Origin of the sequence: Paenibacillus mesophilus (assembly GCF_005938385.1) — a bacterium.
Classification (GTDB): Bacteria; Bacillota; Bacilli; order Paenibacillales; family NBRC-103111; genus Paenibacillus_AB; species Paenibacillus_AB mesophilus.
In genome coordinates, this window is record NZ_VCRA01000003.1 from 460,806 (window position 1) to 563,588 (window position 102,783).

Annotated in this window: 67 protein-coding genes, 1 pseudogene and 1 other annotated feature (1 of these 69 cut by a window edge); of the genes and pseudogenes, 26 read left to right on the forward strand and 42 right to left on the reverse strand. The window is 55.2% G+C overall.

The features are described from left to right. On the forward strand, positions 1–684 hold the 3' portion of the coding sequence (locus FE783_RS07330; protein ID WP_138878684.1) for a Gfo/Idh/MocA family protein. Its footprint begins 288 nt before the window's first position; 684 of the gene's 972 nt are visible here — the last part of the coding sequence; the start codon falls outside the window, past its left edge; the stop codon is at positions 682–684. Between the two features lie 28 nt (positions 685–712). After that, positions 713–1,546 (forward strand): sugar phosphate isomerase/epimerase family protein, encoded by an 834-nt coding sequence (locus FE783_RS07335; protein WP_138878685.1) that lies wholly within the window; start codon positions 713–715, stop codon positions 1,544–1,546. 64 nt (positions 1,547–1,610) lie between these two features. On the opposite strand, the gene FE783_RS07340 is transcribed toward FE783_RS07335, so the two are convergent. Continuing rightward, on the reverse strand, positions 1,611–2,318 hold the full coding sequence (locus FE783_RS07340; protein ID WP_138878686.1) for a DUF554 domain-containing protein: 708 nt from the start codon (positions 2,316–2,318) through the stop codon (positions 1,611–1,613). A gap of 90 nt (positions 2,319–2,408) precedes the next feature. After that, on the reverse strand, positions 2,409–2,615 hold the full coding sequence (locus FE783_RS07345) for a hypothetical protein (protein ID WP_138878687.1): 207 nt from the start codon (positions 2,613–2,615) through the stop codon (positions 2,409–2,411). Between the two features lie 310 nt (positions 2,616–2,925). Between FE783_RS07345 and FE783_RS07350 the strand changes: the two genes are divergently transcribed. Next, a complete protein-coding gene (locus FE783_RS07350; protein ID WP_238402903.1) occupies positions 2,926–4,809 on the forward strand; it encodes an LTA synthase family protein in 1,884 nt (627 codons plus the stop codon). A 177-nt stretch (positions 4,810–4,986) separates the two neighbouring features. Continuing rightward, positions 4,987–6,543, forward strand: coding sequence for an ABC-F family ATP-binding cassette domain-containing protein (locus FE783_RS07355; protein WP_138878689.1), 1,557 nt, complete (start codon positions 4,987–4,989; stop codon positions 6,541–6,543). Positions 6,544–6,722: 179 nt separating this feature from the next. Here FE783_RS07355 and sigW read toward each other — a convergent pair whose 3' ends face one another. The 8 genes from sigW to FE783_RS07395 all read right to left on the reverse strand — a co-directional run bounded on the left by sigW (position 6,723) and on the right by FE783_RS07395 (position 19,460). Further along, positions 6,723–7,364 carry an RNA polymerase sigma factor SigW gene (gene sigW, locus FE783_RS07360; RefSeq protein ID WP_138878690.1) on the reverse strand — a complete coding sequence of 214 codons (642 nt, stop codon included), beginning with the start codon at positions 7,362–7,364 and terminating at the stop codon, positions 6,723–6,725. A gap of 65 nt (positions 7,365–7,429) precedes the next feature. Next, complete coding sequence (locus FE783_RS07365) at positions 7,430–11,755, reverse strand: PolC-type DNA polymerase III (protein ID WP_138878691.1); 4,326 nt, start codon at positions 11,753–11,755, stop codon at positions 7,430–7,432. A 61-nt stretch (positions 11,756–11,816) separates the two neighbouring features. After that, positions 11,817–12,473 (reverse strand): ImmA/IrrE family metallo-endopeptidase, encoded by a 657-nt coding sequence (locus tag FE783_RS07370; RefSeq protein WP_138878692.1) that lies wholly within the window; start codon positions 12,471–12,473, stop codon positions 11,817–11,819. Next, entirely contained in the window at positions 12,470–12,817 is a 348-nt protein-coding gene (locus tag FE783_RS07375) for a helix-turn-helix domain-containing protein (RefSeq protein WP_158301658.1), read from the reverse strand. Before FE783_RS07375 ends, FE783_RS07370 begins: the two co-directional genes overlap by 4 nt. A gap of 73 nt (positions 12,818–12,890) precedes the next feature. Further along, positions 12,891–14,546, reverse strand: a complete 1,656-nt coding sequence (gene gltX, locus FE783_RS07380) for a glutamate--tRNA ligase (RefSeq protein ID WP_138878694.1) — start codon at positions 14,544–14,546, stop codon at positions 12,891–12,893. Between the two features lie 245 nt (positions 14,547–14,791). Continuing rightward, positions 14,792–15,035 (reverse strand) — a binding site (T-box leader). Positions 15,036–15,139: 104 nt separating this feature from the next. Continuing rightward, positions 15,140–16,954, reverse strand: a complete 1,815-nt coding sequence (locus FE783_RS07385) for a right-handed parallel beta-helix repeat-containing protein (RefSeq protein ID WP_138878695.1) — start codon at positions 16,952–16,954, stop codon at positions 15,140–15,142. Between the two features lie 58 nt (positions 16,955–17,012). After that, the gene (locus FE783_RS07390) at positions 17,013–18,092 is read right to left on the reverse strand and encodes a sialidase family protein (RefSeq protein WP_138878696.1); all 1,080 of its coding nucleotides are present in this window, start codon (positions 18,090–18,092) and stop codon (positions 17,013–17,015) included. A 51-nt stretch (positions 18,093–18,143) separates the two neighbouring features. After that, positions 18,144–19,460 carry an ABC transporter substrate-binding protein gene (locus FE783_RS07395; protein ID WP_158301659.1) on the reverse strand — a complete coding sequence of 439 codons (1,317 nt, stop codon included), beginning with the start codon at positions 19,458–19,460 and terminating at the stop codon, positions 18,144–18,146. Between the two features lie 287 nt (positions 19,461–19,747). Here FE783_RS07395 and FE783_RS07400 point away from each other — a divergent pair, with 287 nt between their 5' ends. Continuing rightward, positions 19,748–20,788 (forward strand): LacI family DNA-binding transcriptional regulator, encoded by a 1,041-nt coding sequence (locus FE783_RS07400; protein ID WP_138878698.1) that lies wholly within the window; start codon positions 19,748–19,750, stop codon positions 20,786–20,788. A 48-nt stretch (positions 20,789–20,836) separates the two neighbouring features. Next, entirely contained in the window at positions 20,837–23,977 is a 3,141-nt protein-coding gene (locus tag FE783_RS07405) for an alpha-amylase family protein (protein ID WP_138878699.1), read from the forward strand. 381 nt (positions 23,978–24,358) lie between these two features. Here FE783_RS07405 and FE783_RS07410 read toward each other — a convergent pair whose 3' ends face one another. Both FE783_RS07410 and FE783_RS07415 read right to left on the reverse strand, forming a co-directional pair. Beyond that, positions 24,359–24,619: a CD3324 family protein gene (locus FE783_RS07410; RefSeq protein ID WP_138878700.1), complete on the reverse strand. Its 261-nt coding sequence runs from the start codon at positions 24,617–24,619 to the stop codon at positions 24,359–24,361. Further along, complete coding sequence (locus tag FE783_RS07415; protein WP_138878701.1) at positions 24,606–25,580, reverse strand: GNAT family N-acetyltransferase; 975 nt, start codon at positions 25,578–25,580, stop codon at positions 24,606–24,608. Before FE783_RS07415 ends, FE783_RS07410 begins: the two co-directional genes overlap by 14 nt. Positions 25,581–25,943: 363 nt before the next feature. Between FE783_RS07415 and FE783_RS07420 the strand changes: the two genes are divergently transcribed. Both FE783_RS07420 and FE783_RS07425 read left to right on the forward strand, forming a co-directional pair. Next, entirely contained in the window at positions 25,944–27,263 is a 1,320-nt protein-coding gene (locus FE783_RS07420) for an ABC transporter substrate-binding protein (protein ID WP_158301660.1), read from the forward strand. A 47-nt stretch (positions 27,264–27,310) separates the two neighbouring features. Next, positions 27,311–29,032 (forward strand): hypothetical protein, encoded by a 1,722-nt coding sequence (locus FE783_RS07425; protein ID WP_138878703.1) that lies wholly within the window; start codon positions 27,311–27,313, stop codon positions 29,030–29,032. 308 nt (positions 29,033–29,340) lie between these two features. Here FE783_RS07425 and FE783_RS07430 read toward each other — a convergent pair whose 3' ends face one another. Continuing rightward, positions 29,341–30,750 (reverse strand): extracellular solute-binding protein, encoded by a 1,410-nt coding sequence (locus FE783_RS07430; RefSeq protein WP_138878704.1) that lies wholly within the window; start codon positions 30,748–30,750, stop codon positions 29,341–29,343. Positions 30,751–30,867: 117 nt separating this feature from the next. Beyond that, positions 30,868–32,289, reverse strand: coding sequence for an extracellular solute-binding protein (locus FE783_RS07435; protein WP_138878705.1), 1,422 nt, complete (start codon positions 32,287–32,289; stop codon positions 30,868–30,870). Positions 32,290–32,578: 289 nt separating this feature from the next. Here FE783_RS07435 and FE783_RS07440 point away from each other — a divergent pair, with 289 nt between their 5' ends. From FE783_RS07440 to FE783_RS07465, 6 genes are all read left to right on the forward strand, one after another. Further along, a complete protein-coding gene (locus tag FE783_RS07440) occupies positions 32,579–33,571 on the forward strand; it encodes a hydroxyacid dehydrogenase (protein ID WP_138878706.1) in 993 nt (330 codons plus the stop codon). A gap of 183 nt (positions 33,572–33,754) precedes the next feature. After that, a complete protein-coding gene (locus FE783_RS07445) occupies positions 33,755–35,266 on the forward strand; it encodes a spore germination protein (RefSeq protein WP_138878707.1) in 1,512 nt (503 codons plus the stop codon). Between the two features lie 24 nt (positions 35,267–35,290). Next, entirely contained in the window at positions 35,291–36,388 is a 1,098-nt protein-coding gene (locus tag FE783_RS07450) for a GerAB/ArcD/ProY family transporter (protein WP_138878708.1), read from the forward strand. A gap of 1 nt (position 36,389) precedes the next feature. Then, a complete protein-coding gene (locus FE783_RS07455; RefSeq protein ID WP_138878709.1) occupies positions 36,390–37,610 on the forward strand; it encodes a Ger(x)C family spore germination protein in 1,221 nt (406 codons plus the stop codon). Further along, complete coding sequence (locus FE783_RS07460; protein WP_138878710.1) at positions 37,607–37,855, forward strand: hypothetical protein; 249 nt, start codon at positions 37,607–37,609, stop codon at positions 37,853–37,855. The genes FE783_RS07455 and FE783_RS07460 overlap by 4 nt, the downstream gene beginning before the upstream one ends. Further along, positions 37,855–38,961, forward strand: a complete 1,107-nt coding sequence (locus FE783_RS07465; protein WP_138878711.1) for a GerAB/ArcD/ProY family transporter — start codon at positions 37,855–37,857, stop codon at positions 38,959–38,961. Before FE783_RS07460 ends, FE783_RS07465 begins: the two co-directional genes overlap by 1 nt. 7 nt (positions 38,962–38,968) lie before the next feature. Here the strand turns inward: FE783_RS07465 and FE783_RS07470 are convergent, their stop codons facing one another. Continuing rightward, a complete protein-coding gene (locus FE783_RS07470) occupies positions 38,969–40,270 on the reverse strand; it encodes a UDP-N-acetylmuramoyl-tripeptide--D-alanyl-D-alanine ligase (protein WP_138878712.1) in 1,302 nt (433 codons plus the stop codon). A 332-nt stretch (positions 40,271–40,602) separates the two neighbouring features. After that, positions 40,603–41,157 (reverse strand): helix-turn-helix domain-containing protein, encoded by a 555-nt coding sequence (locus FE783_RS07475; protein WP_138878713.1) that lies wholly within the window; start codon positions 41,155–41,157, stop codon positions 40,603–40,605. A 150-nt stretch (positions 41,158–41,307) separates the two neighbouring features. Here FE783_RS07475 and tdh point away from each other — a divergent pair, with 150 nt between their 5' ends. Both tdh and FE783_RS07485 read left to right on the forward strand, forming a co-directional pair. After that, positions 41,308–42,348 carry an L-threonine 3-dehydrogenase gene (gene tdh / locus FE783_RS07480; RefSeq protein ID WP_138878714.1) on the forward strand — a complete coding sequence of 347 codons (1,041 nt, stop codon included), beginning with the start codon at positions 41,308–41,310 and terminating at the stop codon, positions 42,346–42,348. Positions 42,349–42,361: 13 nt separating this feature from the next. Continuing rightward, complete coding sequence (locus FE783_RS07485; protein ID WP_138878715.1) at positions 42,362–43,546, forward strand: glycine C-acetyltransferase; 1,185 nt, start codon at positions 42,362–42,364, stop codon at positions 43,544–43,546. A gap of 65 nt (positions 43,547–43,611) precedes the next feature. Here the strand turns inward: FE783_RS07485 and FE783_RS07490 are convergent, their stop codons facing one another. The 5 genes from FE783_RS07490 to FE783_RS07510 all read right to left on the reverse strand — a co-directional run bounded on the left by FE783_RS07490 (position 43,612) and on the right by FE783_RS07510 (position 50,382). Then, positions 43,612–44,394, reverse strand: a complete 783-nt coding sequence (locus FE783_RS07490) for a VOC family protein (RefSeq protein WP_138878716.1) — start codon at positions 44,392–44,394, stop codon at positions 43,612–43,614. Positions 44,395–44,425: 31 nt separating this feature from the next. Further along, complete coding sequence (locus FE783_RS07495) at positions 44,426–45,850, reverse strand: VOC family protein (protein WP_138878717.1); 1,425 nt, start codon at positions 45,848–45,850, stop codon at positions 44,426–44,428. Between the two features lie 128 nt (positions 45,851–45,978). Next, positions 45,979–47,640, reverse strand: coding sequence for an RNA polymerase sigma factor (locus FE783_RS07500; protein WP_138878718.1), 1,662 nt, complete (start codon positions 47,638–47,640; stop codon positions 45,979–45,981). Between the two features lie 186 nt (positions 47,641–47,826). Further along, a complete protein-coding gene (locus FE783_RS07505; protein WP_138878719.1) occupies positions 47,827–49,146 on the reverse strand; it encodes an ABC transporter substrate-binding protein in 1,320 nt (439 codons plus the stop codon). Between the two features lie 297 nt (positions 49,147–49,443). Beyond that, complete coding sequence (locus tag FE783_RS07510) at positions 49,444–50,382, reverse strand: helix-turn-helix domain-containing protein (protein ID WP_158301661.1); 939 nt, start codon at positions 50,380–50,382, stop codon at positions 49,444–49,446. 104 nt (positions 50,383–50,486) lie between these two features. On the opposite strand from FE783_RS07510, the gene FE783_RS07520 reads away from it, so the two are divergent. Both FE783_RS07520 and FE783_RS07525 read left to right on the forward strand, forming a co-directional pair. Next, on the forward strand, positions 50,487–52,511 hold the full coding sequence (locus FE783_RS07520) for a hypothetical protein (protein WP_158301662.1): 2,025 nt from the start codon (positions 50,487–50,489) through the stop codon (positions 52,509–52,511). Positions 52,512–52,954: 443 nt separating this feature from the next. Continuing rightward, positions 52,955–55,063 (forward strand): AMP-binding protein, encoded by a 2,109-nt coding sequence (locus FE783_RS07525; RefSeq protein WP_238402906.1) that lies wholly within the window; start codon positions 52,955–52,957, stop codon positions 55,061–55,063. Between the two features lie 734 nt (positions 55,064–55,797). On the opposite strand, the gene FE783_RS07530 is transcribed toward FE783_RS07525, so the two are convergent. The 7 genes from FE783_RS07530 to FE783_RS07560 all read right to left on the reverse strand — a co-directional run bounded on the left by FE783_RS07530 (position 55,798) and on the right by FE783_RS07560 (position 67,193). Then, positions 55,798–56,793 (reverse strand): hydroxyacid dehydrogenase, encoded by a 996-nt coding sequence (locus FE783_RS07530; RefSeq protein WP_138878724.1) that lies wholly within the window; start codon positions 56,791–56,793, stop codon positions 55,798–55,800. Positions 56,794–56,827: 34 nt separating this feature from the next. Next, positions 56,828–58,138, reverse strand: coding sequence for an ABC transporter substrate-binding protein (locus FE783_RS07535; RefSeq protein WP_158301663.1), 1,311 nt, complete (start codon positions 58,136–58,138; stop codon positions 56,828–56,830). A 34-nt stretch (positions 58,139–58,172) separates the two neighbouring features. Beyond that, positions 58,173–60,251: a chondroitinase-B domain-containing protein gene (locus FE783_RS07540; RefSeq protein ID WP_158301664.1), complete on the reverse strand. Its 2,079-nt coding sequence runs from the start codon at positions 60,249–60,251 to the stop codon at positions 58,173–58,175. Between the two features lie 504 nt (positions 60,252–60,755). After that, positions 60,756–62,165 (reverse strand): extracellular solute-binding protein, encoded by a 1,410-nt coding sequence (locus tag FE783_RS07545; RefSeq protein WP_138878727.1) that lies wholly within the window; start codon positions 62,163–62,165, stop codon positions 60,756–60,758. An 83-nt stretch (positions 62,166–62,248) separates the two neighbouring features. Beyond that, positions 62,249–63,481, reverse strand: coding sequence for a lysophospholipid transporter LplT (gene lplT / locus FE783_RS07550; protein ID WP_138878728.1), 1,233 nt, complete (start codon positions 63,479–63,481; stop codon positions 62,249–62,251). A 132-nt stretch (positions 63,482–63,613) separates the two neighbouring features. Then, positions 63,614–65,413: an ABC transporter ATP-binding protein gene (locus FE783_RS07555; protein WP_238402907.1), complete on the reverse strand. Its 1,800-nt coding sequence runs from the start codon at positions 65,411–65,413 to the stop codon at positions 63,614–63,616. Positions 65,414–65,426: 13 nt separating this feature from the next. Next, positions 65,427–67,193, reverse strand: a complete 1,767-nt coding sequence (locus tag FE783_RS07560) for an ATP-binding cassette domain-containing protein (RefSeq protein ID WP_138878730.1) — start codon at positions 67,191–67,193, stop codon at positions 65,427–65,429. Between the two features lie 206 nt (positions 67,194–67,399). Between FE783_RS07560 and FE783_RS07565 the strand changes: the two genes are divergently transcribed. Next, positions 67,400–68,209, forward strand: a complete 810-nt coding sequence (locus tag FE783_RS07565; protein ID WP_138878731.1) for a class I SAM-dependent methyltransferase — start codon at positions 67,400–67,402, stop codon at positions 68,207–68,209. 66 nt (positions 68,210–68,275) lie between these two features. Here FE783_RS07565 and FE783_RS07570 read toward each other — a convergent pair whose 3' ends face one another. After that, entirely contained in the window at positions 68,276–69,247 is a 972-nt protein-coding gene (locus FE783_RS07570) for a Gfo/Idh/MocA family protein (protein WP_138878732.1), read from the reverse strand. A 36-nt stretch (positions 69,248–69,283) separates the two neighbouring features. Continuing rightward, complete coding sequence (locus FE783_RS07575) at positions 69,284–70,303, reverse strand: Gfo/Idh/MocA family protein (protein WP_138878733.1); 1,020 nt, start codon at positions 70,301–70,303, stop codon at positions 69,284–69,286. 437 nt (positions 70,304–70,740) lie between these two features. Here FE783_RS07575 and FE783_RS07580 point away from each other — a divergent pair, with 437 nt between their 5' ends. Together FE783_RS07580 and FE783_RS07585 are read left to right on the forward strand one after the other, a co-directional pair. Beyond that, positions 70,741–71,661, forward strand: a complete 921-nt coding sequence (locus FE783_RS07580; protein ID WP_138878734.1) for a helix-turn-helix domain-containing protein — start codon at positions 70,741–70,743, stop codon at positions 71,659–71,661. Positions 71,662–71,872: 211 nt separating this feature from the next. Continuing rightward, the gene (locus tag FE783_RS07585; protein WP_138878735.1) at positions 71,873–72,328 is read left to right on the forward strand and encodes a DUF6376 family protein; all 456 of its coding nucleotides are present in this window, start codon (positions 71,873–71,875) and stop codon (positions 72,326–72,328) included. On the opposite strand, the gene FE783_RS07590 is transcribed toward FE783_RS07585, so the two are convergent. Then, complete coding sequence (locus FE783_RS07590) at positions 72,309–72,887, reverse strand: NUDIX hydrolase (RefSeq protein ID WP_138878736.1); 579 nt, start codon at positions 72,885–72,887, stop codon at positions 72,309–72,311. The two genes, FE783_RS07585 and FE783_RS07590, sit on opposite strands and share 20 nt — an antisense overlap. Before the next feature lie 167 nt (positions 72,888–73,054). On the opposite strand from FE783_RS07590, the gene FE783_RS07595 reads away from it, so the two are divergent. Then, on the forward strand, positions 73,055–73,936 hold the full coding sequence (locus FE783_RS07595; protein ID WP_238402924.1) for an AraC family transcriptional regulator: 882 nt from the start codon (positions 73,055–73,057) through the stop codon (positions 73,934–73,936). Between the two features lie 49 nt (positions 73,937–73,985). Here FE783_RS07595 and FE783_RS07600 read toward each other — a convergent pair whose 3' ends face one another. From FE783_RS07600 to FE783_RS07620, 5 genes and pseudogenes are all read right to left on the reverse strand, one after another. Continuing rightward, positions 73,986–75,068 carry a glycoside hydrolase family 172 protein gene (locus FE783_RS07600; RefSeq protein WP_138878737.1) on the reverse strand — a complete coding sequence of 361 codons (1,083 nt, stop codon included), beginning with the start codon at positions 75,066–75,068 and terminating at the stop codon, positions 73,986–73,988. 190 nt (positions 75,069–75,258) lie between these two features. Beyond that, a complete protein-coding gene (locus FE783_RS07605) occupies positions 75,259–79,803 on the reverse strand; it encodes a X2-like carbohydrate binding domain-containing protein (protein WP_158301665.1) in 4,545 nt (1,514 codons plus the stop codon). A gap of 324 nt (positions 79,804–80,127) precedes the next feature. Next, positions 80,128–81,369 carry a Gfo/Idh/MocA family protein gene (locus tag FE783_RS07610; protein WP_138878739.1) on the reverse strand — a complete coding sequence of 414 codons (1,242 nt, stop codon included), beginning with the start codon at positions 81,367–81,369 and terminating at the stop codon, positions 80,128–80,130. 273 nt (positions 81,370–81,642) lie between these two features. Beyond that, positions 81,643–82,460, reverse strand: a pseudogene (locus FE783_RS07615) (dienelactone hydrolase family protein). A gap of 38 nt (positions 82,461–82,498) precedes the next feature. Continuing rightward, complete coding sequence (locus FE783_RS07620) at positions 82,499–83,455, reverse strand: D-2-hydroxyacid dehydrogenase (protein WP_138878740.1); 957 nt, start codon at positions 83,453–83,455, stop codon at positions 82,499–82,501. 523 nt (positions 83,456–83,978) lie between these two features. On the opposite strand from FE783_RS07620, the gene FE783_RS07625 reads away from it, so the two are divergent. Together FE783_RS07625 and FE783_RS07630 are read left to right on the forward strand one after the other, a co-directional pair. Further along, positions 83,979–85,739, forward strand: coding sequence for an ABC transporter ATP-binding protein (locus tag FE783_RS07625; RefSeq protein WP_138878741.1), 1,761 nt, complete (start codon positions 83,979–83,981; stop codon positions 85,737–85,739). Beyond that, positions 85,717–87,537: an ABC transporter ATP-binding protein gene (locus FE783_RS07630; RefSeq protein WP_420799716.1), complete on the forward strand. Its 1,821-nt coding sequence runs from the start codon at positions 85,717–85,719 to the stop codon at positions 87,535–87,537. Before FE783_RS07625 ends, FE783_RS07630 begins: the two co-directional genes overlap by 23 nt. 392 nt (positions 87,538–87,929) lie before the next feature. On the opposite strand, the gene FE783_RS07635 is transcribed toward FE783_RS07630, so the two are convergent. Further along, positions 87,930–88,925, reverse strand: a complete 996-nt coding sequence (locus tag FE783_RS07635; RefSeq protein WP_158301666.1) for a LacI family DNA-binding transcriptional regulator — start codon at positions 88,923–88,925, stop codon at positions 87,930–87,932. A 301-nt stretch (positions 88,926–89,226) separates the two neighbouring features. On the opposite strand from FE783_RS07635, the gene FE783_RS07640 reads away from it, so the two are divergent. Continuing rightward, a complete protein-coding gene (locus FE783_RS07640; RefSeq protein WP_138878744.1) occupies positions 89,227–91,743 on the forward strand; it encodes a DUF4838 domain-containing protein in 2,517 nt (838 codons plus the stop codon). A gap of 367 nt (positions 91,744–92,110) precedes the next feature. Here FE783_RS07640 and FE783_RS07645 read toward each other — a convergent pair whose 3' ends face one another. The 5 genes from FE783_RS07645 to FE783_RS07670 form a co-directional block, all read right to left on the reverse strand. After that, complete coding sequence (locus FE783_RS07645; protein WP_138878745.1) at positions 92,111–94,183, reverse strand: beta-galactosidase trimerization domain-containing protein; 2,073 nt, start codon at positions 94,181–94,183, stop codon at positions 92,111–92,113. Between the two features lie 161 nt (positions 94,184–94,344). Continuing rightward, positions 94,345–95,658, reverse strand: a complete 1,314-nt coding sequence (locus FE783_RS07650; RefSeq protein ID WP_138878746.1) for an ABC transporter substrate-binding protein — start codon at positions 95,656–95,658, stop codon at positions 94,345–94,347. Between the two features lie 70 nt (positions 95,659–95,728). After that, positions 95,729–97,912 carry a glycosyl hydrolase family 28-related protein gene (locus tag FE783_RS07655; protein WP_138878747.1) on the reverse strand — a complete coding sequence of 728 codons (2,184 nt, stop codon included), beginning with the start codon at positions 97,910–97,912 and terminating at the stop codon, positions 95,729–95,731. A gap of 486 nt (positions 97,913–98,398) precedes the next feature. Beyond that, entirely contained in the window at positions 98,399–99,724 is a 1,326-nt protein-coding gene (locus tag FE783_RS07660; protein ID WP_138878748.1) for an ABC transporter substrate-binding protein, read from the reverse strand. 568 nt (positions 99,725–100,292) lie between these two features. Beyond that, positions 100,293–101,195 (reverse strand): DinB family protein, encoded by a 903-nt coding sequence (locus FE783_RS07670; protein WP_138878749.1) that lies wholly within the window; start codon positions 101,193–101,195, stop codon positions 100,293–100,295. A gap of 232 nt (positions 101,196–101,427) precedes the next feature. Here FE783_RS07670 and FE783_RS07675 point away from each other — a divergent pair, with 232 nt between their 5' ends. Next, on the forward strand, positions 101,428–102,516 hold the full coding sequence (locus FE783_RS07675) for a response regulator transcription factor (protein WP_238402928.1): 1,089 nt from the start codon (positions 101,428–101,430) through the stop codon (positions 102,514–102,516). The last annotated feature ends 267 nt before the right edge of the window (positions 102,517–102,783 follow it).

Below are 102,783 nucleotides of genomic sequence, written 5' to 3' on the forward strand. Positions count from 1 at the left end.
GTAGGACTCGACATGGAGACGGCGAACCGGATCAGCAAGAAGATAACCGAAGCCGGCATCATCAATTCGTCCGGCTACTGCTTGCGATATTTGGAAACGGTGCAAAAAGCGAAAAGCTATTTGGCGGACAAACAAATCGACATGATCCAAGCTTATCGGATCGGCGGATTGCCGGGAGCGAAGTGGTGGACCCAGATGAATATGTCCGGCGGACAGATTGTCGAGCAAGCGACGCACCAGGTCGACCTTGTCCGCTACTTGGCCGGCGAATTCGATCAAGTTCAATCGTTGTACGCGCAGCGAAGTCTCCGCCGCCTCGCTCCGGACGCCACCATTCCGGACGTCGGCATCGTTTCGTTCACGATGCGTTCCGGCGCGATCGGCTCGCTCGTCAATTCGTGCGTATCCCCGCACTACGGTCGCGGCGATGTGGAGCTGTTCGGATTGGACTTCTACTTGGCGATCAAAGGAAATTCGCTTACGATTCACGACGCTACTCAGAAGCAAACGGAAAAATGCGATACCGATTACGTGCTGGAGCAGGATCGCGCTTTCGTGGAGGCGATTCGCACTGGACGTCAAGAACTTGTGCTGGGCAGCTATGCGGAAGCGGTAGCGACCTTGGAAGCGACGCTCTGCTTCAACGAATCGGCGGAGAAAAACAGCCCTGTAGCCGTCGGTTAACGGCCAATCGAGAGGAGCGAACATACGCATGCTGAAAAGCGTAAACCAATGGTGCTTTCCTGCCGGTACGCCTTTGCCGGAGCTATTCGACATTAGCCGCAAGGCGGGGTTCGACGCCGTCGAGCTGAACGTTTACCCGTCCGCGCCGGACTCGGTAGGCTTCACGTTGGATACGACCCCGCAGGAAGCGGACGAAATCGCCAAGCTGGCCGAGAAGAACGGGCTGAAGCTGAGAAGCATCTCTACCGGCCTGCAGGGGAAAACTCCCATGTCTTCGCCCGACCCTTCCGTCCGCGAGCAAGGAAGAGCGGTCGTCATCAAGCAGCTCGAGCTCGCCGAGCGGGTCGGAGCCGATACGGTACTGGTCGTGCCGGGCTTCGTAAATGCGGCTACGTCTTACGACGATTGCTACGACCGGAGCCGCGCGGAGCTGGAGAAGCTGATACCGGAGGCGGAGAAGCGCGGCGTCAAAATCGCGGTCGAGAACGTGTGGAACAAATTCCTGCTGTCCCCGCTCGAAATGAAGCGGTACGTCGACGACTTGAACTCTCCGAACCTGGGCGTCTATTTCGACGTGGGCAACATCATCCTGTACGGGTTCCCGCAGCATTGGATCCGGATACTGGGCAGCCGCATTTTCAAAGTACATGTCAAAGATTTCAAAGCGGCCGTAGGCAACGGCGGCGGCTTCGTCCCTCTCCTTGCCGGAGACGTGAACTGGCCGGAAGTGATCAAGGCCTTGAAGGAAGTCGGCTACAACGATACGCTTACAGCGGAGATCGGCATTTACGGCACGATCCCTCACCAGCAGGTATACGATACGGCGAATCAGCTTGAAGCTATCATTAACAGCGCTCCGTAAGAGGTAAAAGACCGCTCCGAACCGCTAAAGCGGACCGGTAGCGGTCTTTTTTTGCCCGTACACATCATCCCCCAACGCCGATCATAACCGCCACAATGACGGCCATCACAACGACGGCAGGCAGCATATTCGCCACGTGAATCTTCTTCAGGTCGAGCAGGTTGATGCCTACTCCGATGATCAGCACTCCGCCTACGGCGGATACTTCCCGCGTAAGAATCGAGATCGTCTCCGTACTGAATTGCGAGGCGAGTAATGCCGCGCAGAGCGCTATCGCCCCTTGATATACGAACACCGGTACGGCCGAGAAGGCGACTCCCAGGCCGAGCGCCGAGGCGAAAACGATCGACAGAAAGCCGTCCATCAGCGATTTGGCGTACAAAATCTGATGGTCATGGCGAATACCGCTATCGATCGAGCCGAGTATCGCCATCGCGCCGATACAGTAGACGAGCGTTGCCGTAACGAACGCTTTGCCGATCTTCCCTTCCTCTTTCGCGCTTACTTTGCTCTCCAGCCAATGTCCGAGACGCTCCAGACGGTATTCCAGCCGTACGAGCTCCCCCGTTATCCCGCCCAGCACGAGACTGATGACAAGGGCCAAATACTGTTCCGTTTTCATTGCCATCATCAGGCCAAGCACGCACAGCGCAAGCCCTATACCTTGCGTGACGGTCCGGCGCAAATCGTCGTGAAGACGCGGTATGAACAAAGCCGCGAAGCTTCCCGCGACGATCGCGACCGCATTGACGAACGCTCCCCATAACACCATGCCGCCGAATTCCTCTCCTCACACGAACAAGACTTTCCCCGCCTCCGGGAGAAAGTCTTCCGTCCACCTTATAGATCCGCACCCATTAGTTCAGCCAGTAATGTACCACACCAAAGCAAGACAAGATACGACGCTGGCCGCCGCGTAAAATATCGTCAACCGGAGCGTGTTGGCTCCCGTCTTCTTCTCATAGTCCGGATTGCCCTCTTTATTTTGTTTGGAATTGCCGATCATTACTGTCGCGACGGCGGCGAAACCGATCAATACGACCAATAAGACAATAACGATTGCGTTCATAGGAACCCGTCCTTCCCTTTTCCGATTCGGTGTATCCATTCATCCTTATTGTATATCGGCGGCCGGTAAAGTAAAGCGATGATGATGAACGATTTGTGAACCGCACCGGTTTTGTCACCCACAATTTTCATATCGAGGTATTAATTTGATTTATTAAGGTTTTATTAAGGTTCTTTCCTTACAATCGGTGGATGAGAGTGGGGACCCGACTGTGAAAGGAGAGTATCAGAGAGAGATGAACCGCCTATATTTTTTCCGGAAACGAATATCATACCGGCTGACGAATAACCGAACGAGAAAATACGCAATTGTGAGCATACTGCTTGCCGTATTCCCCTTATTACTCGCTTTCGGCGTCGAAACGATCGAACGGGGCACATTTGCCGACGCTATGTCATGGATTGCGTCCAATCCGTCGCTATTTGCGATAAACGCCTTGATTTACTGCTTTGTTTTGCTGCTTATATACGGCTTGATCGGATCCTTGTTTCCATCCGTGGCGCTTACGGCGCTGATCTTGTTCCTTGCTGCCATGATCAGCTATTTCAAATCGAAAATGATCGGGGAGCCGTTCTTTCCGTGGGATCTGTTGTTGAAGAAGGAAGGGACCAACATTATCCCGCTTGTGTCGAGCAATGCGGTCCTTATGCGGGTATCCGTCGCAGGAGCGGTCGTCATCGCCTTGTTTATGCTGCGCCTTCTCCTTCCCCGCTTCCGCCTTCCGGTCGCCGGCCGGATCGCGCTGGTGCTGCTCGCTTCGGCATCCCTTCAAGGGATGGCCGAAAGAACGCCGATGGCGCAGAAGCTGTACGACCGTGCCGGAGTAAGCGAGATCGTCTGGAATCAGCGGGATAACTACGGAGCGAACGGCTTCGGGCTTGCCTTTACGCTGAACGTGCAAAACTCGATCGTCTCCAAGCCAGCCGGATACGGGGAGTCTTCCATCGCAACGGTGGCGCAGCAAATTTCCGACCGGAGGAGCGCTTCCGCCGCTTCCCCTACGGATAGCCAGCCGAATGTCATTTTTATAATGAACGAAGCTTTCTGGGACCCGACCTTGCTTCCGGACGTTACATTTAGCGAAGATCCGATTCCTACCGTCCGCAGATTGCAGTCCGAATCGACCTCGGGCTATCTGCTGTCCCCGCAATTCGGGGGAGGAACGAGCAATGTGGAGTTCGAGGTGCTGACCGGCAATTCGATGAGCTTCCTGCCGAGCGGCTCGATCCCGTACCAGCAATATATCCGGCAGCCCGTACCGAGCCTGGCGAGCTATTTCGAGAACAACGGTTATAAAAGCATGGGCATTCATTCGTACGACGGCTGGTTCTGGAACCGGGACAACGTCTACAAATGGCTCGGCTTCGAAAGCTTCAAGAGCAAAGAAAAGTTCGACAACCCCGAATACAAAGGAACGTTCATCTCGGACGATGAAGTATCCCGAGGCATTATAAGCGCCGTCGAGGAGTCCGATCGGCCGATGTTCATCTATGCGGTCACGATGCAAAACCACGGATCTTATGACGACGGTCGTTATGAACAAAATCCGATCGAAGTGCAGGGCAATTTGACAGCCGATGCCAAGCAGCTGCTGGAAACTTACACCCACGGCGTACGGGACGCCGATCAAAGCCTGCAAATGCTGATCGATCATTTCGAGCAGTCCGGTGAACCTACCGTCATCGTCTTTTACGGCGATCATCTGCCTATGCTGGGTCTCGATTACGACGTGTATAAGCAAGGGGGCTTCATCGGCTCCAGTTCTTGGTCTCTTGAAGAGCAGAAAAAAATGCGCAGCGTTCCGTTCGTTCTCTGGTCGAATTTCGAGCTGCCGCAAGATTACGTCCCTACGATCAGCAACTCTTTTCTAGGCGCGTACGTACTGGACAAGCTTGGCATGGAGCTTCCCGCCAACTTCGCGTTCAATCTGAACATGTTCCGGCAGTATCCCGGGCTGTTGTCCAATCTCGTCGTCGATGCGGATCAAAATTTGCACCAGAAAGCGCCCGCCGAAGCGACCCCGCTCATCGACCAGTACCGGGAATTGCAGTACGACATCCTGTTCGGGGGCCGGTACCTCGCCAATTATTTGGATTCGGACTATTTGACCAAATCGGCGCTTCCGGATTACAACATGGAGTTTCAAGTACCCGCCTCCGTCGCGGCTCCGGCCGAAGCGGAAGATTCTTTATGATTCTCGGCCGGCCCGCCAAGGCCGGCTTTCTTCGCTAACGGGGGCTCCCCCGGAAGTAATCGGAATAAGCTGCGAAGCGGATCTTCACTTTCGGGGGACTTGTAACTGGAATTACCGTTGTGCTACCGGCCCGGGACAGTCTATAATAAGACAGATATTAAATGAAAAAGGTGCATTATGAGTATACTAACGGTAAAAAACTTAAGCCATGGTTTCGGAGACCGGGCAATATTCAACGACGTATCGTTCCGGCTGCTGAAAGGCGAGCATATCGGCCTGATCGGCGCGAACGGCGAAGGCAAATCGACCTTCATGAACATTATTACCGGCAAGCTTCAGCCCGACATAGGCAAAATCGAATGGGCGAAGCGGGTGCGCGTCGGTTATTTGGACCAGCATTCGGTGCTGCAAAAAGGATTGACGATCCGCGACGTCTTGAAGACGGCGTTCGCCTACTTGTTCGAGATGGAAGCGGAAATGAACGGCATGTACGAGAAAATGGGCGAGGCGTCGCCCGAGCAGCTGGAGAAAATGCTGGAGGACGTCGGCACGATTCAAGATACATTGACCAATGCCGATTTTTACATGATCGACGCCAAGGTGGAGGAAATCGCCCGCGGTCTCGGGCTCGAGGACATCGGCTTGGACCGGGACGTCCACGATTTGAGCGGGGGCCAGCGGACGAAGGTGCTGCTTGCGAAGCTGCTGCTGGAGAAGCCCGACATTTTGCTGCTGGACGAGCCGACCAACTATTTGGACGAACAGCATATCGAATGGCTGAAGCGGTATTTGAACGAATACGAGAACGCCTTTATTCTCATCTCCCACGACATTCCGTTCCTGAACAGCGTGATCAACCTCATCTATCATATGGAAAATCAGGAGCTGAACCGGTACGTCGGCGATTACAGCGTCTTCGAGCAGCAGCACGAAGCGAAGAAGCTGCAGTTGGAATCCGCCTATAAGAAGCAGCAGCAGGAGATCGCCGACCTGAAAGATTTCGTCGCCCGTAACAAAGCCCGTGTATCGACACGCAACATGGCGATGTCGCGCCAGAAGAAGCTCGATAAGATGGACGTTATCGAGCTGGCCAAAGAAAAGCCGAAGCCGGAATTCCGCTTCAAGGAAGCGAGAGCGTCCGGTAAGCTTGTCGTCGAGACGAAGCAGCTTGTCATCGGCTATGACGAGCCGCTGTCGCGGCCGCTCGATCTGCGCGTGGAGCGCGGACAGAAGATCGCGCTAGTCGGCGCGAACGGCATCGGCAAAACGACGCTGCTGCGCAGCATACTCGGCGAGATCAAGCCGCTCGGCGGCTCGGTCGAACGCGGCGAGCATCTGTACATCGGCTACTTCGAGCAGGAGATGAAAGGCTCGAACGGCAACACGTGCATCGACGAAGTATGGAACGAGTTCCCTTCGATGTCGCAGTTCGAGGTGCGCGCCGCACTCGCCAAATGCGGGCTTACGACGAAGCATATCGAGAGCCGGATCGAAGTGCTGAGCGGCGGCGAGAAGGCGAAGGTGCGCCTGTGCAAGCTGATCAACAAAGAGACGAACCTGCTCGTGCTCGACGAGCCTACGAACCATTTGGACGCGGACGCAAAGGACGAGCTGAAGCGCGCGCTTCAAGCGTTCAAAGGAACGATTCTGCTCATCTCCCACGAACCGGAGTTTTACCGGGAAGTCGCTACCGAAATATGGAACTGCGAATCTTGGACGACGAAGCTGCTATAAGGTCCCCCAAAAGTGAAGAAACGCTTCGAAGCTTATTCCTATTACTTTTAGGGGAGCCCCGTTAACAAATCCCCCAAAAGTGAAGAAACGCTTCGAAGCTTAATCCTATTACTTTTGGGGGAGCCCCCTCGAAACAACGAAATGCCCCGTATCCATGCCGGATCGGGGCTTATTTTTCGTTATGCTTTGACCATTCCGCCGCTGTCCAAGTTGACCTGGAACAGCATGCTGAACAAAATCATCATGATGCTGACCGTGAGCGTCATGCCCCATTTTTTGCGGAGCTGCTCCCTGCCGCGGTACAGTCTCGTTTTCACCGTCGTGACGGGAAGCGAGAGCGTTTCGCTGATTTCTTCCAAGGTGAGCTCGTGCAAATAATACAGCGTGACGATCGTTTTGTATTTGTCCGACAGCTTGTCGATTACTTTGCGCAGCTGGTCCTTGAATTCGTTCAGCAGCACCCGGTTCTCCGGTCCGATCTCGTCGCTGGTCAGTTTATCGTAGAACGTTCTCTCCTTGTCGTCTCCGAGCCCGGAGTCGAGGGAACGGACGTCTTTCTTTTTGCGCAGCAGGTCGATGCACAAGTTTTTGCCGATCCGAAATATCCAGGTCGAGAACTTCTGCGTATCGTCGTATTGGTTCAAGTTCAAATACACCCGCACGATCGTCTCCTGGACGATATCTTCGGAATCGTGCTGATTGTTCAGCATCCGGTAAGCGAGACGGTGAAGCTTATCGCGGTACAACTGAATCAATTCCATAAAAGCAGCGGAATCGCCGGTGCGAGACAGCTGAACGAGCGTACCTTCCGTAGCATTCATGACGCTTCCTCCCCAAATCGAAAGCTTCCACTATGCATATAGTATACCACGGAACAGGCTCGAACTTAAAATAATACTAGCTGGTTTGTTTCCGGCAGTCCGCGAAAACAGCCCATACCCGCGAGAGCCTCCGATATCGTCTTCGAGCATTTCGACCGTTTCTGAAAATCTTCGATCGACAAAAACGGGCCGTCTTCTTTGGCGCATTCAATCTGATTCGCCGCACTCTCCCCGATACCCGGTATCGCCGCGAACGGAGGAATGAGCGAATCTCCGTCTTTAATGAAATGGGCGGCCTTCGACCGGTATAACTGGATTTCTTGGAATACGAACCCTCTCGCCGTCATTTCGAGCGCCACTTCAAGGATCGGAACCATACTTTTTTGTTTGGCCGACGCCTGAAAGCTCAATTGCTCGATTTCCGTCAGCTTTGCAAGTATCGCTTCATAACCTTTCGCGAACAGATCGATATCAAAATCCGAAGCCTTGACCGTAAAGTAGGCCGCATAGTAATCGAGCGGATAGTACAGCTTGTAATACGCGTTACGGACGGCAGCGATCATATAGGCCGCGGCATGCGCCCTCGGAAACATGTATACGATCTTTTGGCAAGACTCGATGTACCAGTCGGGCACTCCGACATTTTTCATTTCGCGGGTCCATTCGTCGGTCAATCCTTTCCCTTTCCGGACACTCTCCGTAATTTTGAACGCAAGCGCCGAGCCCATCCCCCGATAAATAAGGAAAAGCATAATATTGTCGCGGCAGCCGATCACCGTCTTAATCGTACATGTGCCGTTCCGGATAAGCTCCTGAGCGTTGCCGAGCCATAACCCCTCGCCGTGAGACAAGCCCGCGATCTGCAACAGATCGGAGAACGTCGACGGACGGGTTTCTTCGAGCATTTGCCGAATAAACCTTGTTCCGATGTCCGGCAGTCCGTATGTAGCCACGGAGGAACGTATCTGATCGGACGTCACCCCCAATTGTTCGGTGGAATGAAACAAGCTCATAACCTTCGTGTCGTTCATCGGAATGTCCCGTGGATCGATACCCGTCGATTGTTGCAGCAAACGCATCATCGTCGGATCGTCATGGCCGAGAATATCCAGCTTCAGCAAATTGGTGTCGAAGGCATGGTAATCGAAATGAGTCGTACGCCATTCCGAGCCGGTATCGTCCGCCGGATATTGGACGGGCGTAATGTCCTCGACGTCGATATAGCCGGGAACGACGACAATTCCACCCGGATGTTGGCCCGTACTTCGCTTTACGCCGGTGCAGCCGAGCGCCAGACGGTTCATTTCCGCGGTTCTGCAGCTGCGGTTATGCTCCTCCATATACTTTTTGACGAAGCCGAATGCGGATTTTTCCGCCACGGTCCCGATCGTCCCCGCGCGAAACACGTTCTTCTCTCCGAACAGCTCTTTGGTATATCGGTGCGCTTCCGGCTGGTAATCCCCCGAGAAATTCAGATCGATATCGGGAACTTTATCCCCCTTGAACCCGAGAAACGTTTCGAACGGGATGTCATGACCGTCGCATTTCATCTTCGTCCGGCAGTTCGAACAGCTTTTGTCGGGCATATCGTATCCGCTGGAGATGCGGCCGTCGGTAAAAAATTCGCTCGTTTTGCACGAAGGGCAAACATAGTGCGGAGGCAAAGGATTCACTTCGGAGATGCCCAGCATCGTGGCGACGAACGACGAGCCTACGGACCCTCTCGACCCGACGATGTATCCGTCCGCATTCGATTTTTTCACCAATCTCTCGGATATTAAATAATTCGCCGAGAAGCCGTAGGAGATAATCGGCTTCAGCTCCTTCTCAAGTCGGGCCACGACCAACTCCGGCAGCGGATCGCCATATACCCGCACGGCTTCCGCGTAGCATTTCTGCCGTATTTCTTCGTCGGCCCCTTCTAAGATAGGTGAAAACAACCCGTTGTCCGTCGGCCCTCCTTTCGTCGGGAACAGCTGGATCGGCTGAAACAAGCCGGCGAGCTCCCTTGTGTTCTTCACTACGATCTCGTAAGCTTGCTCCGCTCCGAGAAACTTGAATTCGCCCAGCATCTCCTCCGTCGTCCGCAAATATGCGTCCGGCTTCGCCCTCTCTTTGAGCGGGCTATATTTCGTAATGCCGTTGATTACGATATCGCGGCATAATTTTTGCCCGGGCTCCAAATAATGCACGTTCCCTGTGGCGATGACGGGTTTATTTTGTTTGCTGCCGATTCGGATCATATTGCAAATGGCCGTCTCGATATCCCGCTCGCCTTCCACCAGCTTCTTGTCGATAAGATGCTTATAGAAGCACGGCGGCTGCACTTCCAGCACATCGTAAAATAACGCAACCTGCTCCGCATCTTCCATCGACTTGTTCAGGACGGCATCGAACATTTCGCCGTTATCGCAGCCGGAGACGATAAGCAGGTGCTCCCTGTGCTCCCGCAGCACGCTTTTCGGAATACAGGGCACTTTGTTGTAATAGTCCGTATGCGATAGCGAGACGAGCTTGTATAGAACCTTTTTCCCTTGCTGGCTGCGGGCATAAATATTGCAATGAAACGGTCTCCAGCCTGCCGGATTTCGGGGCAGCGCGTTGATTTGCGATAAACAGGACGTTCCTCCTGCCCTAGCATCGCGAATCATCCTATACAGGATATGGCCAAGCGCGACCGAATCGTCGATCGCTCTATGATGATTGTTCAATTCGACCTTGCACAGATCGGCAAGGGTGTTCAGCCTGTGATTTTTCAGCTTCGGGTATAAAGCTCTGGCCAGCTCCAAAGTATCCAACACGGGATTATCGAAATCCGGCAGTCCCGACTCGCGCAGCGCTTGCCGAATAAATCCGATGTCGAAGCCGGCATTGTGAGCCACGAGAACGGAGTCGCCGATAAACCGGATAAACTCCTTCATCACCTGCGCGAGATTCGGCGCATCCGCCACCATCTCATCCGATATCCCGGTCAGCTGTGTAATGTGGTGCGGAATTTTCCGCCGCGGATTCACGAAAGAGGTAAATCTGCCGGTTTCTTTCCCCTCTGTCATCTTTATGGCGGCCAGCTCGATCATATGGCAGGTCGTTACCGACAAGCCGGTCGTCTCTACATCGAACACGACATAGGTCGCGCCGTTCAAGTCCTGCTTCCGCGGGCTCGTCGCGATCGATACGCCATCGTCGATTACGTTGGCCTCTACGCCGTAGATGATTTGAATGCCGTGCTTGCGGGCCGCCTTCTCCGCCTCGGGGAACGATTGTACGGAACCGTGGTCGGTGATGGCGATCGCCCGATGTCCCCAAGCAGCGGCCGTCTCGATATATGCCTCTGCCGGAGTGAGCGCATCCATCGAGCTCATCGTCGTATGCAGATGAAATTCCACTCTTTTCTCCGAGCTCGTATCCTGACGCACGCTCGGTTTCGCCGTCTCCGCTATATCTTGGGGGTAAAAGACTAATTCAGGTATGGGCGAATAAGTATCGTATTGGATACTCCCTCGGAGCAGCAGCCAATTGCCGTCCTGCAGCAGCTTGTCGTAAAGCTCCATATCTACTTTATGTTTGACGAACACCTTCCCCGCGATAGAATCGGTATAATCCGTCACGAAAAACTGCATAAGCGTCGAACCGTTTTTAAGCTGTTTGGTCTCGGTTGCGAAGACGGCGCCTCGGATCGTCACCCGCTTCTCCGGTTCTACGAGCGCGCGAATGGGCAGCGGTTGTTCCTTTATAGGTTGGCCGATGGCGGTACGGATTGGCTTGGCTGTCTTTGGCGCGAGGTCGGCGCCTTCGGCCTGTTGGACTTGTCGGGCCGATTGCGTCATCGCAGCGACTTCCGCCTGTTCTTTCATGCGGGCATCCTCCCAGTATCGTTCGCGGGACGATTCATGAATCTTATATCCGATTCGAACTTCCCTGCTGAACTTCTCATAATAAAACTTATGGACAAGCGCGCCGATTTGTTTCTTCTCCAGCAGTTCCGCGCCGAACCGGTCCATGACGAGCAGATGGACACGGGCATGATCGACCGATAGCTTTGCCTTCGACATCCATCCTTGCAAAACGGCTTCTTTGCGAAGCAGCCATTCCGAGCACAAATTCCAATATTCGTTTACAATCGCGGTCGTGTCTATCCGTTCGGGATACCGGACACTCATATCGACATAGTCGGCATACCGCGTATTACTGCAAACCGTCTCGTGAAGCAGCCGATAGATGCCGCTCGGGATCAGCTTGCCGCTGGACAGCACGATCGTCCATTTCCTGAAGTCTCGGCTAACCTCCACATGGTCCAACACCGTATCCGAGACATAAGGCTCCACGGCGCTCATCGGCAATTGTATGCGGGCGGCGAGCTTTTCAAATGCGGTTCGTTTATCCGGTTTCATCAATATTACCGCCTTTGCTATATTGTGTTGATATTCAACTCAACATTTTGCTTAAAAAAAATTATAAATCCATCGTTAGCTGCTCATATTCGGGTTCCATTCTGCCGTCCGCCCGGCTTACTCGACCGTCCTGACCAACATACAGTAAGCGGAGCTGCTTGAGACGGACCGTCAAGGCCGAGATCGACACCTTCAAACAATCGGCAAGTCCGTAAATATGCTGAAGCTGAATCGCCCCCAGCATGTTCAGCTGCTTCACGGCCCTCTCCATCATCGGACGGGGCATGAGCAGGCATCCGGCGAACAGATCGGCTTGTATTTCTTCCGCCGGCTTATGCGACGTGCTGCGGCAGTAATAAGCGTATAATTCTCCCCCGCTTCGCAAATAAGGCTTCCCGGAAGCGTGCAGCACCCAATGCCCCAGCTCATGCGCGAGCGTAAAATAGTAAGTGCCGATCTTGCTGTCGAACAGCGCGCGGTGCGTCTCATTCAAAATGATTTGCTTCCTGTCGGGAATAATCGCCGCCATCACCATGCCCTCGGTGTCCAGCTGATCGATCGCCTCCCAGCATATTTGCAAATCGAAATGAAACTCGACGATCTCCTCGATCGGAACGGGACGCACCCGCTTATCGCAAGGGTCGAATCCGTAATCGGTCAATATTTGCTCGGTGATCGCTTCCATCTGCCCGATGGCGATGTAACCGGGACGGTTCATTTGTTCTCATCCTCTTCCTCCCCTTGGATGATTTCCTTGATTTTCTCCCATTGCGCGGGAGAAAGCTCCGATGCTTTTCTCAGAAAGATCGGGACATCGCTGTTTTCCGTAATCAGCTTCTGAAAGGTGGTCGGTACTTTTTTGGCCGCCAGTATAAGCTCCTCCGGCTCCACGCGGAGCACCTCGGCCATCCGGATGATTTTGTCCTCTGCGGGCGGGTCCATCGTGCCGCTCTCGATTTTGCTTATATACGTAAAATCGATCCCGACAAGCGTCGCCAACTGCCGTTGAGTCACTTTGTTCTGTTTGCGCAGGCTGCGCAGCAGTTCGCCAAAACCGCTCATGGCCATTTCTCCCCTCCGTCACGTTTAGTATGCTCCATGTTGAGGTTGTTGTCAACATGGAGCGCCACACTATTTATTCGACAAATCGGCCTAATCGGCTCCGAACTCTGCTCTCGCCCATCACCTGCATCATGTCGTATAAATCCGGGGTCTGCAGCCTGCCCGTCAATACCGCTCTCAGGACGGCCGCCACATCGCCGACATGCCCGGCGTACGCTTCCGGATTTTTCTTGAACAGCTTCATCTCTTTGGCGAAGCCGTGCGCTTCGGCGAGATCCTTGACTTTACCGAACCAAACGTCCCTATCGTCCGATAGATCGAGCAGCCGGGCATAGTCGCGGACGATTTGTTGCGCCTTCGTCTCGTCTACCGCCGCGGGCAGCGGTATATCATGAACGGTCGATTCGAACCAATCGTCGTAATAATAGGCGATCGTCTCGTTTATATCCGACCACTTGGCCAAATCTTTGCGCGGCTTCTCCGGCGTTCTCCCGATGCCGAAGATGCTCAGTGCATACGTCTTATCGGCGTCCAGCCGGCGAGACAGCTCCTCGTCGTACGCTTTGGCCCACTCCGAGGCGAGCGTGTAAACTTCTTCGGCGGACATGCGGGAAATAACGTCCTTGCTCACGTCGTTCAGCTTGTTCATGTCGAACAGCGCGCCGCTGACGTTCATTTTGTCCGTATTTATCGCAAACCGGGTGTACGGCTCCGACGGATTCGCCAACCGCCATTCTTCATAGTCGGAATTGATCAGCGTCATGAAATATTCGGAGACGGCCAAGCTCGGATACCCTTGGCTCCGGTAATAATGGGCCGTGGCATCGCGGTCTTTGCGCTTGCTGAACTTGCGCTTCGATGGTCCGTCCATCTTCATCAGCGGCGCGAGGTGTCCGTATTCGGGCCTGCGGAACTCGAGAACCTGGAACAATTGCAGATGGATCGGCACGGACGAGAGCCATTCGTCTCCGCGGAACACGTGAGTCGTCCCCATCAGATGATCGTCGATCGCATGGGCGAAATGGTACGTCGGGACGCCGTCCGATTTCAGCAGCACGATGTCCTGGTCGTTCTCGGGCATTTCGATATCCCCTTTGATCAGGTCGGTATACTTGATCCGGTTGTCGGGAGAGCCGGGGGATTTCAGCCGAATGACGAACGGCCTCCCGCTTGCCAGCTGCTCACGGACTTCATCGAGCGTCATGTTTCTGTGAACGGCCCATTTGCCGTAGTAGCCGGTATTTTCTTTCGCCGCTTGCTGCCGCTCGCGGATTTCATTCAGTTCTTCTTCCGTGCAGAAGCAAGGGTACGCCAAATCCAGCTCGAGCAGACGCTTGATCCACGCTTGATAAATCCCGACTCTGGAGCTTTGCCGGTACGGGCCGTAGCTGCCCGTTTCTCCTCCGGTCAACGTTGGCCCCTCGTCGATCGACACCCCGAACTGCTGCAGCGACTCGATCATGTCTTCGACGCTTCCCTGCACCTCGCGTTTTTTGTCCGTATCCTCGATCCGCACGTAAAAGACGCCGCCACTCTGACGCGCCATCCGCTCGGATATCATCGTGGCGTACAGCCCTCCGACAGTCAGAAAACCGGTCGGACTCGGGGCGAAGCGGGTCACTTTCGCGCCGGGCGGCAAGCTTCGCGGCGGATTTTGTGCGGCTATCTGTTCAGGCTGGATCGTTACTTGGGGAAACAGCAGATCGGCAAGCTCGGATCGGTTAGTCATCGGGGTTCTTCCTTTCGGTTGTATGAATTAACGGTACTGTATTCCGTTATCTGGCGCCAAAACGGGCATGCCGTCAAAATTACGGAACTATAGTCCGTTAATCAGCATTTTTGCGGTGGCCGAAGTATTAAATGAGCGGTTTAGCGCACTGTAGTTCCGTTATCTGCTGGAAATGCGGCGAAATATCCAATATAGCGGAATACAGTTCCGCTATTTCTGGAAAATACAAAAAAGCCATTCATCCCGTCAAGGACGAAAGGCTCTGCTTCCGCGGTACCACCTGAATTGGTCAATATGACCCACTTATGCCGCGATAATCGTCAAACCGTTTACCGCGTTCTTCTGTAACGGGAAGTCCCGCCGAACGTACTCCAACTTTCCGTCCGATACTCGAAGGCTTCTTTCGTCAATTCCGATTATCCGCGTTCCACCGTCGCGGACTCTCTGCAAATCGGGAGGTTGACTACTGTTCCTCTTCATCGCATTTCGCTTCGTCATAAATTAGTTAACAAATTATCATGTTTTGGCGCGGGAGTCAAGGATGGGATGACGAATTCAAGGTGGATCCGCTGGCTTCGAGCCGGAATGCCCGCTCATAGCAGCGTAGCCTTAATCGAGCCGACCGGCTGATCGGTCGAGTTCCGTTTCAGGACGAAAGCTCCGGAAGCCGCTTCGAACGTATATTTCTTCGTCCCTCCGGCCACGCCCATATTGGCGCTCTCGGCAATAGCCGTCACACTGCCCGCTCCGTCGGTCAGGAAGGCGGCCGTTTCGTTGTTGTCCGCACGCAGGACGACGATGCCGGCTACATATTTGTCAAAAAGAGTGACGGTGCCGAACTGGGCGGCTGGAGTCGCTCGCTCCAGTCCTGATGGACCGGTAATAAACTTAGATGCGGTCGCTTGCGTGTCGGCTTGTTTGAACGGCTCGTCGATCTCCTGGTTATCGTACAGGCGGCAGTTCGTAATCGTCGGCACAGCCGATGTGCTGAGCGATACCGGAGCGTTCGTCAGTCCACGCATCCGGTTGGCGGAGATGTCCGAATGCTTCAGTTCCATCGCAACCGACGCCGCATCGGCGAAAATGCCGTACCGGCAAGCTTCGATCAGATTGTCCTTGATGGCGGCCGCCTCCAGCATATTCGCCAAGGGACGGTTTCCTTCCAAGGAAAGCCGGACTCCGAATTGGTAGTTCTGAATCGTATTGTTATGGCACCGGACAAAACCGCTCTTGATATTGATGCCGGAAGATCCGTTCGTGTTCGAGAAGCCGTTCACGATGTTGTTCGCGACCACCGAATATTGGGCGGCGATTACGGATATCCCGGCCACCTCTCCGTTCAGGATCGTATTGCCTTCCACTACGCAGTAAGCGTTAGTAATCGGATTGGCATCTCCGTTTATCGAGGCTCCATCCATATAGATGCCTTGTTTGACCGAGCCGGAATGACCGGTCCGGCAGTTGATCGTATTCCCTTTTACCGTCGTATACTGATTGTCGCGAACATAGATGCCCGGGTTAAACGAACGCTGGATCGTATTGTCGCTAATGACCGTAAACCGGCATTTATAGCCAGATTCAATACCCGCGTCGGCAACGTCTTCCACTACATTGCCGATAATAACGTTGTGGTCGCACGTCTTGAGGTTGTGCGCCTGAGTCGTCGCGCTCGACGTAAGAAATATGCCGTTCGCCGCACGCGCCGTCCCCGGCAGATCGCCCTTGATATGGTTAAACGCAATGATGTTATAATGGCAGCCTTGCGTATCGGCCGCCTCCGGACCGATCTGGATCGCCGAGCGGTAGAAGCTTTCGAAATAATTCCCTTCGATTTTCCATCTGTTCGAGCCTTGCCCGAGATCGATATGCTGGGAAGGTGACCGGAGAAACCGGCAGTTCATCACCGTGCCGCCCGTCTGGGCGAAGGAGCGGATCGTAGCCCCGGCCGCCAAACCGTCAGTTATGCCGGCCGCTCCGCTATTACCGTCGAATGTCAACCCGTCTATCGTGACATCGGAAGCCGAGATCCGCAGCACATATTTGGGCGCATTCGGCGCCCTCTTAATAATCCCATGGCCGAATATGCGTACGCTGTTCTTCGTGATCTTCAGACACTCGTTCGCATTCCCCGGCGCAATGCCGCACAAATAAGTACCGCTCGGGACGAATACGACCCCGCCCGCCGGAACCGCATCGAATGCGGCTTGGATGGCCCCGGCATCGTCCGTTATCCCGTCGCCGACCGCTCCATAATCGGCTATGTTTACGTCAGCACCGCTGCTCAGCGTCATCACCGACGCTTCGCCTCTATTGAAAGGCAACCCTCCCGCAGCAGACACTCCGCCCGTCATGATGGCCGCTCCCGCCATTCCCATCATCGCTATCATATTCCTTCTGCTGATCGCCATACCCGCACACTCCCCGATTGGAATCCGTATCCGTGCAAACCCGTTCCGGCAGCGCCGGTCAAGCTTTATTGACGATCTGCCCGAGAACCGAGCCCGGGGAAACGCACTTCCCGTTCATGACATCTTCTTCCGTGAATACGGCAAGCAATATTTCTTTATCCGTCTTCCGCTCCCGGTCATAAATCAAATAAATCCGTCCATCCTTGCCCTGCACCCCGTCCGGATAGCTGACGTTCATGCGCTCGTCGAGCATAAGCCGATGGCTCCAGCTTTGTCCGTCATCGTCCGACAGCATGGCGGTCAACCGGCTTCTTTTCCGTTCGGAACGGTCGTGGTTGACGAGCAGCAGCCGGCCCGACTGCAGTCTCCGGATAAAAAAACGGGAATCCGGCCCCTCGATCGGGGAAAGCCGCCCCGGCGTCCAAGTCGCTCCTCCGTCCCGCGACTCGCTTTCGCCTACACCGTAATGGGTCCGGACGAGCATCCACAAGCTCCCTTCGTTTCGCTCCACGACCATATGCTCGTCGAAAGCGCGATTCGGGATATCGGCAAACCCGAGCTTATGGAAGGTAGCCCCTTGATCGGACGAACGATACACATTCGAATAACGTTCCTCGGGCAGATCGTTGAGCGGCGAACGCTGGCACGCCCACACCGCGATAGGGAACAGCCAATCTCCATTGCCCAAAACCGTCGGCTTGTTCATCATAATGCCGTCCGCAATTCGTCTCGGCTCGCTCCATCGCGGCTCCGCATCGCCGCTGTTGTCGCACGTCGCGGCGAATACCCCGCACCGTCCGTCGTACCAGCCGAAGCTTTGGGCCCAGAACAGCCATAAACGTCCGGACGGATCGTGCCACAAGCAAGGGTCGTATGCCCTTACTTTGCCAGGAGGATCGACCACATAGCGGATATCCGACCAGGTGCTTCCTCCATCGACGCTCGTTACGAGCGCTACGTAATTATCCGGACCTTCATCGTCGCCGCCGCTGTAGAACGTCGCCCACAACCTGCCGTTGTCAGCGATCTCGACGCCCGGTATTCCCTGCCAACGGCGTTCCGCGTAGCGTCCGTCCGTTACTCGCGTTACGGCAGCCGGCGCAAGCGCCGTATCTTTATGTTCCAACTCCGTATTCATTCGGATAACCTCCATTTAAGAGATAGCGCTTTCCTATGGACAAGCCGCCCTCTATTTTTTACTTTCTTCGGCAATTTTCTTGTTCGAGCTTTCCTCGGCAAGTCTGATCGCCGTATTTACGTCGTTTTTGCCGTTGATGACGTTCCGGAACGCGGTTTCGAGCTCCGCAGCCGCGATCATATCGTACTTCGATACGGACTGGGGAGAAGGAGCGATTTCGTTGGCCAGAAATGCGGCGACATTTTTCCCTTTCAAATAATCGCGGTCCGCTCCGAACTGCTTCTTGATATCCGCATTTTTAAGTACCGGAGGTTCGCCGCCTCTGGCCCGCTGAAGCTGCACTTCGTCGGACAGGAAGTGGGCGATGATGGAGAATGCCTCCTCCTTGTGCTTGCTCGTCGACGATACGTACAGGATCGGCCCGAACACTTGAATCCCTTTGCCCGGAGCTTCCTTGAACGTAGGCATCGTCACCATGTCCCAATTCAAGCCGGACGTACCCAAGGTGCTCATCATATTGGTGGCCGAATACATCGCCAGCGTCTTCTCCTTCAGGAACGCGTCGGTTGCATTCGACTTCAAGCCTTGCATCCCTTCCAGCTCGTAAAACCGCTTCATGCCGTTGAACCACGTTTTCCAGCCGTCGGTATTGAAAGCGGCCTGGTCGTTCTTGACGAGAGGCAGCGACAATTGGTTGTACTGGATTTGTACGCCGGCCGCGAACTCAAACCCCCGGTATTGCACGCCGCCTTCGTTCCGGGTCAATCGTTTGGCCAGCTCGTACGTTTCGTCGATCGTCATGCCGTCCTTCGGATACGGCACCGCGAATTTGTCGAATATGTCTTTGTTGTAATAAACCGACGTATTGTTCATCGTAATCGGCAGCCCGTATAGTTTGTCTTTCTCGAAATATACTTTCAGCCCTTCCATCGCTTTCGGATCGATCCGGTTCAGATCGAACTTCTGGCTTTTGATCAGGGGCGATATGTCGTACAGCAAGCCGAGCTTCTCCAGATCGAACGTAAACTTCGCGCCAGGTCCTTGTATGAGGTCCGGCGCGTTGCCGCTCGCCACGAGCTCGCTGAGCGACGAGCCTTTCTCGTTTTTGATATACACGAGATTGATATGCGGGAATTTCTTCTTCATTGGCGCGACCCATAGATCGTTCCACAAATTATCCGCATAGTTGAACGGGTTGAACACTTTGATCGTAATCGGTTCGGGCGGCTTCGCCGCGCTCTCCGCGCTTTTCTGTCCGGCTGCTTCGCCGCTTCCGCCTTCCTTCGTCCCGCACGCCGCGGTCGACGCGGCAGCTATCAACAAACATCCCATGGCCAAACCGTACTTTCTGAACTTGTCGCTTCTCATCGGTCTTACCTCCGTCTTATTCTTTTGTCTGCTTTTCCGACTAACGGTCATTCAGGCTACGCTTCCCGCTTATCGATCCATGCGTGTCCGCTCCTTTCTTTATCGACCCGCTCGAATTTTGTTTTGTTTTTGTTAGGTATTCGTTATCTTGCATAATCTAATCATATCGTCGTCATTTCGCGTTAGTCAACAGTTATTTTAACTACCACACAAACTAATTGACAGCTTTTCCGGAATGAACGATAATAATATTGTTAGTTTACTGTTATGTTCAGGCGGTGAATCCATTGACCAAAAAAATATCGATGCAGCATATCGCCGACCGCCTCGGTCTCTCCAAATATTCGGTATCTCAAGCATTGTCCGGCAAAGCGGGCGTCAGCGAGGATACGAGAGAGAAAGTAATCGAAATGGCGAAAGCGTTAGGCTATAAGTTAGGTCCAACCAAACAAGACACATTTCCGATACCCGGAGTGGAGCCCCCCACCGATAAGAAATCGTTCGTGCTTATCTGGATCAAACCGGATCGAAGACGGGATGTGAGCTTCTGGAGCCGCGTCCTTAACGGAATCATCGATGCCTGCGAAGAGCTCGGGTGGGATCATTTGATCATATCGGGCAGCGCCGACGATCAGGAGTTCGCGTTCCCTTCCTATGCGGACCGGTCTTCCTGTATCGGAACGATCATGATGGGAAGCTTGCCGGACAGCCTGCTTATGTCAATCAAGAAGCAAGGGCTGCCGATCATACTGGCCGATCATTACGACCCGTACCTCGATCTGGACTGCGTCGTGAACGCCAACTTCGAAGCGGCCAAAACGATGTGCCAGAACATGATTTCCGCCAAATCCCGTTCGATCGTATTTGTCGGCGACGACAACTTCTCGATCAGCTTCAGCGAACGCCGGTGGGGATGCCAGATCGCCGTTCAGGAGGAGAACGAGAGGCGCGGAGGCAACATCGAATTCGGCCGCTGGAAAGTTCCGTATGGCGGACCTTGGAGAATCGCCCTGGAGACGGAGATCAAGAACATGGAGGAATCCAAGCTTCCGGACTGCTTCATCTGCGCCAACGACGACATCGCGATCGGATTGATCTCTTTGCTGAAAAAAAACGGCTATTCGATCCCGAAACAGTTCAAAGTCGTCGGATTCGACGATATCGAAGCGGCGTCACATTCCAACCCGACGCTTACGACCGTCGATTTCGGGAAAGAAGTGCTCGGCCGCCGTACGGTCGAAGCGCTCCGGAGAAGAATGTCCATGCCGGAAGCTCCGACCGAGAAAACCGTGCTCTCCTACCGGCTTGTCGTGCGCCAATCCGGTTGACGGCCTGCCGGGATCCTATTCGAGTATAAAGGAGCGTCCGAACAACCTATGAGCCGTACCGTTATTTTTTACGATCCGAAGTTCCCTTCGAGCGAAGATGCGCTCGATCCGTCCCGCCTGGAGGTGTTGGAGCGCGTCGGGGCAGTCATTGGAGCAGAAGCGCTCGGAGATGCGCTGGACGCCGCGGAAGGCGGCTGCTTCGTCAACTTGCACGCCCCTTATTTTCCGAAGGACGTTTGGGGAGCGATTCTCGGCTATTTGAAGCGCGGGGGCGGATTATTGAGCGCCGGCGGCGCGCCCTTCCGGATACCCGTTTACCGGGAAGATGGGGAATGGCGCACGGAAGCCGAGCAGACGTCCTATCACCAGAAGCTGCGCATTCACGAAGTGATGCCCGTAGATTCGGCGCCGATCCGACGCCTCGCCGCTTCTTCGGACATTCCGTTGTGCGGCACATATATTGACACGTTGACTGTCGAGCCGACATACAGCCTCATCTTGCACGTAACCAAGAATAGCGATATACCCAAGGAGAGCGGATCGTCCGGACCGATGGATGCGCATATTTACCCGCTTGTGAAAGGGATAAACGCCGATGACCGCGAGGTGGCGGCTCCGGTCGTGCTGATCGAGAATACGAAGGGCGCATTCGCCGGAGGACGATGGATTTTTATCAATCAGCGATTGACAGAGCGTTTCTGGGCGGAGGGCGGCATCGAAGCGGTTCGGGCGATGTCGGACTTCTGCGCGCGCGGCGTGACGGAAATGTGGCTGAAGCCCTCGTACTCGTCCTACGATCCGGGTGATAAGCTGAAGCTGACGTTCCAATTGCAAAATTTAAGCCGTTCGTGGGTCGATGAACAAAACGGCCGCTGGGCATTTGAGCTGCAATTCGGGAAAAGGACGAACGAAGGCGCCGCGATCGATTGGACCCATTCGTTCGCGCTGGATAATTCGCGTGACCTGACGGTCCTGCCGATCCGGGTGCCTGTCGAAGTCGAGCCGGGGATGTATGTTATCGAGCTGAGAGCGGAGTCGGACAAAGGCGAGACTCGCGTGTTGAGGCAGGGCGTATGGGGCTTCGACGAAGAGCTTCTCGCTAGCGGGGGAGCTTTGACCTGCGACCGCGATTACTTCTGGAAAGAAGGCCGCCCACTGCCGATCGTCGGGATGACGTACATGACGTCGGATGTGGCGAGGAAGTTCATATTTTTGCCGAATGCAGCCGTATGGGACCGCGATATGGAGACGATGAAGCGCGCGGGCATCAACTTGATCCGTACCGGAATATGGACCGGATATCGCCATGTCATGTATGCGGACGGCCACCCTTCGGAGGAAGTTTTGCGGGCAATAGACGCTTTCCTGCTTACCGCGAAGAGGCACGGCTTGGAAGTGACTTTCACCTTCTTCGCCTTTACCCCGGAGACGTGGGAAGGGTCCAACCCTTACCTCGATCCGCGAAGCATCGAGGCGCAAAAGCGTTTTATTGCCGCTATCGTATCGAGGCACAAGCATTCGTCGCACGTCCACTGGGATCTGATCAACGAACCTTCCATGTTCGATCCGAAGCGCATATTCGCGGGACCCCGCAGCTGCGGCGACCCGTTCGAGAAAGCCGCTTACGCCGAATGGCTCAAAGAGAGGCACGGTTCCATCCGCCGTCTGCAGGAGCGCTGGGGGATGACGCCCGCCGAGCTGCCCGATTTCTCGAGCGCCGTGCCCCCGGAGCCGGGAGAAATCAACTTCGACGTGCAGGATATGAGCCAAGGCAAGAAAGGGACGCGCTGGCTCGACTACAGCCTGTTCTCCGCCGATATGCTGAACCGCTGGGCATTGGAGCTGCGCCGGACGATACGCTCCCTCAGTCCGAAGCAGATGGTTACGATCGGGCAGGACGAAGCGCTCGGCTCGCAGCGCCCTTCCCCGCTGCTGTACGCGGAATCGGTCGATTATACGACGAACCATTCGTGGTGGCTGATGGATCAGCTCGTCTGGGACGGAATATTCGCCAAGACGCCGCATAAACCGAATCTGATCCAGGAAACCGGCATCATGTACGTCGAAACTCCGGACGGGCGGGCCAAACGGACCGAGGCGGAGCTGCGCAACATTTTGGAGCGCAAATACGCCTACTCGTTCTCGACCGGAGGCGCGGGGGCGGTACAATGGCTGTGGAACACCAACTTCTACATGAACAACATCAACGAATCGAACATCGGAGCGCTCCGGGCTGACGGCACCGAGAAACCGGAGGCGGACGTGTCGTACGATTTCGGACGGTTTATGAACCGGATCCGCGATTTGTTCCGCGACCGCGCGCTGGAGGACGTCGTCGTCGTTTTCCCTTACTCGAACGATTTGTCGAACCGCCGGCTTGCCGTCGAGGCAACCTCACGTCTGACCCGGGTGCTCACATACGAGCTGAACGTTCATTTCCGCGCTGTGAGCGAATATTCGCTTGATGCATTGGACGATCATCCGCCGAAGCTGATCATCGTTCCGAGTCCGTACAATTTCAGCGGAGAAGCGCTGGATACGCTTGTCCGGCATGTTAGCGAGCACGGCGGCACCGTGCTTCTCACCGGACCGGCGGGATTGAACGAATATTGGCAGTCGGTCCGGCGTCTAGATGCCGAGCTCGGGCCGCGATCGATTGCGTGCGTGCTGCGCGAGGAGGCCGTACAAGTCGGCGGGCGGCTGCTGCCGCTCTCGTATGGCGAGCGTAAAATCGCACAGCTTTGCAAGGAGGTAGCACTCCACTGTACCGTAAACGGCGGCGGTTCCCGCGCGAAATCTCCAGCTCTCGAAGAAGCCGCGATCGGCCGAGGCCGGCTGCTCTGGTGCGGCCTACCGGTCGAGCTGAGCGACCGCGCCGAATCGGTACGCGATTTCTACGCGCACATTCTCGCCCGGTGCGGCGTCGAGTCCGAGCTGCGGTGGGAGCGCGGCGGTGAGCTGTCCGGCGTCTACGGGCGCAAGCTCGCATTCCGCGACGGCTCGCTGTTCGTGTTTGTCTCGGAGTACGCGTACGACACCGACATCCGCGTGGTCGACCCCGGCACCGGCACAACGTACGAGTTCAATCTGGAGAGCGAGCGAACCGTCATGTTCGCCGCCGACCGCGAAGGCCGGATTACGGCGACGTATCGCGACGATCAAATCCGGATTCGTACGGAGCGTCCTTGAACGAGGCTGCGAACCGTTTCCAACTGGAAAAGGTACAGTTATTTTAGTCGTATTCGCCGATTATTAGGGATGTAACGGGAAAACATGCAGTTAATTTAGCTCCGATGGCCGGATTTGCCCGATTGGAGCCGAAATAACTGCATGTTTTCCATTTCGATGCCGCCAATCGCCCGCCGAGCCGAATTTAGCTGCATGTTTTCCATTACGGTTACGTGTTTCGCGTTCGCACTGAGGGGGCAAGCCACAAGCAGCACGCGCTGTTCCGCCTTTCGGTATCCCGTCGACCGCGCTCGCCAGATGCGCCGCACCCTCGCCATGTCCGACACACCTTTGATATGTCCGTTCCACACACACCGCTGCCACATTCGCCGCTCAATCTTTCTACTGCCCGTACACGATGTTGCGAATGCGCTCCTCGCTCAAGCTGTACAACTCGGCCAATTCCGCCAGCGGGATGCCCGCCTCGTACAGCTCGCATATTTTCTCGTTCCGCAGCCTCATTTCCTCCCGGCTCCCCGTCGAGGTTCCCCACCCTTCCCTCTCGGTTTGCGGAATATACAGATGAATGCCTCTTACGTACTTCTGAATTTGCTGAATCAGCTCTTCGGGCAGCACGTCGCGGGCGTTTCTATATTTTTTCATCGGCCGCGCCCGTTTGCAGCGACTTCGTCAAATTGACCGCGCTGGTGGAAGGACTCATCCAGTAGTAACATTCGGCGGCAATCGCGGTGAACGTCTCGAAATCGCGGAATGTCATGGAAGCCATGGCGCGGGATATGCCAAGCTGCTTCATCGATTGGAACACCCCCTGCAGGAAACGCCGTTTCTCCGTTCGATCCACCTTCGATCCGTGCCTGAAATGAACAAATAGTCCGAGCGCCAATATCTTTTCCTGCTCCCCTTTCTTGAACATGACGACCTGGTAATAGGCAATAGCTGCAATGTCGCCGGAATCGCCGAGCTTCAAAGTCAAAATGACGTGATCGGGATTATGCGTCGAGTAATTCGGATGAGTGCCGTATTGATAGCGGATTCTTCGTGCAAGCTCCTCTTCCCCGTCCTCGTTCAAAATGCGCGCCAGTTCTTCGACCTCACCGACTTCGGCCGGTTCGATTCCGCTATTGTCGAACTGATCCGGCACCACCCATTTGGACATATCCATATTGATCGAAGTATCCAAATATTGATCCGCAACGAACCCCATTCGCTCGAACAGCGTAATCATCGGATTGCGAATTTGCCCGAATTCGGCATAGGACCGTGCGGTCAGTTTCGTACCGCCCTTCTCTCGGACATATTCTTCGCACGCCTCCAGCAATCTTTCAAACAAATGCTCATAACCGACTTGGAAGCCGATCTGCACGGAAGCAACTCCCGCATTGTAAGGCCCCATGCATCCCATAAACCCTCTTAGTTGACCGTTCTCTTCTGCTAGAAACGCTTTGTTTTTCTCCGCATAGTTTTGTTTGACCATCTCAGCCGTACCGCCATAATAAATTTGAACTTTCGGAATAAACATTCTCATCGTATCGTCGATCAGCTTGCGGATCGCCTCGAAGTCGTCGTCCTCCCGAAGCTCCCGGATCGTGATCCCGCCATCCATCGCATTCCCTCCTTGTTGGTAACGCAGCTTTGAAAGTGCGGCGAATACCACTGTCGCCCCTCCACTTTCGTTTATCACCCGACTTTAAGTATGACGGAAAAGCCGGAATTGGAAAATACCGAGAACGAGTTGCAACGTTCTCGTGCAATTTATTGCCGTCAAATCAGACGATCATTCGGTCCTAATGTACTCGTAATCCAATTGACAGCGGTTGCACTGAGGTTGTAGAATAAAATTGGAATTACATTTACATCACAATCGCATGGTTGGAGGTGAGTAGTTCAGGAAATTAGCTATATGGACTGCAATCGGGGGCCACTACGGTTCAAACAATCAAGCAAACAGGATACGGGAGGTTCTACTATGCTGAGAAAAGGACGAATTGTACCGCCGCTGATGTTCTCTGCGGCACTGGTCTTCACGGCTTGCGGCCAGAGCGGTACGCAGGCGAGCACTACAGGTACGGCTGGCACAACGGGCACGGCCAAACAAGCCGAACCGGTCAAGCTGAAGTTTTTTATGGCCTCGAAATCATCGATGACGCCCGAGGAGCTCAAAGCGACGTACCAAGAGCCGCTTCAAAGAAAATATCCGCACTACTCGCTGGAGTTTATAAACAACGACAAAGGGATTGATACGTTCATGGCCACCGGCACGAAGGTCGACATCCTAATCGGATCCTACAACGTGCTCAGCAGCATCAAATCTTACGAACTGTTCGGCGATATGTCGGATTTGGTCAAAAAGTATAAATACGATACGAACCGCTTCGAGCCGTCTTATATCGACGCCATTACCTCCATGAACGACGGCAAGCTGTCCGGGTTTCCGTTCTATGATCTCCGGCTCGCGCTTTATTACAACAAAGATTTGTTCGACCGTTTCGGCGTCCCTTACCCGAAGGACGGGATGACTTGGGAGCAGGTACACGACATCGCCAAACGGCTGACGCGCGAGGACGGCGGCGTGCAGTACCGCGGGTTTGCCGGAGGTCCCTCCAATTTCGTCGCGGTGAACCAATTCTCCCTCGGCTTCGTCGATCCGAAAACGAATCAGGCCGCTCTCCAGAAGGATCAATGGAAAACGTTCATGGACGCCTTGGTCCCGCTGTACAAAATGCCGGGCTACGGCGCCACCAAGAAGCTGCTCGCGGTCAACGATCAATCGAACTTGTTCTACAACGAGAAAACGGCAGCCATGCTCGTGGCGTTCAGCAACGGGGCGCCGCTCGCGAACAAAAGCAATCTGAATTGGGACCTTGTCAGCTTGCCGGAAATGAAAGGCCTCCCCGGCATCGGCTCCCAGCCTTATCCGGTCTATTTGGCCCTATCGTCCAACAGCGAGCGTCGGGATGACGCCTTCCTCGCGATCACGCAGCTCGTCTCCGACGAAGTGATGATGGAGCGAAGCGCCAACCTGGCGTCCCTCTCTCCGCTGAAGAGCGCGGAAATAAAAGCCGCCTACGGCAAAAACGTCAGCGACTGGAAAGGAAAAAACATAAACGGCGTCGTCAATCAGAAAACGGCTCCCGCGATGCCGTTCAGCCCGTATAACGTGACCGGCCAGACGGAGATGACCAATGCGATGCTGTCCGTCATCGTCGGCGAGAAGGACGTCAATACCGCGCTTCGGGAAGCCGAGGAGCAGACGAACAAGAAAGTGCAGGCTCAAGCCGGGAAGTAGTCGCGAAGCAAACGGCAAACCAATTCAAGTGAATGGCGGTGTTTGGAATGTCCAATGAAACGATGAGCAGAAGGCAGTTATTAACTGTTTTGGGTGCAGCAGGCATTGGAGCGGTCGGTGCTACGATTGCCGCAACCTCGGCGACGGGAATCGTATCGGGGGCGCCGTACCCGGGCAACTCGGCGGTACGGAGCGTATACGGCGGGGGCGGCGAAGAGCCATGCGATACGCAGACTTGCTCGCTTGTCAGCATGTTGGATTTGGTCGGCTTGGAAGGCGTATTGAACGGATCGATGGTTCATCTGCTCGGGTATCGCCCCGGCACCGGCTTGGGAGGCGGCTTGTTTTACTGGGATTCCGGCCGTCCAAGATCGGCGCATAACGGAGGCACGATCATTAGCCCCACGGTCCCGCTTCTGCCGGATTTCTCGAATTTGAGCGGCTACTTGAACGGCACGGGCGAAACCGCTCCGTCCGCAATCGGCTGCTGGGTCCGTCCGCTGCAGTCGGAAATCCCGCTGGAACAGTTCGGGATCGATCCTACAGGACAGACCGATTCCTACGACGTCATTATGAAAGCGGCCGCATACGCCACCTCGCTTAACCATAATCCGCCCGGACAGTCGTACCAGACCAACGTCGGAGCGACGCTCGTATTCCCGCGGGGAAACATCCGTATTGACCGAGAGGTCGTGTTCGCTGGCTGGGGCATTCATCTTCGCGGCCATCGGCTCATGACCCGGATTTGCAACGGCGGCACCTTCACCGGCGAAGCTTATTTCCGCTTTTACAATGCAGCTACTTACTTGTCCGACGTTTCGTGCCAGGATATGGCGTTCGACGGCTGCGGGCTGGCCGTGAAGGGAGTCGTCTTCCAGCGGTGCCGGAACCCGGTAATCGCGAGCGGTTTAAGCGGCCAATATATGGGGGCCGCCCTCGTCAAGACGGTGCAGTGCGACATGTGGCTGATCGACGATATTTTCTTCATCCCGCTCGTGCCCGGCTCTTCGGCCAATGGGATCGAGATTATCGACGGCAACGAAGGCGTCCTGTCGCGCGCGAAGCTGTTCGGCTGGAACAATACGGCAGGCACCGAGAAAACGAACGGCTCGGCCGTCTATATTGAAGACAACGAGGAAGTGAAGCTGTTCGCGGTCGAGATCGCCTTCTTCGGAAGATACGGCTTGGAGGCGAAAGGCACATTCGCGATGAAGTCGTACGATTTGCAGGCGGAAAGCTGCGGCTTGGGAGGGATCATCATCACTTCGAGCGCCACCCGGAGGGCGATCTACTGCACGCTGTCCGGTACGAATCTCGACGGGGTCGGCAATCAGAAGAAGCTGTGGATCGACAATGCGCTCGGCTGCAGAGTGCTGGACCATACGGCAGGGTCGATCGAGCTGACGGCGAACTCGGAGAAATGCGTGGTAGATATTTCCGCAGGCGGACGAGGCGCTGCCGTTACGAATGCAGGCGCCAACAACGTCATCATTTCCGACTTCTTCGGACAGTTGAAAGTAACGGGCGGAGTCCGTATCGCCGGTACGACCGGGAAAGTTACCGCGGAAGGGACGCTGTCGCTGGAGGCGGCCACTTCGATCGTGCCGAAGAAGTTCATGACGTTCCAATCCGGCTGGTCCACGCTGGATGCCGGCGGGCTTAGGCTCGGTACCTACAGGCTCTGGGTCGACAGCTCGGGGCGGCTGCGCATGAAGAACGGCGATCCGACGAGCGATACGGACGGCGACATCGTCGGGGCGCAGAGCTAGAACCGGGAGATCGCTGGACCCAGGATTAAGTCATTACAATTTATAAATAACAGCCTTAAGCAGCTCTTATCAGCCATCGAATCGACCATGCACAAAAAAGTAAGAAATGTTTGGAACTCTTAAATCGGCCCGAGCTATCCGAAAATAGCTCACACACCATAAATAAGGGTCCCATTCATCTCTTATTTTGTAAAAATCGTCCGTTATAGCCGCACTTTTCCGCTCCAAAAAACCGTTCCCTTCCGATCGCCGGCCTACTGCAAAGGCCCGCCACCCGGAAAGAAACGGTTTTTTTTGGCATCCGCTCGCTAAGCGCGTTCCCCTTCCGTCCCCGACCGAATATGATCGCCCAAGGTTTCGCGGATTTGCCGGCACAACGTCTCCTCGTCGATCACACGCGACCAATACTGCTTCAGGATTCTCCATAGCACGACGAACCCGGTGCTCGTCAAGTTCAAATCTTGATGAGACCGCATTGTCGGCAAAATATCGCGGAACAGATCGAATCGGGACGGCCGGTTCAGCCCGTCCTCGACGACGGTTTCCGCGGCCGCCTTCAGCGCCGGGATGCTCAACGTCTCGCGGCGGACCATCAGCTGCCCTTCTTCGGACGACAGGAAGTCGACAAGAACGCGGGCCGCCTCCTTCTTCGGCGAGCTTTTCCGGATGCACGCCCCTATCGAGATCGTCAATGTTCGGGGCTCGTACAAATACGGCAGCGTCGAAATATCGTAGGCGACGCCGGAATGCTTCAGCTCGTTCAAGCTCGTATAGCTCGTCAAGATCATCGACACTTTGCCGGTCGTGAACAGCTGCTCGATATCGTCGTTGCCCTCCGACAATATTTTCGGGAAAATGTCGGGGTCGTGAATGATTCGCTCGTACGTCCGGATGCTGTCGAGCAGCGGCGTTCCGGCAATATCGCACAGACCTTCCCGATTCCGCTCGAACTTCATTCCGCTTTGCAGCAGAAAGACGGGCCAGCGGTTATAAGACATTTCATAGAAGACGAGGCCGTAACCCCCGAGCCGCCCGGTCAGCTTCCGGGCATTGTCGAGGCAGTCGTCCCATGTCCAGCTGCTGTCGGGTTCGGACAGTCCCGCCTCGCGGAAATGGTCCGTATTGTAACAAAGCACGACAGGCGAAAACTGGACCGGTCTCGCATACAGCAAGCCGTCCACCGTAAACGAATCGTTCAGAAACCGGTAAGCCCCCGGATCGCCCGCAAGCGGCTCCAACGTATGCAGCAGCCCGCTCTCCTCCATGTTCTGGAAAAATTGACGGTTAATAAGGAACGCATCGACAAGCCCGTTGTCCACGTATTCCTTGATAAAATTGCGGGAATTTCCCGGGATCGTAATCGTTTGGACCTGTATGGAAGGATATTTGCGGTGAAACCGGTCCAGCAGCTTGGATATCGCCATATCCCGTTCCATGCTGCTGTTGATCCCGAGCGTAACCGTCACGGCCTCTTGCTTGGGCGTTTCGGTCACCTGGTTGCCGACCCGGGGAATTTTCCGGATCAGCCCTTCCTCCACGAGAATTTCCAGTCCTTGACGCACCGATTTGTTGCTCATCTCGAACTGCCCCGCCAAATCCGACTCCGACGGCAGGAATTCGCCCGGCGCCAGTTTGCCGCCGACGATGTCTTGCCTCAATTGCTGAATCATTCGTTCCAACCGGACGCGAAACAATCGCTGACTCGTCTTTCCGCTCATCGTGCTACATCCTTCGCCGATTCAAGATAATATTAAGTATAACCCGCCCTTCGCGGCAAAAACAACTTGCCGGCCCCGCTCCTTCCGCTCGGCGCAGAGCTTTCGCCGCATGCAGCGCTACAAGGCTCCGCCGGATTCCGGCCCGTCCTTTCCGCATGCGATGTCCATCAGCTGCTCGGGCAGCGACGGATCTTCGATCAGATCGGAACCGTACAGCTTCATCAGCTCGCGCAGCCTGTAGAACGCCACCGGAGACAGCCCCAAATCCCTGTACCTGCGATACCCCGGGACGATATTGCGGTACAAATGAAACCGCGCGGGCCGGTTGAGGGCGTCATCGGCGGACAACGGGGAATCGGCGGCCTTTTTCATGGCCGGAAGAGTAATCGTCCTCTCCCGGATCAGACGCTGTGCGCGCTCAGATGCCAAAAAGTCGACCAGCCGGTTCGCCGCTTCCTTGTTGCCGGAAAGCTTGTTCACCGATATGCCGATGGTCGTCAGCAGCGTCCTAGCTTCCCCCCGGTAAGGAACCGCGGATATATCGTAATCAAGCCCGTCCGCAGCGGCGAAGTCGTTCAGCGAATTGTACGTGGTCATGATCATCGACGCGCTGCCCCTGCGGAACAAAGCCGCGACATCCCGGCTCGACTCGGCCAAATAATCGGGGAAATAATCCCGGTTGCGGATGATCGACTTGTACAGCCGGATGTTCTCTATGAGCTGCCCGCCGTCCAATCGCCAACCGCCGCCCGAATCGGCTTCGAACTTCTCGTTGCTTTGCAGCAGGAACACCGGCCACCGGTTATTCGACAGCGGGTAGAAGCATAAGCCGTATCGTTTCCCGGGCATGGACAGCTTGGCGGCATACTTGACCGCATCGTCCCACGTCCAGCTTCCGTCCGGCTCCGGCACCCCCGATTCGCGGAAATGGCTCTTGTTGTAGGCAAGAACGACAGGTGAAAAGACGAGCGGCTGCACATACAACGTCCCGCCGAATGAAAACGAATCGTTCAGGAACGGATACGTGCCCTCCCGGCGGGTTTGCGGTTCGAGCGGGAGCTCGCCGCCCTTATCGGTCAATTGCCAGAACAGCTCGTCGTTGATCATCAACGCGTCCACCAGCCCGGCGTGCAAATGCGCCTCAATCGCCCCGGCGTAATGCTCCGAGTGGAATTTGACCGTTTCGATCCGGATATCGGGATGCATCGCTTTGAACTCGTCCAGCAGAAGCGATAGCTTCATGTCCCGTTCGAGCGAATGCATCGACCCGAGCCTGAGCGTAACGGCTTCCCGTTTCGCCGCTCCGGCGGTCACCCGGCTGCCGACACGCGGTATTTTCTCGATCAGCCCTTCCGCGATGAGCTGGTCCAGCCCTTTGCGGACCGTTTTGTTGCTTAACCGGAACTGCTTCACCAATGCAAGCTCGGACGGCAAAAATTCCCCCGGAGCGTATTTGCCCCGAATCATAATGTCGTCTCTCAGATGCTTGGTCATATCGTCCAGCCGGAACGGCTTGTCGTTCGATCGGGTCGTATTCATATGGATATCCAGCCTTCATTTCCATTATTGTGTTCTCTTAGTTGATCATACCGAATTCGCGAATGATTGTACAGCAAGTTGCTGTATTTTTTGTCCCATCACTCTCTGAAAAATAGAGGATTGACAGAATCCCGGCAAAATTTTATGATTTGTACATCTGTTGTGAATCAGAACTACATCATTTTGAGGTTATCCAATCCCGACTCCTGTCACTATTTGCAGCCGCTCGGGACCCCTGCATTACATCAGCATACAGCAGAAAACCAAAAGAGGGACGAGGTCGACAACAATGACACTGAGAATCGCCGTATTGCCGCCTGCAGGCTCGAGACAAAAGGTGCTTGCGGAAAAGCATCTGGAGCAGTTAAAGCAGTGGGGAAAAGTCGTATGTAACGTTGCGGGCTCGAACGACCCGGAAGCGATCCGCAAAACGATCGAAGGCGCCGATATCGCCATCTCTTCCTGGGGGACGCCGAGTCTCGACGGCAGCATTCTGGACGCCGCCCCCCGGTTGAAGGCGGTCATTCATGCGGCCGGCACCGTGAAGCCGATCGTGACGCCGGAGCTGTGGAGCAGAGGAATTCGCGTATCGAGCGCGAACGGACCTCTCGGCAAAGGCGTGGCGGAAACCGCGCTCGGACTGACGATCGCAAGCTTGAAAAACATGTGGAAAATGTCCCGGGATACGCGGCAAGGCGGCTGGGGCGCGGAGAAGCCGCGGGTTCGCGAGCTGTTCGACGTGACGGTAGGCGTCATCGGAGCCGGTAAAGCGGGTAAACATTACATCAAGCTGCTGCAAAACTTCGACGTGACGGTATTGCTGGCGGATCCGTTCGTAACCGCGGAGCAGGCCGAGGCGATCGGCGCAACGAAGGTGGAGCTGGAGCAGCTGCTGAACCGCTCCGATGTCGTCTCGATCCACGCGCCTTCGCTGCCGTCCACCTACAAATTGATCAACAGCGAGCGTCTGGCCCAAATGAAGGACAACGCGATCCTGATCAATACGGCGCGCGGCTCCATCATCGACGAACCGGCCCTGATCGAGGAGCTCCAGAAGGAGCGCATCTTCGCCTGCATCGACGTAACCGATCCCGAGCCTCCGACAGCGGATCATCCGTTCCGCAGCCTGAACAATTGCGTGCTGACCTCCCATATCGCAGGCTCCGTAACGAACGGCCTGTACCGGATCGGCAAATACGCCGTCCAAGAGATCGAGCTGCTGCTGAACGACAAGCGGATGGACGGAGAAGTGGAAGAGAAAGACATGGCTTTCCTGGCCTAGCCTTCGAAATGAACAGCAAGACAAGCAAAGCCTTGCATCCATTGAGCGATGCGAGGCTTTTTATTGTTTTCTGTGATTACCGGGGCATCCATTACCTGACCATGCATATATTGGTGGACTATGGTAACGATATAAGTACTTCTATCCTATGTACTTTTTTTTCAGAGAGGAAACTGGCTCGGCATGCGGGAAGATCAATCATTCTCTTCGGATTTGCAGTCCAATATCGAGACGATTCACGCTCGGCTCGGCACAAGCCCCGATATTGTAATCCGCATTATGAATAATCGGGACGATAAAACGGCCGGTATTCCATATGCCCTCGTTTATATCGACGGATTGGTCGACATGGTAACCGTAAACGTGATGATCCGGGAGCTGGCCGGTATTCCCTCTCTTGAAACCCTCCATTCCGAGAGCTTCTACGGGCATCTCAAAGATCGAACGCTTCCTGTAGGCGGACTAAGAGAAGTCGATACGCCGGATGAAGCGTTCCTATGCATCTTCAACGGCGGCACCCTACTGCTGATGGATGGCAGCGGCAGCGCCTTGATCGCGGATACGGCCGGCGGGAACGGGCGGGCCGTAGAGGAGCCCAGCTCCCAAACCGTTGTTCGCGGGCCGAAAGAAGGCTTCACCGAGCATTTCCGGACGAACACCGCCTTGCTCCGGCGCAAAATCAAATCGCCCGATCTTCGGATCGAGGTCAAAGTAATCGGAACGAACACGAAGACGAACGTCGGTATCGTCTATTTGAAAGGAGTCGCAAACGATCAAGTCGTCGAGGAAGTGGGCAGACGGCTCGATTCGATCGAGACGGACAGCATTTTGGAGAGCGGCTATATCGAGGAATATATTCAGGACGCCACCTTCACGCCGTTTCCCACGATTCAAAATACGGAACGTCCGGACGCGGCCGCAGCCGGCATATTGGAAGGGCAAATATGCATCATCGTCGACGGAACGCCGTTTGTGCTGCTCGCTCCGGTAACGTTTTTTAAATTTTTTCAATCGAGCGAGGATTATTACCAGCGGTATGACATCGCCACCTTTTTGCGGCTCATTCGCTACAGTTCGTTCCTGCTGTCCATGCTGCTTCCTTCTCTGTATATTGCGATTACGACTTTTCACCAGGAGATGCTCCCGACTACGCTGCTGATCGGCCTGGCCGCCCAACGGGAAGGCGTTCCGTTCCCCGCCTTGCTCGAAGCGATGCTGATGGAGGTTACGTTCGAGGTGCTTCGCGAAGCGGGCGTTCGGATGCCGCGGGTTATCGGACCGGCCATATCGATCGTAGGCGCCCTCGTTCTCGGACAAGCCGCGGTTCAGGCCGGATTAGTATCGGGAGCGATGGTCATCGTGGTCTCTTTTACGGCGATTGCAAATTTTGTCATTCCGGCTATCAATATGGCCATTACGGCACGTCTGATCCGCTTCACGCTGATGATTCTCGGGGCGACGCTCGGACTGTTCGGCATCATGTCGGGATTGATGGTGATGCTCATTCATATGGCAAGCTTGCGTTCCTTTGGAATTCCGTATTTGATGCCGGTCGCTCCGCTTATCAAAGAAAATCTGAAAGACATATTCGTCCGCGTACCTTGGTGGGCGATGATCACGCGGCCGCAACTAATCTCCGCAGGCAATCGCATCAGACAAAAGAAAGGCCGGAAGCCGTCACCGCCGAAAAAATGAATCGACAAAAAGGGAGGGACGCTCATGAATCAAAAAATATCTTCGCTGCAAGCCATATTCTTGATCATGAGCACGATCGTCCCTACCGCCATTTTGATCGTGCCGAACTATGCCGTCCGTTTCTCCGATCAAGATTCGTGGATCTCCATCGTGATTGCAATCGCAGTCGGTATAGCTTTATCCTTCATGCTCGGAGCCATTTGCCGGCACAATCCTGGAATGTCCTTCCTCGGCTGGCTGCGGAACCGATTGGGGCCGAAAACCGGAACTTGTATCGGTATTTTGCTGACCTACTACTATTTAACGACGACGATCATTATACTCCGCGAGTTTGTCAACTTTTTGACGGATAATGTTCTTACGAAAACACCCGCGCCGGTGTTGATGGTTATTACCGTAGGGGTAGTCCTGTTTGCCGTCAACCATGGCATCGAAGTCATAGCGCGAATCAATCTGATCGTCGTCTTCGCCTCGCTGTTCGTCTTTCTCGTCACTGCCATTTTGCTGGCTAAGGATGTTCACCCGGGATTTATACTGCCAATCGGAGATCATCCGCTATCCAGGATCGTACAAGGCGGCTTGCTTCCGACAGGCTGGCTTTCCGAAGCGGCTGTCCTCTTGCTTGTCGCCCCTTTCCTTAACGATCCGGGAGCGGCGAGAAAAGTCGGAATAACGGGCGTGGTCTTCGCCGGAGTCGAGCTTGCCGTGTTTGTCATCGCGGCGTTCACTATACTCGGGCCGAAGATCGTCTCCCACTTGACCTTCCCGACCTTCAATATGATCGGGATTATCCAGATCGGCCGTTTCTTGGAACGGGTCGATATCTTGTTTATTTCCATCTGGATTTGCATGGTGTATATCAAATTATCGATATTCATGTTCGGAGCGTTCCATTGCTTCGTCGAGTCGTTCCGGATCCGCAGCGTGAAGCCGTTTCTGTTCGCTCTAGGTCTATTGGCCGCATTAAGCTCCCTTTATACGTGGCCCAAAGAGACGCATCTTAATTATTTCAGTACATACGCCGTCGCTCCCTTTCTGCTGTCGTTCAACGTCATCCTCCCTCTGATCATTTGGCTTTGTCTATGCATTACAAAACCGAAACCGGCGGGGGCGAAGAATTGACATGCGGAACATCGCGGCATGCGTCGCCGCCATCCTCATATGCGGCATGTTGTCCGGCTGCTGGAACCGGATCGAATTAAACGAGCTCTCGATAACTTCCGCAACCGCCTTCGATGTGGAGGGCGATGAATGGGTCGTCACGTATCAGATCGTTACCCCTTCGGCCATCGCGTCCGGCATGGGCATTACGGGCGGAGGAACGTCCCAATCGCCTGTATCGGTGTTTTCCACGCGGGGACGTACGATCCGGGAAGCCGTGAATCAGGGTGCCCTGGAAAACCCGCGCTGGCTTTTTTTCTCCCATACGAACATATTGGTAGTGAGCGAGAAGGTGGCGCGCAAAGGACTCGGCCAAATACTCGATTTGTTTTACCGCAATCCCGACAACCGTGAAACGGTTAACGTGCTCATTACGGCGGGAAACCCGAGAACGATTCTCGAGCAATTGATGCATACCGAGAAAATTCCCGGTCTGGGGATTCGTAATGTCATTTTCAATGAATCCCGTAACGCTTCCATGCTGCCGAGCGTCATGATGTACGAGCTGGCCATGGCATTGACCGGCGATGCGAGAAGCGCCGTGATCCCGGAAATCGTAGTTGCCGGCGGAAAGCCGGAATCGTCGCTGGACGAGCTGAAAAAAACGTATCATTCCTCCAAAGTAAGAATCGGCAGACTCGCGGTACTGCACGACGAGAAGTTCGTTGGATGGTTGACGAAGGAGGAAAGCTTGGGGGTATCGTTTATCGCGAATAAGGTCAATGCCACCGCGATAGCTTTCTCGTGCAAGCATCCGGATGGAAACGTTTATAATTCTACCTTCCGGCTGGAATCCTCCTCCACCAAGCTGAAGCCATCGTACAGCAACGGCCGTTTCGCGATGAGCGTGGAGATCAAGGGATCGGGAAATCTCGTGGAAACCGGCTGCGCCATGGACTTGTCCGACCCGAAAGTGGTCAAGGGGCTGGAGAAACAGCTGGAGGCGGAAGTGACGCAAACGGTAGAAAAGTCGTGGCAAGCTGTAAAACGATTGAAAACCGATGTGGTCGGCTTCGCGGATGCGGTTCATCGCAAGTACCCGAAAGCATGGAAGCAAGTAAAACCGGATTGGGAATCCTCCTTCGTCGACATCCAAATCGAGCCTCATGTGACAATCTCGATGAATCGCATCGGACTCAGCAACAAATCGTTTAAGACTCCGGAGAAGGAGGAAGGAGGATGATAATCGGACTGCTTGCCGTTGTCGCCCTGTATACCGCATTTCTCTGGATCGGCATCCGATCGATCGTACGGAAAGGGCGCAGAACGGATCTTTTCTTGTACGCCTGCTTGACGGGATGGTGCGCTTACTTAAGCCTGGGGAAGCTTTACGACTGGACCGGGCCCGGAATCGTTTCTCCCGTGAGCGCGTTATTTATTCCTGTGGGCAAATGGATTGAACAACTATTTGGAGGTCCGCCTAACTGATGACGGAAAGCGGGGAACGAATATCGAATAACCAGTTTGCTTTCATGATCGTACTGTTCGAGATCGGCAGCACGCCGTTGTTTCTGATCGGAGGCGAAGCGAAGCGGGACGCGTGGCTAGCCATGTCGTTCGCGGCCGTCTTCGGCCTTCTGCTCGTATGGTTGTTTATATCCATCCAGCAAAAAGAGCCCGGCAGCAATCTGATCGGAATGTTGCAAATAGGCTTCGGACGCGCGTTCGGCTCGCTCCTCGGATCGGCATACGTCCTGTACTTTCTGTATGAATCGATGCGAAATGTCAGAGACTTCGGCGAATTGATAACGTCGACTCTCCTTTCCCGCACCCCCATGGCCATCATTATGGCGATCGTAGTCCTTATCGCTTCTTATGGCGTGTACAAAGGCGTGGAAGTTGTTTTCCGCATTTCCGAAGTACTTCTGCCCATAGTCGTCGTCTGCTACTGCTTCCTTGTCCTTCTGCTGATCGTATCGAAACTCATTCATTTCCGTTTGCTGGCGCCCGTTCTGGAGGACGGCTTCAGCCCCGTGCTCAAAGCCGCCTTCCCCGACATTGTCTCGTTTCCGTTCGGGCAGATGGTCATCTTCCTGATGTTCTGGAATTTACGAAGCGACAGCCGCGTTCCGGTCAAGGCGTCCTTCGCAGCCTATTGTACCGTCGCTTTATTTCTTGTCTCGATGAATGCCATTAACATTGCCATCCTGGGCCCGAATCTGGCCGGCATGAGCGCTCTTCCCTTTTTGCAGTCCGTGCAGCTCATCTCGATCGCACGCATTTTCGAACGTCTGGACGTATTCGTAACGTTGTTGATTTATATCGGACTATTCATGAAAATGATTGCGTTCTACGTATGCGCGGTGCTCGGGTTCTCCCAACTGACCGGAACGGCTTATTCAAGATGGGTGCTGCCTGTCGGCTTGGTCCTGTTCGGCGCTTCGTTTCTGGAGCCTAACTATTCGTACCACATCTCGCTCGGGTTTACGTACAGCCTTAAAGCTTTTACCGTATTCCAGATCGCCATACCGGCAGTCTTGTTTCTTGCCTTGATAGGGAGAAAACGCAAGACGTCGCGAATCCACGACCGTTAAGGGAAGCTTACGACAAGGCAAACACGATTTGTTCCATTTCGAGCCCTCTCGAGCCTTTCACCAATACGGCGTCGGCAGCCGTAATGGCGGAGCGGAGCGTGCGGATCGCATCCTCCTGCCGCCGGAACGATAGGACACGGCCTTCCGGAAACCGCTTCGCCGCTTCCGATGCGATTTCTTCGGCGAGCTCGCCGACCGTATATACGTATTGAATCGTATCCGGATCGAGCATTCGGCCGATTTCCCGATGGTAGCGCCGTTCGTCCTCCCCCAGCTCGCGCATGTCGCCCACAACCAGAAATTTATTGGAAAATCCTTGAAGCTCCCCGAACGTTTCGATCGCCGCCTTTACGGATACGGGACTGGCGTTCCACGCATCGTTAATGACCGTGTAGCCGGCCGCCGCCCGGGTCACTTCCATTCTCATTCCGGTTACGGTCAGCCGCTCCAATCCACGCTTCACCCGATCCGTAGATACGCCTGTCAGCTCCGCTGCGGCAATCGAAGCTAGAGCATTGGTCACGTTATGCTTGCCGAGCATCGGGATGCGATAAGGTTCGGAATGCAGTTGAAAGGACACCCCGTTCTCATCGGACTCGACTGCAAACGCACGGTATCGGGAGTGCTCCGACATTCCGAAGCTGACCGTTCGAACCAGCGGCTGAAGGGCCGCCAGCTGCTGTGCGAGCAAAGGCTCATCGCCGTTATAGACAAGAACGGCGTCGTCCTTCATGCCCCGGACAATTTCCATTTTGGCCGCGGCAATCTGTTCCCGCGAGCCGAGCGAAGACAGATGGGACACTCCGATCATCGTAATGACGGCAATGTCGGGCCGGACCATCCGCGACAGCCGTTCGATCTGCCCCCGCTCGCTCATCCCCATCTCGATAACGGCGTATTCGACGTCGGGAGCCATATCCAACAGCGTCAACGGTACGCCGATCTGACTGTTCAAATTGCCTTTCGTTTTATGAACTTTATACGTTGTTCCGACGATCGATTCGATCATGTCTTTGGTCGTCGTTTTCCCGTTGCTGCCCGTTATCCCGATCACTTTGACCGGTAAACGGCTGCGGTAATCGCCGGCCAACGTTTGAAGCGCGGTCAGACAATCGTCGACGACGATGACGGGAAATCGTTCGGGAGGATCGGGGTGGTCGGACTGCCACAGAACAGCAGCCGCCCCGTTGCGGATCGCTTCGCCGACGTAATCGTGGCCGTCTTTTTCCCGCACCAGCGGAATGAATAAGCTGCCGGTTCGTATCGTCCGCGAATCGATCGACACTCCCCGGATGATCGTTTCCTCCATTCGCTCGGAAACCGGCCGCCCCTGAACGATCCGTATCAGTTCCTTTACGTTCAGACTAATCGTATGAACCGCCCCTTTACCGTTGCTATTTATATTTATCCTATTCGGAAAGAGCCGAAAAACGCTACGGAGAATGTCGATTAACACTGGAGGAAAGGAGTGGAAAGTGAAAAGGATACCTTCTGGCGAGTTTTGGATTTAAATTCCAACCGCTAAATCTTTGATGATCAAGGAGTTTAAAACAAGCTGTCTGAGTAAAGGAAGGTATCTTTTCACTTGGAACGGCGCGCTTTCGCTTCACTTACAGTTAATCGACAGTCTCCTGCCGCCCGTTAGAACGGATAACGGATAATAATTTGCAGCCATACGGGCGTGTCGGAACGATTGACGTAAATATGCCCTTGATCCGCATTGAAACGAATAGCGTCGCCCTGCTCCGCCGTATATGTTTCGTCGCCGATATGCAGCTCCAGACATCCTTGCGTCACCACGACAAATTCCTCTACGCCCTCCTGATGCGGCTCGGATTGATGGTTGCAGCCGGGCTCCACCTTTACCGTATATACTTCGAAATGGGTCTTCGAATCGAACGGGAACAGCGGATACGCCTGATACCGCCCTTCATTCTCGGTAATCGGCTCCATATCGGCGAACCGGACGATCGTCACCTCCGGCGTCTCCTCGGCGATCAGCGTCGTTACGGAAATGCGCAAGCCGTTCGCGATTTTCCATAAGAGCGAGATCGTCGGATTCGAATCGCCGCGCTCCACCTGAGCGAGCATCGCCTTGCTGACTCCGGTCAGCTCCGCCAGCTTATCGAGGCTGAGATCCCGGGATTTGCGGATCGTTTTTAAGTTTTTCCCTACTTTTATCGGTATGTGTTCCATCGAATGCCGTTCTCCTTCCGTCACAAAATCGTATACTATATTGTACAAAAAAATTAATATATTGAAAAGACCATTGATCCTTCATCTTCCAAGTTGTATAATATAACATACAGTAGTGCGTTAAGTTGAACATAATTGGGGGATACAGCCATGAGCGCAACGATGATGGCATTGGTGAAGGAGAACCGCTCTTCGGGACTCAGTCTGAAGCAGCTGCCTATACCGCAAGCAGGACCGAACGACGTATTGATCAAGGTCCGTTCCAGCTCCATCTGCGGGACCGATCTGCATATTTACAAATGGGACGAATGGGCGGAAAGCGCCGTCGTGACGCCGAACGTGATCGGCCATGAGTTCGCGGGTATCGTGGAGGCGGTCGGCTCCGATGTGACGAGCGTGCGGCCCGGAGACTACGTTTCCGCCGAAGGCCATGTCGTATGCGGAGTTTGCCGGGCATGCCGAAGCGGCAATGCGCACGTTTGCCCGAATACGCGCAGCTTCGGCATTACGATTCCGGGCTGCTTCGCGGAATATGCAGTCGTTCCGGCGACCAATATCGTCCGCAACGATCCCCGCATTCCGTCGGAGCTGGCGTGCCTTCAGGACCCGCTCGGCAACGCGGTGCAATCCGTCATGGCAGGAGACATAACCGGCAAAAGCGTGGCCGTCATCGGGGCCGGTCCGATCGGCTTGATGGCTTGCGCGGTCGCGAAGGCATGCGGGGCGTCCTCCGTAATCGCGGCAGACATTAACGACTTCCGCCTGCGTATGGCCAAGACGATGGGTGCCGATGCCCTTATCAACAGCGCGACGGAGAAGCTGTCCGAACGGTTGAAAGCTCTGACCGGCGGCGAAGGCGTGGAAGTGCTGCTCGAGATGTCCGGACATCCCGACGCGATCCGCGAAGGCTTGGAAGGAACGGCCAATGCCGGCCGAGTAGCTCTCCTCGGCATTCCGACACGCGGCGTAGAGCTCGATTTGTCCCGCAGCATCATCTTCAAAGGGCTGCGCGTCGACGGCATTACCGGCCGGCGCATGTATACGACCTGGTTCCAGGTCAAAGGTCTGCTGGAGAGCGGACGGATCGACCTGTCGCCCCTGGTGACGCACCGGTTCAGACTCGACCAATACGAAGAAGCGTTCGAGCTTGTCCGCAGCGGCAATTGCGGCAAAGTCGTATTCACGCACTAAGGGAGGAACCGCCATGACTACGAATACATTCGGCTACTTGAATACGGAACTGGAGCGGCTGCGCAAGGAAGGCATGTATCGCCTACCGGCCGTCTGGTCCGGAGCATCCTGCCCATGGATGGAAACCGAAGGACGGAGGCTGCTGCAGCTGTCCTCCAACAACTATCTGGGCTTTACCGGACATCCGGACATCCGCGCCGCCGCGATCGAAGCGATCCGGCAATACGGGGCGGGAAGCGGCTCCGTACGGACAATTACCGGCACGCTGGACATCCATGACGAGCTCGAGCGGGAATTGGCCGATTTCAAAGGAACGGAAGCGGTACTCGTCTTTCAGTCCGGCTTCACGACGAATCAAGGAGCTTTGTCGTCGCTGCTCGGACCGGATGAGCTCGTCATCAGCGACGAGCTGAACCACGCCAGCATCATTGACGGCATTCGGCTCACGAAAGCGGAACGCGCCATTTTCGCCCATAAAGACATGGACCAGCTGGAGCAGCGGTTGAAGGAGAACGGCAGCCGCAAACGCGCGTTCATCGTAACGGACGGCGTGTTCAGCATGGACGGCGATATCGCGCCGCTGCCCGCTATCGTAGAGCTCGCGGAGAAATATGGCGCATACGTCTATGTGGACGACGCGCACGCAAGCGGCGTACTCGGCAAGAACGGCAAAGGATCGACCGACCATTTCAACCTTCACGGACGCGTCCATGTGCAGGTCGGCACCTTGTCCAAAGCTGTCGGCGTCGTTGGCGGATACGTGGCGGGGGCCGATGTGCTGAAACGGTATTTGATCCATAAAGCTCGGCCGTTTCTGTTCAGCACTTCGCAGCCTCCCGCTGTCGCCGCCGCTTGTTTGGCCGCGATCCGTCTGCTCCGGCAAAGCCAGCCGCTGATCGACAGTCTGTGGGACAACGCCGATTTCTTCCGTTCGCGGCTTCAGGAAGAAGGCTTCGATACGGGGGGAAGCGAGACGCCGATCGTCCCGGTGCTGATCGGTCAGCCGGACAAAACCGCGGAGTTTTCGCGCCAGCTTATGCAGGAAGGCGTGTACGCGCAAGGCATCGTCTATCCTACGGTAGCGATGGATAAAGGTAGAGTGCGGTGCATCGTAACCGCCGCCCATACGAAGGACGACCTTGCCTTTGCCGTGGATAAAATCGTCGCCGTCGGCAAGCGGACGGGCGTGTTGAAATAAATAGGATGCAGCAACAAACAAGCCCGACCGGCAGTTACGCCGGTTCGGGTTTGTTCGCTTGCTTCTTATCGCTGCTCGGTCACCCGGATCGTATTCCCGTCCGGATCGCGGAAATGGAACGACGAGCCGCTCTCGCTCTCGTCGCCCATCGGTTCGACTATGAGCCCTCCATTAACCGCAACCCACTTCCGGGCCGCCGCGATATCACCGGTAGTCAGCTCGAACAGCGGGTGGCTGATAATGTCGGCATTCAGCTTGTCGAATCGAACCGGCCCTATTGCGTTGCGGCGATGATCCAGCACTTGCAGCTTGGCGCCGTCGGCCGGCCGCAGCTCGCAGCCATTCTCGTTGCGGGTGATACGTTCCAGCGAAAGGCCGAGCATGTTGACATACCAAGCAATCGTGGCGTCTACATCGCCCGAATGCGCAAACACACGGCTTATTTCCGGTCGGATCGGGCATTCTCCGGACAAGCTTTCCGCCGTCTTGTCCAGCTTGTTGTCCCCTTGGCAAATCATGATCCCGTTGCCTTTCCCCGCATCGAACACGTTGAAAAACGCCACTCCCGGAAATCGCTGCAAATCGTAAAAAATATCGTAGTTCTCTTCCTTCGCAAAACGGTAAGCCTCGTCGATGTTCCCGGTATCGTACATGACCAGATGCGGAAAGCCATATTGATTCGGATCAAGTAGGATGCCCGTTCCGGCTACCGGCAGCCCGTAAATCGCATCCCAGCCTTTATCGCGAATGGGCAGATCAAGCAGCCCGCTCCACCAGGCGGCGGAGCTCTTCAGTTCTTTTACAGGCAAAAATACGGCGGCAATGTGCGTAATCGGTCTGTTGTTCATGATCAGCTTCAGCCCTTCTATTAGGAGTGGATTATTTCATAGCAATGGATTTAACGACTACTGCGCTGCCGATATCGGCCCCGACTCCGATCGCGAAACGGCAATCCGCATAATCGCCCGCGCGTTCGAACCGGAGCTCACCGTCGACGGAAACCGTCGTCCGGTCCGCCTCCATCCGCCATTGAACGGTCGAGAAGCCGTCGCCCAGCTTTCCTTTCCCTTCCGCCCATATCTCCTCTTTCGTTATGGGATCTAGGAAGCTGAACGAGCCGTCCTGGTGGAATTTGGCCCGTGCGGATGTTCCGCCGTACAACACGACCGAATTCGTATCGCTGCACACGACCGCTTCCACCGTAAAAGGGGTCGAGTATACGCCTGTCGTCCGGGCGCTTCCCCACTCCTCGTTATAGGCAAGCCACAATCCTTCGCCCGTCAGCTGCGGGAAGCAGGAGATGTCGGGAACGAGCTCGTCCGCTTCCATCCCTTCCCGGAGCACGGCAAGCCGGGGCATCGTCTCTTCTTTGGACAATGGCTCCACGACGAACGATTTCACCGTGATTTTTCCGTTATCGCAGCCGATGCCCGCTTTGGACACAAGGTTGCCGAAATAGCCCTGCTGGACATGAAACAGTTCGCCGTTTACATGGACCTCCATGGAGCGCTCCTGGATCGTCCAGCTTACCCGCACCCATTCCCGAACCGGAATTGCGCCTTTATCGAGATAGCTGAAATCTTTGTTTACTGCGGGATGCCTGACATAGAACTCCTCCCCGGCGCCGTTATTGGCCGACGGACCATAATTGAACGTGAGACCTCCGTGCTTGCCGTATTTCAGCCTCAGGCAGCCGCCTTCGATCTTGACCGTCGTTTCGATCCGCAGCGGAGTAGCGAACGTAAGCTCGGTCACGGCTCCGCCGGTCAACTCCAACCCTTCGCGGGTATTGGCGCTGTAATAAGCGGAGTCTCTGACGATCAGTTGACAGCCTCCCCCGTCATAGCGGACCGGCTCCGCCGCACCTGTGTCCGCCTTCGCTTCCTCCTTCTCCTCCTTGCTCCCCGGTTTCCCGCACACCATCAATAGATTGCCGTCCGGATCGCGGAACGTAAAGAACGCCATCCCGGGGTATTCCTCGATACGCCATACGGGGGTTATGCCGATTTGCTGAATAAACCGAAAAGCCGCATGCACGTCCGGCGAGTCGAACATTAGAATCGGTCTGTCCTTCGGCGCCAGCTTCCGGTCATAGCCGTGCTGATCCAGCACGAAATCGTAGCCTCCCTGCATCTTCAGCGCATGCACCTTGTCCGTAACGCTCGACCTCTCGGGCATGCCGAACAGCTTGTGGTACCAATTGACCGAACGCTCCATATTGCTGACGTGCATGAATACGCCTCCGACCTTGTTGACGATCGGGTGAACCGGTTTCGCGGGTTGAACCGCTGTCGTATCGCTCATTTGATATTCCTCCCATTATAGTTGTTTAGGCTTTTAATCCCGGTAAGTAACCCCGCACAGTTGGTCCGGGCTTTAGGCGCCTTCGATAAGTAGATGCGACTGCCCGCGATTATCTTACAGCCGTTTTATTATTTTTTTTGGACAGGCTTGCTCGCGAGCAAACTCGCGGCTTCTTCCAGCGCGGAAGCGGCCTCCAACTCGATTCCTAAAGCCCGCTCCAGCAGCCGCGCGGCACGGTCGGCCGGTCCCGGCGCAGTCGGGTCCGCGCCGTACGGCAGCGGGAACAGCTTCGCTACCGCTTCCCACGCCGCGGCAACCCGCGCGTACTGCTGCTGCGCATGCGTAATTGCCGGGACGGCGGACGGACATAGTGAGGACATATACCCGTCCACGCTCAAGCCGCGCAAATAAGAAGCCGCATGCTTGCGCGCTTCATGCACGACCGCCGCATTGTAGGCGGCTCCAAGCGGATCGGACAGCGATTGGCGGTCCAGCAGCCGGATCCATGTCCGGTACGCCTCCGATCCCCCGATTCCGTACAAGTCAGACTTCCGGCTGCCGCCGTCTTCCCCGCCGCCCCTGATGTGCCGGGCCGTATTCATGAATAAGCCGCATAAACTTTCCGCCCTATCGGCAACGATACGTCTTCCGGGCACGGCCGCGAACCACTCGGTGTCTTCATGGAGCCGTCCCAGCTTCGAATAGGGGAGCAACTTGTCCGCCGCCGAAGTATCCGTTACCGTCCATGCCCGTTTGTCGTCGTCAAACCCGGTAATGATGCCGAATTCGGCATTGGATACGTTCCACGCAACAACCGGGACTGCTTTCTCCAACGATACGAACAGCTCGTCCATCGCGGCAATCAGTTCATCGGGCCGTTCAAGCTGCATGCCCGCTCCGCCGAATACGGACACGGAATAGCCCAGATGGCGGAATCCGTCTCTCAGCGCGGTAGTCCAATCGTAAGCGTATGGACCGCTCACCCCTATGTCCGAGGCGACCTTTATACGGAATGCATGCCCGGTAGCGCCCATCACGTCCGAGAGCGAGCAGTCCCGGTTTCCCCCCGCCGCGATAGTAAGCCGCATCATCGAAACCATCGTATTATAGGCGCCGGCGAAACGGTAATGGCGCGCCCAATCCGTTCTACTCGCAGACGGCTTGCCCGCTTTGCGCCGCGCCGACACGTACCGCTCGACCTCGGCCTCGTAACGGGCCTCCGTCAGCTTCTTGCGCGACCGCGATACGGTCGTGTACACGGCGCCGCTCGTCATATCCAGCATTCGGGCGACTTCCTGGACCGGCAATCCCGCGATGAGATGGGCATCGACTACGGCCTTCTCCCGTTCCGACAACCGTTCCAGCATGAGCCGGACATCCTCGATCGCGGCACGCCCGATCGCCGATCGCTGCGGATCGTTCGCATCATCATCGGCGTGCATCCGCAGCTCTTGCGCGTTCCCGCTCTCCAGCTCACTCCATCCGTCGCCGACCGCAACCTCCCTCTTGTTCCGCACCCCCCGTATCGACATCAGTGCCTGATTGTGAACAAGCGTCCGCAGCCACGGAATAAATTTGTCCGGATGCTCCAGGCTGCCGATTTTTTTGAGCGACTGCATGAGCGCATCCTGCACGATATCTTCGGCCTTGGTCCGGTTGCGCACAACCCGGTCCGCCCAGCCGAGCATTTGGCTCCGGTGCCGGCGCACAAGCTCCCCGAACGATTCCGCATCGCCTTTCCGCGCTTTTTCCACCAGATCTCGGTATAGTCCCGCTTCATGATCAACCATCGTAAGCAACCTCTAGTCCGCAGGTTCCGCTGCATGTTATGACTAACTTATGCCTAACGATTCGCTGCGGGCGCATACGATTCCTTTCTCATGATCAGAGGTGATCGCACAAAAAAACAGAAGGCGAGACGGTTATCCGTCGCCTTCTGCGAATATTTGGATGCTTCGAGCCCCACGGCTCGTCCTTTACTTGTTTTTCTCGGCCGCGATCCAGTTGTTGGCTTCTTCTTCGCTTTGCCGCATGAACGTGTTGATATCGATGGCGCCGTTTCGGACCTGCGCAAAATTTTTGTCGATAATCCGCTTGATTTGATCGTCGGTTTTCGTTTCGTCGCGCACCGGAGCCGGTTTGCTTTTGAAGATGGCGGCAATATTTTTGCCTTGCAAATAAGGAATTTCCGCCCCGAGCTGCTCCTCGATTTGCCGGTTGTTCAGCGCGGAAGCGCGGCCCGTCTTGCGGGCGCTGATCAACTGGACCTCCTCGGAGGTCATCACCTCGATGACGCGTATGGCTTCCTCTTTATGCTCGCTTGTTCTAGAAACCATGATTTCATGCAGGTCGACGGGAGGGGCGACGTGCGGCTTTTCCTTGTAGCCCGGGAATTCGACCAGGTTCCACCGGAAGCCTTGACTGGATGCCTGCTTCAGCAGCGGAAACAAATTGATCGTGCCGACCATGGCTAATGTTCGTTCCTCGGTAAAAGCTTTGGCATAAGACGGCGATTTCTGATTGCCGGGAATGTCGTCGAACGATTTCATCAGCTGAAATACGTTTTTCCAAGCATCGTTGTTAATCGCCGCTTTGCCCGTGCTCTTGTCGACTAGGGGTAGCGACAGCGGGTACCCGAGCCAGTAGTTCATAAAATAATCGTAGCCCTTGTATTGGACGCCCCCGTCCATACGGGTCATTTTCCGGGCGATGGCGAGAACGTCGTCCCATAACAAGCCGTCCTTCGGATATTCCACGCCGAATTTATCGAACAGCTCCTCGTTGTAATACAGCGCATTGGTGTTGGTCGCATACGGCAAGCCGTATACTTGTCCGTTGTCGCCGAAGCCTTCGACCACGCCCGGCCGGAAACGGTTCAAATCGATCTGGGCTTTTTTCAGAAGGGGCAATATATCTGTTGTTAGCCCCAGCTCCTTGTATTGATCCTTGCTCGCTCTCGACAGGATCACCAAGTCGGGTACGGATTTGGCGGCGACCAAGTCTTGAATTTGCGTTCCCGCACCCGGTCTTATCAGGTCGACGGTAATGTGGGGATATTTTTTCTTCAACGGCTCAACCAGCAAAAGCTGAAAATCATCGTTATACAAATAAGCTTCGCTCGCAAGCAACGTCAGGCGAACCGGCTTATCGGCCGCCTTCTCCTGTACGTTCGAGGGAGTTGCCGCCTGATTCGAGCCCGCCTCGCCGGATGCCCCTTCCCGACTGCCGCAGCCGGACATAACGATCGACCCCAATAGTACGATTGCGCTTGATGCCAATAACGAATTGCGTTTCATGAAATGTTGCCTCCCCGTTTGTATCTTTCTTCGACGTCCGGGCTTCTTTGGGTTCGAGGATGCGGACAATGCGGAACAAACTAGTTTAGCAATCGATTACCATATCAGCCGTCGCCGCCCGCAGTCTGCCACTCCCTCTTCATTCGAATAGCCCGGCTTGGAATTATAATAGGTGATAACCGGGGGTAAAGTCGTTGTCCTTATCGTCGCAAGTTTTGCAATAATAGACAAACGAACAAACCCGCTCCATGGGGACAGGGCGGGTTTACCGTTTATCGGAAAGCGCTTGCAATTCCGTTACAGGGGGTCTCCGCCATAAAGGAGTACGGACTGCGGGGCTCGCTTTCGCGTCGTTTTGCCGGCGATCATCCGCGCGTATTCGGTCGGCGCGAAGCCGGTCGCTTTCTTGAAATGCTTCGAAAAGTAATGCACGCTGCTGTAGCCCAGCTGATCGGCGATTTCCGTCATGCTGTACATCTTCTCGCGTATTTGCCGCTTCGCGTACTCAAGCTTCAGCATGTTGTAATATTCCATGACCCCGGAGTTTGCCCGGCTTTTGAACAAGTTTTTCAGAATAGTGCTGCCGATGGCAAACTCGCTGCATATTTGCTCGAAGGACAGGTTGTTCCTGACGTTATCTTTCAAAAACATCGCTATTCGTTCGAACAAGTCCTCGTTTCTCGTTGCGAGCGTAGCCGACTCCGGCCTTTGCTTGCCGGTTCCGGCCGATTGTTTGCGAATAAGGCGGATCAGCAGCATTTCCAGCAAATTTTTGATCATTTGCTCGCTGCCGAACAGGGCGTCATCCTTGCGCTGCGGGATCATCATTTTGGGATGACCGACGGGCGGGTCGAACGCTTCTTTTCCTTCCGAAATCAAATAGTAGAGAAGGTCCTGCTCGGATTGCTCCATATGCAGCACCCTTCCCTTGAAATAGTCGATGGCCGGCGAGTGGCAGACGAACGACATAATAATCAGGTTGGGAGCGGTTCCGCCCGCCGCATGACCGGTGTGGAACTCGTTCGGCGAATAAAAAATCATATCGCCCTGGCGCAGATGGCTGCTCCCCAAATCGGTGATGATGAACACTTCCCCTTTATCGACATAAACGAATTCCCAGAAATCGTGTTTTTCGCCGGTAGCCTGGAAATGCTTCGGCAGCTCCATGTACAGAAACGAAAACAGCCGTTCGATGACTACTTCTTCCTTCAAACGCAACATTTCCCAATCCGACACGGGATCGCCGCCTCCTTTGGCCGATTTTACAAAACTTGCGACTATCGTTGCAAATACCGTTTGCGATTTCACCAGTATTATACAAGCAAAAGGAGGGATTGTATATGAACGATCATCAATCAGATTACGCTCCGATATTGATGAGCAGAAGAAAAGTACTCGCCTCCCTGGGCATCGCCGGGGCCGCCTTTGTCGCGGGAAAATGGGACAACCGTGCGCTTGCCCGAAGCGTGTCGAATTCGGTTTACGAGAACCCGCCTTCGGGGCATCCATTGTGCGAGGATATGGTCCGGAGAGCGGACACGATCGCGGAGCTTCAGAATTGGCCGAGTTCGAGTCCGCCGTCCGACGGATATGTCGTGGAAGCGTTGGGCTACTATGCCAAAGGGGATGGGGGAGGCGGGCTGCTGTATTGGGATGCCGGCTCCGTGGAGGCCGAAAACGGAGGTACGGTATTCCGCCTGACCGGATCGACGGGGCCCGGCCGCTGGAAGCGTCCCGAAGACGGAAACTTGTATCCGGCCCAATTCGGGTGCGATTCTTCCGGCACGACTGTGGACGATGACCGGCTGAATGCGCTGTTCGCCTATGCGGCGTCCGTTCGCAAAGCCGTATATGTGGCCCGGCACGAAGTTTTCCGTTACCGCAAGCTCGTCTTTCCGAGTCATTTCACCTTGCTCGGGGAAGGAACCTTCCTATTGGACGATAACCAGAGCGGTTCAAACGGGGAGCCGAGCATCCGGGGGGGCAACGCGGCGCAAAACCAGACGGCATATCCTTCGACCCGCATCGGCGACATCTTCGTCGGGGGAATTACGTTCGACGGCAATTTGAGCCATCAGGCGGCTGGAGCCAAGCTGACCGGCTTGCAGTTTTGGGCGATAGACGGACTGGTCCTGGAAAATACCCGGTTTGTCGGCTGGGCCTGGATGGGCTTGCGCGTGCTCGGCTTGCTCGGAGGGGTGACGAATCCGCAATCGGCGCCGGAGGCGCAGGACTACTGCACGCGCGTCTATTTGCGAAATGTGCATTTCGAGCAATGCGGCTATGCCGGCGTACAGCTGTATTGCGTCAAGCACGGGGCCGTTCTGAATTCGACGGGTTACGATACTCCGATCCTGATTAACGGGGACGTCGAGCTGCGCGATTTCCACATCATGAATTGCCAGTCCGTCTGCGATCACGTTGCGAGTCCCTTCCCGGCGTTCACAATCGACCAAGGGTCCAGATTTTGCTCCATTACGGACTGCTCCGCCTGGGGGCATCTGGCCTGCACCTTCGTCGAAGCGGCGTTCGACATTCTCATCGCCCGCAACAAAGCTTATTTCTGCACAGGCTACGGCCACTATTCCTATCCTTCGTCCATCTACGGGGTTCCGCTGCAATCGGCCAGATTGTTCTATGTGGATAATGAAGCGCACCAATGCTACGACGGCTTCCGCATCGGAACGAACAATACGCCTACGAGCCAGGTGACCTGGATCGGCAACAAATCGTACAGCCATACGAACCCTTATTCCAGCGGGTTTCTCTTCATTAACATTGCAGGCATCACGTTCGAAGCCAACCTAGTCTCCGGTACCTATACGGGCGTCAATGCCCAAAAAGTAACCGACATGACCGGAGGAAACAACCGGATTCATGGAACGAACGCCGCCTATCGACTGCAAGCGGCCGGAAACTGGCGTTTGGACAACGATACGCTCAGCGGCGGCAGCTCGGCGCAAATATACGTATACAACACAGCCCCCTTGAGCGGACCTGTCGTGTTTCATAGAACCCAATTGGGAACCGGCAATCCGGTATTCAAGGATGAAGCCGTTTCCCCGGGACTGCTGCAATTGATCGACTACAGTGTGGAAGGCAGCCTGGCCCTGACCGCCGTCTCGTTCGCCTCCTCCGCCGTGGCCGCCCGATCGGCTGTCTCTCAGGCTTTTGTCGTCAATGGAGCGGCATTCGGCTGGCAGGTCGAAGCGATGCCCATGATCCAGATCGCTCCGCTTCTTGCAAGCGCTTGCGTAGACAGCGCCAATTCGGTTCGCGTCACCTTGTTCAATCCCGGGGATTCGCCCGTAACGGTACCGGATGCAGCGATCCGGCTTCGTGTTATCCGCTATTTGGTGAAATGAGACTGTCGATTAACTGAAAGCGAAGCGAAAGCACGCCGTTCCAAGTGAAAAGATACCTTCTTTTACTCAGACAGCTTGTTTTAAACTCCTTGATTTACATAAGATTTAGCGGTTGGAATAGTGAAGCTTACGAAGCTAGCTTTCTGTCGAAAGCTCTTAAATCCAAAACTCGCCAGAAGGTATCCTTTTCACTTTCCACTTCTTTACTCACGAGTTAATCGACAGTCTCGAAATAATCGCAAATAATTAACTCAGCATGTTGGCCGACGGTTTCTCAAGCCGTCGGCTTTTGTTTTATCCCCGAATGGAAACGAATGTTCCGGTACTAGAGGAAAATAGTACTATCTTTTCGCAGCATTTTGAATACAATGTAATTAGGACCTGGTCTTAAGAGACGGTTTGCTTGGACCGGCAACCTGTCGTCTACTAAGGAGATGATCGCCGTGAAGGTGATACCGGTATTGCTGAGATGGATCGTATTCCGCCTGTTTCGGGCGAGGATCGGCGGCCTGGATCGGTTCGACCCGGCCAAACCCGCGCTGCTGCTGCCCAATCACGTTTCGCTCTTGGACGGTTTGTTTCTGATGCTCGCGCTTCCCCCGGAGGTCGTGTTCGTCGTCAATACGGACATCGCGAGACGTTTCGCCCCGCTGCTGCGTTTTTGCAACATCGTTACGGTCGATCCGCTGAATCCGTATTCCGTCCGCCAAATGATCAAAACCGTCCAGAAGGGCTCGCCCCTCGTCATCTTTCCCGAAGGCCGCATTACGACTACCGGCGCCATGATGAAAATATACGGAGGCGTAGCTTATATCGCGCTGAAAACCGGGGTGCCGATTCATCCGGTCGCGATCAACGGATTGGAGCGTTCGAAGCTGTCTTATTTGCGCTCGATTCCGGGAAGGCGCTTGTTCCCGCGCGTCGATATTTGTTTCGGCAAGGCGTATAAGCTGGAAACCGATCCGGGCAAACCGGTCAAAACGCAGAAAGAACAGGCCGCTGCCCAGATCGGCAGAATGCTCCGTCAAGAGCTGTTCGAGAGCAGAATGAAGCCCGAAGTAAACTTGTTCGACGAGCTGACCGCCGCCGCCGGACGCAACGTGAGCGGATTTCCGGTGTGCGAGGACGGCACCCAAAAAATCGGCTACAAGCAGCTGCTGCTGGCTAGTTACGTGCTCGGCGACAAGCTTTCGCCCCATCTCCGCGAGGAGACGAACGTGGCGCTGCTTATGCCGAACGCGGTCGGTCATGCCGTAGCCTTATTCACCTTGATCCGCATCGGCAAAGCTCCGGCGATTCTGAACTTCTCGAGCGGACACCGGCTGCTGCTCGATGCATGCGAGACGGCTTCGGTGAAAACGATCGTCACGTCCCGGCAATTCGTGGACAAGGCGAACCTGCATACGTTAATCGAACGGTTCGAGGAAAGCTATAAGGTGCTGTACTTGGAAGATTTGAAAGCGGCGGTCCGCTTCGGCGACAAGCTGAACGGATGGCTTGACTACCGCATGAAGCGTCGGGCGCTTCCGGGGCCGGACGAAGTCATCCTGTTCACCTCCGGTAGCGAAAGCAAACCGAAAGGCGTCGTGCTGAGCCACCGGAACATTTTCGCCAACATTCAGCAGGCGAGGTCGGTGATCGATTTTACGGCGAATGACAAAGTATTCAACGCGATGCCGATGTTCCATTCGTTCGGGCTTACGGCCGGCACGCTGCTGCCGATTTTGAGCGGAATGAAGCTGTTCCTATACCCGAGTCCACTTCATTACAAAGTCATTCCGGAGCTTGTATACGCGAGCAATGCGACGATTTTGTTCGGGACGTCGACGTTCCTGGCCGCATACGGCAGGGTTGCGCATCCGTATGATTTCTATTCGCTCCGGTATGTCGTCGCCGGAGCGGAGAAGCTGAAGGAAGAAGTGCGGCAGCTTTGGTACGACAAATTCGGCATCCGCATACTCGAAGGCTACGGCACGACTGAGACGGCGCCCGTGCTTGCGCTGAATACGCCGCTCGCTTTCAAGAAAGGAACGGTAGGACGGCTGCTGCCGGGAATCGATTGCGTGCTGGAGAAAATACCGGGCATCACGGGCGGAAGCTTATTCGTACGAGGACCGAACGTTATGAAGGGCTACTTGCTTTACGGCCAAGGCTTCGTGCCGTGCCCGGATTGGTACGACTGCGGCGACGTGGTCGATATTGACGAGGACGGCTTCATAACCGTACTGTCCCGCCGGAAAAGGTTTGCGAAAATCGCCGGAGAGATGATCTCGTTAAACGCCGTCGAGGAGATGGTCGACCGCTGCTTCCCGGGCATTCAATCGGCCGCGGTCCAAATGCCCGATCCCCGCAAAGGGGAGCGGATCGTCCTGTTCCATTCGTCGCCTAAGCTTACGGCAGCCGCCGTGAAGGATGGCATCTTGTCGGCCGGAGGTACGCCGCTGCACGTTCCGTCCCGGCTGCGGTTCGTAGAGACGCTGCCCTTGCTCGGCAGCGGCAAGACGGACTACGTGACGCTGAAGCAATGGGCGGAGTCGGAGATGAACGAGTGAGCGGCGAGGCAGGTGTTGAGGGAAATTGCTGTTGGATGCGGGTGTTCGGGTCAATAAGGTACATTTGAACCTTATTCGGCACGGGGATGGGTAACTTGTGGGATATAAGGTACATTTGAACACTATCTGTCCCGGATTGCTTCCGAAATCCCCGTGTTGAAAGGGTTTGGAGGTCAATAAGGTACATTTGAACCTTATTCGGCGCGGGGAACGGTTATTTGGCGGATATTAGGTACATTTGAACACTATGTGCCCCGTTTCGAACATTCCGGCCTGAACAAATCCCCCAGAAGTGAAGCTGGCCTCCGAAGCCGATTCCGTCGGAGCAGCTTTGCTGCTCTCGCAACAATAGCTTCAACTGGAACACGAATGTACTTCGCTGAATTGCATCGATCAAAGCTATTGTTATTACTTCTGGGGGAGCCCCCCAGTATTCCCCCAGAAGTGAAGCTGGCCTCCGAAGCCTATTCCGATTACTTCTGGGGGAGCCCCCGTTATCCACAGAAATTAGCTTCGCATCATTTCCTATACAATAAGAAAAGCTTCTGATCGAAGCCTTCTCGATGATGTTCATTCGTGTTTTAGCGGTAGCTTATTCTTGGTAAGCAAAGTCTCTCTTCGTTTTAGTGCTTTAGCGAAGTTAAACTTTCCTTATCGTTCAAAAAACTAAGCAACGCCCGCCAAAGATGGCGAGCGTTGCTTGCTTTTTACCCCGTATCCCATTCCTGCACCGGCTACGCCAATACGTGCAGCTGCTCTCCCTTGACCTCGCCTTCCAGCTGCTCGCCGGCGAGCAGGCGCTTCAACTCGTCTATCGCGAACTGGCCTATCCGCATGATGCCGTTGTTGACCGCACCGGCAATATGCGGGGTGAGGATGCAGTTCGGCAAGCTGCGAAACGGATGGTCGGCCGCCGGCGGCTCCGGATCGGTAACGTCTAGACAGGCGAACAGCCGGCCCGACCGCAGCTCGTCGACGAGCGCATCCTCATCGATCAGCGAGCCTCTTGCCGTGTTGACGAGAATGGCGTCGTCTTTCATCAATGCGAGCCTCTCCCGGTTTATCATCTTGTACGTTGCCGGCAACGACGGCGCATGAATGGAGACGACATCGCTTGCGGCCAGCACCGTCTCCAGCTCCGCTTTCCGCGCTCCCATGGACGCCGCCTGTTCCTCGGTCAGTACGGGATCGTAGACGAGAATATCCACCTCGAAATTGCGCAGCAGCCGGATGTAATGGCTTCCCGCCTTGCCCGCCCCGATAACCCCGACCGTAATCCGGTACAGCTCCCGCACGAGATGCCTGTCGGCGCCCCATCCGCCTTCCCGCGTCTGCTTGGACAGCCTCCACATATTTTTCAGAGAAGCGATCGTCAGCCCGAGCGCCGTCTCCGCTACGCCGACGCCAAGCGGCCCGTTCCCGCTGGAGACGCGGATGCCCCTCTCCCAAACATCCGGTGTCACGATCCCTTTGACCGTTCCCGCGGCATGAATGATCGCCTTCAGGCCGGGAGCGCCATCGAGCAGCTCCCGCGTCATCGGGATGCAGCCCCACGAAGTGATCGCGATATCGGCTCCTTCGATGACTTCGCGAACCGTCTCGGCTCTCAGCTGCTCCTCCTTCCCGTTGCGGACGACCGTTCCGATCGCCTCCAATTGCTCCCAATGACTACGGTCGAATATACGGTTTTGCATGGACGGTCTTGGCAGTACGGCTATTTTTACAGTCATGTTGTCTCTGTCCTCTCTTATCCGATTTCAACGTTTATTTGCTCTTTTGTTTGGCAAGCTCGGCTTTCAGCTGCTCGTCGAGCCGGCGCAGCACCGAATTGACATCGATCGTTCCCGAAGCCACGTCGACGAAGCTTTGCCCGAGCAAGTTTTGCTGGGTCACTCCCGGTATGTCGGTCAACCCGGCTTTGCGCTTGGGCGTATACGGAACCGGCGGGTATACGTTCACCGCATCCATGTTCTTTTTGCCGAACACCGGGTGGCCTTTGCCCAGGGCGCTCTTGATCTCCGTGCTGTTCAGCGTCGTCGGCAGCCCTTTCCGCGAGTCGGCCATCTGCACTTCTTCCGACAGCATCGTCATGATCATCTCGAACGCTTCTTCCTTATGCTTGCTCGTCTTCGTGATCGACCAATAGGCCGGCCCACGCTGAGGCATCAGCTTCGGCGCACCCGCCAGCAGCGGGTAAGAGACGAGATCCCAGTTCAGCTCCGGCGGCAAATTCAAGTAAACGTTATGCTGGTTCGTCATCATCGAAATATTGCCTTTGGCGAAAGCGCCGCCTTCTAGCGGAGCCGTCTTCTCGATCGTATTGTTCGGAATTTCGTAGAACCGATTCAAATTATCGAACAGCGTCTTCCACTTCGCCGGATCGGCCAGCTGGTCCGCGTTTGGATCGAGAATCGGGAGCGAGTACGGATTGTCTCGCAGCAAATTGGTCGGATGGGAGCTGAAGCCGCGGTACACGACGCCTCCGTCCACCCTCGTCACTTTCTTGGCGAGCTCGTATACTTCGTCCCAAGTCATCCCGTTCTTCGGATAGGCGACCCCGAATTTGTCGAACAAATCTTTGTTGTAATAGAGCGCCTGCGGAAAATAGGGCGGAACCGGCAAGCCGTACAAGGCGCCCGACCGTCCGACATCGACGATTTCGTCGATGAATACTTTGTTGAACCGGCCCAAATCGTATTTGTACGATTTGACGAGCTCGTTCAAGTCGTAGCCGAGCCCCAAGTCGAGATAGCCGCTATAGAGCGTCGGCACGTCGGTACGGATCAGATCCGGTATTTTCCCCGCCGCGATCATATCGTTGATCGTCGTTCCTTTGCCGCTCTGGACGTATTCGATCGTGACGTGCGGAAATTTCTGCTTCAGCGCTTCGCGGAACCGGTCGTCGAATTCGGCCTGCGTCACGCCTGCCGTGAACACGATCATCGTATACGGCTCCTTCGGCTTGGCCGCCTCTTTCGGCGCGGGCGCCGCCTCTTTCCCTTGGCCTCCGCACCCCGACAGCATTACGGCACATGCGGCGGCTGCCGCTATCATTTTTTGTTTGCTTCCCTTCATACGAAATGACCCCCTTTTTTCTGGTAAAACGAGCTTATTCATCTTCGGATACGATCCGAATGTCATCCACATAAAACGTACCGGTACGGTTGCTCATCGTGGAGAAACGGAATACGTTAACCGCCTCGGCGTCGCCGTTCTCGAACGGCGTCTCTTTCTCGACAAACAAGTTCTCGCCCTCATAGATCGAGATCGTCTTCATCTTCGTGTCCGCGTCGAACCCGATCCGGAACCGGTACCAAGTGTCCGTATGGAACGTTTCGGTCGTTCGTTTGCGAACCGAGCCGTCCTGGTATTCGATCGTGCCGTCATAGAAGAAGCCGACCCACTCCACATTCCGGGTCGTAGCCGAAGTAGTGTCCTCCATGCGGAAAGCGAGCCGATCTTTGTTGATCGCCTTCGACCACCATTCGATGTAGCCGCGCCGGATCGGCTCGAACGTGTATATCCCGCTGTAAGCTTTCGTCGTGTCCGTATCGACGACTTTGACCGCCTGACTGCCGCTAACGGCGTAAGCATATTCGGTTACCGTCACGTTCGGGGCGCCATTCCCCGTCCACCCTTGCTGGCCGCTTAAACCGCCGGGCGTAAAATCTTCGAAATCGAACAGTACATTAACTTCCGGCTCGGAAGACGTGTCAGCCGGAATTTTCCATTCGGCTCCGGTTCTTGTATCTTTGCTCGCAAACGGTTGCACACCGGTGACGTCTTCCGGAGCGGGAATAAGTGGAGAAGCGGTGTACACGTATTCGATTACGCTGCTGTCGCCGGTCGTAATGTTCCCAACGTTTGCGCCGGACGATAAATAGGAGACGTTGCCCGAGAAATCGGCAATCGGGTCGTAGAATGACGCGACATTCGACGCTTTCGAGTAGTCGGCGGCCGAACCGGAAATGTAGATGCGATTTTCCTTGATCTCGCTATGGATAGGAAGCAAATTCCGCCCGGTAGAAGAGTAGCTGCCGCCGAACAGCATCCCGTTCGCCGCCGGTCCCACGATGACGTTGCCTTCAATCTTCACTCCGTCCGCCTGATAATACGGCGCGGCTACTGTCGGAGCCGCACCGGTCGCTGTGTCCGCGGCTGGCAGCTGGATTCCGTAAGTGCCGCCTGCAAGGTAGTTGTTCTCCACTTTCTGGTTATAGCCGAACACGCGGATTCCTTGCTTTGTATTGTTGAAATAATTGCGTTCCACGTCGTTGCCGTTCCCAAGCCGGAACGTCAACCCGGAGTCGTTGTCCAGAAACGTGTTGCGGTATATGTCGTTGCCGCTCGATTTGATGCTGATGATTTCGCCGCCGTCGCCGGTCACTTTCTCGAACAAGTTATCGTAAATTTTCGTATGCGCCTCATGGCTGAAATCGAGGCCGTTCCCTACTTGGATCGCTTCCAGTCCGTTCGTTTGACCGGGATATACCGAAGAGACTCTCGGGATGTTGTAGAACAGATTGTTATAAATTTTGTTATAGACATTACCGTTGTCCACCGCTCTCGAGCTGAAAAACAGGGCGACGCTTTGTCCCCGGCTCCGGTCGAACGTGTTGTGATGAATATGATTGTTCGCGGAGCCGTCTCGGATCGCCACGATTTTGCTCGTCGGCTTCATCCCGTTGCGGTAGAAATAGTTTTCCGTTACGTGCACGTTGCTGGAGTGGTAGAGCACGACCGAATTGTCGGAAGTCACCTGATCGAACAAAAATCCGGAGAAAATCAAGTTTTCGCTGTCCTTGATCGTGATAAGCGACTTCCCGGTGAAAATGACGCTCCCCGGCTGCTCCGCGCGCACGGCGACCGGACCCGCTCCCGAGTATGTGATCGTCAGACTCAAATTGTCGTAAGTGCCCGACTGAATCAGAATCGTGTCGCCGGGCTGGGCTTGATCGAGCGCAGCCTGAAGTCCGCTGGGGTTTACGACAGTCGCTTGTAGAGACTGCGGCGAATCCGCCTGCGGGTTGTAACGAACTTGAACGGTCCCGGTTCCGGATTGCCTCCCGGCCGGAACGCCCGAAGCCTCGGCTGGACCGGGCATCGCAGGAGCGCATGACAGAAGCAGCGCGGTAATGAGCAGAGGAGCCAGCTTGCCGGTCGAATAACCGGATTTGATCCATTTCATAGAAATCCCCACTTCCGAATATAGGGTGTGCGGGCGCTTCTCGTTGACTTTGCCTGGCATTAAGGCGTATACGTGCTCGTAACCCCGCATGTGGTCTTTGCCTTCACGCGAACATTGCACCGCGCGCCAGAAGCTGCGCGCATTGCATATTATTGAAACGTTCCTCCTTCCTTCGGACAACCGGCTCTGCTGCGTAACATCTTCGTTTTGGCTTCCATCTGCCGTCTGCCACTAACCCTATTCTGACCCTAAACTCAACATAACCGTTTTTGAAAGCGTCGTCAATCGCAAGCGCCCGATTTTCTTTGTCTATAAAATGTCTCTATCCGCAAAAAGGAACTACGACATCACAATTCGCTTCCATACAAGCCCTTCCGCGCCGCGCGGATTGCCATTGCTGAGCACACATCTCTTATTCGCACAACATACCGGTGCCAAAAAACAACAAACCGGCCGTCCGGGAACGTTTCTTCCCGAATCGGCCGGTTCCCCGAACGATCCCGCTTACTGGTCCTGCTTCGCGCTTCGATTCGCTTCGCGCAGCGCCCGTCCGATTCCTCGGCTCACCGCTTCGCCGTCCTGCAGACCGGTCCAATACAGCTCTACTTCTTTCTGCATCGCAAACAATTCCCGGTTCGTTACCGGCAAATGCTCCAGCAGCCGGAACGTCGCAATGATCTCGCGGAATAGATCGAACCGGTGCGGACGTTTCCCCTGCATCTTCTCCCCTTGCCATTCCGCGGCAGCCCGGTGCGACGGGATACTGAACGTATTTTGCCGGATCAACGTCTGGGCTTCCCGTGAACCGAGATAATCGGCCAGCAGACGAGCCGCATCCTTGACGGCCGATTTGCGGTTGACGCTCACCCCGATAATCGTCAGCATCGTACGATTCTCCCGGAGTGCGGGCAGAGGGGCTAAGTCGAACGAAAAGCCCGCCTCTTTAAGCCGGTTCATCGCAAAATAAGTCGTCATGATCATCGAAACTTTGCCGTCCAGAAACCATTCGACCGTCGTACCGTCCCGGCCGGACAGCATCGTCGGAAACACATCCGGCCGGTTGATCAATTTGCGGCATACGTCCAAGCACTCCGTCAGCCTATCCACCGGGAGACGATACTCGCCGTCGTCATCGGGCTCGAACCGGATCCCGCTTTGGAACAGAAAGACCGGCCATCGATTGCGGGAAAGCAGATGAAAGCAGAAGCCGAACCGTTTGTTTTCCACAGACAGTTGTTCCGCAAGCCACAGCAGCTTATCCCAAGACCAGCCGCTCTCCGGCTCGGGCAGATTGCCTTCCCTCAGATGGTCCAAGTTGTAGCAGAGCACGAGCGGAGAGAACATGATCGGCTTGACGAGCAGCTTCCCGCCGTCCATGAAAGGCTCAGTCGTGAACGGATAATAGTCCGGGCTCGAATCCATCGGCTCGAGCAGCTCTTCCTTCGTCCCGGCGGACAGCTCGCGGAACGTATTGTAGTTCATCGTCACGGCGTCCAGCAAACCCGCATTCATCTGTTCCTGGATATATCCGGCATACGAGTTCGTCGGAATCGTAATGGTCTGGACGAGAAGTTGGGGATGAAGACGATGAAACTGCTCCAGCAGACCGGACAAATCCGTTTCGTTGTCGGTCGTATTGTACACGCCGAGCTTGATCACCTGCCGTCCCTCCGACGGCAGACCGAGCACCTTGTTGCCGACACGGGGGATTTTGACGATCAGCCCTTCTTGGACAAGAATGTCCAATCCTTTGCGCACGGAATTATTGCCGAGCCGGAACCGTTTCTCCAGATCGCTCTCGGACGGCAGGCAGTCGCCGACCGGATGTTTGCCGGAAGCGATCTCTTCGCGCAGCGTCTGGATCATGTCTTCGATGCGCGAGCGCGAGTTTTTGCGGACTACTTTATTATGCATGAGGTTACCTCGCCACCGTTAGTATTCGTTCGTTTCGTTGCAGAGCCGGATCTCGTCCGATTATCGCCGTCTTACGCGCATGCTTATCCGGCTCTTTCCCGCCCCGCCTTGCCGGAAGCCGCTTCCGCCCTGCCGCCGCGAACTTTTCCGAGCTGTGTCGCGAGAAACAAAATAAACAGAAGCAGGACGATCCCGATTCCGATGACCGAGCCGTTTACGGATACATGCATTTCCGTCAAGGTTAAGTAAATGGCCAAGCCGGAGACGGTCAGCGCATTCTCGACGAAGTTTTGCACGGCGATCGTTTTGCCCGAACCGATCATATCTTTGCCTTCCTCCTGCAGCATCGTATTAAGCGGAATGACGAAAATCCCGCCGAACAAGCCGGTGAAAAACAGCAGCGTAACCGTCAGCCAGAGCGAATGAATCAGCGTAGCGACCATGACCGTCAGCACCATCGCAAGCCCGAAATAAAAAGCCCGGTGGAGCTTGCCGGCCGGCACCCATTTCGGCGTCACGAAGGCGCTTGCCACGACGCCGAGCGCGGTCACTCCGATAATCATCGACTGCTGGTCGGTATCCGTTATCCCTAAGTTCAGCGGCAGCCAGGCGATCAGGGCGATTCGGAGCACCGACGCGGTCAACCAGAACGAACCGGTGCCGATAAGCGAGAACCGGCTCTTCGGATGGCGGAACAGCTTGCCGCAATCGCTGAAAAATTGGCGGGCCTCCGCCCCGTATTTCAAGCTCTTGTTCCCGCTCCGGGCCGGCACGAGCAAGGTCATGCCTAGCGAGACGAGATAGACGCCAAGGCAAGTCAGAATAGCCGGCAAATCGGAGCTTTGCGCCAAGAAGCCGCCCGCTACGGTACCGAGCAATATGGCGAGAATCGTCGAGCCTTCCACCTTCGCATTCGCCCTCAGCAGTTCGTCCTCCGTCCGGGTCAGCTCGGACAAAATTCCGTATTTCCCCGGGGAGTAAACGACCGCACCGATACCGACGAACAAGTAGCACAGCACGGGAGGAAAGCCGAACAGCAGAAGGGCGATGCCCGTCGCTTTCAGAGCGTTCCCGAGCAGCAGGACGTGAGACTTCGCGTTCCGGTCGGCAAGCGCGCCGACGATCGGAGCGAGCAGGACGTAGGCGCACAGAAACGCCATCTGGATGTAAGCGACCGTGCCGTCCGGATTTTCAACGCCTTGCCGTTTCACCATGCCTACGATCAAGAAAAAGTTCAAATTATCCGCAAACGCACTCAAAAACTGCGTAAGCACGACCGCATTCAGCGGCGACAACCCCAATTTACGAGACGGCAACGAATGACCCCATCCTTTCGCGCGGACCTATTCTATAATTAAGAAAATGTTACCATGCTTTCTATTGTAGCAGGAACTGGCGAAAGGGCCAAAGCAGATTTGCTTTGGCCCCGTGAAAATGGGAGACGATCGTCAGCCGCGGTACCACGCCGCCTGCGCTCGGAACATGGCGGCGTATTCCCCTCCGGTCGCAATAAGCGAATCGTGGGAGCCTTCCTCGACGATCGTCCCGTCCCTCATCACGACGATCCGGTCGGCGAAGCGGGCCCAGCCCAGCCGATGCGAAACGAACAGTACCGTCCGGCCTTGCGCCAGCTCGCGGAACGAGCGGTACAGCTCGGTCTCATGCTGCGGGTCGAGCGCGGCCGTCGGCTCGTCAAGCACCAGCAGCCGTGCATCCCGTACAGCCGCCCGGGCAATCGCTAGCCGCTGCCATTGTCCGCCGCTCCTATTACGACCACCTTCCGATAAGAGTCCGACCTTGGCGTCCAGTCCGCCGGACGTCTGGTCCGGCACTTCCGCCCCCGCCGCCTTCATCGCTTGGCGTATCGCCTCATCGGTGCAAGCATCATCCGGCAAACCGAAGCCGACATTGTCCCGCAAAGTCGTCTCGTACCGGACGTAATCCTGAAACGCGGCGGAGACGGAGCGGCGCAGATGAACCGGCTCCAGCTCTTCGTAGTCCGTTCCGTCCCATTCGATTCGTCCGTCCGTCGGCCGGTATAAACCGAGCGCGAGCTTCGCGAGCGTGCTTTTCCCCGCTCCGTTCTCTCCGACCAGCGCAACCGTTTCGCCCGGATGGAGCGTCAGCCGTATTCCGCGAAGCGCCGGTTCGGCCGCGCCGCAATACGCATAAGTGACATCCACGAACTCGATTTTCCCGCTATCGCCCGGAGTGAGGAGCTCATGCGGCGAAACGGCGCGCATGACGGGCTCCTTCAGAAACTCGGCCAAATCGACTATTTTGGCGCTCTGGATATACATCTTCCCTACCGGAAAAGCCGCTCTCCCCGATATGCCATGCGCCTGCCGCATCGCCTGGATTACGATTACGATCGCTCCCGCCGACATGCCTCCCGATTTCATCTGCAAGACCATCCAGACGATCGCCCCGAACAAGGAGACGATTTGCACAGTCGACACGATGATGCCTCGACGTATTTCCCTGCGGTTCGCATTGCCCCGCAGCTCAAGCGAATGGAGCATTCCGCCGCTCCATTTGTCGATCAAGTAACCGATCGATCCGCCGATACGCATATCCCGGACCGTTTCCGGCTTCGCGATCGCCTCTCGCAAATAATCCGCCTGTCGTCCCGAAGCGGTCAAGTCCCGGTTAACCCTCCGTTTCACGATATCCGACTCCAATCGGATATAAAACGAAACGGCAAAGGCGGCGGCAAGCAGCGCGCAAACGAACGGACCGGCAATTGCGGCGACCGCCAGCAGCCCGAACAGCTCGAACAGCAGCCGGAGCAAGGCAAAGGCGTTTTGCAGGACGCCCGGCAGTTCGTCCCCGGCCACGCTCCCGGCCCGCCGAAGCCTGTCATAATAGACCGGGTCGTCCATCCGTTCCAGCGGAACCGCGACGGCCCGCTCATGTACCGCCGATTGGACGAGCAGCGAGGACCGGTTGCGGAATCCGGAATCTGCGATCGTTTGCAGAGCCGTCAAGATTACGCGGAGCAGCGCCGCGCCGGTGAATAGCGCGAGCGGCGGCAGCGCCAGCCGGGCCAGCTCCCGCCATTCGCGTCCCTCTCCGTTTACGAACAGATCGATCAATTGCTTTTGCGCCGCGTAAGCCGGAACGAGAAGCGCGCCGAGCAGCAGCGGAATAGCGAGCCATACCGCCGTAAGCGCAGGCATGCTTCGCCCGATCCGGACGAATATCGGCAATACTCCGCGCAAGATGGACCCGAAAGAGTTCGTGTTCAACAGTCCGCTCCTTTCACTCATACCATAATGCCTGCATCCGGAACATTCGGCTGTATTCGCCGCCAAGCCGCATCAATTCGTCGTGGGTTCCCTGCTCGGTGATTCGGCCGTCCTTCAGCACGAACAGCCGATCCGCTAGCTTTGCGGCCCCGAGCCGATGCGTGACGAGCAGCGCCGATCGGCCTGCGGTCACGCGCATAAACAGCTCGAAGGCATCCTTCTCCGCTTGAGGGTCGAGCGCGGCCGTAGGCTCGTCGAAGAAGACGAAGTCCGCGTCGCGCAGCAGCGCTCTGGCCGTCACGATTTTTTGCCATTCGCCTCCCGACGGCTCCAGCCCGCCGAATGGCGCACCGAGCTGCATGTCGAGATCGCGGAGCTTACTCCCCGCATCGAGCAAGGCGGCTTGCATATCGGGGTCGTTGCGGATTGCGGACAGCTTGCCGAGCGCCACATTTTCCCGCAGCGTCACATAAAGCTTGGCAAAATCCTGGAACACGGCGGAAACAGCGCTCCCGTCCGCCGCTCCGGGTCGTCCGCACGTTTGCCTCCCCTCCGCGTCCCGCCGCCATACGACTTCTCCTCCGGACGGTGTGTACAAGCCTGCGAGAAGCTTTACCAATGTCGATTTGCCAGATCCGTTCTCGCCTACCAAGGCGGCCCGGCAGCCGTGCGGGATTTCGAGACTGACACCGTTAACGGAGTCTCCGTCCGCACCCGGGTAGCGGAACCGAAGTCCGCGGACTTGCAGCAGCATTCCGCTTGCCCGTCCGATATCGCTATCGCCCTGAAGCGACACCGCTTCCGAACCGCCCGGCCGCTCATCCCGATCCGGTAATTCTCCCTCTTCTTCAAGCGCCGTATAGGCCCGAAAATCTTCCCATTTCATACTCTGCCTGCGCAAGGTCGCTCCATCGGCGATAATGCCGGGCAGCTGCGAGACGAGCATCGTCACGGATAAGAATAAGACGGAGAAGTCTCCCGCCGAAAGCTTGTTTGCCCCCGGCAGCAGAACGAGCAGCGCTACGAGAAGCCCGCCGACGAGCGCCAGCAGCAGCTCCGGTCCGATTTTGCGAAGCTCGGAGGAACGAACCGCTTTCCGCGTCTCTTCGGATTGACGATCCGCCAAGCTGCTCCACCTATCCGCGAGAAGTCCCCCCAGCCCGAATAGCCGGATTTCTTTGGCCGCGTCCCTTCCCGTCATCAGCCCGGCGTAATAAGCGAGCAGTCTGCGGTCCGGCGTTTGTGCGCGTAGCAGCTTCTCCAGGCTTTCCGCCGAGCGGCCGGAGACTGTCGACACAAGCCATGCCGAAGCGCAGAAGGCGGCTGCCGGTATCCACCCGCCGTAAGCCAGCATAATCGCGAGCAAGATCGCCGCACGTAAAAACGATTGCGTCAATTGTGCTCCTATGTTGAACGTTTCGTACAAGGAAAATTGCAAAGCCCGCTCCCGTAAATTTTGAACGGCCGGCGATTCAATCGCCGCGAGCGGTAAACGCCCGGTTTTCCGCAAAACGATCCGCTGTCCTTCGAGCGTTCCGATCTCGTTCAGACGCGTCTGGGCCATCGGGACCGGCACTCCTAGCGCAATGTTGTTTGCCGCCATAAGCAAGGCAAGCCAAGCGGCAGCCGCTAGTATCGGCCCGATCGGTTCTTGCGCCGTCCATGCCTGAACGCGGTCGACCAGCGATTTGACGAGCCAAAGTTCTATAGGCAAGACCGGCAAACCCAGCAGTAAGGCCGCCAGCAGCACGACAACCGGCTTCCGTTCCGCCCGATACAAAATCGATGCGGCATCGCGAAAACTTTTTGCAACGACGATATTCGTTCATCCTCCGATTCATGAAACGACTTGAAAGCTGTTCCATTATATCGGCAGCCTCGCCCGGCGGCCATGGAAAAAACGGTTGAAACCGTACTTTCGGCATTGACATAGCGCACAACGGATGATAATTTATTTGAAATATCCATAAAAAGGGAGGGCCATCAATGGAATCTAACGTTGCACGCAGCAGGGCCGAGCTTTCCGGAAAAGCGACAAATGTTCTGGATATACGAACAGTGGCCTCCTCTCACAAAAGGTTGGCGGAGCTGCTTACCGAAGGGATGACGGTTCTAGATGTCGGTTGCGGTACGGGAGCCATAACTGGCGGAATCACCGAAATAGTCGGTCCGACAGGGCGTGTTGTTGGAATCGACAGTAATCCGGCACTTATCGAAAAAGCCAAGCAATCGTTTGGCGGCACTAAAGGACTGGAATTTGTAGTCGGCGATATATTCAACCTTCCTTACAGAGATGAGTTCGATATCGTTACTTCTGCACGAGTCCTGCAGTGGTTATCCAATCCGTCAGAAGCTTTGACAGTATTGAAAGCCTCGGCCAAACCGGGCGGACTGATCTTGATTCTCGATTATAATCATGAAAAGATAAATTGGGTACCGGAGCCTCCTGTAAGTATGAAATCCTTCTATTCCGCATTTTTAAAGTGGCGTTCCGATGCGGGGATGGATAATGCGATAGCCGACCATCTTCCAAGCTTATTCGAAAAGGTCGGAATCAACGAAATAAAAATCACCTCTCAACATGAGAAAGTGAATCGGGAGGATGTCGGCTTTCATTCCGGCATAAGCATTTGGGCGGACGTGTCTGCCAGCAGAGGGATTCAAATGGTGAAGGACGGGTATATAACGGAGAATGAACGCGCCGCCGCCGAGCAGGAGTATCGGGAATGGATTCAAGATGCGGCCCTGTCGCAAACGTTGTATTTATTGGCGGTCGAAGGCCGCAAACCTGATTAATTCCAAATGAAACGCCAAAAGACAGCACGACAGCTGTCCTTTGGCATTATTGTTATTAGGCCTTTTTTACACCGTAACCGCACCGCGCTCTTCCGCAGCCCGATACGCGGCGATGGTGAATGCCAGTGTCCGCATCCCGTCGGCGTAGTCGCACAAAATCTTATCGCGCGAGTTCGAAGCGACCGCTTCGACGAACGCCTTATCCTGCTCGTAGGCCGGGTCCTGCTTGGAAGTAATCGTCACGTTTTGCGTGCTGTCGATGATCGTGAGCACTTTCCCGTTCCCCGTCAATTGCAGGAAAAAGTCCGGCCCGATAAATTTGATTTCCGAGCCGCTATGGAACGACGACACGCAAGATTCCGTAATCGTGCCGACCGCTCCGGTCGCAAGCGAGAACGTAACGGCTCCGGCATCCGGGATCGTCGCTACCGGATTGAGCGTCTTGATCGTATTGTTGCCGAATTGGGCGGTAACTTCCTTGTACTCCCCGGCCAAGTAACGGATCATATCGATTTGATGCGTAACCGCGTCGCCCAGGTTGCCGTTCGACATATGTTGCTGGCTCCACCATGGAGCCGGATGGGAGCCTCCGATACGGAACCCTTGGATCAGGTGAATCGTTTTGCCCTCCAAATATTGCTTCGCCTTCTGTACCGTATCGTAATAACGCAGCACGTAACCGACCGAGTTTAGCACACCCGCTTCGCGAACGGCTTGACCTTTGCGGGCCACCGATTCCATCTCCAGCCCGAGCGGCTTCTCCACGAAGATGTGAATGCCCCGCTTGGCCGCGATTTCCTCCAGATCTCCCCGGGCGAACTGCGGCACGCATATAAATACGGCGTCGATCTCGGCCGGATTGAGCAGGGCGTCCGCGCTTTCCGCGACGCGCGCGCCTACCGAGGCTGCAGCCTGCTCGGCTCCTTCGGTATTCAAATCGAAGACGCTGACGATTTTGGCAAGCTCCACTTTCTTCAATGCATTCAGGTGGCTTTTGGCGATACCGCCCGCACCGATCATTCCGATTCTGACACTCATGGCGTTAACCCGACCTTTCGAATTAGAAATAAAAGTTTATTTGGCAAGCGGAAGCGTCACGCTTTTGCCGGTTGCAATCGATTCGTCAATGGCGAACGTGACTTCCATCGACTTGTAAGCGTCGAAGAAATCGCAGCGCGTTGTCTTCCCGCTGCGCAATGAATCGATGAAGTCATCGATTTCTTCCACGAACGGATGGTGCGAGACGTCCCCGCTGTCCGGCAATATCGTCGGAATCGTCGCGTAATCCTTCTGTCCAGGCAGCTTGTGGCTGAACAGCTGGTTGTTCATGATCGCACCCTTCTCGCCGAGCAAGTGCACGTTGAACTTATAAGGCGTCTTGCATTCCAAGGAGGACGATACTTTGCCGATGCCGCCGTTCTTCAGCTTGAAGATGGCGATCGCATTCGGGTCGAACTCGTACTCGGAGTCTTTCCACGTATGGCAGGCGTATGCGGTTACTTCGGTAATATCCCCCGCGAAGAAGCGGACCGCATCAACCGCATGGCAGCCGGCCGACAGCATGCTGCTCCCGCCTTGCGCCTTCGTCCGGCTCCACCGGTATTGTCCGTACTGGGGACCTACATGATGCCAGTAATCGATCTGGGCCATGTATACCCGTCCGATCGCGTCGTCGTCGATCAGCGCTTTCGTATTGGCGAATGAAGGATTCCAGCGAAGGACGAAGCTGACGGTCGTATGTACGGGATTTTTCTCCAAAGCGTCGGCCATGCTCCATAAGCCGGCGCGGTCCATCGCGAGCGGCTTCTCCATCACGAGATGCTTGCCGTGAAGTGCGGCCAGTACCGCCTGCTCCGGACGCAAATCCGGGGTCGTGCACAAGACGACCGCATCCACGTCGGGCGATTTGACGGTCTCTTCATAGCTCGCGGAAACGCGCGCATCAATTCCTAGCTCGGCCAGCCGGCTCTTCGCGTGCTCCGTATTTTTGCTGACGACCGCCGAGACAACCGCATCCGGACGTTTCGCAATCGCTTTCAAATACTCCCCGGCAACCCAGCCGGTCCCGACAACGGCAAAACGCAACGCTCCCATGTTGACTCCTCCTCATATTGTCCCCGGCCAGCGACACGCGGGGACCCCCAATAATAATGGCAATCCATCGATTTCAACCATTCGTCGGGTCATGACAAGATGCGTCTCTTTCCTTATTAGGAACTTTGACGGAATAACGTACCTGCTCTTGAGAACCGGTACTTGCCGGTCTACAACCCCTCCGGTCGTCAGTCAGGCGATAATTCCGTCAAAGTTCATTATAGAAAAGAGGATGTGAATTCGGAGTGAAATCGCTGTTTGCATCAAACATTTAAATGTTTCTTTTAAACATATTATCACGGATTTCGACATTGTACCATGGAAATTTTAAACGTCGCACCGTATGCAATTTTGTATTTGTATCGGAATCCGATACACTATAAGATAGAGTCAAGAGCGATGTCGGGATATCCGAGTCCCAAAGGAGAAGATTCATCTTGACATACGAGAAATTCGAACTGCGCGAGGAATTGAAGATCCGCAAGCTGATCACGTTTTTTTACAGGGAGATGCCCCAGGACTACTTCTTCGCGGGAGAGCGGCACGACTTCTGGGAAATCGTGTATGTGGATAAAGGGGAATGGGACGTTACCGTCGACGGGGCACCGTTCCATCTGGAGCAGGGCGATCTCGTGTTCTACGGTCCGAACGAATTCCACCGCGGAGGTGCGGCGCAGAAATCGTCGCCGAACGTTATCATTCTTACGTTCGAATGCGACTCTCCGGCGATGGAATATTTTGCGGACAATCGCGTCTTCCGTCTCGACGAGAAAGAACGCGGCATTTTTTCCAGCCTCGTGAAAGCCGGACTCGAATCTTTCGATCCACCGATCGATTCCCCGAAGATGCGCAAGCTGATCCGCCGTGAAGGATCGCCCTTCGGCAGCGAGCAATTGATCCGCAATCATCTGGAGAACATGCTGATCCATTTCATCCGCCGCAAGCATGTCCCGGTAGCGCCAGAGAAGCCCGTATCCGCGGTGAAGGAAAACAAAGACCATGTGATCGCCTCCGACGTGATCGAATATTTGAAGGCGAATATGGCGGAGGATTTGACAGTGGACGAGTTGTGCCGCCGGTTTCAGGTCAGCAGGACGCTTCTTAAGACGGCGTTCAAGCAGCAGACGGGGCAAGGCGTGCTGGAAGCCTTCAATCATATGAAAATCGAAAGAGCGAAGGTGCTGATCCGCGAGGAACGGCTTAATTATACCGAGATCGCCGAAATGCTCGGCTACAGCAGCATCCATTATTTCTCCAGACAATTCAAGAAGCTGACGAACATGACCCCGACGGAATATGCGCGGACAGTGAAGCTAAGGGCGATCGACGACCAGTCCGGCTGCTGGGATTTGTTTTGACGCCGGTTGACCCGACGCGACACGAAACGATATAATGGATCCAGCAGCAATGACAGGCAATTGTTAAAGGGGAGTAGCCGACACGGCAAAGTCGTCATTACGGAAGCTTCGCGCTTCCCGGCTTTGCCGGCAGCGGAACGTTGCAGGCGAGACCTTTACCCGCACATGGGTAGAGGTCTCGTTTTTTTTGATCATAAGGAGGGATTCTATCATGAGAAGAAGAACGTTAGGCTTGGTGCTCGCGATCGTCCTTGCTTGGACCGCTCTATCCGGGTGCGGGCTGTTGAACGACATTAACGAAACGGCAAAGTATGTAAACGACGCGGCCGCATACGTCAATAACGTCACTTCCTTCGCGGCGAGCACCGCAGCGCTGGCGCAGCAAGCCGCTTTGAATGAAGCTGCCCGCGAGCAGCTGCGGCAAAAGCTGGAGACGATGAAGGCGTCCATCGCCGAGTTCAATAAAAAAGAGCCGCCGGAAATCGCCGAAGCGATTCACAAGCAGCTCCTCTCTTACAACGAGACGCTTCAGCAGAAGCTGAACGCGTATTCCGAGCAAATCCGCAGCGGCAATTGGAACGAGTCGCTCTGGAACGGCTCCGGCATCGCCGAAGCCGTCGCCCCGATCACGGCGCTGCTGGACAAAATCAAGAGCCTGAACCCGTAGGAACTTTGAACAGACCCGCATTTTTCAGCGGCAGGTCGTTGCTCTCATCTTTCTCGAGGCCGCCGTTTTGACCGTTCAGCGCGATATTGACGAGCCATTTCGTGAACGGTGCGACATTCATCGCCGCCATTTCTTCGAGACTGAAGAAACCGGCCGCATCCACTTCGTAATTGTCGGGGGCAGGCTCCCCGCTCACATACTCCATTTCAAAGGCCACGTACACGTTATGGATGTCGCGCGGCTGGTCGCGCAGAGCCAAAATCCCGACCGCCCGGCTTTCGACCCCGGCCTCCTCCAGCACTTCCCGCTCGATCGTCTTCTGGATCGGCTCATGCTGCTCGATATAGCCGCCCGGATTCGTCCAGTACCCTTTGCCGGGGTCCTGGGCTCTCCGGACGAGCAGCACTTTCCCGTCCTTCTTCAGCAGCGCGCCTACCCCGATACTGTAAGAGCCCCAATGCACGAACGGGCAGGCGGGACAAGCGATCCGGTCATGGCCGTCGATCGCCCTCGTTTCCAGCTTCGTTCCGCAGCTTGAACAATATTGCACGGTTGACATAACCATTCTCCTTCAAATTGGATAATTGCACACCAACCATTGTAAAACCGCAGGACGCATCTTGTAAACAAACATTCGCATCCGCCGAACATGAAGTATAATAGACGGGAATGGATCGTACCGCACGGTGCGGTCTTTACGAAGGAGCGGAGTTGAAACGATTGGATATGCCAGGAATGGATCTGGACCGGTTATCCCCGTATATACGCGTAGCGTTGGACCATTATCTAGCCCCGGGCTGGGTTATACGCGAACGGGTTTTATTCGATTACGAGCTGTTATATGTCAAGGAGGGCCGGCTCAAGGTGAAGCTGGCCGACGGCGAATACGAAGGAACGCCGGGCGACTTGTTCCTGTTCAAGCCCGGGCAGCGTCACGAGCTGACCGTAGTTGGAAACGAACCCGTTCGTCAGCCTCACGTCCATTTCGACCTGATGTACAAGCCGGACAGTCCGGATGTCAAAGTTTCGTTCAAGCCGATCGAAGAAATGAGTCCGCATGAAGTTTCCTTGATCCGCGACGATGTGTGCTCCGCGCCGCCGTTCGATTTGCCGACACGGTTCCGGCTACGCAACCCGCTCGTCCTCGACAGCATGCTGCTCGACCTGATCCGCGATTACAGGCTTAGCCTTCCGTACGCCCAGACCGCCGCCAAAGGAGCGTTTCTGCGGTTGTGGGTTTATTTGCTGCGCGAGCATGCCTGGAACAAAAATGCGCAGCTCCATTCGAATTGGGAACGGCTTACGAAGGTGAAGCAATTTATCGATCATCGCCCGGAGCAGGACGTAACCGTGGAGATGCTCGCGGAAATGGCCGGTCTGAGCCCCTTCTATTTCCTGCGCACGTTCACGCAAGCATTCGGCCAGTCTCCGGTCAAATACCATCAGACGGTACGTATCGGCAAAGCCCGGGAGATGATCCAGTTCACCTCGCTCCCTTTAACCGAAATTGCCGAGCGGATCGGCTTTCACAGCATCCATGCCTTCAGCCGGGCGTTCAAGCGGATCGACGGCGTCGCCCCTTCATTCTATCGCGGCAAAAACAAATGACGCGCCTGTCCGGGCTTCGGACCGACGCGTCGTTGCAATTACTAACAGATCAAATCACTTCAAGATCATCGTTCCCGGGCAAAGGAGCAAACGGCGCGTGCGGCTCCGACTGATACCAGAAAGCGGTCGAAGCGATATCGTCTTGCAGAGGCAAATAACGCCCTCCGGACCGCCAGCCGAGCGCCTGGATCGTGACGCGCAAATCGCTTTCGAAGCGGATCGGGTCCATGACGTGCCAGCGGTACATGCCGAACCGCTGCTGGCTGCGGTACAGTCCGTCCGGCTTCAACACCTGGTGCATCCCGAGAAACGGTGTGGAATACGTGCCGTATTCGCCCTTAGGCTGCTCCCAGTTCCAAGCTCCCCCGAAATAATCCTCCGTCCCGGTCCCGCACAGCGTCGGATATTCGTCGTCCCCGTCCATGTAAAACTTGATTTCCCCTTCGCCGAACCAGCCGCTGCTGTTCGACTGCCAAGCGAGATAGGTGCCGACATAGTGGCCGTGTCCTTTTACGCCGTCAAGCAAAGTATGGACCTCTTTGTACGGAAGCGGGTTGCTGCGGCGCCATTGCGCGTGGAAGTAAGCGGCATCGTCCGGCACGTCGGTCAATGTATAGTCGATTTGGAAATATAGAACGGCATCTTTGTCGGTGAGATTTTCCACCGTAATTTTCGCCGATTTTCGGAACGGCATTTCCCAATAGCTGTTCATTCCCCCTGCCGGATTGACCGCTACGGGCATCGAGTTGACGTTCGTCCGCTCGCACCAGCCGTTGCAGAAAAAGTCGCCGATCGGAACTTCCACGGAAGGATGCTCCTCCCCGTCCCAATACATCCGCAATATTAAACTACGCCACAGCGTCGGAAAACAAGTGAGCCAAATATGCTGAATCGCGCCGGATTCGCCGATGTCCGCGAGTGTAAACGTCGAGTTCGCCGGGATATGGACCGACGGGGACACCTTCCACCCTTGTCCCAAATCGCGCGAGGCTCCTTTGCCCGTTCCTTCCGTCGCCATGCCGGCTTTGCCTTTCTCTCCCGTCCAATTTTCCGCGCTGATCGATCTCGTCTTCGCCCGCGACAGACGGGACAACTGCCCGAGTCCCATGCCGAGCCCGTTAAACGGCTGCATTCGAATTCCTCCTTCAAGATGCGGATGTTCGTCCGCCTTCATTGTACCGGATTTAAGTCCGGGTTGGATTTAGCGCGGATTGGCGACTTGTTAACCGAAATTGCTGTGATGGAATAGAGAGAAAAAAAGGTTATCCTTCAAATCGTTTTTTGCAAACGATCGAGGATAACCTTTACTTCAGTGATGCGGACTAAATCAATTCCGATTTTTGCAGCAGCCTTTCAACGATGACGGCAATCTCCGCTCTTGTCATGTTCCCTTTCGGCGCAAGCTCCGTGCCGGTTCTTCCGGAGACGATGGCTGCTTGCACACATTCGGCAATGGCGCTCTTCGCCCATCCGGCAGCCTCGTTTGCGTCGGCAAACGAACTCAGCACGTTTCCTGCCGCTTTGGAAGGAAGCTTTGCCGTAAGTCCGGTGATCGTCATGGCCCTCGCTATGATCGTCATCGCCTGTTCCCGGGTGATCATATCCATTGGACGGAAGCTTCCGTCTTCAAATCCGTCGATCAAATTGTACGCATAGGCCGTTTGGACAGCGCTGCCGTACCAATCCGTTGCCTTCACATCCGCGAATGAAGCGGCACCGCTCGCCAGCTTCAACCCCAATCCCCGGGTGATAATTGCTGCGAATTCGGCGCGAGTAACGGGTTGATCGGGATTAAACAGATCGTTGCCGATTCCGCCGACAACCATTCTCGAGCCCATGTTGTTCACGGCTTCCTTCGCCCAGTGGCCGGCGGTGTCCTTGAACTCGCGCGGATGCCAGACGATGGAATACGTGCTGTTCGTCAAGCTGTTCACTCTGGCATAGTATTTGCCGTCTATGACGATAATCTTGGTCGGTACGTGGCGAACTGTTCCATCCGGCTCGATGACGACTCCCGTTGTAATTTTAGCAGGATCTACGCCGTCCGGTATGGCTACGGTTCTTTCTACATAGGCGTTAAACCGGGATATTTCAATCGTCTTATCGCCATATATTCCCCTGACTGTAAAGTTGACGGGCGGGACAACAAGCGTAAATCCGCCGGCGCTCGCAGCGTTTTCTACGACCTTGACCGTTTCCGCCGCAGGTGCGGCGATTTCGATTTGCACTTTAATGTCCTGAAGCGCCACTATACCGCCCAATTGGTCCAATATCGCATTCATGTTGATTTGCTCTGCCGGCAGCTTGTAGGAAGCCTTTTCCGTTCTGAGCTCTACGACCGCCTGTTTTTGTTCCATATTTTTGACCATCTGGCCGTTCAGCTCTCCGATGACAACATCGGATTTCGTATTGACCGGAATGGTAATAATCGAGCCTTGGCCTTCTGCGGCAAGTCTGTCTTCAAGCTTCTTGGGATCGACGGAAATAGTCGTGACCGTCCGATCGTTCACTTGAGTCGTCGTTGCCGTGCCCGCATTCTCCGCCCTGCCGTTAACAAGCACTTCAATGCCGGTATTCGCAGGCGGTGCGGAAGTACTGCTTCCGAAGTCGGACGGAGCCCTAGGGACGACGACATTGGACTCGGCGGATGGCGCACCGGCTCCTACGCTATTAATCGCTTTTACCGTGAACGTATAGGCTGTTCCATTCCACAAGCCTGTTACCGTAATCGGACTTGTTGTTCCCGTTGCCGTTATATCTCCTGTCGAAGCCGTGACCACATAGCCTGTGATGGCGCTCCCCCCATTATCCGAAGGAGCCGTAAAACTAACGGTAGCCTGCCTGTTCCCCGCTGTTGCGGTCACATCTGTCGGGGCGGCCGGAATCGTCTTCGGCATTGCGCTTACTTGGTTGGAGGCCGGACCGTATACCGAATCGTTCACGGACTTCACGACGAAATAGTACGTAGTACCATTGGTCAAACCTGTCACCGTATAGCTGTACACCGACCCGCTGACGGTTGCGGCTTCGGTCCCATAGGTCCCGGCCGTCACGCTTTGAAATACGGTGTAGTGTGTCGAACCGTTTACCGGGCTCCAGGTAAGCGTTACTTGGGCATTACCCTCTACGGGCAACTGTAAAACCGGCGCTCCGGGGATAACCGGCGTCGGCGTCGTATCGACGATTGCAATCGACAACGTCTGCGGTGCTCCCGCGCTGAATACGAACGTCAAGTTCGCCATACCAACGGTCTGCTTCGCCAAGTATTCTTTCTTAATCGTCACCGTATTGCCGCTTACCGTATAGTCGGTTCCAACTACTAGCGATTGCAATCCGTTGACGATGCCGCTCAGCGTATTGCCGTTAAGTGCCAGCGTTGTCGCCACGTCCGCCTGCGCTGAAGTCTTCTTGTCAAAGCTCGCGCTCGTAGGCGAGATTGTGCTATTCAGCGGCGTCGTATCAACGATGACGATCGACAACGTCTGCGGTGCTCCCGCGCTGAATACGAACGTCAAGTTCGTCGTTCCGACCCACTGCTGTGCCAAGTATTCTTTCTTAATCGTCACCGTGTTGCCGCTCACCATATAATCGGTTCCGGCTACTAGCGATTGTAAACCGTTGACAATGCCGCTCAGCGTATTGCCGTTCGTTGTCAGCGTTGTCGTCACGTCCGCTTGCGCTGAAGTCTTCTTATCGAAGCTCGCGTTCGTAGGCGAGATTGCGCTGTTCTGTGGCGTCGTATCGACGATGCCGATCGACAACGTCTGCGGTGCTCCCGCGCTGAATACGAACGTCAAGTTCGTCGTTCCGACCAACTGCTGTGCCAAGTATTCTTTCTTGATCGTCACCGTGTTGCCGCTGACCGTATAATCGGTTCCGGCTACTAGCGATTGTAACCCGTTGACAATGCCGCTCAGCGTATTGCCGTTAAGTGTCAGCGTTGTCGTCACGTCCGCTTGTGCCGACGTTTTTTTATCGAAGCTCGCGTTCGTAGGCGAGATTGTGCTATTCAGCGGCGTCGTATCGGAGATCGCAATCGACAACGTCTGCGGTGCTCCCGCGCTGAATACGAACGTCAAGTTCGCCACTCCAACGGCTTGCTGCGCCAAGTATTCCTTCTTGATTGTTACCGTATTCCCGCTTATCGAGTAGTCGGTTCCGGATATTAGCGATGTCAAACCGTAGACGATACCGGTCACCGTATTGCCGTTAAGTGTCAGCGTTGTCGTCACATCCGCTTGCGCTGAAGTCTTCTTGTCAAAGCTCGCGTTCGTCGGCGATATCACGCTGTTCTGAATCGTCGTGTCAACGATGCCAACCGTCAGCGTCTGCGGCGCACCCGCGTTGAATACGAACGTCAAGCTCGTCGTTCCGACCGGCTGCCGCGCCAAAAACTCCTTCTTGATCGTCACCGTGCTGCCGCTGACCGTATAGTCGGCCCCGGACACAAGCGGAGTCAACCCGTAAACGATACCGGTCACCGTATTGCCGCTCGGCGCCAACGTCACCGTCACATCCGCTTGCGCCGATGTCTTCTTATCGAAGCTCGCGTTCGCCGGCGAGATTTCGTTGGGCGCTTTTACCGTGATTGTAACGGAAGCCGCATTAGAGGGCCAAACCCCATCGGTAATCCGGTATGTAAAAACATCTGTTCCAACATAATCCGTATCTGGCGTATAGGTGAAGGAGCCGTTTGGTTGTAAACTCGCGGTTCCATGCAAGGCCTGTGAAACGAGAACAGTCGTCCATGCCGAAGGATACCCGAAAGTATCATTCGATAATACACCTGGAGCCACCACGGAAAGCTGCGTATTTTTGTCAGTCGAATAGGAATCGTCAAACGCCCCGGAGGCCGATGTGCCATAAAACTCAAAAGCCATCTGGAGCCAATTAGAGCCGCTGTTCAATGCCGACAAAGGAATTTTAAATTCATACAGCTTGTGTTCATAAACCGCATGTTCGGTATAAACGAAAGAAGTTTGTCCCCAAGCCGTTTCATATAAAGACAGCCTGTATTCTTGCACGCCTGCGGCTGTTTTGACATATACCTTCGCATAGTCTTTCCAGTCGTCCATCGTGTTGTCCGGCGTAACATCCATCGTTACGTACAAATAGTCGTCATCGTTAAATACCCAAGTATGTAAATAGTTGCTCGGATGGCCCGTTGCAGGTCGGGCAAACTCTTTCATAAAAAGCGGCATCGCCGCAACCTCGTCCAATTTCCCGTCAAGTACAATCGTTCCTCTCTGGGAATCGAGGGTATAGTCGTAGTAAGCCTCGCTTTCGCCTGCGCTGGCTACCGGAAATCGGAACGGTATTTGGCTAATTGGGTCAGGCTCGATCCGGGCTGCAATGGTAAGCATACCTGCTGCCGCTCCACCGCCAAAAACGATCGTCGTCCCGTCGCTTTTCATATTAAGCAGATCCAGATCCTGACTCGATACTTTGGCTAACGCTTTCCCGTCTTCTCCCGTTACTTCCACGGGAGCAAGGCTATCAAGCAGAACGGCATCCAAGTTGGCGTTGCCGCCGCCGCTCTTGACCAGCTTCAGCGTAACCGGCTCATTTGCCTGCAATCCCGCTATTGGAAGCGATGCTGCCGTCACAAATTCATCGTACAAAATGCTCCCTTGCAGCACCCAATTGCCTTGATTTAAATAGTAGACGGAGATCGTTCCATTGAACAAATAGTCGTCCTTGCTTTTCTCGCCTGTCGTGTTAATCGGGGTGACCGTCGAAGGATTAGAAGTCCCCCCTTCAGCCGCATAAATCCTGGTTGCAGTACAAACTTGCACAACCAATACACAGCATAGAAAAACCGATATGATGCGCGCCATGCCTCTAGTCATGATTCTTGCTGTCTTCATTCTCATCCCCATCTCGTATGATTAGTTCCTCATCCGGTACTTTCGCAGCCCGCTCCTTACGACGTAATCCGAAGACTCCCGAAAAAGCCTCCTTCATCCGATTCCCCTCCTCTGATCTAGGACCATTGGCGGAGTTTTTCAGAAATTTCGACACGAGCCGTTCGGATCTACTCTATCACACCTTTCTCACAAAAATCTCACAAATATAAACGTGTCAAGCGGATTATAAAAGCGTCTATTCCAATTACTTTGCGGGGACCCCGAAATTAATAAACTCTATATAGGCAAAAAAAACCTCCGGCTCGGCCGGAGGCTAACTTGCAATCAAATATCGTACAGCGACTCGTCGATTTTGTCCAGCTGGTATTTGCCGACGGGAGCCGGCTCGCGACTGATCCATTTCCCTTTCGTAAAGTCCGGAATCGCCACGGCGGCGCTGCCCAGTGCGACCGATTCCTCGGACAAAACGGTTATCGCCATCCAAACCGCCGTATCGTAGACGTCGATCGGAGTTTGGGTATTATCGCGCACGCTTTCCGCGAACGCCCGCAGCACCAAATAATCCATGCCGCCGTGTCCTCCGCGCACGCCTTTACCGATATATTCCTTCCACAACGGATGATCGTACTGCTCGCGGTATTCGTTGAACGATTCCCACTTATGCTCCGGGCTGCGGCCTTCGATATGGATCGAATTATTGTCCTCCGTCCAGAGGCCCTTCGTTCCTTGTATGCGTCCGGCTCTCGAGTAAGGCCTTGGCAGCGTCGTGTCGTGAATGACCATGATCGTTTCGCCGCCGGCGCATTTGATCATCGTAGTCACGATATCGCCTTGGGCGAATTCGGTTTTGGCCAGCTCGCTCGTCTCGCCGAACTTGTCCGTTGCCCATTGACGGATGCCCCGCGCTTTCGACGACATCGAAGTAAGGGTAACGAGACGGTTGCCTCGGTTGATGTTCAACGTCTTGGATACCGGACCGAGTCCGTGAATCGGGTACAGCTCTCCGTTGCGGTGCAAATAGTTGTTGTACCGGTTGTGACGGTTTTGCTTGCCGAGCGCCACTTCATGGCGCAGGTCGTGCTCATAACCGCAATGGGCGTGAATCACTTCGCCGAACAAGCCTTGCTTGACGATGTTCATCACGGCGAGCTCATCGCGGCCGTAGCAGCAATTTTCCAGCAGCATGCACGGTATTCCGGTTTGCTCCGACGTGCGGACCAGATCCCAGCATTCTTCCAGAGAAGCGGCGCCTCCAACTTCGATTGCGGCATATTTGCCGGCTTTCATGGCGGCTATCGCGATTTCCGCATGCGTAATCCACGTTGTCGCGATAACAACGCCCTGCACATCGTCGCGTGCTAGCAGCTGGCGGTAGTCGGCATAACCTTCGACTGCGGGACGGCCCGATTCGGTGACGATATCGACGCCCATTTTCAATCTATCCTCGAAAGGATCGCATACTGCCTTTATTTCCACATCGTCCATCGCCAATAAATTTTTAAGCAGACCTCTTCCGCGTCCGCCCAATCCGATGACCGCCAAATTTACTTTACCGTTTTGCCCCATTGCTTACCACCCTTTCGCGCCTGTTTGCGCCGGCTTGTTTCAATTCCCGATATCCTGTCCGAAGCTCGTACAGTTCGTAGTGCGGATGTCATGTTCATATGAAAGTAGAAAGCACACAATCAATCATACCCGAAACAATACGATCGATCAATGCTCAAAAACAAACAAAAAGCGCCAACTTTTTTCCTTTCAAACCATAATGCTTCCTCTTACACGACAAAAAGCCCTCCGGTTCGGCATTATGAACCTTCGGGCATGTATATTCCAGTCGCTTTAGACAAGGACGTTCCGCAAAAAATCAAGCGTTCTCACGAAAGCGTCGCGCGCCGACCGGACATGGTAAGACGGACGCGTATCGTTGAAGAAAGCGTGCGGCGCATCGGGATATACGTAGGATTCGAACGACTTGCCTGCGGCCGACAACCGGGCGGCGAATTCCGGCACGCTTCGGTAATCCGCTTATCCCGTTCGCCATAGAAGCCGAGAATCGGCGCCCGGATCGGCTCGATGGAGATGCTTGGCGGCAAACTGCCATAGAACATGATCGCCCCGCGCAGCTGCCCGTCTCTCGCCGCAAGCGCCGCAGACAAGCCTCCGCCGAGACAAAAACCGATGGAAGCGACTCCTTGCCCGCGCGAAGGCTCGTACGATTCCCGCAGGAACGTAGCGGCCTCCGCGATTTGCTCCACGAAGGCGGAGAAGCTGCCTCCCAGATTGAACAGCCGCTCCAACGTTTGCCCGATTCGCTTGCCCTCGTCTCCCGGCAATCGAGACAGGGAGGCTTCCCGCTCCTCCGTATTCCTCCATGCAGTCTGCGGGATCGTGTTCAGGAACGACTTCGCCGCATCGACTCTATCGACATCAAGCGCTTCGGGCCGCGAGCCGTCTACCGCGAACAAGTCCGGTGCGAATGCGACGTAACCCGCCTGCGCCAGTCTCCGGGTCACATCCTGGATATGCCCGTCGACGCCCCATATTTCCTGAAGCACGATGACTGCAGGTAATGCTTCACTAACGCCTTCCGGCCGGGCTGCATAGCCCGAATACCCCCGCCCGTCCCCGTAAGAAATCCATTCCGTATGCAGACTCATATAACTCCTCCTAATTGATATGTTGCTTGTACGATCCCTCAATACATGCTGGCGATGTCGATCAAATTGACGGGCGGCACCCGGCCCGCCGCATACGCCGACAAGTTGGTTGCGAAAATGTCGACGGCGCGTCGGTTGTAATGGCTGGTCGAGCCGGTATGATGGGGGGTCAGGATAACATTGTCGAGCCCCCATAACGGATGGTCGGAAGGGAGCGGCTCCTGCTCGAACACGTCGAGACCCGCGCCTGCTATGATCCCTTCCCGCAGTGCATCGACAAGAGCTTCCGTATCCGTCGTGCCCCCGCGTCCGATATTGATATAGAAGGCGTTCGGCTTCATGATGCGGAAGCTGTCCCTATTGATAATATGCTTCGTTTCCTCTGTAAACGGCAAGCAGTTCACGATGTAGTCGCTTTCCGCCAGCACCTCCGCCAGACCGGCGAAAGTCGTCATCCGGTCCACCGAATCGGCGGCCGCACCGGACCTCCTTATGCCAAGAACGGTCATCCCGAACGCTTTGGCGATTTTGGCGATCTCCCCTCCGATCTCGCCCACGCCCAGGATGCTTATCGTCCGGCCGTGAGCTTCGTCAAGCCGCGCCCCCGGCTCCCATTTCCGTTCCGTCTGATTCCGCACCGAACGGTGAAGCTGGCGGGTGAAAGAGAGCAGCATGGCGAACACCGACTCGGATATCGGATAAGCGTGAACGCCGCTCGCGTTCGTCAGCCATATGCCTCTTCGTTTGATCGCTTCGAGCGGCAGCTTCTCGATACCCGCTCCCCATGTTTGCAGCCATTTCAGCGCTGTTCCGGGCTCGAGGGATAGCTGCTTCGCTTTGGCGTTCCAGCCGCATATCACTTCCGCTTCCATATAATGCCGGTCCTCCAGCGGCTGATCGGGGGTAACGACGTCCCAATCGGGTGCGGCGCGGCGGATCTTATCCAAGTGTTCCTGATCGAGCTTTTGAAGTACGAGTATTTGCTTTCTCTTCATTCGCTTATCCCTCCCGGCTATATGTTCTGTTATTCCTATCATATCTCATGAAGCTTAAATTGTCCGCTTGCCTGCCATGTTAAGGTACATTTGAACGTAATCCGTTCGATTGCGGGGCCTCATGACGAAGATAGGGTACATTTGAACCTTATTTTAGCAAAATAGCCTTGCTTCCCTAAGAATCCGAGTCTCGCCAGATGGGATAAGGTACATTTGAACACTATCCGTTCGATTGCCGGGCCTCATGACGAAGATAAGGTACATTTGAACCTTATTTCTCGTACATACAGCCCACACTTACCGGTCAGTGCCGTTCCCCTGCATTGCCATCCAAACTTACTCGCAAAAACGCTTTCACCCCGGGATTCGTCAAATTCACAAGAATGATCGTTCCTACGTTCGCATACCGGGCAAATACGGGTTAAAATCGCGGCTAACCCGCAAGGAACGCGGGTGAAACTTTCCAAGCATCAAAGTATAATGAACCTTTGAGGTGAAAATTGATAACGGGAAGTGGTTCAACTTGCAATCGCCGCGTCTGCTGCTCGGTTATTTGAAAGCGAACTGGTACATTTACGCTTGCGCCATTCTCGCCATAACCGTAGCAAACGTCGTACAATCTCTTTACCCCCGCGTCCTGGGCGATTTCACCGACACGCTGCAAGCGGGCGGCATTACCCGGACGGCGATCGTCGATTCCAGCGTGAAGCTGCTCGCGATCGGGATTACGTTCGGCTTGCTTGCCGGGGTCGGTCAATATGTCGTCATGCGGCTCGGACGGCGCTTCGAATTCGTTACGCGTCAGAAGCTGTTCGCCCACTTTACGCGTCTGAGCGAGAATTACTATTCGAAGCACGGCGTAGGGCAGCTCCTCAGCTACGTCATGAACGACGTGACGTCTGTGCGGGAATCGATTTCTATGGGCATCAACCAGACGACGAACGCCGTCATCCTGATCATCTCGGTCATGGTTATGATGTCGATCAGCTCGATCCCGGTTTATTTGATTCTGGTGTGCATGATCCCGCTGCTCGCCATCCCGTTCGTCGTCGTCCTGTTCGGTCCGCTCATCCGCAGCCGGTCAATGAAGGTGCAGGAGTCGCTCGCGAAGATGACGGAGACGGCCGAGGAGCAATTCGGCGGCATCCGCGTCACGAAAAAGTTCGCCGTCGAGCCGATCATGCGCGGACGGTTCGGGCAGACGGTCGACCGGATCGCGGACAATCAGCTCCGCCTCGTCCGGATGTCTTCGCTGTTTCAGGCGCTGCTGCCGTTTCTGGGCGGCCTGTCGCTTATCATCGCAATCGCTTTCGGGGGATATTTGACGATTCAAGGGTCGATTACGATCGGGCATTTCGTCGCACTCACGCTTTATCTTCGGATGATCGTCAACCCGCTCCAGCAGATCGGCAACGTAATCAATACGATGCAGCGGTCCCGCGCTTCGCTCGTCCGGCTGAACAACATGCTGTCCGTCGTGCCGGACATCCGCGAGACCGGGCAGGCCAAACCGCTTAAGCCCGGGGCGTCGGATATTCGTATCAGGCAGCTGTCGTTCGCCTATCCGGGCAGCGATCAGGAAGCGCTGCGCAACATCGACCTGACGGTCCCATCCGGTAAAACGCTCGGCATCATCGGCAAAACCGGCAGCGGCAAAACAACGCTCGTCAAGCTGCTGCTGCGCGTCTACGAGCCGCCGGAAGGTACGATCCGCATCGGCGGAGACGATATTCGCGAGTCTACACTGGAAAGCTTGCGTACGCAAATCGGTTATGTGCCGCAGGACGGCTTTCTGTTCAGCACGACGATCCGCGACAATATCGCCTTCTCGAACCGCCGGGCCCCGCTCGCGGCGGTCGAAGGCTCCGCGAAACAAGCGCAAATCCATACAAATATTATGGAATTTCCCGAACGGTTCGAAACAAAGCTTGGCGAGCGAGGCATTACGCTGTCCGGCGGTCAACGGCAGCGAACGAGCTTGGCCCGCGGATTTTTGAAGGATGCGCCGATTCTCGTGCTGGACGACAGCGTCAGCGCGGTCGATGCCGTAACCGAGACGGACATTATCGATAACCTGCGCTCCGCGCGGCATAACAAGACAACGATCATTATCGCCCACCGCATCAGCGCGATCAAACACGCCGACGAAATCATAGTCATGGACAAAGGGGCCATCGTGCAGCGGGGAACGCATGAGCAGCTGTTGGCGCAAAACGGGCTTTACGCTTCTCTCTACGCCATACAAGAGGAGGGGACGCGCAGTGCCGAAGGAAAAGCCAACTAACAAGCAAGACGCGGAAATAAGCAGCTCCTACAACGTCAGCAAGGAAGACCGCCGTGCCGCATTCCGCGCGATGCTCGCTTACGCCAAGCCCCACCGGGGCCGGTTCGCCCTTATTTTTCTGTTCACGCTGCTTGCGATCGCGGCCGACCTGCTGCAGCCGTACTTGGTCAAAATCGCGATCGACGACAACCTGCTTGTCGGTAAAAACGATTACGGCATGCTCATATGGATTGCAATCATTTACTTCGTGTTCGTAGTCATCGGCCTTGTGTTCACTTATTTGCAGAACAATATGCTCCAATACGTCGGACAAACGATCGTCGCCCGCATCCGCAAAGATCTGTTCGGTCACATTTCGAAGCTGTCGATGTCCTTTTTCGACCGGTTTCCGAACGGCAGTCTCGTGACCCACGTATCGAGCGACACGGAGACGCTCAACCAGTTTTTCACCCAAGTGCTGCTCAGCCTGATGCGCGACGGCATGACGCTCGTATTCATCATTGCGCTCATGTTCCACCTCGATCCGGTGCTCGCCGGCTACAGCATGATTCTGCTGCCGATCATCGCGGGGATCGCCATCGGCTTCCGTTCGTACATGCGCAAAGTGTACCAGATTACGAGGACGCAGCTGTCCCGGCTGATCGCCTTCACGGCGGAAAATTTGGCCGGCATGAACCTGATCCAAGCGTTTCACCAGCAGAAGGAGCAGCAGGGCTCGTTCGACGAACAAAACGGGCGCTACTTCCGTTCCAACGTGCGCGAAGTGACGACCAACGTGCTGTTCAACCGGTCGTTCGATATATTGGGCAACTTGTCCGTCGCCTTCATCGTCTGGATCGGCGGAATGGCCGTCTTCGAGCGGACGATGGAATTCGGCGTGCTGTATGCGTTCATCACCTATATCCGGCAGTTTTTCCAGCCGATCAACTCGATTACGCAGCAGTGGAATACGCTGCAGTCGTCTACCGTATCGATGGACCGGCTGTGGCGCTTGTTCTCGATCAAGCCCGCGGTTCAAGATTCGGAAAGTCCGGCGCCGCTGAAGCCATCCGCCGTTAAAGGGCGCATCGACTATGAAGACGTGCATTTCAGCTATCAGGAAGGCGTACCGATTTTGTCCGGTCTGAACCTGCGCATCGCGCCGGGCGAAATGATCGGTATCGTAGGCGCCACCGGGGCGGGCAAAAGCTCACTGATGAGCTTGCTGTGCCGGTTCTACGACGTACAGAAGGGCAGCGTTCGGATCGACGGCACCGAAATCCGGGAAATTCCGCAAGCATCGCTTCACCGGATCGTCGGCCTCGTGCAGCAGGAGCCGTTTCTGTACTCGGGCAGCATTATCGACAATGTGCGTCTGTTCGACGAATTGATATCCCGTGACACGGTTATCCGCGCCTGTCAATTCATCGGTGCGGATGCACTCATCACCCGTCTGAAGGACGGCTATGACACGATGCTCTCCGAACGGGGCAGCGGTTTGTCGGCGGGAGAGCGGCAATTGATCTCGTTCGCCCGGATTGTCGTGTTTCAGCCGAAAATTTTGATTCTCGACGAAGCTACAGCCAATCTCGACTCGTACACCGAGCAGCTCGTCCAGTCGGCGCTGCAGATCGTCTCGAAAGGCCGCACGACGCTCGTAATCGCACACCGGCTGTCGACGATCATGCAGGCGGACCGGATCATCGTCATGCGCGCGGGCGAAATCGTCGAGGAGGGCAACCACAAGCAGCTGCTTCAGCTCGGCGGCTACTACGAGGAGCTGTACAGCCATTCGCAGGGAACTCACGCGGTTGGGTAATAAAGAATTGAAAACAGCGGCAGTCATGGACGTGAAAATAAAGTCCTATACTGCCGCTGTTTTGCTGTTTTATCGAACAATCGTATCCGTTTGAGTGTGACAATCCGGACACCGCTTTTCTTAATCTTCAAAAGCTTGATATCACATGAGGCTTTCCCGTCATAGTGACCCCGTATACTCCCCGACGAACCACATTCCTTTTTCTTCTTCTCGCTGAAGATCATCCAGGTAATAAACTGCTTCAAAACCAGGATGCATCAAAAACACAACTAAGTCTCAACCGCTGCAGAAAACAGCTCTTCTAGCGCCTGTTTACGGATGGGTCGCAGGGTCGACCTTGGCTTCATTCTGCCGGACGGTGCGAATGTCGCAAGCAATGCGATCTTTGCCTGTCAACTCCAATCCTCCGGACGCAATACCGATTCGCGGACGGTCAACTCCGATTCCACATTCATATCCACCCACCGGCCTTGGGAGGCATCGGGCCGGTCGCCGGTCAAAATGTCCAGCGCCGCTTCGGTCAGCTGCTCAATGTTCGGGCCGACGGTAGTGAGCGGTACGTCGAGCATTTGTTCCATCTCCGGGATGCTGTCGTACACAACGACGGAAAACTGTTCCGGGATGCGGACCTGCTGCTTTCTCACAATTTTTTTGAACTCGAACAGCACGCCGTGGCTGTCCAAGACGAAGGCGGTCGGTCTCTCCTGCGGTTTTTTGCCGATGAGCGCCAGCAATTTCGCTTCCGGCAGCGAAGAAGGCCTCGGATAATGGATGATGAAATCGGAGTGATACGACAGCTGAAACTCCAGCAAACCGTGCATGAATCCGGCCAGTTTTTCCGCGTCTTGGCCAATGAACGCGATGTTCCGGTGCCCGAACTCGGCCAAATGCTGTACTGCCTTGAATATGGCGCCTTTGCGATCGATGCCGATCCGGTGTGCGTTCTCCAGGGCATTGCCCCCCATTACCAGCATGGAGCCCGCAAACTTTTGCTTCTGCTGGAGAAAGCTCAGACTGGGCGGCAGTTCCGGGCTGCTCCAGAATATAAGCCGATCGATGAAATGTTCGCTGAACTGCCGGATCGCTTTATCCGGATGCGCCAGCGAAATCATCGTGCTGAGCCCCCGCTGGTCGGCCCGCTTCTGCAAGCTGTTGCACCAGTGGCTGAAGAACAATCCCCGCGCCTCGTGCCAGATGATGCCGATACAATTCGATCTTTTATTGACCAGCCGCTTGGCGGCAATATTGGGGATATAGTTCAGCTCGTTGGCGATCGCGACAATTTTGCTTCTCGTCAGCTCGTTGACGCCCGGCTCGTTGTTCAGCGCCCTGGACACGGTGGCGATCGTAACCCCGGCGGCTTTGGCAATATCTTTAATTGTCGTCATGGAGAATCGACTCCCTTTACCTATCGTCTGATTAAGTATAACATACCGATGAATAAAAACGTCTAACGTCGCACGCGGCATATAACTGGCTCAAGCATGTGATACGTCATTCGAATAGGAAACGTTTACGGTAGTTGCATTGGATTAAAATCTTCTATTTGGATACAAATGAATTCGATATTTTTAAAAAAGTGTATTGCCGAAATTGTAAACGTTTTATATAATTCTCTATGAAACCGGTTTCTTTTGTTCAGTATCAGCAATGTAAACGATTTATCAATTTATTCAAAGGAGGATTGCAATGAGACGCAAGGTCAAACATACGATTGCGGTTTGTTTGGTCATGATGCTCGGAGCGGGCATGCTCGTTTTTTCCGCCAGCAATGGTGAGGCTTTGTCGAGCGTGCCGCTCCACATCGTAAAATTTGGCGAGGCGAATGCGGTCGTCCTCGTCGCGCCCGGCGCCGATTCGGGTACGGTCGCCGCGGCGGGGACGCTGACCGACTATGTTTACAAGTCGACGGGAGCGAGGCTGCCGGTTATGACCGAAGCCTGCCTGAGCGCATCGCAAAGCGGCTACGTCCGCATCTTCGTCGGCTATATAGGTACGGGCGGGGACCCGAATGCAAGCTCCGAGTTGACGGGGATGAACGGAGACGGCTTCGTGATCCGTCCTTACGGTCAAACCGTTGCGATTGTCGGTCCGACGCCGACCGGAACCGAATTCGGCGTATACGATTTTCTCGAGCGTTATGTCGGCGTCCGTTGGCTGCTTCCCGGTCCCGACGGAGAAGACGTCCCGGTGCGGAAGCATATCGCCATTCCGCAAAATGCGATCCGCGAGGAGCCTGCCGCAATTTCGCGCCAATTTTTCGGATTGTGGACCCCGGAGCGGGAAAAGTGGGCGCGCTTCAACCGCATGCACGAAACCATCGCGTTTCATCACAACATGAACGTGCTGTTCGATCCGAAGAAATTCGCGGACCATCCCGAATATTACCCGGGAGGCAAAGTGCCGACGCATCCGTTCGACTGGCAGCCCTGCTTCTCCAATCCGGCAACGGTCACGGCGGCAGTTTATAGGATCAATCAATATTTCGATGCGAACCCGGATAAGATGTACTATTCGCTCGGTATCAATGACAGCAAAAATTTTTGCGAAGCGAATCCGGCTCACACGAATTATCCGAACAAACTGAATTCGATCGGCAAGCTTGACATGTCGGACATTTATTATGGATGGGTAAACCAGGTGGCGGCAGGCGTGCTGCAAACGAAACCGGACAAATATTTTGGCTTGCTCGCCTACGGCAGCGTCTACGACCCGCCTTCTTTTGCGCTGAATTCGCATGTCATTCCGTACGTCACCGACGACCGGATGGCGTGGGCCGATCCGGACTTATCCGCGAGCGGATCGGCGGCGACGGCGACTTGGGCGGCGAAGGCGGACAAAATCGGCTGGTACGATTATTTGTACGGAACGCCGTATGCGCTGCCTCGCGTCTATCCGCATTTGATGAAGGACAACTATGTGGCGGGGAACAGTCATCATGTGGTCGGCCATGCTGCGGAGTTGTATCCGAACTTCGGGGAAGGGCCAAAAGCTTGGTTAGCGGCGAAACTCCAGTGGAACCCGAACCAGAACGTCGACGTGTTGCTGGACGACTGGTATACGCATGCCGTAGGCGCCGCGGCCGCACCCTATTTGAAGCAATATTTCGATTATTGGGAGCAGTTCTGGACTACGCGCGTGCTTCCGTCGAACTGGTTCCAGGCATGGAAAGCATCCGTCCCCGGGGTGCGCGGCAGGTACGAATATTTGCCGTTCCTCGATTCCGATTACATGAACTTGGTGACGGAGCAGGAAATCGCCGATAGCCGTAATAGGCTGGAATTAGCGGTCGCCCAGGCGGGAACGTCTCAACAGGTGAAGCGAGCCCAACTGCTGCTTCGTTCGTTCGACTATTACGAGGCGGCGGCACTCGGTTATCCGCGCGAATCGGCGGTGGCCGCGCCGGCCGACGAGACGCAAGCGCTGGCGCTGCTGGACAAAGCGATGGAGAAGGTGGAATGGGCCCAGAAGCAAAAAGATCTGCTCTGGCAATTCGAGACCGATCCGGTGCTGATGCAGCCCCATAAGCCGCCGGAGTGGGACGGCATCTGGTCCGGCATGACGAGCGGGGCGTTCAACGCTTTGAGCGATTGGGTGCTGGCGGAACCTCCGAGCGGTGCTGTCAGGCTGCGGCTGGAGCAGCTGGCGACCGGAAGCCCGGTGCCCGGCGTTGCCGATATGGCCGCGCTTCTGCTCGCGCAAGCGCGAGGTGTGACGAATTTGGCGCAAAATCCGTCGTTTGAGTCGGGGACGACAACCGCTCCGCCATGGTATTTCTGGGTGGAGAACACCGCTTCCGGCGTTATTCAGCGGACGAACGCCGCATCCCGGAACGGCGGCTATAGCCTGCTCGCCAGGGGGGTCAATCCGGGAGGGCCCGTTCTGCAAAACGTACCGCTCGGGCCAGGCAAATACGGAGCCGTCTTCCATTATTACACTCCTGGAGGGACACAAACAAAAGGCTCGTTGCAATGGATGTTCAATCTGAAAGCTTCCGGTGGGGCAACCGTAGCGGCGACGCAATCGAACCGGGTCGCTGTGAAATATTCGAGCGGGCAATGGACGACCGCCCATCACCTCTTTGAAGTGAAGCCGAGCTATGGCGGGAAGACGGTGCAATACGCCCAAGCCGTTATTACGCTTTGGAATTTCGCCCCCGGCGAACAAGTTTATATTGACGACGTGGCCATTTATAAGCTGGATTGAGGACCTTCCGAACAAAAAGGCCTTCCCGACCGCACCCGCTGGTGTGATCGGCGAAGGCTTTCGTTTCGGCCCAGCCCGCTTTCCGCGGAACGTCCGCGGGAGGCGATTACGGCTTCAGGTTACCTGGGGCGCACCGGTGGGCGTGCTGGCCCAGTTATCGTTGAGCTTTAAAAATATCGTTCTATGTTTTGCATGATTTTGCTTGTAATATCGCATTATACAATAACGCAAGACCATAAAAGGTAAATAGTTATGCCCGTTAGCGGCCCCCTCTGAACTTCACAGCAAAAATAACGCCCATGCCATACTACGAACAAGAAGCCTCTCTACCAGGTAGAGAGGCTTCTTGCCGCACGTGCTAATCTTCTTACAAACCCTCGCCTTCGATTACAACAGCCGCATGCAAGCCAATCTCCGGAATGACAAAACGGATATGGCCTTCCTCCCGCGAGAACGGCAGCTCCGTGTTTCCGGGAACCATATAGACGCGATCGGCCGACGTCTTGACGGCTACCTCGATTTTTCCCGCCGGAACGATTTCCTCGATAAAGGTTTTCGAACCCGCCGCTTTGTCTTCCCGTACATTCGTCATATGCACGACGATGCGGGAAGGCTGGCGCATGACGTTAACTTCCACCGAGATGGGGGCGTCGACCTTTACGAACGGGTCCGGATAAAGTTCGCGCAGGCCGTTCAAGTAAAGCGTGCGCAGCCACGGCGAACCGGTTCGCCAAAAGGCGGACTCGATCGGTCCGGCAAAATATAGGCTCGCTCCGCTGCCGTAAGAATGAGATACTACAGCCGGATATGGAGTCGGATGCGCCGGATGCGCGTGCTGATGGTAGACGTGACGATGCGTCTTCGCTTCCACGGCGGGGTCCGTGAACTTCGCCAATACGGCCGAGCCTTCCTTCGCCTCTACCCGGAGTGCCTTCTGCGCAGGGTCTTTCAGCAAAATCGGCATATCCGGAATGGAGCCCGCGACCGAGCCGTCAATCGGATAAAAATAGGACACGCTGTAGCGGGATACGTCCGTGAATCCGATTCCGAGCACGTCCGCCAAACCGAAGTCGGTTTTCCGCTCTCCGTCCGCGTCATACAGCGATGTGCGGTTCGATGCGAGAAGCCGTCCTCCTTGCTTGACGAATTCCCGTATCCGATTTTCGACAGCTTCGCTTATATAAGCCTGGTCCGGCAAAATGAGCAGTTCATAGCTATCGAGTTTGTCCAGCAGAGCCGCCTCGTCGATAATATCGAAGTGAATATGTCCTTCCGTCAACATGCGATGAACCCCTTGCAAATGGGGATCGTCGGCCGGACACGGGAGAGCGGACGATTCAAGCATCCGTTTGCTCTCGATCGAGTAAAGGACCGCGACCATCGGCACGCTTTCGGCTCCCGTGAGCCAAGGCTCGAGCGACTGGACCCATTCGTTGGACTCGCCGACGGCTTGCATCACCGCTTCCGGCACTTGCCCCTTCAAAAATCCCGAAGGATAGGCGACATGACCGAAGCTGATCGAGCCGCCGTTCGCAACGGCGATTGCAGCCGTCGTCCGGAGTGTAGCCGTCGGAGCAACCGTCCACTCTCCCCAGCTGCCCATCTCGCTCGGCATCATCAGCTCGAACGGCTTGCCGAACGAACGCTTCCATCTCGCGAGCAAGCTCCCGTACGCATAATGCGGCGGATGAAACTCGGAGGTGAAATAATCCGCGTACCGGTCCGCCTCCACTTGTCCGAAGCGGGGATCTCCGGCATGATTCCAGCCGATCAGCAGATCCGGGTTGACGCCCTTGATGCAGGATGAGGCATCGCGCAGGAAGTTATGGCGAATTTCCCGTTGGAACGACTGCCATTGCTTCAATTCCTGCGTCCCGGGAGCGGGCGACTGCGGAATCGGCCGGCCGTACCGGGCCTTGTACCACGAGCTGCAATATTCGCAGTGGCAGCTGTTGCTCCACACGTACGTAATATCAAAGAAAAACCCGGCGACCGGGTAGTTCTCCGCGATCTCCCTAAACTGACCATATACGTGATCGCGATACGGCGAATTCATGCAAAGCAAATCGTAGTAGCCGAAAGCTTCGGTGATCGGCTTCTGGTCCGCCGTCCGCTGCCGGTAATCGGGATTCGCCGCCGCGACATGGCTGTTCAAGCCTACATTGTAATAAGCGATAATATCGATTCCGTGCTTCCGTGCTTCCTGAATGGCTTCTGCGAGCATATCGCCCTTGATTCTGGCATTTTTGTGCCCGATCCTCGTGTTGAAATAGCTGTTGCCGAAAGCGTCCTTCGTCATGAACGTAATCGTCTGGATTCCCGCCCGGGCGGCAGCCGCGAAGTATTCGGCCACGTTCAATTCCACTTCCGGAACGGCTTCCCCGGCATGAAAGTCGAACAACCCCCGCCGAAACGTTCTTCTGTACAAATCATTTCCCATAGTCGGTACTCTCCTTCATTTTCCACCGTGAGTTCCAAAGCGCCAGCCAGACGCAAAACATCGATAGTTGTGCAGTTCGTTTGTTACCTATATATACCTTCGGGAATAGGAACAGTTGCACCCGGATGTTAAATAGTCGGCACAATTCCCGTCATCGGGTACTATCTGTCCAGCTCCTGAATCGCCTTCGTCAGCTTCTCGTCCGCTTCCCGCAGCGCCGTATTGATGTCTTTCCCGGTCGTTACCACTTCTTGAAACGCTTTCGATACGAGTACGGCAGGGTTCGTCTCGGTCGGGAATTTGTACTTGAACGGTTGAATAACGGCCAGCTTCGGCTTCGTCATCGCGATGACGTTCTTGGTCTGATATTCGGCGGAATCCTGGCCGAACACCTGCTGCACTTTATCGTTCTTCAGTACGGATACTCTCGCGTATCGGGACAAATCCGTCTGGACTTCGTCCGACAATAACGTTTCGATGACTTGGAACGCCGCCTCTTTATTCGGACTCGCATTCGTGATCGAGAAGACGAGAGAGTCGACCCGCTGCCCGGTTCCCGGCGCTTTCGGATTAACCGGATAGGTGACGACATCCCAGTTGAAGTTTTTCACCGTTTTCAAGCTTTGCAGCGTGGCGGAATGCCCGGCAAGCATCCCCACTTCCCCCTTCAGAAACGATTGCGTTGCTTGCGTCGGCGGATCGCTCGGCAGCAAATTCGTCGCGCCGGGAATTTTATATAGACCGGACCACAGCTCGAACAGCTGCTTCCACCCGTCCGTCTGTAAAGCGCCTTTCTTGCCGGCAAAGTCGATAAACGGCAGGCCTGCCTGATACGCGCCGCGGTACAGTTCCCCCGGGTACAATCCCCAGTATTGCACGCCTCCTTCGGTTCTCGTCATTTTCGCGGCGATCGTGCGCGCGTCATCCCAGGTCATGCCGTCTTTCGGATACGGGACGCCCATTTTGTCGAACAAGTCTTTGTTGTAGAACAAGGCGAACGAGTTATTGTAGATCGGAAGACCGATCAAATAGTTCAGTCCGCTGGCCGTCTTGATCGACTCGAGAAATTCCGGACGAATCCGGTTCAGATCGAACTTCGAGCTTTTGATCACATCGTCCATATTCAACTCGACCTTCATATCGAGCAGTTGGGTCAACGCGAGCGGATAGTCGACGCTGATGTCGGGAATTTCTTTGGTTGTGATCATATTGGCCAAAGATACTTTGGACGAATCGACCCATTGCACCGTAATGTGCGGATACTTTTTCTTGACCGGCTCGACGATGAACCGTTTGAATTCGTCCTCGGTAAGATGGCGCTGGGCGATTTTGATCGTGGCCGGCTTCACATTCTCGGGCTTCGGCTGCTCCGCCTTCTGTTCCGGGGAAGCCGGTTCCTTGTTCCCGCTGCATGCGCCGAGCATTAAGGAAAGCGATAATGCGGCTGCGGTCGTATAAATCGATGATTTTCTCAAAACGGTCACCTCGTAAACTGGAATATGAATCTGGGAAATCGATTACTAATTGCAGGAAAAGCTTCAACCTTTATGCCGGAGCAATCGTCGTCACGGTGCCATCCGCGCCGCGAACTTTAAGAGCGCCCTCGTGTGCGTATAAATAAACCCCGCCCACCGGATTGGTCGTAGGCTCATTGGCTACATCGGCAATGAACACCCCGTTCATCTTGTCGATCGTCATATTAGCTGCCGTACCGCCCATATAGATGCCGAACTGCGCTCCTGCGGCAGGCACATGGCATATTACGCCCTTCGGCATTTCCGTTCCCGTCCCGGTACCTTGAATGACGACTTTGCCTGCGGCAAAAGCGCCCAATGTCGAGTTCGCGGCCGGGAAATAGCCGAACGATGCACTTCCCAGATTGGAGGAAGTCGGTCCCGCTTTCGCCCTGAATTGGGAGCTTGCCGACGTGCCTCCGTTCGTATTCGCATTTTGGATCAAGCTGGCCGAGTTGAACGATATGCTTTGGTGAAGCGTTCCCGGATCGGCGGGGCCGAAGTTTTGCTGGTCGGTTCCGAATTGCCCGGCGGTCGTGCCGTTCCATCGCAATTTGCCTCCGGCGGTAATGCCCATTCTCCATTTGATCGGATCGGAATAAGGGTCCTGGGAATATATCGTAAGCGCATTCAAAGCTGCCCCTGCCGTATTGGACACTGCAAGCGTGCCGATATCGGTCGTCTTCGCCTGATCGATCGCGAACCGTTGACCGATCGTGCGCAGCTGATTGTTGGCGGCAAGAGGGCCGTTATATATAACTTCCTGAGCGTTCGCATAAGAGTAAGTGCCGCCGATAATTTCATTGTTGCTCGCTTGGTAATAGCCTGGCGGGCCATCGAAGTAAAAACGGACCGGCAGCGTGAAACGGACGGTGTTGCCGGCGGTCGTAAATACCCGGGGAACCGTATCGCTCGGCGACGTCGACAGCTGGAACGTGCCGCCCGCCCCCGTCGAGTTGATGACGTAGTAAGCTTCCCCGTTGACCAGACCAGCCGGCGCCGTAGTGGCTCCGAGAACGATTTTATCCCCGTTGTTGAACGTTCTGTAGGCAGGCTGGGTGAATGTGTTCGCTGGGCTTGGCGCGGCGATTGAACCGAACCAGTTGCCGGTATTGCCCGGAGCTTGATCCGGGACGAGTCCCGCTTCCCAGCGGCAACGGTCGAACACACAGAATTGGGCGCCATTCGCGTAAACGTGGTATTCGCTCGTATATCCTTCCAAATCCGTGCCCCTGAATCTGATGTTCGTTACCGTGGAAACGCCGGTGCCGCTCAGGACGACGTGTCTCCATCCGGGCGTTCGGACCCCGTACATCGGGCCTACCTGCTGCACGGCCCCGCCGATAAAATCCAATTCGTTGCAGAACGAGGCGTTTATCGGGCCGGTCGGCTGAATCAAATAGGCGACTTTGCAATTCAGCATATATCCGCCGCTTATCCGGTTGTATACATTCCCCCGGTTAACGGAGTCGTAGTGCTGACCGGTTTCGAAGTAATAAATGCGGCCCGGGTATAGGTCGGAGCTCCATACGTTGCAGACTCGGATTCCTTTGCTTCCTGCCGTCAGCGTAAGGTTCACCGGCTTGACCAAATCCGGCAGCGTAATCATGGCGTCGATCAGGCAGTTGTTGGCATCCGTTCCGCCGATCGTGATCGCCGTGCCGGCAAAGCTGTCCGGGTATTTGAACACCGCGCCGCGGGCTTCCAAATGGCAAAACACAGTAAATGATTGGTTGACCGCATAAGTAGCAGGGGGAATGATCAGCTTAGCCCCGGGACATTGATACACGGGATTCACGGCATTGTTCTTTTTCGAGTTGCAGTATTCCAGCGCCGCCGCGATCGCTGCGGAATCGTCCGTAACCCCGTCTCCCTTGGCGCCGAAGTCGAAAACGCTTACGCACTCGCGCAGCTTCAGACCGACCGTTCGCTCCGGCAGTCCCTCGGAAAAATGGTAGTCGACGCAATCGGAATCGATATTCGGGACGCATCCTCCCCCGTAAACCGCGCTTTGCACGGCGGGCCCCTTATCGATGGCATCGGCTATCCCTGCAATAAGCGTACCGGAAGCTACCGCAACGCCCGTCACACCGATAGTCGACAACATTTGTCTTCGGCTAATCTTGATGTCCGTACCGGCTTGCACCTGCTTCAGCTCTGCGTTATTGTCAGGCTCCTCCGGGTTGTTAGGCTCGACTTGCTTGTTCGAATTCATCTTCATTCCTCCCTGCACATAGTAATCGTTTACTTACTAGGCGTAGCTCGGCCTTCTGCTTGGGGCCATAATCCCCTCCGAATGTTGTGCTCCCCTATTCCGTTGTTGCAGCCGTTCATTTTCTTTATAGTTCGTTCGTTTGCCGGTCCTCACCCCCTTCGATCAATTACCTTGCCGTGCACGAAGTGTAATGTTTATATAGATTTGATCTGTTGTATATATAATATATATTATATTATATAACCAAATAAAATCAATCCTGTTTTTTGGGATTGCACGCAATTAAAAAGCTCCCATTCCTGCAAGAGAAGGGAGCTTTATGACGGGGAGCCTTTGCGAACCTCTATATCGTTCTAATTTAGAACGAACCGTTTACGAACGATTTGTTGCGAGTTGGGACTTAGGCCCAGTCCGAACGCGGAGCTCGGGAACGAGGATCAAACAAAAAAGCTCCGGCGCTTGGCCGAAGCTTGATCGGTAATCGTGTTATTTCTTCGCCTTCAATTCCGCAATCTTCTTGTTGAACTCTTCCTCCCCCTCTTTAAGCAGCGTATTTACGTCGGATTTTCCGTTCACATAATTGAGCATTTTCGAGCTCATAGTACTGAGTCCGCTGGAGTTGTAAGGAGAAGACAAGATAGGATCGGGATATTTTTGCGAGAATACGGCTTTCAAGTTTTTGCCTTTGGCGGCCGGATTGTTCTCGAACGCATGCTCCAGCATTTTGGCATTATCTTTCAATGCGGTAATCCGTCCGTTCTTGGTCGCCTCCATCTGTACGTCCGGATCGGTGCTCAAGTACGCCATAACCTGGAACGCCACATCGGCATTCTTGCTCCCTTTCGGAATGACGAAGCCGTCGGAAAATACGCCTACGCCGACCCCCGGCTTATCCTTGAAGGAGGGGAACGTAACGATATCCCATCTCAAGCCGGCTTTCTCGGCCCCGGCCATATCATAGTTTTGCAGCTGCAATATTTCCGGCATCATCGCGACCGTCCGATTGGTCAGAAAATTGTTGCGCACATCGCCGAACGATTTGATTTGTGGAGCGTTAGGATAATCGTTTATGCTTTTCATAATATCGAACATACGCTTCCATCCGTCGGTCGCGAGGGCGGCTTTCTGCCCGGTGCTGTCCACATAGGAAAGACTTAGCTGGCTTTGTACCCGGTTCAGTCCGGTCGGCGGGAGGAGACCGATGTACTGCGTATCCCCGTCTTTGCGCGATATTCGCTTGCCGAGCTCGATCGCTTCTTCCCAAGTCATATTGTCTTTCGGATAGGCGATGCCGAACTTGTCAAAGATGTCCTTGTTGTAATGAAGGCCGAAAACGAGGACGTTGTAAGGCATGTAAAGGATTTCTCCCTTGGGCGAATACGATTTGATGCTATCGACCATTTTCGCATCGAACTTGCTGTTGAAATCGAACCCGTGCTTTTTGGCAAGCGCCGTCAAATCCATCGGCACGTCTAAGTCGGCAAGCGGTCCGCCCATATTCGTAAGACCTTGCCAAATAATGTCGGGGATGTCGTTCGTCGCGAGCAAATCCTGAATCTCGCTTCCTTTTTTGTTCTCGACCACTTGAAGCGTCACGTGGGGAAACTTCTTCTTCACGAATTGGTTAATATATTTCTCGAAATCGTCGAGTACGGTCATCGTATAAAATTTCAACGTGACCGGCTCTTGCTTCTCCGCCGGCTTCTGTACGTCCCCTCCTTTGGTGCTGCCGTTTCCTTGGCCGCCGCAGCCTGCGAGTAAAGCGGTTACAATCGCGGCTGCCATAAGTGCTTTTCCTTGTTTCTGCATCATCGGAATTTCACCTCTTTGTGAATTGACTACCCTTTTGTCATTTCTCGCGGTACGCTCATCATACGTTGTGACTATTCGCTTCCCGATTGGCAGCCATGCACGCGGGTAGTCCGGTTAACGATCCGGCCCGTTCGCGCATAGCGAGCGACTCCCCCCTCCTTGACATACAAATCTATCGTGTAGGTTCCCGGTAATAGTCCAGGCAAAGGAAAAACCGCAGTCGTTCTTAATTGAAGAACAACGTTCCTTTCGGTGAGTAAAAATTTAAGCGCTTACTTATCTGAGATTCGGTTTCACACGACGGCAATGAATAGAGGTTCCGAACAAGAAAAGGAAAGCGCTTATTCATTCGCACTAGGTTCTTTATTGAAGAACATAGTTCTTATTAATTAGAGTACCATTTCTGTTACCAGGTTTCAATACAAATTTTTATCCGATAGGGAGAACCTCATCGTGCATCCATCGCCGGGAGGCCTTGGATGCACAATGAGGTCGAACGGCTCGTCCGCAAAGCAGCTCAAATCCGCCGTATCGCCTTGAACGGTGCGGTTCGACAATCCGTCGGCGATCAAAGACGATTTGCCCGGATCTCTACAATCCGGCGAATATGCGCGTTGGCATGACCTGCCATCGACTTCATCAGCCGAGCAGCCGTCTCCGTTCGGCCGCCGCCGACGATGGCGCTTCTCTGCAGCGAGCCGGGAATATGGCTGCAGACGATCCGGATATGCTCGCGCAGAAGCCGAAACAGGGCAACTTCCGTTGCGATTGGGCGCGTTGCGTAGTTCATCCCCACGGCCCACGCGTCCTGCTCGAACCGGCTCGATACGTAAGTGCGGCCCGGATCGGCATCGGCCAATATGTATTTCAGCTTGTGTGCCGCGGCCAGCTCGAGATCGACTACGTGCAGCACCTGCTGCCGGATCGTCCACTTGCCGGGAGCTATCGCCATGTCCAGATCTTCTTCGTCCAATCCGGCGAGCGCCGCCTCGAGCCGATCCGGTCCGGAAGCGTACAATGCGAGGATGTCCTCGTCCGCCGCCTCGAACTCTTGCCAGTAGACGACCGTGTACCCGTCCGGCGTTCGCAATGTCAACGTGCGCCAGCATAGCGGCTCGAGCTCATCATTCTGGACGGCACCGGCCGATTCGGCTCTCCGCAGCAGCGGGTCCAACGATCCCGCCTCCTCCGGTACTCTTATATAGAAACGGTCTCCCGGCTTTATCCGGGAAAACTCGGACTTGATCATACAGCCGATTGCTTCCTCGCTCATTCCCCGCTCGTACAGCAGCGCCGGCTCCTCATCGGGCATTTGCAGCCATACGTACTTGTCCGCAATGTCGTACGCTTCCGGCTCTAGTCGGTTCCAGCCCAGCACGCCGCAGTAAAACTTCCCGGCAGCAGCGAGCCCGTCCACTTCGAGAGCAATTTTCGCCTTGCGGTCCGACCGGTCGGTCGCTTCGCCACACATAGGTCGAGTTCAGCCTCCTCCGTTTCTAATATCGCCCGCCTAGCATCGCGCCTCGGCATCTCTCCTATTGTAGAACAGACCCGAAGATCGCTGCCACAGAAAAAACAGCTATGCTTCATTTTACCCTCTCATATTTTTCCACATGTGGCTTTTCCCCTTTAAAAAGCCAGGTCCGAATAGTATAATGGCCTTGTATCTTCATAGGAATGGAGGCAGCCTTGCCTTGCTGAAAGTGTTGATTGCGGTTGACAAGCCGTCCGTTTGCAGCAGTCTACGAAGGATGGTTGCCTGGGAGCGGTTGGATGCCAAAATATTGGCCGAATGCTCCAACGGGAAAGAAGCTTTGGAAATGGCGCTGGAGCAGCAGCCCGACCTGATCATCGCCGACGTTCGGCTGCCCGCATGGGACGGACTCGAGCTGGCCGAGCGTCTGCATAAGCTGCTTCCCGATGTTTCGCTGATCGTATTGACCGACTTTCAAGATTTCGCTTATGCCCGGACCGCCATGCGCTACGGATTTACCGACTATATATTGAAGCCGCTCCATAAGCATAAGCTGGATCTGCTGGCCGCCCGGATAGGACGCCTTTCGCAGGAATGCAAAATACGCGAGCGCTGCCATAAGATGCTGGACGACGGCGACACGCGGGACAAGTGGATCGAGCAGCTCAAGCAAGGAGAACCCGATTCGTTCAACTCCTTTTTCGAAAGCGCTTTCCATCATCTTCGGTCCGCACGCGATCATATTGTCCGCGACATTGCCTCCAAGCTCGCAGCCGTCTTGATTGAAGCCGGCAAAACAGCGGGGTTGCGAATGGGACCGACGGGACTCTCTCCGGAGTCCGTATGGGAACGGTTCGCCCAAGCGAAGACGAAGGCGGAGCTGCACGACCTCGTGAACGACTTGATCGACGAGGTGACACAGCAGGCTATCGAGCGGAAGCAGTCGCGCGCCATGTTCGTGGTCGAATGCGTGAACAGCATGATTGCCGTCAAATATGGAGAAGCGGATTTCTCGGTTTATTCCATCGCTGGCGAGCTATGCTTGTCCCCGAATTCCGTCAGTGCCATTTATCGCGACTGGACGGGGGACAACATCAGCGCCGCGATTACCCGCCTCCGGATGGAGCAAGCCCGCATGCTGCTGCGCGAGAGCGATATTCCCATACCGAAGCTGTCCGTCCGGATCGGATATCCCGACCCTCATTATTTCGCGAAAGTATTCAAGAAGCACGAGGGCCTCACCCCCGCGCAATATCGCGGCTTGGCCCGGCAGCAGGATGCGGTGCCGAATTCTCAGCCGGTGCAATTATCGCCGTGACGTCGGTTGTGAAAAAGAGACGCAAGCCTGCTAATACACAGTCACTTATCGGGGGCCCGAAAACCGGAAGTTTCCTTGGTTCATCGCTGTAAAGGCTTCAGGTAACAATGAACTCTATTTGCTTATTTGCGAACCTCATTGTTACTACTTAGGTCCCCCCTTTTCAAACGTAGAAAACTTGGTTAATAATGGGTAACCGAGTTCAAATGGAAAAGGGGACCACTGATGAAAATGAGTCCGGAAGAGATCGAACGAATCAGTCACAGT

Coding starts and splice junctions, on each gene's coding strand:
- FE783_RS07335 (WP_138878685.1), top strand. CDS start 713: ATGCTGAAAAGCGTAAACCAATGGTGCTTTCCTGCCGGTACGCCTTTG.
- FE783_RS07340 (WP_138878686.1), bottom strand. CDS start 2,318: ATGGTGTTATGGGGAGCGTTCGTCAATGCGGTCGCGATCGTCGCGGGA.
- FE783_RS07345 (WP_138878687.1), bottom strand. CDS start 2,615: ATGAACGCAATCGTTATTGTCTTATTGGTCGTATTGATCGGTTTCGCC.
- FE783_RS07355 (WP_138878689.1), top strand. CDS start 4,987: ATGAGTATACTAACGGTAAAAAACTTAAGCCATGGTTTCGGAGACCGG.
- sigW (WP_138878690.1), bottom strand. CDS start 7,364: ATGAATGCTACGGAAGGTACGCTCGTTCAGCTGTCTCGCACCGGCGAT.
- FE783_RS07365 (WP_138878691.1), bottom strand. CDS start 11,755: ATGAAACCGGATAAACGAACCGCATTTGAAAAGCTCGCCGCCCGCATA.
- FE783_RS07370 (WP_138878692.1), bottom strand. CDS start 12,473: ATGAACCGTCCCGGTTACATCGCCATCGGGCAGATGGAAGCGATCACC.
- FE783_RS07375 (WP_158301658.1), bottom strand. CDS start 12,817: ATGAGCGGTTTTGGCGAACTGCTGCGCAGCCTGCGCAAACAGAACAAA.
- gltX (WP_138878694.1), bottom strand. CDS start 14,546: ATGACTAACCGATCCGAGCTTGCCGATCTGCTGTTTCCCCAAGTAACG.
- FE783_RS07385 (WP_138878695.1), bottom strand. CDS start 16,954: ATGGCGATCAGCAGAAGGAATATGATAGCGATGATGGGAATGGCGGGA.
- FE783_RS07390 (WP_138878696.1), bottom strand. CDS start 18,092: ATGAATACGGAGTTGGAACATAAAGATACGGCGCTTGCGCCGGCTGCC.
- FE783_RS07395 (WP_158301659.1), bottom strand. CDS start 19,460: ATGAGAAGCGACAAGTTCAGAAAGTACGGTTTGGCCATGGGATGTTTG.
- FE783_RS07405 (WP_138878699.1), top strand. CDS start 20,837: ATGAGCCGTACCGTTATTTTTTACGATCCGAAGTTCCCTTCGAGCGAA.
- FE783_RS07410 (WP_138878700.1), bottom strand. CDS start 24,619: ATGAAAAAATATAGAAACGCCCGCGACGTGCTGCCCGAAGAGCTGATT.
- FE783_RS07415 (WP_138878701.1), bottom strand. CDS start 25,580: ATGGATGGCGGGATCACGATCCGGGAGCTTCGGGAGGACGACGACTTC.
- FE783_RS07420 (WP_158301660.1), top strand. CDS start 25,944: ATGCTGAGAAAAGGACGAATTGTACCGCCGCTGATGTTCTCTGCGGCA.
- FE783_RS07425 (WP_138878703.1), top strand. CDS start 27,311: ATGTCCAATGAAACGATGAGCAGAAGGCAGTTATTAACTGTTTTGGGT.
- FE783_RS07430 (WP_138878704.1), bottom strand. CDS start 30,750: ATGAGCGGAAAGACGAGTCAGCGATTGTTTCGCGTCCGGTTGGAACGA.
- FE783_RS07435 (WP_138878705.1), bottom strand. CDS start 32,289: ATGAATACGACCCGATCGAACGACAAGCCGTTCCGGCTGGACGATATG.
- FE783_RS07440 (WP_138878706.1), top strand. CDS start 32,579: ATGACACTGAGAATCGCCGTATTGCCGCCTGCAGGCTCGAGACAAAAG.
- FE783_RS07445 (WP_138878707.1), top strand. CDS start 33,755: ATGCGGGAAGATCAATCATTCTCTTCGGATTTGCAGTCCAATATCGAG.
- FE783_RS07450 (WP_138878708.1), top strand. CDS start 35,291: ATGAATCAAAAAATATCTTCGCTGCAAGCCATATTCTTGATCATGAGC.
- FE783_RS07455 (WP_138878709.1), top strand. CDS start 36,390: ATGCGGAACATCGCGGCATGCGTCGCCGCCATCCTCATATGCGGCATG.
- FE783_RS07460 (WP_138878710.1), top strand. CDS start 37,607: ATGATAATCGGACTGCTTGCCGTTGTCGCCCTGTATACCGCATTTCTC.
- FE783_RS07465 (WP_138878711.1), top strand. CDS start 37,855: ATGACGGAAAGCGGGGAACGAATATCGAATAACCAGTTTGCTTTCATG.
- FE783_RS07470 (WP_138878712.1), bottom strand. CDS start 40,270: ATGGAGGAAACGATCATCCGGGGAGTGTCGATCGATTCGCGGACGATA.
- FE783_RS07475 (WP_138878713.1), bottom strand. CDS start 41,157: ATGGAACACATACCGATAAAAGTAGGGAAAAACTTAAAAACGATCCGC.
- tdh (WP_138878714.1), top strand. CDS start 41,308: ATGAGCGCAACGATGATGGCATTGGTGAAGGAGAACCGCTCTTCGGGA.
- FE783_RS07485 (WP_138878715.1), top strand. CDS start 42,362: ATGACTACGAATACATTCGGCTACTTGAATACGGAACTGGAGCGGCTG.
- FE783_RS07490 (WP_138878716.1), bottom strand. CDS start 44,394: ATGAACAACAGACCGATTACGCACATTGCCGCCGTATTTTTGCCTGTA.
- FE783_RS07495 (WP_138878717.1), bottom strand. CDS start 45,850: ATGAGCGATACGACAGCGGTTCAACCCGCGAAACCGGTTCACCCGATC.
- FE783_RS07500 (WP_138878718.1), bottom strand. CDS start 47,640: ATGGTTGATCATGAAGCGGGACTATACCGAGATCTGGTGGAAAAAGCG.
- FE783_RS07505 (WP_138878719.1), bottom strand. CDS start 49,146: ATGAAACGCAATTCGTTATTGGCATCAAGCGCAATCGTACTATTGGGG.
- FE783_RS07520 (WP_158301662.1), top strand. CDS start 50,487: ATGAACGATCATCAATCAGATTACGCTCCGATATTGATGAGCAGAAGA.
- FE783_RS07530 (WP_138878724.1), bottom strand. CDS start 56,793: ATGACTGTAAAAATAGCCGTACTGCCAAGACCGTCCATGCAAAACCGT.
- FE783_RS07535 (WP_158301663.1), bottom strand. CDS start 58,138: ATGAAGGGAAGCAAACAAAAAATGATAGCGGCAGCCGCCGCATGTGCC.
- FE783_RS07540 (WP_158301664.1), bottom strand. CDS start 60,251: ATGAAATGGATCAAATCCGGTTATTCGACCGGCAAGCTGGCTCCTCTG.
- FE783_RS07545 (WP_138878727.1), bottom strand. CDS start 62,165: ATGCATAATAAAGTAGTCCGCAAAAACTCGCGCTCGCGCATCGAAGAC.
- FE783_RS07565 (WP_138878731.1), top strand. CDS start 67,400: ATGGAATCTAACGTTGCACGCAGCAGGGCCGAGCTTTCCGGAAAAGCG.
- FE783_RS07570 (WP_138878732.1), bottom strand. CDS start 69,247: ATGAGTGTCAGAATCGGAATGATCGGTGCGGGCGGTATCGCCAAAAGC.
- FE783_RS07575 (WP_138878733.1), bottom strand. CDS start 70,303: ATGGGAGCGTTGCGTTTTGCCGTTGTCGGGACCGGCTGGGTTGCCGGG.
- FE783_RS07585 (WP_138878735.1), top strand. CDS start 71,873: ATGAGAAGAAGAACGTTAGGCTTGGTGCTCGCGATCGTCCTTGCTTGG.
- FE783_RS07590 (WP_138878736.1), bottom strand. CDS start 72,887: ATGTCAACCGTGCAATATTGTTCAAGCTGCGGAACGAAGCTGGAAACG.
- FE783_RS07595 (WP_238402924.1), top strand. CDS start 73,055: ATGCCAGGAATGGATCTGGACCGGTTATCCCCGTATATACGCGTAGCG.
- FE783_RS07600 (WP_138878737.1), bottom strand. CDS start 75,068: ATGCAGCCGTTTAACGGGCTCGGCATGGGACTCGGGCAGTTGTCCCGT.
- FE783_RS07605 (WP_158301665.1), bottom strand. CDS start 79,803: ATGAAGACAGCAAGAATCATGACTAGAGGCATGGCGCGCATCATATCG.
- FE783_RS07610 (WP_138878739.1), bottom strand. CDS start 81,369: ATGGGGCAAAACGGTAAAGTAAATTTGGCGGTCATCGGATTGGGCGGA.
- FE783_RS07620 (WP_138878740.1), bottom strand. CDS start 83,455: ATGAAGAGAAAGCAAATACTCGTACTTCAAAAGCTCGATCAGGAACAC.
- FE783_RS07635 (WP_158301666.1), bottom strand. CDS start 88,925: ATGACGACAATTAAAGATATTGCCAAAGCCGCCGGGGTTACGATCGCC.
- FE783_RS07640 (WP_138878744.1), top strand. CDS start 89,227: ATGAGACGCAAGGTCAAACATACGATTGCGGTTTGTTTGGTCATGATG.
- FE783_RS07645 (WP_138878745.1), bottom strand. CDS start 94,183: ATGGGAAATGATTTGTACAGAAGAACGTTTCGGCGGGGGTTGTTCGAC.
- FE783_RS07655 (WP_138878747.1), bottom strand. CDS start 97,912: ATGAATTCGAACAAGCAAGTCGAGCCTAACAACCCGGAGGAGCCTGAC.
- FE783_RS07660 (WP_138878748.1), bottom strand. CDS start 99,724: ATGATGCAGAAACAAGGAAAAGCACTTATGGCAGCCGCGATTGTAACC.
- FE783_RS07670 (WP_138878749.1), bottom strand. CDS start 101,195: ATGTGTGGCGAAGCGACCGACCGGTCGGACCGCAAGGCGAAAATTGCT.